Raw genomic sequence first — 99,547 nt, 5'->3', positions numbered from 1 at the left:
GAGCGATTTCACGAAGACTTTCATTACCTTCAATGTATCGTTTAACCGCTTGAATCTTATCTTCTACATGAATTTTTCTCACTTGAACCACATCCTTTTCCTTTGAATGTGTCCAAGTTTTGGGGTGCAGTTCAGTTCTGGAGGGCTCGCGGTGAGCCAACTAGTCACTTCGTTCCTTTAGTTGTCTCACCTGTCGAGCTGATCCTCCCAGAGTCGCCGCCTTCCACTTACGATCAACTAGTTTTCATTTCTAATTATAGTAAGTGAAAGTGAAGTTACACGAATTATATAATGACGTTATCATAATCTCCTTGTAGGGATTGGAGTGGAAGCAGGGGCCACGCCCTCAGGAAAGCGTCCCCTGCTGGAACTCCAATCCCCAAGCCCAATTTAACTTTATATATATCCACATTAAAAAAATCTCCCCATTCACGGGGAGATTTTTTCTATTGCAGGAATAATACGATACTCTGCTGCATATCTTGTAATTGTTGCAGTTTATCCGCATTCCATTGCACGACAGTGACGAAACTGTTCATGAGGAAATGGGCAATCATCGGGGTCAGCAGACGCTTGGTCTTGTAATAGACGAAGGCGAACGCGAGACCTGGCATTAAGTACATCAGCAAGTGTTGCAACTCACCGTGCACAGCTGCAAATACGAGGGCGCTGACAATCGCAGCGACCCAGAAGTTCGTCTTTGTGTACAAGCCACCGAAGATAATCCGACGGAACACAACTTCTTCAAGGAACGGTGCAAACAACACCATGGCAAAAATGATAATAGGAGCGGTTTTTGAGATATTCGACAATAACTCTGTGTTCTCGGAACCAGCGGTCACACCGAACACGGACTCAATCGCGGCGCCTACAATCTGTCCAGCCATGGCAAGGAAGAAACCGAGTACTCCCCATAGAAGAACGCTTCCGAATCCAGAAGGCTTTCCTTTAAATACAGGTAAGAACTTTTTATTTCGTAACAAGAACGCGGCGATTATGAGTGCTGCGACACCTTGCGTGATAAATAACGTCCAGGCGAAACCTTGAGAAACGGCTTCTACTTTAGACAAGCCTTTGCCGGTAAAGTACACAATTAATTCAGGGGCAAGAAAAATGCTGGCAATCTGCAGCAACACATACGACATGAAAATCATTAGAGCAACAACCCAGTTTTTCACGGTGCACAACCTTTCTTTCATACATGTTGACTAGTTTAACGCGAAAAAAGACGTTTTGCAAAAGAAGAAAATGTCGAACGCTTTTACTTGCAATTATGTGTGAAATTCTTTAATATAAGAGTTGTGTTAGCACTCGACATAAGTGAGTGCTAAGAAAATTAAAAACTACACATTATCTCGAGGAGGTTGTTTCATTTGTTGAAACCACTAGGTGACCGTATCATTATCGAATTAATCGAAGCAGAAGAAAAAACATCAAGCGGCATTGTTCTACCGGACTCTGCGAAAGAAAAGCCACAAGAAGGAAAAGTTATTGCTGCTGGTACAGGCCGTGTTCTTGAGAACGGACAGCGCGTCGAACTAGAAGTAACTGAAGGCGACCGCATCATCTTCTCAAAATACGCAGGCACTGAAGTGAAGTATGAAGGTACTGAATACTTAATCCTTCGTGAAAGTGACATTCTTGCAATTATTGGATAATTAATTTAAAAGTTAAAGTAGTAGAAAAATAGAAAACTCTGGAGGGTATCAAATACAATGGCTAAAGAACTTAAATTTAACGAAGATGCACGTTCCGCAATGCTCCGCGGTGTAGATACACTAGCAGACGCTGTAAAAGTAACACTTGGACCAAAAGGTCGTAACGTCGTACTTGAACGCAAATTTGGTTCACCACTTATCACAAATGATGGTGTAACGATCGCAAAAGAAATCGAGCTTGAAAATGCATTCGAAAACATGGGCGCAAAGCTTGTAGCTGAAGTTGCATCTAAGACGAATGACATCGCAGGTGACGGAACAACAACAGCAACTGTTCTTGCACAAGCGATGATTCGTGAAGGATTGAAAAACGTAACAGCTGGCGCAAACCCGGTCGGTATCCGTAAAGGTATCGAAAAAGCGGTAATCGCAGCAGTAGAAGGCCTTCAGAGCGTTTCCGATGAAATTGAAAGCAGACAAGAAATCGCACAAGTTGCGGCTATCTCTTCTGGAGACGAAGAAGTCGGCGAGTTGATTTCACAAGCGATGGAGCGCGTAGGTAACGATGGTGTCATCACAATCGAAGAATCTAAAGGCTTCATTACAGAACTTGACGTAGTAGAAGGTATGCAATTCGACCGTGGCTACGCATCTGCTTATATGGCAACAGACACAGACAAAATGGAAGCAGTACTTGATAATCCATATGTCTTGATTACAGATAAGAAAATCAACAACATCCAAGAAATTCTTCCTGTGCTTGAGCAAGTTGTTCAGCAAGGTAAACCATTGTTGATTATCGCAGAAGACGTTGAAGGTGAAGCTCTAGCTACACTAGTTGTCAATAAACTTCGCGGTACATTCAACGCAGTAGCAGTTAAAGCACCAGGCTTCGGCGATCGCCGTAAAGCTATGCTTGAAGACATCGCTATCCTAACTGGCGGTCAAGTGATCACAGAAGATCTAGGACTTGATCTGAAATCTGCTGACCTTACTTCATTAGGACGAGCTGCGAAAATCGTAGTAACAAAAGACAATACAACAATTGTAGAAGGTAGCGGTGACGCAGGTTCTATCGAATCACGCGTTGGCCAAATTCGTTCACAGTTGGAAGAAACAACTTCTGAATTCGACAAAGAGAAATTGCAAGAACGTCTAGCTAAACTAGCTGGCGGTGTAGCGGTTATCAAAGTCGGAGCTGCAACTGAAACAGAGTTGAAAGAGCGCAAACTTCGTATTGAAGACGCATTGAACTCCACACGTGCAGCAGTAGAAGAAGGAATTGTATCTGGTGGAGGTACTGCACTAGTTAACGTCTACAAGCAAGTAGAAGCATTACTTGAAGATACTGAAGGCGATGTATCTACTGGTATTAAGATTGTACTTCGTGCACTTGAAGAACCAGTACGTCAAATCGCAACGAACGCGGGCCTTGAAGGTTCTATCGTAGTAGACCGCTTGAAGCGCGAAGAAGTCGGCATTGGCTTTAACGCAGCAGAAGGCACATGGGTAAACATGGTAGAAGCAGGTATCGTAGATCCAACGAAAGTAACTCGTTCCGCACTACAAAATGCAGCATCTGTAGCCGCTATGTTCTTGACTACTGAAGCTGTTGTCGCAGACCTACCAGAACCAGCAGGCGGCGGTGGAATGCCTGATATGGGCGGTATGGGTGGAATGGGCGGCATGATGTGATAAAAACTCTATACCCTTGTTAAATCAAGGGTTAGAGCATGTTTTATCATATCGTGGTCATTTTATTGGTCATAAGCGCCAGTAAATCACTCTAAATATGAAGGTCTTTCATCAATTCACTGAATTGTTGAGAGGCCTTTTTCTAGTCATCGTGTAAGATGTCCGTAAATTTCATTCGTTATTGGAATCGAAGTTTTGTATTGTTCCTCCAGATGAAGGGGAGGTACAGCGATTAAATGTTATACAATGCAGTGGTAGTGTGCAAGGGTGGATAGAAAACGTCATGGCACCACTTTACGATAATCCAAAAGCGTTATTTCCTGTAATATCATCGTTTGCATCTGTGCTCTTCAAACCGCATGATCTAACGCCAATACTTGTAGATATTTCTGGCGTATCATCGAGTGGTAAAACAAGCGTTCAAAAAGCATGTGCAAGTGTTTGGGGGAAGCCGAGTGAATATATAAGTTCCATGTTAACAACAAAAATAGCTATTGAGCGTATGGCAGCATTTTTAAATGCATTCCCCTTAATCCTTATGACACGAATACAGCGCACGATCCAAAAGCGTTACAGCAGATGTTCTATATGTTTGGCAAGGGTACAGGCAAGATGAGGGGCAGTTTAGACGGTAGTAGAGGGACGAGTAACTGGCAGTCCGTGTTCATCACGACTGGTGAAAACAACATCCTAGAATATACGAATTCACAAGGAAGTGCGGCACGAGTTATTCCGATAACCAACTTTAAATTTATTAATAAAGAAGCCGATTATTTCACTTCTTTAAATCAAAATGTAGAGATGTATTACGGGAGTATAGGCTTGGAGTTTATTAAGCGATGGACACAGCATAGTAAACGTTTTGAGGGGCGTTTTGCCGAACTCGCTAAGGTACTATCAATCGTCAGCAACAAACAACAACGTGATGCGTAGAATTGCCTTACACTTTGCATTTGTCGTCTTTATAGCGGAAGTACTCAATGATTTATTTAGGTCTGAAGGTATGAAAATTCCAGTAGAAGAATTTGCCGAATTATTTTTAACGATTTGCTCTGAAAACAGTCACGTAGATCGAGCGAAAAACGTGCTAATCGATATACTTGAAGAACTAGAGGCAAATCGTAGCCATATCTATGCCGATTTTGAGCCTACAAATGGAATACATGCCATCGTAAATGCGAATGGGCTTTTCTTGACGATTGACTATTTGAAAAACAAGTTACAAGTAGACGCGAAACAAATAAGAGAAGCATGGAAAAATCAGCAGTTTACAGTACGGCAAAAGAATAACGCCAAAGCAGTAGATTATTTATCAATCACTCATAAAGGTCAATCGTTCCGTGTCGTGCAATTGAGTCCACAGTTTTTAGAAGAACAGGGCTTCAATTTTTCTAGAAACCGTTTTTAAAATATGGTAGGTTGTAAAGTGTATTTTTGTAATTATGTAATTGATAAATGATGAAGCCAGTATTACCAAAGGTTTGAGAATAACAAAACCAATGACAAAAAATATGTTGCTAGAAAAAATGACAAATTAAACGAAAGAGGATTACAAGCTAAATGACAACTTGTAATCCTCTTTTTTCGTTGGTATGACAATGTTTATCGGCTGAAATGACAAAGTTACAAGTTTTTAGTTGTAAACATACGATTTATTTTTGATTAAAGGTTACATAATGGATTCGGTAATTTCTTTGCTTTACTTAAATTAATTGGTAGTATAGTAATAGGTATATTTGCGTGTCAAAAAGAAAAATATTACTAATAAGTTTTATTAAGATAGTTAAAAGATGAAACTTGATTAGTTCAAATTAAAGAAAGGAGCCCACTAAATGAATCAAGAAGATGGGCTTGTTGAAATTATTGAGCCAGAGGTTAAAAGTAAATTGTCTAACACTGATTTGTTACTAGGAATACCAATAGAACCTATAAAAAGGTTACAAGTTATTTCTCATGATGATTTCGAGGATTTTGTTCGAGAGTGGGTTTGTGGTTATTTAAAAGAAAAATATATAAAGGTTAGACGACCCGGTGGAGCTGGTGATAAGGGAAGAGATGTAGTTGCATTTTTAACGTATGACGATAGAAAGAATGTCATTTGGGATAATTACCAATGTAAGCATTACAATTCAGCCTTATCAGCGAGTGACATCTTAATTGAGCTTGGGAAATTATGCTACTATTCATTTAAAGGAGCATATTCGGTACCGAGGAAATATTATTTTGTGTCACCCAAAGGCATTTCAACTAAGCTAGCGGAACTAATAGACGATTCGGAGGAATTGAAGAAACAATTGATTTTAAAATGGAATAAAAATTGTCGATCTAAGATAATAAGTGGAGAAAATATTGAATTAGTTGGAGAATTACTTTTTTACGTAGAGAATTTCGACTTTTCTATTATTAATGATATTGATCCGCAGGTATTAATTGAACAGCATTCTGAGACAAGATATTTCTTTTATCGATTCGGAGGTATTCAAAAAACTCGCCCTGAGCCAGTAAAACCACCAATGAATATAAATGATAATGAAATGCTGTACATAAGGAAATTACTCAAGGCATATTCAGATCATCATAAATCTAACATTGATGAAATTAATAAACTTAAAAATCATACAGAATATTATAATCATTTTAATAGACAAAGAAAAAGTTTTTATTCTGCTGATTCGCTAATGATGTTTGAAAGGGACACACTTCCTCCGGGTCTTAATGCCATTAATGATTTGAAAGAAGAGGTTTTAGATGGAATTATTGATACCGTAGAATCAGAATTTGATGACGCTTTTAAGCGAGTGAAGGAAGTATGTAAAGTGGCTAGAAGCCTTAATACTCCTAGTTATCCTTTGAATAGTTCGATAAAAGGTAACGATTTAGCGGGTTTATGTCATCACTTGGCCAATGAAGATGAAATATGCTGGGTGGTGGAAGAATATGACTAACTATGGAATTAAAGATTCTACAAATACCTTTAACTCTCCATTTGAAGTTGGTTTGAGAACACTAATAATTCTTGCTTTTAGCTCGTCGGAAAAATTGGATTTACAAAGAATTATTTACTACGACTACTTAGTTGTTCATACCAAAGATGTAGGTGCTAAGAATAGTCCTCCGTCATTACATCCTGATACACCACACAGATCTGGTGAAATAATTGTAAAGAGACAGATTGTGCAACAAGGTTTGGAATTGATGTACAGTAAAAGCTTGTTGGATATTATATATGATGAAAATGGTATTAGTTATTCCGCTACCAAATTAACAGTACCCTTTCTAGATTTGTTTGAATCTACTTATTTCCAAAGTATAAAAGAAAATGTTTTCTGGGTCGATGATTATTTCAGTAAGTTCACAGAATTTGAATTAACTCAATTTATGGATCGTAACATTGAAAAATGGGGTGGGGAATTTATGTATGAATCTTATATTAGGAGGGGGTTTGATTGAATAAAAAAGGTTTTTTTATAAAGAGATTAAGCTTAACAGGAAGCAGTGGAATTAAATCTGAAGTGGAATTTGAAAAAGGTCTAAATGTTATTGTTGGACCAACTAATACAGGGAAGTCTTATATATTTGAATGCATTAATTTTATGCTTGGTGGTAAAGATACACCTGATGAAATAGAAGAGGCTAAGGATTATGAGACAGCTTATTTAGAAATAGAAAGTTTTGAAGGAAGGACTTACACATTTGAAAGATCTTTGGCTGGAGGAGGAATTAAGAAATACAATTGTGCATTATCTGATGTAACAATAACCTCTAAATACAAGGAACTTTCCCCTAGACATGGGGTTAATAATAAGAGTCTTTCTGAATTTTTATTGAGTTTATCAGGATTTAAAGAAACTGATTTACTCGTTAAAAAGAATCAAAAAAATGATTTGCAAAAATTCACCTACAGAAGTTACAATGATTGGATCTTAATTGATGAGATAACAATAATAACTAAAAGGTCTCCAGTGGAATCTGACAGTAATCAGACTAAAACCGCAAAGGAATCAGGTTTTAATCTGATTTTAACAAACAAAGATGATAGTGAAAAGGTAAAAAAACATACTGATATTGTTAAGAAACCAAAGTATGAAGCGCAAATTGAAATGATTGATAAAATTATTAGTGAATTAGAATTGAATATATCAACAAACGAAATATTAGAATCACAAGATGATCTTGTGATGCGTATTAAAGAATTAACAAAAGTTAAATTGGGGATTAAAAATGAAATTGATGAACTTTCTAATTTAAGAAAGAAAAGGTGGAATGAAATTCAACGTTATGAGACAAAAGTACTTACTTTGAATGAATTGCTGAAAAGGTTTCAATTACTAAGAACTCAATATGAAACGGATAAAAAAAGAATTACTTTTTTACTAGAAGGAGAGTACTACTTTTCTTTGTTAAACTTTGAAAAATGTCCAACCTGTAATCAAACTATTAATAGTAATGAAGAATCAGCTTGCTCTCATCTAGAATTGGAACAAAAAAGAGAATCTTATAATATGGAATGGAATAAAATACATCATTATCAAGAAGATCTTACTAATACTATTGAAACGATGGAAGAAGAAGTGGGCGTGCATAACGATACTCTAAATAAATTAGAATATGATTATGGAGAAATAAGTAGGGTTCTAGATGAAGAGCTAGAGCCAAAGTTTATGGGAATTGAAACAGAAATCTTCAGCATAATTGAGACACAAAAAGCTATAGATGAGGCGCAACAAAAGGAAAATACTTTAAACACAATATTAAGTCAGAAGAAAGGTTTACTAAGTTTACTTGGAGAGGAATCGGAATCTCAAAATGAGGATATAGATGTTATTGACTACTCAGCTTACTATAATGATCTTTGTATTAATATTAAGTATTATTTAAAGGGTTGGAACTATGAAGGACATGATAAAGTAGAATTCAATGAGAAGAATAAAGATATAGTAATATCAGGTAAACCCAGAAAGTTATTTGGTAAGGGGTATCGTTCGATTTCATACAGTGCATTCGTTTTAGGGGTGATGAGGTATTGTAACTCTAAAAACTTGCCGCATCCAGGCTTTGTAGTACTAGATTCTCCTGTAACTTCTTATAAAGAGGAAGATAGTGACGATGATAAGTCATCAGATGAGGTACAAGAAAACTTCTTTAGATTTTTAGCGGAAAATTCACAAAGCAGTCAGGTCATAATTTTAGAAAACAAAAAACCTTCCAAGGAAATTAACAAAATAAATTTAATCGAGTTTACGAAAAGTGATATTAGTGGAAGATATGGATTTATTACAAGTGGAGAAATGAATGACGATCAATAATCAAACATTTGAACTGTCATTATTGGACGACTTTATAAGTTAGTAAGCGTAAAATGCCAGTGTGAAATTCGAATTCAATGTTGTACAGGCATACATACAAGTGTAAAGTTTACAGTAATTAAAGGAGAGAACCGAATGGGTGTACCACTTCAATTAAGTCATAGCGACCAGCAAATTCAATTTCTTAATAAAGAATATGGAATAATGGGTTTTACAGATTATACACCTGTGATATGGGAAGAACTTTCAAAGGTTAATTGGTATGTAGATGAAAAAAAGTTTGTAAACGATGAAAAAACATATATTTATACTGGATCAAATCATTTTGGGGAAAGAAAAAGCTTACATCAAATTGTGATGAAGTTATGGTACGGTGAAGATGCACTAGATGCAGCTTATATTAAAAAATATATAGTGGAGCATCACAATAATATGGCTTTTGATTGTCAAATTAAAAACTTGTCTTTTGCTTCTAATGATCTCAATTTAACTAAAGCTCATTCTTTTGATAAAACTCAACCCCGACTATTACAGCAAGCGGCCGTGAATTTTTATAAAGACTTTAAAACTCAGCAATACCAAATAACTATTGCATTCACAGGTAACTTTACGTTAGTTCATAACAAAAAATCAATTTGTATTGAACGATTATATTTAGTCTACGACAATAACTTTCGAGTCGTGTATACGGATGCTAATAGAATTGTAGATGAACTTTTAGAAGCAAGTAAAATTGATTTTAAACTATTGTCTTACAAATATCTTTCTTATAAAGAAGCGGAAATTTATATTCCTAAAAATGATGAAGAAATTAAAGGGATACAATTTTCTACGAATGAACAAGGAGAACCTATTATGATTGTGGGAAAGGAAGCAAGTGGGAAAATTTTCTTTAATAGCATTCCACCTAACCAAGAGCTCTTTAACAAAAAATATGAAATATAGAACTTACTCGGCTGTAATAATCAATTATAAAAAGTGAAATGCGAGTTTATTTTACCTTTTTTGCCGAATTTCTAGTGTTGACTATATTAATTAATAAATAGGATTTGAAGTGTCAGGTATATGTGCACAGAACTACTTAGAAAATGCACTATAATAAAATTGAAATCAGATATCTACGTGGGTGTCTGATTTTTAGTGTATGTTTATTCGGGTGTATAAATGGCATTCTGCACTGAAGCTCTCATAGATACTAAATCAAACTAATATTAAAATGAAAGAGGGAGATTCTTTTGTATAAAGGAATGAATTGGTTTAAAAGCGATCTTCAAATGCAAACACCGGGTGATAGTATAAACTGGCTTAAAGATGATCCATGTTATATAGATGGTAATTCATCAGCAGAGGATGTAATTAAATCAGTCGATGATTATTTAAGACGATGCCATGAAGTGGAACTTGAAATAATAGGTATAACCGATCATAATTTTATTGGTAGAATCTATCTTCAAAAACTAATAGAAAGAAATGGCATTATTGCAGGTGAGTTAGATAGAAAACCAATAGTTATTTTTCCAGGCTTTGAAATTGAGATTTCTCAAGGAATCGGCGTTCATTTCTTATGTCTATTTGATCCCTCCACCCCTCTACAAGTCATAGATGACATAGTAACCACTTTAGGGCTCCCTTCTACAAGGAGGGTTGAATCAAACAGGGTTATACCTTCCAATAAAACTTTTGATGAATTGTTAAGAATAGTTCAAGAGGACCCCCATCATAACGGTATTGTAATTGCTGCGCACCCATTGTCAGAGAGTGGTATATTGAATGATCGCTTTTTAACGGAACATTTTCAGCAGTACATATTAAAAGATCCTAGGCTATTGGCAATAGAAATTCCACTTCCATTAAATTCACTTTCTGCAGGTTGGAGAAGATTATTAAAATCCGGTAATGATTGTCATCCGGATTGGAGAAGAGAACATCCTATTGCGACAGTAATGTCCTCGGATTGCTATAGTCTTAATGAAAGTGATAAAGGATATATCGGGAAAAGACATTCTTGGATAAGAATGTCGGATTTCACAATTGAGGGATTAAGACAATCAATGAGGGATCATCACTCTAGGATTCTCTTGCAGGAGGAATGTCCGGACAATAGCAAGAATTTTGGGCATATAACATCTCTTAAAATTGAAAATGTTGCTTTTCTTGAAGATAAAGAGATACATTTTTCTCCTGATTTTAATTGTATTATTGGCGGTAGAGGCTCTGGTAAATCCTCAATTCTCGAATATATAAGGTTATGCACAAACTTCGAATATACAGATTCAGGTTTGGAAAACTTTGATAGAATTAAAAACACGATAGACTCAAATTCAAAACTCCAATTGACATGGGAAGGTGTGAATGGACAAGATATTTTTGAGTACGACTTTCACAGCAAGAGAAGTAAAGTTATGCGAGATGAAGAGGTAATAGATGAAGACACTATATTTAAAAGGCTAGGAATACAGATTTATAGCCAAAGGCAGATAACTAACATAGCTAATAAAACCGAAAACTTAATCCCTATTATTGATCAAATATCAGGGGAAGCAATAAAGACGTTAAATAGTGAAGAAGAAAGTCTAATGGATGAAATACGTGTATATCAACAAGAATCAAATAAGCTTACGAGAAAGTTAAAAGAAAGAAGAATTATTAATCAAGAGATAATAGAGTTACAAAAACAATGGGATTCATTTATTGCTGTTAAAGAAGAAAATAATAAGAGATTAGAAGCACAAGATGCAAGACGATATTTGGAGCAAGTCCAAACAGATAAGAATCAAATTATGGAAGAATGGAATTCACATTTGGAGATAGTTGAGAAACATCATGTTAGGTTGGATTTAACGGATAAAAGTTGGGTCAATCAGGGCTTCTTTAATAATTTAGATGAAAGTATTTTTGAAGCGAAAAAAGGCTTAGCTGCGAAAGTTAGGTTAGCATTAAAAGAGTTCTCAGATACTATAATTGAAGAAACGAGTGATAATGAAGCATATCCAAATGTTTTAACAGACTTAGAACGAGCAGATACAGACTTTTTATCTGCTTGTGAGAGGGAGGGCTTGAAGCCAGAAGAGTTGGAAATATTGGAGGGGGTAAATGACCAAAAGAACATTAAACAGTTAAAGTTAAATGAATTGGATGATGAAATCCTGGAATTATATGAAAGCGAAGAAAAACTAAAAGAATTATTCAATAGCCTTTATGAAGTTTGGGATAAACAAACGATAGTTAGAAAAGAAAAAGTAGATATTATATTGAATAGTAATGCAGTGCCAAAGTTATCCCAAAATAATCAACCTTTTATATCAGTGGATATAACGAGTATGAATGATATTAATGATTTCTTTCTTCACTGGAATTCCATAAAAATCAATAGGACAACAAGATTGGGGAGAAATTGGACGGAAGTCGGTGAAATAATATTCGATCAGTTTAAAAAAAGTACAGAATTTAGAACTCCATGGGATGTATTAATGCACTTCGGAAAGAGTGAAGTAAATCTATTGGATAAATTAGAGGGGTATTTTGACCAGTTGCAAGAATTATTGAATACAGAGCACGAATGGGATGAATTAATGCTTAAAAGGGTTAACGATCAGATTGATGTAACTTTATTTAGAGAAGATGGGACTAGGGCAGGGTCTTTATTAGATAACGGTTTATCGGATGGGCAAAAAAACACTGCAATTCTTACATTGTTATTTGCAGATGGTACAAGTCCTATTATTATTGATCAACCAGAGGATGAATTAGATTCAGACTTCATTTACAATCAATTAGTCCCGTTAATTAGAAATATTAAGAATAATCGACAAATTATTATATCATCCCATAATGCTAATTTACCGGTTAATGGAGATGCGGACTTAATATACGCACTAAAAACAGATATGGGGCGTGGAGTACTTAGACAACAAGGTGGGTTAGATCGAGAGGCAGTTAGAGAAGGGATATTGGATATCATGGAAGGTTCTGAGGAGGCATTTAGAAAAAGGAAGGAAAAATACTTCTCATAAATTATGACTTCTTTTCTAATAATGTCATTCAATTTTTTTAATGTGTAAGATTCATTGATCTGTAAAACTTTAGAAACTCTATGGATTCTTATGAGCATAGTTTTCTCTTACCTTTTTTATTGATGTTAGTAGGCTGTCTTCTGAATAAGGACATTGCTTATAGGCTAAAGAAAGTAGGTCAATCTGTAATCATAAAAGTACTTGGCATGATTGTTTTCGTATCTTATCCATTTTGTCAATCTGTCTTACAAGAATCGGTTCTATAACTCTGATTTTTAATTCCATGTTTATCGCCTGTTTTATTCTAATAATGAACACAAAGTTACTGGAAGTCGCGAAAACAGTGAGAAAGAGCATAAGGGAAAACTGCCCCCAAATTCTTTGTGGGACTAGGCAGAGCCTAGTGTTTTCATGGGGACATGATATTTCATTTTAGGCACTCTAGCGTGACAACTTTTTTGCCGTTTAGGCACGCTAGAGTGACACTTTTATTTTGACGTTAATTCATACTTGCATATAGAAATATTCACTGTAACTTCTTTATTTCTCTCAGGATACGCTCTAACATTTTTGTTGTTTCAATGCTGTCATTCATTACAGTTTTTAAACATTGAGAGTTCAATTCGAGTCGATCAGATAGTCGCTTTTCATGTTGAGTGATGTGTAATTGGTTCACGATTATTGTTAGTTGCATAGATAGAAATGTGTCTCTTGAAATACCAGAACCTAAGAGTTCGTGGTCAATTTTATCAATTAAATTAACGTCCACATTTTTAATAGTGAGGTCTGTTACACTTGGTAATTCCGTTAATTCATTTTTCAAAGTAGAACACTCCTTTTAATATTTTTGATCTAAATACTTTGTTTAGCTGTGTTTGAAAAACGATCTTTAGTACTAGAAAAAGAAGACGGACTACTGTTTTCTTTTTTTCTAGTGACATGATTTTTGACCACTTCAATATCAGACTTATTTGAAATGCTGTACGTACTGGGTCTTAATTTAGTAGGTGCTGAAGTGGATTCCTCCTTGATTGCAGTCACTCCTGAAATGACTTCTGTCTGTGCAATTATTTCTGCATCTACTTGCACACTTGACTGCTGAATATTTTCGGTTTTTTCAATACTATGAGAACCATTCACAGTCTGAGTATTACCAGATTGGCTTGATGAGTTCGTTTGAGATGAGCTCGCGTACTACCCGATTGAGTAATTCGAACCGTTGTATTTCCTTGTGATTGATCTGCAATGCTCGTAATATCTGTATCCGTTCGAACGCTCGATTGTTGAATGCCTTGCGCCCTCTGCACACTGTTTGAACTTCTTGTTGTTGGAGAAGTAACACCACTTAGCGGTTCGTTTGAGTGACCTGCTGCGCTTGGTGAAGAAGCGCCACCAGAATTAACTTTGCTAACCGATGAATTGCCTTGCACTTGATCAGAAACACTTGTAAGATTAGTATCCCTTTGTACACTCGATTCTTGAACGCCTTGCGTCCTCTGACCACTGTTCGGACCACCCATGGTTGGTATATCACCAGTACCACCTTGACTTTGTTGCGAAAGTGTTGCACGTTCAGCATCATTTGGTGAAGGTGCTTTTGTTTGTGTACGTGTTTCTCCTTGCTCGCTGTCCAATTGTGAGGATATACTTGCCGTTCCTATTTCATTTGTTGTGCCAGTTGCATTCGATTCACCAGATTGCTTAGTACTCGAATCACCTATACTTTTACTATTTTGAATACCTGCAATGCTACCAGAACTAGCTTTAGCAGTATTATCAGCCTCTTCACCATCTTCCTTGCTACCATTTGGTGAAGGAGCTTTTTCGTTGCCTAATCTTGAAGACTTTTGTTGTTGGAATTTTGATTCAGCAGAACCATCTTTAATTAAACTACTTAGTCCTTTACCAAGCCCCGAAGCCATTTTTCCACATGCATATGCACCCGCAAGGACTCCCCAACCATTTTTAAGACCTGCATCAATCCCGAATAGTCGTTCTACGATATTCGGTCCATCCACAACAGCTATAGAAAATGCAATTAGAGCTATCAGGTAAGGGAGGGGGGAGAGTGTACTTTCTAAATAGGCTGTTCCAATCATGTATACTTTCATTGATAAAAAAATTAGGATGGTTGCAAAGAAGGTATTCAAGATGGTTTGAATGATTTTCTTTGTTTTCTGTCCGTCATGAATATCAGCAGGTGCTACAATCAGTGCTAAAATATAGTTGAATGTCAGTTCGAAAAACAACTTGGCAAGCTTTAACGCAATCGAGAAGAGCGTAAAGGCGATAATTCCTAGAGTGACGAAAATCGTGAACCAATTAATCGAGTATCGGAAATAGTACTCGTTGTTCCACTCTAGCCCCGACTGATCAAACTTTTCTGCGCGGTATTCACCGACATTGTTAAGCGAAAGCATGTATTTTGAAATGTCTTGCCCTTCACTTGGAATGCCATCTGTATCTTTTCCATACTTTTCACTGACATTGATATTTGCAATTCTGCTAGGTGGCGTACTGTTTGGGACGGTTAGTTCAGTTGTAGACCAGTTACATTTATCAATTTCAGTTAGGTCATTTACGTTTCGTTGAATAATCGAACCACTTAAAGTTGATTCATCATTAGCGAAGAGTGATTCGACCTTTATAGCGTCAATTGCAACGTCTGTAAATTCACTTGCCTTGTCCATTCCAGTGTTTAGCGACAAAATGATGATGCAGGCTATGAAAAGATTTATGGCGATTCCTTCACGGTTAAACTTCTTTTGAAATATTAGCAAATATCCTGTATAGAGAAGGGAAAAGGCTAAAAAGATATACAGAATGGGTTTGATTGTATCGACAAAAGCTACAATCTCTGGGTGATTGTAAAAGGATTTGATCAATAATATGTCATCAGTCAAGTTTTCGAGAGCGTCAACAATCCATGCCAGACCTTGTACAAACGCCCATGCAATCCATCTGAAAATATCTGTGAAGATACTCGAAATACTAAGGTAGTCTTGGAATTCTTCAAGTTTACGAGCGATTTCTTCATTACTCATTTGAGTCACCTGAAGAGTTCGACATCATCTTCATAAAGTAAGCCAATTCATCCTGTTGCCGAATGCCTTCATATAATTCTAAATTAAATTCATCATATACAGTTCCGTCTTTAATATAGTAGATTGCATTTACGCGTGGCATTTCAGTGCGAAATGGGTTTTTACTCAATCCATCTGTGTTTTTATTTTCACCATCATTACGAAATACGTTGAATTGCAAGGCTCTTTCCTTTTTTCTAGTAACGCTTTTTGAAATTCATCAAGGAAAGTCGCATCTGTTTCATTTGTGATGATGACGAAGCCTGTTTGTTGGTCATCAATTAATTGTTGTACATCGTCAGTTGATGCAATTAGTGCTCCGTAGTTATGGCTACAACCTGATACAATCAGGATTATACTAAAAACAATAAAAGCCCATTTAATAAACCTCACTCTTTTCACTCCTCACACGATATGCTAACTTTTTTGCTAACCTCTTTTTGCTTTTGATAGCATTTCATGTGATTGTAAAACGAACGAAGCGTTGTTAAATCAACATCTGCCAAGCCCATTCAAGCGTGAAAAACGCTATCATAGATGGGCGGCATGATGTAAGTCGTTTTCCCACTATATATTTTAAAAGCGCCAACTCCATTATTATGGAGTTGGCGCTTTTGCGTCTGCTGAAATGTAAATGTTTTATATTGTAAATGGGGTAGAACGTAAGTATCCAAGAACTTGGATACCTTATAGATAAAGGTAGTGTATCTATGCGCTGAGAAGTTAAGAGATATTACGCAACTTCACTTTCGAATTGTTAGTAAAATATAAATATAGCTGTAACAGTCAATATAATAATCACTGGTAATGATAAAACATAAATCCACAGTAAATTGGAGAAGCTTTTTTTACTACTGTAACTTTTATTCTTGAAATTAGTACTGGAATTAGCAACGGATAGGGTCAAAATTAGTCCGACCACTAAAACAATGACAACAATAATCATTGTTGCAATAAGGGCTAGGTTCATGCCGTCCTCCTTTTCAGAAATGAATTTCTTCGTTCTCTACATTATGATTGTATCATATAAAGCCATTTCGAAGACCATCCAATTAGAGGTTGTCAGATCGTCAAGAATTATGTATCAATAGGTAAAACCTCTTTTGCTAATTTATATGCGGACTATTCACTACTAGATAATCTGAATGTCATAGATATTGGGACAGGTAACGACGAAACCTATTTAGTTGAAGTATAGAAAGAATGATGATGAGCACCTTCAACCATCATCCATATAAAAGGAAGCAGGCATACGATACGACATGCCTGCTTTTTTCAAGGTAATACAAAGATGTTTTTCGGGAATTTTCAGTTCCTTTTTCCTATCTTCCATAATTATTTCTGCGAATGGATAAAATATTCTGATGAAATAAGAGGAGTTTATTGATGAGTAGCCATACTTGAAGACAGTAGTGGGATTGGAGTTTCAAGTGTCCAAGTATAGATAAAGGTACCTCGGTGAAACGAACGTAAATGTTTACACATTCACGTTTGCTTCGACCTCAGGTACCTTTTAAAGTATTACTTAAATACAGTGGCCGCTTTCACAGCTTTTTGCCAGCCGCTGTAGAGTTTTTCACGTTCAGAATCCTCCATATTTGGTTGGAACGGTCGATCTATCGCCCATTGTGCTGCAATTTCTGAACGATCTTTCCAGAAGCCTACAGCAAGTCCAGCCAAGTATGCAGCACCGAGCGCTGTTGTTTCATTAATCGTTGGTCGTTCAACCGGTACATTTAGTAAATCGGATTGGAACTGCATAAGGAAGTTGTTCTTGACTGCTCCGCCATCTACCCGTAACGTTTTTAGGGAGATACCTGAATCCGATTCCATTGCATCAACGACGTCTTTCGTTTGGTACGCAAGAGCCTCTAGCGTAGCCCGTACAAAATGCTCTTTCGTCGTTCCACGTGTTAAACCGAATACGGCTCCACGCACATCACTATCCCAGTAGGGGGTACCGAGACCGACAAAAGCTGGTACGACATAGACTCCATCTGTAGAGGAGACTCGTTTTGCGTATTGCTCACTTTCGGAAGAGTTGCGGAACATGCGTAAACCATCGCGCAACCACTGGATTGCCGAGCCTGCGATAAATATACTTCCTTCAAGCGCATATTCTACCTTGCCATCAATTCCCCACGCGATGGTCGTTAAAAGTCCATTATTGGATCTCACGGCTTTTTCTCCTGTATTCATCAGCATGAAGCAACCTGTCCCATATGTGTTTTTCACCATGCCAGATTCGAAACACGCTTGACCGAATAGTGCAGCTTGTTGATCACCTGCAATACCTGCGATAGGAACCGCGTGACCAAAAAATTGTTCTGGATCTGCATACGTATAGATTTCTGAAGAAGGGCATACCTTAGGCAACATAGACGCTGGAACTCCTAGGATAGATAATAACTCTTCGTCCCATTGTAGTTCGTGTATATTGTACATTAACGTACGCGAAGCATTGGAGTAATCTGTTACGTGTGCAGCGCCTCCAGATAACTTCCAAATAATCCATGTGTCAATTGTTCCAAACAGCAAATCTCCATTTTCTGCTTTTTCACGTGCGCCTTCCACATGATCTAAAATCCATTTTACTTTTGTTCCGGAGAAATATGCGTCAATCAATAGTCCAGTCTTGTCTCTGAATAGGTCATTGTAACCGCTTTCTTTGAGACTTTCGCAAATATCCGCAGTTTGGCGGGATTGCCATACAATTGCATGATAAATAGGATTACCTGTGTGCTTATCCCAAACAACTGTTGTTTCACGTTGATTCGTGATTCCAATACCTTCAATTTGTTCAGCTGATATATTCTTTTCAGACAATACCCCGGCAATGACTGATAAAATGGAGCTCCAAATTTCATCGGCATTGTGTTCGACCCAACCGGATTGCGGGAAATATTGAGTGAACTCTTGTTGTGCAGTGTGAAAAATCTTTCCTTTTTTATCGAATAGGATTGCTCTTGAACTTGTTGTACCTTGATCTAATGCCATAATATATTTTTTAGTCATGATTTTTTCCTCCTGTATGTATGAGTAGGTTAGTCATTCGTTGTTTTTGCTGTTTGTATTTGAAGATTTGATTGTGCGACTTCTTTACGGATTGAAAACTGAGCGGCAAGAAGAATCGCGAGTACAAATGCGCCGACAATCCAAAATGTTATGCTGTTTTCATTAAGGAAAAATTGTTTATAGAATAGGGCACCGAATGTACCGCCAACTATTGGACCTACTACTGGAATCCATGCATACTTCCATCCGGATGGACCTTTACCAGGAATAGGCAAGAAACTATGGGCAATCCGCGGTCCGAGATCACGTGCAGGGTTGATCGCGTAGCCAGTTGTTCCACCTAGTGACAAGCCAATTGCGATGATCAACGCGCCAACGATTAACGGGTTGAGGCCTTCAGTAAATTCATTGGCACCAATAGATAGTAAACCAAGTACTAAAATGAACGTTCCGATTATTTCACTCGTTACGTTTGACAGTGGATTGTAAATGGCAGGTGTAGTAGCAAATACATCACGTTTAGCAGTTGGATCTTCTGTTTCTTTCCAATGAGGTAAGTAGTGGAAGTACACTATTACTGCACCTAGGATCGCGCCAATCATCTGCGCTAAAAGATACATAGGGACATCCGACCAAGGAAAATTACCAATAGTTGCGAAACCGATTGTGACTGCAGGGTTTAAATGAGCACCACTAGCTTGGCCCACTGCGTACACACCAAGTGTAACCGCAAGACCCCATCCTACAGTAATAACAATCCATCCTCCACTTTTTGCTTTGGACTTGTTTAGTGCTACACCAGCTACTACGCCACCACCAAATAGTATTAATATCATGGTTCCGATCAATTCACCTGTAAAGGGTGTCATCTATATCTCCTCCTACCCAAATTTAAGTCTGGTAGTTGAGCATATACGACGCAAAAAAAGTCCCCAATTAAATCTTGCTATGTGCAAGAACTTAATTGTGGACTCCTAAACTCAACCACTTACATTAACTTGTTTCCAAGTATAGAGTGGCAAGTTTATTCTGTCAACAATGACGCAAAAGTTCTCTATTTAAATAAAGTGTTCCCATAATTGGTTATCGGATGTTGTCACGGCTACAGCACCTGCTGCTAGTGCGTCCTCAATATGTTGTTTTGTACGAATGAGTCCACCGTTAATAATGGGAATACCTGTGCGCTCATACACTTCTTCGATGAGTTCCGGAATGACACCCGGTAGCATTTCAATGAAGTCTGGGGCAGTTTGATCAATTAGAGAATAGCTTTTTTCTAATGCGATTGTATCGAGTAGAAACATACGCTGAATAGCGATAATATTTTTAGACTTTGCTTTCAAAATCATATTGGATCGAGTGGAAATAATACCTGCTGGACGAACATCATTACATAAAAAGTCGGCTGCAAAGTTATCCGTTTTTAGGCCCTGCACTAAGTCGGCATGAATAATTAGTTTCTTGCCTCGCTTGTCTGCTTCTTGTTTTACGGTTTTTAAATTGCTGATGTGTACTTCTAATAGAACGATATATTCAAAAGTACTTTCTAAGAGTTTTTCAAATTGTTTTAGTGTACGTGCAGCTGGTAACACTTTTTGGTTATGAAAAGACATATGAAGTAACCTCCGTCTATAGATATACGTTTATATTATAGTATTTACACAACAGATGTTGACTTTCGTAACTCGTCTTCCAATTCTAACTGATAGCGTTGTTGTTCATCTGCAGACCAGTTCAACAGTTGGCCCATTTTAACTAGTACGTCTTCTTTTGCATCCTGTACATTTTTAATATTAAAGAACAAATCACCCGTGCGTCGAATGAAGAAGTCAGTCGGTTTCGCAGTCATCTCATGTTCAATCGCATAGCGTAATTTAACATAGAGAATACGTGGCATCGATTCGGATTCATCATAAGGAATTGTTAATACTTTGTCTACGTTTGAGCCATAAAGTGCAGCCAAATGTCGGCTTTCTTGTTCTGTGAAACCGAGCAACATGCCACGGTTGACAGCTTGGTTGAAGTAACGAGAGTAATGAGCAGAGCCTCCAACATCGCCACCTGAGATGGGCATGTTCTTCGTGTTAGATCGTTTGAAGTGTAATCCTTTTTCTTGTTGAAGCAAGTCGGAGATCTTATTCACTACAGTTTCCGCCATTTTGCGGTATCCTGTTAGTTTACCCCCCGCAATGGTGATCAGTCCACGTTCAGATTCCCAGACTTCATCCTTTCTGGAAATCTCAGAAGGGTTTTTACCGTCTTCATGAATCAGTGGTCGAACGCCTGCCCAACTGGATTCAACATCTTTTTCACTCACAGAGACATCGGGGAACATATAATGAATGGCATCTAAAATATATGTGCGATCTTCTTCTGTAATTTGCATCTCTTTCGGATCACCATCAAAGAATGTATCCGTTGTTCCGACATATGCCTTACCATCACGTGGTACTGCAAAAATCATACGTTGATCAGGGGTATCGAAATAGATTGCTTGGTGTAGAGGAAATACGCTTTGATCGAATACAAGATGAATTCCTTTAGACAATATTAAGTTCTTACCGTTTGAGTGGCCATCGAACTCTTTTACTTCATCTACCCACGGACCTGCTGCGTTGATGACTTTTGTCGCTTGAACGGTCATCATTTCGTTTGTGATCATGTCGCGAACTTGGACGCCTGCTATTTGGTTAGTATCATTGTAGATGAAACCTTCTGCTTTTGCATAATTTAATAAAGTTGCACCTTTTTCAGCAGCAGATTTAGCCACTTCAATCGTGAGGCGAGCATCGTCCGTGCGATATTCTACATAATAACCACTACCTTGGAGACCTTCTCTTTTAATAAGTGGCGCTCGTTGGATAGTTTGTTCAAGATTCAGCATTTTTCTTCGTTCACTGCGCTTAACACCAGCTAGAAAGTCGTATACTTTTAATCCAAGCGCCGTAGATGTAGGACCGAATGTACCTCCTTTATGAAACGGTAGTAGCATCCATTCAGGTGTTGTAACATGTGGACCATTTTCGTAGACAATCGCGCGTTCTTTGCCCAATTGGGCCACTTCTTTTATTTCAAATTGCTTCAAATAACGTAAACCACCATGTACTAGTTTTGTTGAACGACTAGATGTGCCTGAAGCAAAATCCTGCATTTCAATAAGTGCAGTTTTCATCCCTCTTGCTGCAGCATCCAATGCGATACCAGCACCGGTAATTCCACCACCTATAATTAAAACGTCAAAGTTTTCGGTACGTAACGTGTTCGCAATCTTATGTCGATCCATTGATGAAAATGTTGTCAATTCCTTCATCTCCCTTTTATAGTGGATAAGAGAACAAAAAGACCCCAAGATAGTGATTGCTTTTTATCGCAATCACTTCTTGAGGTCTTCTCAGTAACTCAAACCCGGACTATTAACTTAATTCCTATAATAACACAGCTGTCATGAAATTCAACTCATTAAATTCCGAGTCTAAAATAAATGAAAAATGAGTATTTAATGTGCATACATGATGGCGTTATTAAGCTAAACTAGCCCGAATAGCTAACACATAGTGCCTTTTAATGGAGATGGTGGTGAAATTTCATCGCATGGGCACTGGCCGGTAGTGTTGCTCCAAGTCTCTCATCGTACTCTTTGCTTCCTCATCCACTGCGTTGCTACATATTTCTCTCCGATTTCCACCGGTGCTCCGCCATGCAGCGTCAAGTCGTTCAACAGGGGATCGTTATAAAAGTACTCGAAATAAATGGCCATTCCTTTTTTTGGTGTGACGGACAGTTTCAGATGAGGGAAAAACGTTTCGCCACCTTGTTCAACATCGTTCAAGTACATGACAAGTGTGCTGATTCGATTGTTGGAGACATTGCTCGTTGCCGAGAAGAAATCATGATGTGCTTTATATTGCTGACCTGGCAGATAGTGAAGAATCTGTAGTCTTTCGCCGTGTTCGATAGGGATGTTCATAACCGCTTCAATCCGTTTTTCGATTCTCATAACCATCTGGTTGTCCTGTTCTTCAATAAACATACTGCTACTTGTTCTAATTTCGTTTTCCGCATGAACCATGCCGATTTTGGATCGTTTTAACTTGTCAGTCGACAGCCTGATCAGTTCGTCACATTCTTCGTCACTCAACATATTGCCTAAGACGACGACTAATGGATCCTCCACTTTTGCAATAATTTCGATGTCACGGTCCGTTACAATTCTCTTTCCTATATGATTAAATATCGTTTGTTCTCTATTTTCTGTTATCAACTTCGAACACCTCTTTACTAGTTTGATTTCTATAAATCAAATACAGTGTAACGTGATGAGTATACAGCCAATATCGGACTTCTCTTGAGTTTCACACATCCTCTTTGGAATTGGATTCACTATATTTTAGCATGTCGAATTAACTGACGTATATTCTGAATATAGTCAAAAAGGTAGTGATATATAACTGTTTTTTACAATCTACTTTCTTTTGCCAAAATACCTGAATAGGTAGGAGATTTGCGAATGAAGTATTAATTAAAAGAAATTTTAGCTATAGTAGTCTAACAGCATGGTGTTTGAACTTCTCTACTTCCATACTGATTCCAATCGGCCAGATAAGGACGATAGCGAGCTTTATTTTTATAAAATGGTATAAGCCGTGAAGGGTCTTCATATATTGAACCGCTCAGTCCTTAGTCTTACATATAGTTCAGTCATTTGATGGACTCCATTTAAGTGCGTTTCGCTTATGATATAGTAAAGGGGTGTGAATATGCGGAAAATACTGATAGTAATAGGTGTAATATTGTTGGGGATGGTAGGTTTTTGGGTGTATGGCTGGATGAAAACAGACCGAGTCTCCGGAGCATTGGCCATTGAAAAGGACGACGCGAAATCACTGGAAATCGATATCGATTTTGGTGCGGGCGACCTTTTGATTGAAGGCGGTGCAACGAACTGGGTGGACGGTGACATCGATACTAACGTAAAGAAGTGGCTCCCATCCGTTATGTATAAAAATAAAAGAGAAATTGGTTATGTTGAGATAGAGCAGAACATGAAAGGACTTTCTGCATTGGGCAATAAAAGAAACAACTGGAACGTTCAACTGACTAATGAAATCCCCGTTAATCTTGATGTCGAAATGGGTGTCTCCGATGCAGAACTGAACTTGTCTGGAATTCAACTCAGTCAGTTGTCAGTCGATGCAGGAGTAGGTGACACGACAATCAATTTGTCTGGTGATTGGCAGGAAAGCTTTGATGCTGAATTTGAACTTGGGGTGGGCGATGCGAAAATTCGTTTACCTCAAGAGACAGGAGTTAAATTGTCTGTTTCCAAGGGAATTGGAAGCGTAGGGACAAAAGGTTTCATTTCTAAGGGCAAAGGTGTCTATGTAAATGAAGCATACGGGAAAACGGATACTACTATTCATCTCAAAGTTGATGTGGGTGTTGGCGGAGTTGAATTCTTGCTTGTAGAATAGATGCCTTTCTCCGAAGTGTGATCGAGTAAAAATAATGTAAGATTATGTATCGTGAAAAAGTTAGTATTTTGTAATGATCCTAGCACTTGCACTACGCTTTTCAAGTATTAGAAACACATAAAACGAAAAGCTGTAATAACAAGAAACACCATAGCAGCTGTATAGGCTATGGTGTTTCTATGTCTTATGTTTTCCTCCTAGATCACTTTGAATGGAGCAAACTTCGCAAACGTCAACTGTTCTTTCGTACCAGACTATTTTTGTGAGTGTATAGAGGTTGGAGAAAAACAGAGCCGGAACTGTGGCAATAATAAAAGGAGGGACAGGCAGTGAAGATTCATTTAGTGGCTAAGGATCATTTAGAAGCAGAAGGAATTCGTTGGCTTGTTGAATCTCAAATGACCGGAATGGAACTATACAGATGGGATTCCATCGAAGAGTTTGTGAAAGAGGGTATAGACGAGTTTCCTGATTTGCTTTTATTGGATATGGACACATGGGTGCAACAAGATGATAGTTTTGGGGAGTTGCTTAGAAAAAGTCATGTGCGCTGGTTGGGTATTTCATCGGAGCGCATTTTTCAAACCGCTTACCGTGGACTTCGTTATCGAGCGGAAGATGTCTTATTCCGTCCCTTTTCACCGGATGACTTAGTGAAACATATTCAACAAATTCGCTATCTGGTAAGAAGTGAAAGACATCGTTATAGTAATGACCTCTATAATGAAGATCAGTCCATGATGATTGACTACTCGGATCTTTTTCTAACGGACAGGATGACAACCCAACCAATTACGATGATTGCCATATCAACACCTGATTTAAATAGCTTACCGCGTTTATACGATGAGTTGCATCAATTTCCATTCACAGTGGAACAACAATTATTTGCGCTGGCGGATTGTGTGTTATGTGTGCAGTATGAGGGAGAAAAGAAGTTGTTCCATGAAGAGTACCATGCATTTCTTGCTTGGTGGAAAGGTGACAAGGGAGAGTCACTTGCAATTGTCATCAATGACCCACCGTCGTTTCAAACGCTAAAAGAAACGTATGCACAGACAAAGCAATTAAAAGAAAAAGTATTCTTTGATGGTTATGATATCATTCTATCAAATAGTCAATATACAGACTGGTCTGATCTGGATCCGTTCCTTACGCCATTGGAGCAAAGGCAATGGATTGAAATGCTTGAAAAACGGGACGCAAAAGAAATACGGAAATGGCTGGAGCAAGAGTTCTTCACGTATGGAGAACCCTATCCCGACCCTGAAATGGTTCGCATCCGCCTGACTAGTGTACTGGCACAAGTACGCCGATATATGAAGTCATATAATATTCAAACGATGGAGTGGGAAGATTGTTATCATGCAGTATTTCAACAGATTATCAAGAAACCTGTTATACATGAGATCGTGCAGGAGTTGCTTGCCTTTATTACTAGGCTTCTTTCATATGGAGATGGAGATGTGCACTTGCAAACAGAAGAACGTTCCCTTGTAGAAAGAGTAAAGACGTTGATGGAATCGAATTATTGGAACTCGCAGTGGAATTTATCGGATTGTGCGGATACACTTAGGCTGAATAAAAGTACTCTCAGCCGGCGATTCTCCGCTGAATCCGGACAGTTTTTTAGAGACGCACTACATCAGGTAAGGGTTCGCGAAGCCAAACGTTTATTGAAGGAAACGAATTTGTCGTTGGAAGAAATATCGGGATTGACAGGTTACTCCAACCAAAGCTATTTCACTATGAAATTTAAACAACTTGAAGGCAGGACTCCTTCTTCTTTTCAATCGAATGTATGAAAGAACTGTACATATGTATGGTTCTTTTTTTAGTCAAGATTCGACATATTAATTGATATATAAAGATAAAATGAAATATATTATAAAATTTGAAGACGATAAAAATTGAAATAGTGCACAGATTATAAAATTATCAATAATTAGTAAATAATAAACAGAATCTTTTATGTATACTAAAAGTATAGAAAAAAAGGAGGTTGTTTATTCATGAAAACAATTGCTGACGAAAAGGTAATTCGATATAGAGGGTCTGAGTTAAATACGAAAGGGTGGCTTCAAGAAGCTGCACTTCGAATGTTGATGAATAACTTGGATCCAGAAGTGGCTGAACACCCGGAGAATCTTGTAGTCTATGGTGGAATCGGAAAAGCGGCTCGTAACTGGGAAAGTTTTGACGCGATTGTAAAATCGCTAAAAGAGCTTGAAAACGATGAAACATTACTTGTCCAGTCGGGTAAACCCGTTGCCATATTTAAATCACATGCGGATGCGCCGCGTGTTCTAATAGCAAATTCAAATATTGTCCCGGCATATGCCAATTGGGATACTTTCCATGAACTCGATAAAAAAGGCCTCATGATGTACGGTCAGATGACTGCTGGAAGTTGGATCTATATCGGTTCACAAGGAATCGTACAAGGAACATATGAAACATTCGTAGAACTTGGCAAAAAGCATTATAATAGCAATTTGCAAGGAACGATTACCGTAACAGCAGGCCTTGGCGGAATGGGTGGAGCGCAACCGCTTGCAGTGACTATGGCTGGTGGCGTATGTATCGCAATTGAAGTGGATGAGACGCGTATCGACCGTCGAATCGAAACACGCTACACAGATTTGAAAACGGATTCATTAGATGAAGCGATCCGTCTTGCAGAAGAAGCGAAAAAAGATGGAAAAGCATTATCGATCGGATTGTTAGGTAACGCATCTGACATTTTACCGGAAATGATTGCACGTAACTTCATTCCGGATATACTGACTGACCAAACATCAGCACATGATCCGTTGAATGGATATGTCCCGTCTGGCATGTCTATGGTAGACGCTGATTTGCTTCGTTCAAGCGATCCGGAAAAATATGTACAATTATCCAAAGCATCTATGGCGAAACATGTGCAAGCAATGCTTGACTTGATGAATAAAGGTTCTATCACATTTGATTATGGAAACAATATTCGTCAAGTGGCAAAAGACGAAGGTATCGGAAATGCATTTGATTTCCCAGGATTTGTTCCTGCATATATCCGTCCCCAATTTTGTGAAGGAAAAGGCCCATTCCGTTGGGTAGCATTATCGGGAGATCCGGAAGACATTTATAAATTGGATGAAGTGATTTTGAAAGAATTTAGCTATAACGAACATTTATGTAACTGGATTCGCATGGCGAAAGAAAAAATTGAATTCCAAGGATTGCCTGCCCGCATTTGCTGGTTCGGTTACGGTGAACGTGCGCGTTTCGGAAAAATCATTAATGACATGGTAGCAAGTGGCGAGTTAAGCGCTCCAATCGTCATTGGCCGTGATCACTTGGATTCAGGTTCGGTTGCTTCACCAAACCGTGAAACGGAAGCGATGAAAGACGGATCGGACGTTGTGGCGGATTGGCCTATTTTAAATGCGATGATCAACGCGGTCGGTGGGGCAACGTGGGTATCGCTACATCACGGCGGTGGAGTCGGAATGGGTTATTCTGTTCATTCGGGAATTGTCATTGTTGCAGATGGAACAGATGAAGCGGCTGCTCGTATCGAGCGTGTGTTAACTACGGATCCTGGTATGGGAATCGTACGTCATGTGGATGCAGGATATGAAATTGCTGAAAAGACAGCATTAGAAAAAGGCGTTAATATTCCAATGCTGAAAAAAGGAAATGATATAAAATGAAAAATATAGTTTGGATTAAATACGCTTCCCAGTTGGCCACGTTGGCCTCGGGGAAGCATGGTCCACGCGCGAAAAAAGATATGTCGGATCTTGGGATTATTGAAGACGGTAGTGTATGGATTGAAGACGGCATCATTCAAGCTGTAGGAACAACAAAAGAGCTTGAAAGTACGTATGGTGAAAGAGCGCAAGATGCAGTAATTGTAGACGCGTCTGGAAAGCTAGTGACTCCAGGTTTAGTGGACCCTCATACACATGTGGTGTATGGAGGGAGTCGGGAGCACGAATTTGAAATGCGTCTGCAAGGCGCCACCTACATGGACATTATGAATGCCGGTGGCGGTATTCATGCAACGACTCGAATGACAAGAGAAGCTTCGGAGGAAGAGTTGATCGAGCAAACAACGCGCCGACTTGATTCGTTCCTAGCTCATGGAGTAACTACAGTAGAAGGAAAAAGTGGTTACGGAATGAATCTAGAAACGGAATTAAAACAACTTCGTGTGATGAAAAAACTTCAAGAAACCCATCCGATTGACTTAGTTCCGACATTCATGGGGGCGCACGCTGTTCCTCTTGATTATAAAGGCCGAGAAGATGAGTTCATTGATTATTTAATCGAAACAGTATTACCGATAGTGGTAGAAGAAGAACTAGCAGTATTCAATGATGTATTCTGTGAAAAAGGTGTATTCACACCGGAGCAATCCGAGAGAATGCTGGAGGCCGGAAAGAAAGTGGGCTTGATTCCGAAAATCCACGCAGATGAGATTGAGTCCTATGGCGGTGCAGAACTTGCAGCTAAAGTAGGTGCCATTTCAGCTGAGCACTTGTTAAAAGCATCTGAAGAAGGTATACAAGCAATGGCAAAATCGGGTACAATTGCTTGTCTTCTGCCGGCGACAGCACTTTATTTACGTGAAGAAGCCGCTGCTGGAAGACGAATGATCGACGAAGGAGTGCCTGTGGCCATCTCGACGGACTGTAACCCGGGGTCTTCCCCCACGACATCGATGCCACTCGTGATGAACTTAGCTTGCATCTCCATGCGTTTAACACCAGCAGAAGCTTTGACAGCTGCGACATATAACGCAGCCTGCGCGATTAAGAGCGAGGACAAAGTAGGTTCATTAGAAGTAGGTAAGCAAGGTGATGTGGTAGTATGGGACGCAAAAAATTATCAAGAACTCCAATACTTATTCGGCGTTAACCACGTCCAGTCGGTTTGGAAAAAAGGCGTGCAGGTCGTTGGTAACGCATCAAACTAAAGCGATACGAGTAGTAAGTAAAGGATTCGTAAAAATTATGTACGCAATATAACAAACTCGGACTACACATTTGACTGAGTGCCTGAGTATTCACTCAGGCACTTGAAAGTTTCACATAGTACTAAAAATGGTGTGAGGATTCAGTGAATAGATCCTATTATTTGTAAGCGTATTCAAGTTCTGTCATATAGATTTTTTTATTGTGACGTTACTTGAGCAACGGAATTGAAGGGAGAGAAAAAAGATGGTCGTATTAAATGGACAAACGCTTAATTTTACAGAGGTGCATAGCGTACTTTACGATGGTGACCACGTAAAATACTCAGAAGAAAGCATGAAAAAGGTTCAAGAAAGCCGAAAAGCAGTAGAAAGAATCGTAGATGAAGAAAGAATTGTATATGGTATTACAACAGGGTTCGGTAAATTCAGTGATGTGCTTATAGATAAAGACCATGTAGAATCACTGCAGTTAAATTTAATCCGTTCCCATGCATGTGGTGTCGGGGAAGCATTTCCGGAAATCGTTTCACGGGCGATGATTCTTCTTCGTGCCAACGCGTTATTGAAAGGTTTTTCAGGAGTGCGTCCAGTCGTAATTGAGAGATTGCTCGATTTAGTAAATGCGCATATTCATCCCGTCATTCCACAGCAAGGATCTCTTGGTGCAAGTGGTGACTTGGCTCCGCTATCGCACTTGGCGCTAGTTTTAATCGGAGAAGGAGAAGTGTTTTATAAAGGGGAAAGAACGCCTGCGAAGGAAGCTTTAACGAAAGAGGGAATTACGCCGATTGTACTAACGGCAAAAGAAGGTCTAGCTCTTATTAACGGCACGCAGGCAATGACTGCAATGGGAGTCGTTGCGTATTTAGAAGCTGAAAAATTGGCTTATCAGACAGAACGCATTGCTTCCATGACAATTGAAGGTTTACGCGGAATCATTGATGCGTTTGACGAAGATATCCACCTTGCACGTGGTTACAAAGAGCAGGTCGAAGTAGCAGAACGAATTCGGAATATTTTAGTTGACAGTGAGTTAACGACAAAGCAAGGAGAAATACGTGTGCAAGATGCGTATTCGATCAGATGTATTCCTCAGGTTCATGGCGCAACGTGGCAGACTATGAATTATGTAAAAGAGAAATTACTGATTGAGATGAATGCGGCTACAGATAATCCGCTCATTTTTGATAATGGTGAAAAAGTATTATCAGGTGGCAACTTCCATGGACAGCCAATTGCTTTTGCTATGGATTTCTTGGCAATTGCAATAGCAGAATTGGCAAATATCTCAGAACGTCGAATTGAGCGCTTAGTAAATCCTCAATTAAATGATTTGCCACCATTTTTAAGTCCTGAGCCAGGGTTACAATCTGGTGCCATGATTATGCAATATGTTGCGGCATCCCTTGTTTCTGAGAATAAAACATTTGCCCATCCAGCAAGCGTCGATTCCATTCCTTCATCAGCGAATCAAGAAGACCATGTTAGTATGGGCACAATTGGATCTCGTCATGCATATGAAGTAATTAAAAATACACGTCGTGTGCTGGCAATAGAAGCAATTTGTAGTATGCAGGCAGCCGAGATTCGTGGAAAAGAAAAGATGTCCACATCCACAAGAGAGTTTCTAGAAAACGGAAGAAGTATCGTGTCATATATTGAAGAAGACCGCGTATTTTCGAAAGATATTGAAGCAATGAGTGAATGGTTGAAAAATAGCGATTTTCATTTCGATGCATACACAAACAAATAAATAGAATGTAAGATGGAATTTGTTACAATGGTTGAATCTGTTTTCATCAGTACTAGTGGAATTAAGAGGGAGAGTTACCTTCCTCTCCGCCCGTGAATAACTGAATATTTGAATTTTCATTTTAGTTTAAAAAGAAGAGGTGAATCTATGTTTAGTACGGTAGTGATTTCAGTTATCGTCATGTCTGTGTTGAGTCTTCTGCGGGTTAACGTAATGTTTGCCATTATTATCGCGGCGGGTGTGGCTGGGTTAATGGAAGGTCTGTCACTGACGGAAGCAACAACAATGCTCGTCTCTGGAATGGGTGGACAAGCAAACACCGCATTAAGTTATATTTTGCTCGGAATGTTCGCCGTTATGATTAGTTTTTCAGGAATTACAGGCTTTCTCGTCAAGAGATTGATGAAAGTTTTAAGAGGGAAACGGTCAATTTTATTGCTAACCATTGCAGGAGTTGCTTGTTTCTCACAAAACGTGGTTCCTATCCACATAGCATTTATTCCGATTTTAATTCCACCTTTGCTTCATTTATTTGATAAGATGAAGATTGACCGTCGAGGTGTCGCTTGTGCGTTGACATTTGGATTAAAAGCGCCTTACATTATGATTCCGGCTGGGTTTGGATTAATATTCCATGGAATCATTGCAGAAGAAATGAAAGCAAGTGGTATGGAGATCCCTCTTTTATCAGTCACTTATTCCATGCTAATACCTGGAATGGGCATGATTATAGGTTTACTGATTGCCGTTTTCATCTCATACCGCAAGCCAAGAGAACTTCCGCATAGCGACATGGGAGTTATTGTTGCGGAAGAAATACCTGAAGAAGTCGAACTGAAATTCAACTTACGTCACGTCCTCACTATTGGAGCCATTATCGGCGCATTGATCGTGCAACTAGCTACGGGTTCACTTGTACTAGGAGCTCTTACAGGTATTGCGTTAATGTATATATTCACAGTCGTTCCCTTTAATGAAGGAGAAAGAGTTGTTAATGAAGGGATTAGCATGATGGGTATGATTGCATTTGTTATGTTAATTGCTTCCGGTTATGCAACTATTTTAAAAGAGACAGGTGCTGTCAATGATTTAGTAGAATCAGCTACAGCAATTTTAGGTGATAACAAACTGATTATTGCATCCGTCATGTTATTGATCGGATTATTAATTACAATGGGTATCGGTTCATCATTTGGGACCATTCCAATTATTGCAGCTTTGTTCGTGCCAATCTGTATAGCAGTTGGTTTCTCTCCAATGGCAACGGCTTCCTTAATTGGGACTGCAGGCGCGCTTGGTGATGCAGGGTCACCGGCATCTGATAGTACGCTAGGGCCGACAGCTGGGTTAAATGCGGACGGAAAGCACCATCATATTTGGGATACGTGTGTACCAACATTTTTACATTATAATATCCCGCTTCTCATCTTTGGTGTCGTTGCGGCCATGGTACTATAAACAAATCATGCAAACATTACGTGATGCGGTGTGTTTTCAACACACCGCATCACGTATTTCGAAGTAATCAACGAGTGGAAAGGGAGGAGAAATAAAGATGAAATTGGATTTTGTAAAGGCCAGCCCTTCAAAAAACACTACCGTTTTTATAACGAACTATGTATCACCTGCACATTATGCGAAGATCGCCAGTAAAATTATGGACGATGAACATCTGCATGCAGAACAAGCGGGTTTTTTAGTGCAACCACAAACTGAAGATGCTGTACTAAGGTTGGAAATGTCGGGTGGAGAATTTTGCGGTAATGCTTTGTTAAGTGCTGCTGCATACTGTTCATATAAAGGGCTCACTAAAGATCGGACATTTTTGTTAGAGACATCAGGTTCGGATTTTCCGCTTGAGTGCGAAGTGGATGTAAAGTCACCCACTCATTTTGTCGCCAGAGCTGAAATGCCGCCACCATTATCAACGAATGAGATAGTAATTGATTTGAATGGCCGGAGTATTACAGGAAATGTCGTGAAATTGGATGGAATCACTCATTTCATAACGGACTATTGGCCAACTGAAGATCAGTTTAATCAATTGATTGAAGCAGTCACCGATAAGATTGAAGATAAAGCAATCGGGATTATACCTTACAAGCAGTTGAAAGAAGGCGAGTATGAAATATGGCCTTTTGTTTATGTAACGGAAACCGGGAGCAGATTTTTCGAGCAGGCTTGCGGTTCAGGATCTCTAGCCTTGGGTGTTCATTTATCAAAGGGAAGTCAAAATCAGACTTTGCAAATTCACCAGCCAGGCGGGATTGTATATGTAGAAACAGGCGGTAAAAACTATATTTCTACAGATGTACGTTTTACATCTGAAGGATTTGTGTATTTAGATATGTAAACCAATATATATGTAGAGCATCAACTTCAAAATGGAGGTTGGTGCTTTTATATTTCTTAAATATGTGTAGGTAAAATGCTTTCTGAATGGATTGCATAATCCAAACCACTTGTCCCACAAGTGGTCGAAGGCGAAAAAAACGGAATTGAGTTAGCTGTAGAAAAAGGCAGTAGTGGTATAGAAGGGAAGGGCTTTATATCCTGCTGACAAACACTCTACCGTCAGGGGGATTTTACCACTAGATTTATGAATGGTACTATTTGCTTATACAATATCTTCCTATTCGTTATATATTTAATATAGCTGTAACATCTAGTAAAAGGCTATTTCAAATAATTTGTCGAATGACATAGTAAGATGTTATCTATCGATACATTGGATAGGATAGGAGGTATGAATAGTGAAAGATCAAACAAGATATCTTCGTCTAGCGAATATAACAAAGTTAATAAATACAAAGCTAGAGTTACGAGAAGTGTTAAATCACGTGATCACCGCTATATCAGAGGAGATTGTTCAATGTGACTCGGTCGGAATTTACTTGCCGCAACAAGACGGATCATTCAGGGGCTTCGTAGGAAAGCCTGAAGTGATCAATGGCATGACACTCGATATGCATACAATTGATACCGACTTCGATTTACTGGCGAAAGAAGTAATTGAAACAAGAAGAACAATCTATATACCGGATACATCTAAAGACTTTCGACCTGATCAAAGGGCAGTTGAAGGATTTAAGATAAAATCTCTCTTGGTTTTGCCTATTACTGGTGAAATGGAATTATTCGGACTCGTTTTCTTGTTCGATTATGGAATACCGATGAATTTAACAGAACTTGAAATTCAAACCGTCCAGTCCTACGTCAATATGGCAGCTGTTGCAATTCAAAATGCCAAGCTGCTGACAAGTAAAGAAGAATTGATTCAGGAAAAGCAATTGTTATTGGATATAACACGGGATTTATCACTGTGTTCTACGATGCAGGAAGCCTTGGATACTTGTTTTCTTTATATAGAAAGAGTGCTTGGAAACAATGACATAGGTGTACATCTAATCGATCCGTTGGTGCATATGAAGATTAAGCCTACAACAATTAATCATACTAGTGATTGGTCGCCAGAAGCATGGGTTAAATCTCATGACGAGATAAAATTTGATGATGAAAATGATAAAGTGTTTCAGGAAGTAATTGCATCTAGAAAAGCGGAATTCATTCCTGATGTCTTTGCGGACGATCGAGTGAACCATGAAGTATGTCGATACTTTGGTATTCAATCGATGTTTATTCTTCCTCTTGTATCTATGGGGAAAGTATTAGGTTTAGTAGTCATTGCAGACCTTCAACAAAAAAATCCGAATTACTCCCAGACCAGTCAACAACTGACGCAATCTATTGTCGATACAACGGCTTCCACTTTATTGAACTTATTGAATATGGAAAAACAAGAGTTGATCATAGAACAACGTACTGCGGAGATAACGGAAAAAAACAATGAACTTGAATCAGCGATGAAAGAATTACAGCGTCTTAGCCGGGAGAAAGAACTGATTCTCCATTCGGCAGGTGAAGGGATATTCGGATTAGATTTACAAGGTGTCATTACGTTTTGTAATCCAGCGGCAGCCATGATGCTAGGTTATAAGATTAAAAATGAGTTAATAGGCAAACCTGTCAGTATTATTTACAATGAAAACAATACAAATAAAGAGGATGTTACATTCTTTAGACAAGATCAGTCCAGTTTTCCTGTAGAATATGTTAGATCTTCCATCAAAGAAAGGGATAGAGTCGTTGGGGATGTCGTTACATTTAAAGATATCTCCGAAAGAAAGAAGATGGAGAAAGAAATCAGGTACCATGCGTATTATGATAGCTTGACCAATCTTCCCAACCGAGTGCTTTTAAAAGATCGCATGGAACAAGGATTGAGCTTTGCCCGTATTCATGAAGAAAAAGCAGCGGTACTGTTCATGGACTTGGATCGTTTTAAATCAGTCAATGACTTATTAGGGCATAGCTATGGTGATATTTTATTGGCACATGTAGCAAAACGTATATGTGCATGTCTTCCTGAGGGTGCCACGGCTTCGCGTCAAGGCGGTGATGAATTCATTATCTACTTGCCTTCTATTCGATCTGAAGCAGAAGTTGTTGAAGTAGCGGAAAAGATTGTGGATCAATTCAACAAGCCGTTCAATCTAAAAGGACATGAAATGCATATCCATAGCAGTATGGGAATTAGTGTATTTCCTCAAGATGGACAGACAGTGGAGTTATTGATTAAAAATGCTGATATCGCCATGTATCAATCCAAAACCGTATCCGGCAGCAGCTATCATTTTTATCAAGTAGCGATGGATATCAGAACGTTTGAAAATGTGAAGTTTGAAAATGCGTTATATAAAGCACTCGATCGTGAGGAGTTGGAAATTTATTTTCAACCTCAAATTGATTATAGTACACGTACTGTCATCGGCACTGAAGTGTTATTGAGATGGAATCACTCGACAGAAGGATTAATTACACCGGATAAGTTTATCGCACTGGCGGAAGAGACGGGGCTAATTGTTCCTATCGGAGAGTGGGTTATCAGAAGTGCGTGTAACCAAATGAAGAAGTGGCAAGCCAAAGGATATCCACCGATAGTAGTATCCGTAAATCTATCGGCTCGCCAGTTTGAACAAAATAATTTATTCCAAACAGTAAAAGATATAGTAGACGAAGAAGGAGTATCACCAGAGCTTTTATGTCTTGAAATTACAGAGAACCAAATTATTAAAAATACAGAGTTGACTATCCAGACGATGAAAGAGTTACAGGCGATCGGAATCAAGATGTCTATTGATGACTTTGGTACAGGCTATTCCTCCTTGGGCTATTTAAAAAACTTGCCGATCAATGCCTTGAAAATAGATAAATCATTTATTCAGGAATTGGAAAGCAATAACGATAATTCCGCCATTGCGAATACGATTATCACGTTAGCAAAAAATCTGGGATTGGATGTGGTTGCTGAAGGTGTCGAAACACTAGAACAAGCGGAATTTTTAGCCTCAAGAGAATGTTACATCATGCAAGGGTATTACTTTAATATGCCGTTGAAAGCAAGTGAATTCGAAAGCACATATCTAGCTACTAGAGGAGGGGTTTTATGAAAGCTGTTCGAGGAGTATTGGAATATTTAATGGCTAGCGGAGTACAACATGTTTTTGGTATCCCAGCAGGTTCTGTCAATGCGTTTTTTGATGAGTTGTATGAAATACCTGAACTGACACCGATTGTGACAAAACATGAAGGTGCGGCTTCCTATATGGCAGTTGCTTATGCTAAATACACGGCTTCTATGAGTGTGTGTATTGGATGTAGCGGGCCTGGCGGTACCAATCTACTAACAGGTGCCGCAAATGCCATGCGAGAACATGTTCCTGTATTATTTTTGACGGGCGCAGTGCCTGTCGATACTGTCGGTTTAAATGCCTCTCAAGAACTGGATGCTGAACCACTCTTTAAATCAGTGACGAAATATAGTGTAACTGTAACGGATTCTAATGATTTACTTGGCGAAGTGGCAAAGGCCTGTGAAATAGCAATTTCCGGTGTACCGGGGCCAGTCCATATCGCCATGCCAATAGATATTCAGATCAATCCAATTGAGTCTCCCGAAATACCGGCTCAGCCAAAAAGAACGCCGATAGTTCCGGATCAAAACATTATACAGTCTGTTGCAAGAGAGCTTGCCAGTAAACAGGATGGATATATTTTTGTAGGACAAGGTATTAGAAACTCAGTCGATCCGTTACTTAAGTTAGCGGAGATGCTCGAGTGGCCAATTATTACAACACCGCAGGCAAAAGGTTATATTGCAGATGACCATCCACTTCACGCTGGCGTCTTCGGCTTTGCCGGTCATGATAGCGCTTCTTCATTGATCAATGGGAGTGATGGTGAAGCTTTACTGGTGGTAGGCTCCAGTTTAGGCGAGACGGCTACGAATAATTGGAACGTCAATCTCACTAAAGATCGGTACACTATTCAACTGGATTACGATTCTTCCGTTTTTAATCGTAAATATGAAGTGGATGCTGCTGTTTTGGGAGACATAGATTTAAGCTTGACCGCGTTACTAGATCAATTAAAAACATTGAACTTGCCGACAAAAGATCAAGCATTTACGAAGCAAGAAATAGGGAGAGCGGATAGTGAAGAGTACAATACGAAAAATGTATTGATGCGCCTGCAAAAATACGCTCCTCGCAATACTAGATATACCATCGATATAGGTGAGTTCATGGCATATATCATTCATGATATGAACGTGCTGGAGTCCGATACATTTGATATTAATGTACATTTTGGGGCAATGGGGAGCGGTATAGGTTCTGCAATTGGTTCGAAGCTTGCTGAACCTGAACGTCCAGTAGTTTGCGTCACGGGTGACGGTTGTTTCTTCATGCATGGTATGGAGATCCTCACCGCCAAAGAACATAGGTTGCCGATTGTATTTGTTGTGATGAATAATGCACGTTTAGGAATGGTCTATCATGGACATTCGTTGCAATATAAGCGGTCCCATCCATCGTTTGAACAAGAACCGGTGAATGTTGCAGCTATGGCTGCGGCTATGAACATACCGAGTAAACGAATTGAAAAAATGGAGGATCTAACCCAAGAAGTAATAGATGAGCTGATGAACGTGAACGGGCCATCCGTTCTCGAAATTTACTTGATTGATAATACAATACCACCAATGGGAGATCGCGTGAAGTTTCTATCTTCCTTTGGAAAGTAAATAACCCGACGAAGAGGCTATATCAGTCTCTTCTTGGGCTTTTTGTATTCATCAGATAGTTTTGTATAATACATCTGTAAGTTCTATAATCGCATCTATTGTCTTTCCTTTAAATGCATTAGAAACTGTAAGACCTGAAGGATTTGAATAATAATACGCATCTACTTGCGCGTTATAACTATACCCCAAGCTAGCCAAGGATTGTTGTAATTCAATCGGTATATTTTTCGATCCAGTACGGGCCATAAAGTAGTCTGTGCAGTAGATTTTCACGTCTACATCCATTGTTCCGGTATGAATAACAAATAAGTCTAGATCATCTTTCACGAGCCACTGTCCTTTTGAATACAAAGAAATTCTAGTTTTCCCCAACCCGTCAATTCCAACTAAATTCATACCGAAATAATGGTTAATCATAGTGCGGACTTCGTCACCTGTTACGTGATGATTGTGATGAGCTAAATATAAATTCAAAATGACTTGTGAAGGGAGACTGCTGCAAGTTTTCAAATCCGTTAATGGAGGAATCACGAAAGTACCGATTTTCTCTGTAGTCAGCACAGGAACTCGTTCTAAGTGGAACTTGAAAGCTTGTGCAATTGCTTCATAAATGACTGGACTAGTTACTTTATCTTTATATTTATATTGATCGATATACATATCCATTACATCAATCTTGGCTAACTTGCTGATGTAATCAAGTAATTCTGTTTCCGAAATACGTGTATCTAATTGATGCGAACTTTTCACTATGTTCTGAACTTCATAGGAATACGTTAGCGGGTCCATATTCATGTGATGCCTCCTCATTGTAGAACCTCTAGATAATTATTAGATAATTATACAACAAATAAATATGCATAGTACTAAATTATTTGAAAAGGATCTATTTATAGATTTTATTTATTAAAGTGAATAATGGTTTTCCGCATAAGGCAACTCCATGTTTTCGCGTAAAGTAGTCCCTTCATAATCTGATCTGAAAATCCCGCGCTTTTGAAGGATAGGGACAACTTTATCTACAAACGCTTCTAATTCGCTTGGCAAATTTGCAATGAGCATAAAACCATCCGCTCCATTCTGTTCGTACCAGACTTCGATAAGATTAGCGACATGTTCGGGTGTACCCAGAAAAGGCGTGCGCGGTGTGGCTTCTCGTAAAGCTACTTGACGTAAAGTTAAGTTTTGCTTACGAGCTTCAGACTTAATGCGATCGGTATCGCTTCTGAAACTATTTTTGCCAATGCATCCTATCTCGGGAAAAGGTTCATCCAATGGATATTGTGAAAAATCATGATGTTCAAAGAGACGACCTAAAAAAGCAAGTGCTTGTTCAATCGTTACCAAACCAGCAAGTTCTTCGAGTTTTCGCTCCGCTTCCTCTATCGTATCTCCAATAATCGGACTGATGCCTTGTAGAACCAACAAGTCATCGGGTTTACGTCCAAGAGCTTCTGTTTGCCCCTTTACATCTATGTAATAGCGCTGCGCTTCTTCTAAAGTAGGCATAATGGCGAAAACTACATCAGCTTGTTGTGCGGAAAATGCAATACCTGCTTTTGATGAACCAGCCTGAAATATTACTGGTTGTCCCTGCGGTGATCGGCCGATATTTAGAGGTCCTTGTACAGAAAAGAACTCACCTTCATGATTCAATGTATGTAATTTATTTGGGTCGAAAAATTGCCCGGTCTGTTTATTGCGTATAAAGGCATCTTCTTCCCAAGAATTCCATAAGCCTTTCATGACGTTCACGAACTCGGCAGCCATCCGGTAACGTGTGGCATGATTTGGATGATCTTTAACTTCTTTAGTAAAATTTAATGCGGTCTTTTCCAATCCGGATGTCACCGCATTCCATCCTGCACGTCCACCGCTCAACATATCTAGTGAAGCAAATTGTCGCGCTGCAGAAAAAGGTTCGCTATAGGTAGTTGATAATGTGCCGACTAATCCGATATTCGACGTCACCGCTGCCAATGCAGAAAGTATCGTGAGTGGTTCGAATCGATTCAGGTAATGTGGATTCGATTTTTCATTAATATATAAAGCATCTGCGATGAAAACAAAATCAAATTGCCCGCGTTCTGACGTTAGGGCTTGTTGTTTATAAAATTCGAAGCTTACACTCGCATCCGATGGCATAGTAGGGTGCCGCCAGTCCGAAATCTTCTCACCAACACCGTGGATCATCGTTCCTATTTTTAACTTCTTCCTCACATGCATCGTCCTCTCCCTAGTCATGTGGATTGTTATATATAAATTATCCATTCATGTAAATTATCATGTGTGTCATGCCGGGTGTCAAGACATGAGTTTATATATCCGTTCGTGATGCAGTATGATCAGACGTTCGACTATTAAAGATGGTGAAAGGTAAGCCTTTAACAAGAAAGCCAGTTTTCATACTGCTTCTTTATACTGTGCGGAAACTTTTAGTTCATACGAAACACTAACTAATCTAAATCTATTATGACGTTATATTTTCAAGTTTTACGTAGGTACTATAATTGTTTGCAATAAGAGAACGAGTGGATATCATCCAACTCTCGGAAGTATTGAATGAAGTGCTTACGAGGATACGGAGGGATTTCGATGTACTAGAGAAGCAGAACAAGCTGATACGCACACATGGCGGAATGGAATGAATAACATGAACTTAACTATTTTTTCTTGTTAGTTTGAAGGATAGGTTAGAAATAAGTGCGTTGTAACTATTGGAATGGTTTCGTTCACAGATATGCATTATAATTCAGTACATAACTATACATATTATATATGGGGCAGCTGCATATGTATCAGACCGGAGGCGATGAGGTTGGAAAACAAGCCCAGTATGAAGACATCTTCAACAACAATTGCAGGAGCCGTCTGTTGGGGATTGATCGGTTTATTCATAGCGCCATTATATGCACGAGGATTCACGGCTTGGGATGTGGTAGCAATTCGAGGGATTTTCAGCTTTGTGTTTTTATTTGCTATTATGATGCTGTTTTTTCGTGATCAGTTACAGACACGAATAAAAGATCATTTATTTTTTGCAAGTGCAGGTATTTTCAGTCTTGCGCTATTTAACTACTTTTACTTCGAAGTATTTTCACGTTCCAGCTTGTCTCTTGCCGTGACGTTATTGTATACAGGACCGATATTCGTGATGATTTTATCGCGAATCTTCTTTAAGGAACCGCTGACCGCACGCAAAGTATTAGCATTAGCATCTGCTATTGTAGGTTGTGCATTAGTGGTTAGACTATTGCCGCTAGGATCGGAGAGTATTTCTAGTCAGACGCTGTTCATGGGAGTTCTTTCGGGTTTTTGTTATGCGCTGTACAGTATTTTCACGAAGCCAATAACGAAACGATATTCCGCCTTGACAATTACTACGTACACATTCTTTTATATGGCTTTGTTCATGTCGCTGACAAGTGATGTATGGCGTAAAGTTAATACATTCCGATATGCTGACGTTTGGATTGCCGCTTTACTACTGGCGTTGATTTCCACTGTGGCAGCGTATGTGTTGTATACATCAGGCTTGAAGCATTTAGAAGCAGGGAAGGCATCAATTCTTGCGACTATTGAACCTATTGTTGCAGTTGTAGTTGGTGTACTGTTTCTTGGTGATCAACTGCTTCCGCTACAGCTATTTGGCATCGCACTTGTGTTATATTCAGCGATTCTAATAGTAGGTAGGAAAGTGAAAAGTGGTAAATCTATGAGAGAAAATCACTATTTTTGACGACGTAAGCAAAGAAAAAGTTTTCTCTCACAAGCGCGTTTTATGATTTACGTTTCCCTATTTCATCCGCAACCACAAATGCCAAATCATCATTCCCGAATAGTTGAAGCACATCCAGCATAGTTTCATTATCTATATGAAGTTCATCGAATTCATCATTGCTTTCCACGACTTCCTTTAAGGCGGAATTTGCTTGTTGTTCAGGGTATGCTTTCTGATAAAGTACTTGTGGATCTAGCTGATGATTCGCACACCACTGGACAAACAGGCGAATCATCAAATTTTCATCGTCTTTATATTTTTGAATGACTTGTTCCTCGATACTTTTAAACTCCATAGTGCAGACCTCCCTGGTCGTTTGGTTCTTTTAAGTATAAACGAAAGAGAGACTATCTAGTAGTGAATGTGATTGATTTGATTTGGATAGAAAAAACGTTGCTCAATTCTGGCAACGTTTTTTATCTATTAATTTTATTTCTTATGCTTTACAGCGGTTAACTCTGTATAAGTTTTCCCATTTTTATCTGTACTTTTGATAATTCCAATTCCTTTTGCAAGATATTCTCTGGAACCGTTCGGGTAACGAAGTATGACGACATTGCGGAAAGAACCGGCTTTCACTTTGATCGTCTTTGTCGTGCTTTCCACTAATACTTTATAATTTTCTTCTAAATTGTATCCGGTAAAGCTTTTCCCTTGTCTTAAAGGAAATGCGGCATCAACGAAAATAAAGTCAGATTCCGCCACTCCCATCATGAGTCTGTCTTTATCTTCATAATAGACAAACTCTGCATAAGAGAAAGGAGACTTTTTACTCGTATTGAATAAGTAAGTACTTTTTCCATCTCTTCTAGTAATAAAAGTTTCTTTAGTATCTTCCATGAATGAAGGCTCATAAGTGAGGGTCAGACCACTCACTGGCGATAAACCGCCGTTTACACTAGTGGGTGCTGCGTTAGGATTCTTTTTAGACAAAGCGGATGTATATACGAATCCCTTACTTTTGCCCGCTTGTACACGCGACCATCCATTAGATGAAGAAAAGACGGTTAGCTTAGAATGATTTTTAATAGTGCCCATTCTTTCTGCGTTTTGCGATGGCTTTGCGCGTAGAACGATATCGTTCTTTGCATTTACATACATACTAGTCGTTTTCGTTGCTGCACTTGTCTCGGTGGAGAGAGCGTTAGAAAAGCCAAGCACTACTAACATAAATACGAATATCATTTTTCTCATGTACATCACTCCTCGTTAATAGTTATATGTATGCATATTTACGAACAGCTCGTAATAGGACCATACTATCAAATTATACTATTCTATTTGTCATTTTAGCAAGCTAGCAATCAAGTACTTTATTTATATTGCACCAATTATCTACCACAGCGAAAGTAGACGAAAAATTTCGATTTCCTTTAAAGTTTGCTACACTAGTAGTATCACCGCTAGTCAATAATACGAAAAAAGTTAACGAACAGTTTTGATGATAAAGCGGATAGTATATTCAAGGAGGTTTTTGAAATGGCGGAAGATCGCTACCAACGTGGTTTGGAAAAGTTAATGGAACTTACGTTATCGGGTGAAGATAACCCGGCAGGTGAGATGGAAATTGGGGAGAGCTTCAAAGATGTAGCACCGGATTTGACTAAGTATGTTGTGGAATTTGCTTTTGGAGATATTTATTCGCGACCTGGACTGGATAATAAACAGAAGGTCCTTACAACGATTACGGCTCTTGTAGCACAAGGCAAGCCACAGATTCAAATGCATATCAAAACAGGCCTTGATGTAGGCTTGACGCCGGACGAGATTATCGGCTGTATTATGCACTTGATTCCGTATACAGGATTCCCGAGCGTGCTGAATGCTTTATCTGTCGCTCAAACCGTATTTGCTGAACGTGGAGTATCGATTACAAAAATGGACGAGAAGTGAGCATATGTGTTTCGAATGGGTACATCGTAAGTGGCTTCAACCGGTGATTTTCAAAACGGTTGAAGCCACTTTTCTACTCAGCGAAACGGACTTAGTCATTACACTGATCAAATAAAGCTAAAACAGCGTAAATAACAAATGAAGTATATGTAAGTGATACTTAGTCAAATCTGTCTTTCTTTTTACAACTTCATTATACTAAACACGTGATGATCAATAACAAACAGTACAGTATACGATTAGAGGAGAGATGTTACATGTTTTCAAATGAAGAAAGAGATGCGGTCTACAAAGTGATTTATAATAGAAGAGATGTGCGAAGTTTTTTGCCGACTCCCATTCCGGAAGAAGCGATACATAACGTATTGAAAGCCGCTCACCAAGCACCGTCAGTCGGCTTTATGCAACCATGGAATTTCATCATCGTTTCATCTGATGAAACGAAAGAGAAATTGGCTTGGGCAGCGGATAAAGAAAAACGTGCGCTAGCTATTCATTATGAAGACAATGGAGAAAAAGAAACAAAGTTCCTTGGCTTAAAAATACAAGGATTGAAAGAAGCACCCATTACTATTTGCGTAACATGTGATCCTACGCGGGGCGGTTCACACGTGTTAGGACGTAACTCCATCCCTGAAACGGACATGTTGTCGACTGCCTGTGCAATTCAAAATATGTGGCTAGCGGCATGTGCGGAAGGTCTGGCGATGGGGTGGGTGAGTTTTTATAAAAAGAATGATGTACGCGATATTTTGAACATACCCCCACATGTTGAACCGGTTGCTCTTCTGTCTATTGGTTACACGGAGCATTATCCTACTGCGCCTATTCTAGAAACAGCTAATTGGGAGAAACGACGAAGTTTAGATGATTTGATTTTTACGGAGCAGTGGAATAAGAAAAAGTAAATTAGTAGAGAAACGCACAGGAAATAATTATATAGTGTGAAGTGATTACAGTAGATGGAGAAAACCATGTCAACTGTAAGTAGTCTATATTTTTTTTGGTGGTAGCTCAAAGAAGTGGAATTCATCTGTGCATTTTTTGTATAATGGTAAGACTGACATCTGTAGGGAATAGGTACATGTAAAAAAACATTTCTGTACACGCAGGTGAAAGTTATGAAGAGAGGATTTGAACGTAACGATGAGTACTAATTTTTGGCGTGATCTACCACGGCCATTTTTCATACTAGCACCGATGGAGGATGTGACGGATGTGGTTTTTCGTCACGTAGTAAGCGAAGCCGCTCGTCCGGATGTATTCTTTACCGAATTTACAAATACGGAAAGCTTTTGTCACCCAGAAGGAATCTTCAGCGTGCGTGGACGTTTGGCGTTTACGGAAGACGAACAGCCGATTGTTGCACATATTTGGGGGGACAAGCCTGAACATTTCCGTGATATGAGTATTGGAATGGCGGAACTTGGTTTTAAGGGATTGGATATTAATATGGGATGCCCTGTGCCAAATGTAGCAACAAAAGGTAAGGGGAGCGGTCTAATCAACCATCCTGAAACAGCCGCGGCAATTATCCAAGCAGCAAAAGCTGGTGGGTTACCTGTCAGTGTAAAGACTCGTCTTGGCTACACAGATATAGAAGAGTGGCACACTTGGCTCAGACATGTACTGGAGCAAGATATTGCGAACCTATCAATTCATCTCCGTACTCGTAAGGAAATGAGTAATGGGAGTGCGCATTGGGAATTGATTCCCGAGATCAAGAAACTTCGTGATGAAATAGCGCCTGACACGCTGCTGACAATCAATGGAGATATTCTCGATCGTCAAATGGGTCTGGAGCTTGTGGAGAAGTACGGTGTCGATGGGGTTATGATTGGACGCGGAATTTTTAATAATCCATTTGCATTTGAAAAAGAGAAGAGAGAGCATGATCATAAAGAGTTGCTGGATCTTTTGCGTCTTCATTTGGATCTTTTTGACAAATATTCGACAGAGCTAGAACCACGATTGTTTAAACCGTTACGTCGATTTTTCAAGATTTACGTTAAAGGGTTCCGTGGAGCAGCTGAACTAAGAAATGATTTAATGAGTACGAATACGACAGATGAAGTGCGTGCATTACTGGATAATGTAGAACTTGATTAATAGTATAGAGAATCTATAACTTAAATAATTTATTCATACATGTGAAAGCCTTCTTGCCATTCCAGAAATACTGGTATGAGCAAGGAGGCTTTTTGCATAATAGAGTCCAGGTGGAATTATATCTTCTTACTTAAATAAACCGAGTTTTTCAATACGGCGAACTGCTTCTTGCAACCGTTCTTCACTTTCTAACAACCCAACACGAATATATCCTTCGCCGTAAATACCAAATCCGTTCCCCGGTGATACTGCGACGTCTGCTTTATCGAGTAATAAATCGGCAAAGGTTTCACTTGTAAACCCTTCTGGGACAGGTAACCAAGCGAAAAACGAGCCAGTAGGTGCTGTAACGTCCCAACCAATACGTTCACATTCGGTTAGCAATACGGTCAGACGACCTTCATAGAGCGCAACTAACTCTTCAACGCATTGTTGTGGACCTGTCAATGCTTCAATTGCAGCACGTTGAACTGCTGGAAAGATACTAGTAAATAAGTGGTCTTGCAATACGTTTAAAGCTTCAATTATTTCAGAGTTACCGACTGCAAAACCGACGCGCCAACCTGCCATATTATACATTTTGGAAAGAGACAGCATTTCAATGCCGACTTCCTTTGCTCCGTCAGTTTGTAAAAAACTAATCGGCTTCTGACCTTCAAAACCAATACCACCATACGCAAAATCTTGTAAAACGGCAATCTGATGTTCTTTGGCAAATGCCACGGTTTTTTCATAAAACTCGGGTGTTGCTGTGACGCCAGTTGGATTACTTGGATAATTTAAGTACATTAGTTTGGCGTCTTTTTTCTGATCATCTGTTAATGTATCGTAATCAGGAAGAAATTCATTCTCCTTACGTAGTGGCATCGTGTCATATCGAATACCTGCTAAGCTGACACCTGATAGATAATCAGGGTAACCCGGGTCTGGTAACAGTAATAAGTCTCCTTCATTCATAATCGCTAAAGGGAGTTCTACGACGCCGACTTTTGTGCCACCGAGTACCGCAACTTCTGTTTCAGGGTCAATCGTAACATCGTATTCACGCAGATAGTATTCAGCCACTGCTTGCTTTAAAGCAAGTGTCCCTCTAAACGGAGAGTAGCCGTGTGTAGCTGGATCTTCAACGGCTTCTTGCAATGCTTTAATAATATGAGGAGGTGTTGGTTGGTCAGGGTTTCCACGTCCTAGGTTAATAACATCTCTACCTTCATCCATAGCCTTTTCTATTTTATTTAATAATAACGTAAAGAAATGCGGAGGGAGATTTTGTAATCGGTTGGACAAAGCCATAGTCTATTCCTTCTTTCTTTGATAGGGTATTTGCGTTAAGTATACATAGATCATACTAGACTTATCAATAGATGGATGGTTATTTGATTCCAGACGATTAAGAAAATTGCGCGAAAAAATAATACTTATAGAAAAAGTCGGAGATTAAAATGATTTGTCGTTATTGACCTTGACAGTTTTATTAATTCAGATTAGTATATATTTTACGCATATAATTAAATAGCAATCTCTTATCAAGAGTGACTGAGGGAAAAGGCCCGATGAAGTCCAGCAACCCCTTGAACGAAACGAGGAAGGTGCCAAATCCTACAGCATGGTTTTCCATCTGAGAGATAAGCTGAGAATATTTCAGTACTTCTTTCATTTAGAAAAATGAAAGAAGTTTTTTATTTAGAAAGAAATTTTAATTCCAGCTGTTTATGATTGTTTTTACTAGAATATAGAAAGAAGTGAGAACATGATCCAAATTCAACATTTGTCTAAGGTATATCAGACAAAAGATAAAGTGGTAAAAGGTGTAGATGATGTATCACTAGACATCGCGACTGGAGAGATATTTGGTATTGTAGGTTATTCAGGTGCGGGAAAAAGTTCTCTTATACGCTGTTTGAATTTGTTGGAAAAACCAACGAGTGGCACTGTTTTAATTGATGATGTAAATTTAACGAAATTATCAGGGGTACAACTTCGCCAGGCACGGTTGAAGATCGGAATGATATTCCAGCATTTTTATTTAATTAGTCAAAAGACGATTTTTGAAAATGTCGCATTTGCTTTACAAGCAGCGAAAATGCCGTCAGATAAAATAGAGATTCGTGTAATGGAGCTTCTTGAAATGGTTGGTCTGTCTGAAAAACGCAACGTATATCCTGCACAGTTGAGCGGGGGACAGAAGCAACGCGTCGGTATTGCGAGAGCCCTAGCAAATAATCCATCCGTTTTGCTTTGTGATGAAGCAACATCCGCGCTGGATCCCAACACGACGATGTCTATTTTACGATTGTTGAAAAAGATTAATAAAGAATTGAATATCACCATTGTTTTAATTACTCACGAGATGAATGTTGTAAAAGAAATTTGTGATCGCATGGCGATTATGCAAGACGGAAAAGTGATCGAAGAAGGGCAAGTATATGATATCTTTTCTAACCCAGTTCAACCTTTGACGAAGGAGTTTATTAGCAGTGTAGTGTCTTACGACATACCCGAAACCGTCATGTCCAATTTGGTCGGTACACTAATAAAAATCACGTTTAAAGGTGAAGTAGCGATGGAGGGCGTGATTTCCGATACTATGCAGAAATATAGAGTGAAAGGAAACTTCTTGCATGGGTCGATCGAATATATTCAAGAACGAGCACTAGGGATTTTCTTGATGGAATTGCAAGGCGAGAGTGAAGAAGTAAAGCAAGCGATTGCATACATACTAGAACAAAATGCACAAGTGGAGGTGATCCGACAACATGTTTGATCTATCTCACATCATGGAACTCATGCCGGATATTACAAAAGCATTTGGTGAAACTCTTTATATGATCGGCATCTCACTTACGATTGCGCTGATTATTGGATTGCCGCTTGGCGTTTTGTTATTTACTACAGATAAAGGACTATTTTTAGAGAACCGTGCAATTAATTCGGTTGTTGGATTTTTAGTCAATATTATTCGCTCCATTCCATTCATCATATTACTTGTGGCACTTATTCCTTTGACGAAACTAATTGTTGGAAACATAATTGGACCTGCAGCAGCTAGTGTATCGCTTTCTGTAGCAGCCATCCCTTTCTTTGCACGGATCGTTGAAACATCCATGCGTGAAATTGACAAAGGGGTGATAGAGGCGGCAATCTCAACGGGTGCTTCGCCATGGATGATTATCTGGAATGTGTTATTACCTGAATCGAAGTCGAGTATTATCCAAGGACTTACACTGACATTAATCAACTTAGTTGCTTATTCAGCAATGGCTGGATTTGTTGGCGGAGGCGGAATTGGAGATTTGGCAATTCGTTTTGGTTATTACCGATATGATGACAGTATTATGCTCGTCACCGTCGCCATTTTAATAGTGCTAGTGCAGTTGATTCAATTTGGTGGGGATCGTTTTTCAAAATTGATAGATAAAAGATAATAGGGGAGAGATGAACTTATGAAGAAACTGGTATTTGCATTCATTCTTACTGCGTTGGTTGCGGCTTTAGCGGCTTGTGGAGAGGAAAAGTCTACTGAAAAATCGGATGACGATAAAAATATTCACTTTGGTGCAACAGCAGGTCCTTATAGTGATATGTTAAAAAAAGCGATCCAACCTGCACTTGAGGAAAAAGGATATACCGTTAAAATCACTGAATTCAGTGACTATATTCAGCCAAATATTTCGTTGGACAGTGGGGATATAGATGCGAACCTGTTCCAAAACATTACGTATTTGGAAAACTTCGAGAAAGAAAATAATATGGAACTCTCTGAATTAATTATAGTACCAACCGCACCATTAGGTATCTATTCAAATAAATATAAATCTCTTGAGGAAATTGAAGATGGATCAACCATCACTATTCCAAATGATCCAGTTAACGCAGCGAGAACGTTATACGTATTGGAAGATGCAGGGTTAGTGAAAATGGATGATGAAATTGACCAATTGACGGCATCTGAAAAAGACATCACGGAAAACCCAAAAAACTTGGTGATTCAGCCGGTTGAGGCGGGGCAATTGCCTCGTTCAGTAGAGGGAGCTGATTTGGCTGCAGTTCCTGGAAACTTTGCAATTGCAGCAAATATGGATTTGTTAGACGCTCTGGCTTTAGAAGATATGCCTGATCAGTTCCGAAATGTTGTGGCAGTGAAAACAGAAAACGTAGATAAGCAATTTGCGAAAGATATTATTGAAGTAGTAGAATCCGAGCAGTTTTTAGAAGTGATTGAATCTGATTTTAAAGGTTTCGGTAAACCAGCTTGGATGGAAAAGTAATAGTTGTATGTAAAGTATTAAGGTAAAAAAATATACCAGACTTGAAGACGATAGAAAGTGTCTTCAGGTCTGGTATTTTCCTGTGCTTTTTACTCTGTTTCCACCAATACAATATCATCTATAATTGGCACATCACGTTTTAATTCCGTGAGCATTTCTTCATCTACAGTGCTATCGATTTCACATATTGTAATAGCGGGCCCGTCAATAGCAAAACGTTCATTTGCCATACGAGCAATATTGATTCCTCTTCTTGAGAGAATGCCTAAAAGATCTGCAATAACACCTTTTTGATCGGTGTGGCGAATCAATAGTGCCGGACGTTCACCTGAGAATTTTAACGGATAATCGTCAAGTTCTTGTACTTCGATTTTACCTCCTCCAAGCGAACTGGCGAGGACTTTTATTTTATTGGTCGGTCCTGTTAACTCGACAAGCACGGTGTTTGGATGATAGCTACCGAGCACACGTTTCGTGAACTCGTATTCTAATCCTGTCTCTATCGCAAGTTCTTTCGCATGCGGAATTCTTTCATCTGTCGTATTGTACCCCATGACACCAGCCAGAAGCGCCAAATCGGTACCGTGTCCTTGATAAGTAGTCGCAAAGGAACCCATTAGTGAGAACTTCGCATGAATTGGTTGCTCGTTCAATAGCTGAAACGCAACGTTTCCAATTCGAACAGCTCCAGCAGTGTGTGAGCTAGATGGACCAATCATGACAGGGCCAATGATTTCATAGGCACTTTGATATTTAGCAGGAGCACCGTTGCTTTTTTCTTTTTGCTCTTTTTCTTTCCCGAATACTTGGGTTTTCAGTCTTTGACCAGTAGGTGTACCAGCAAGTCCACCGATTCCAGTTTCGCGCAGTGACTCTGGCATATTCTGTCCTACTTCGTGCATGACATGGATCACTTCGTCTGGAGGAATGATGCTCACCACCCCTGCCATTGCCATATCTGCAGCAGCTTCAGCTGTGATAGCATGTAGTCCATTTCGAATGATACAAGGGATTTCTACAAGACCTGCCACAGGATCACAAACGAGTCCCAATGAGTTCTTCAGCGCAATACCTATTGCGTGACCGACTTGGTCAGGTGTGCCGCCAGCAAGTTCCACTAATGTTCCTGCCGCCATTGCAGTAGCAGAGCCGACTTCTGCTTGGCATCCTCCCGCAGCCCCTGAAATGGAAGCACGATTCGCGATGACTAACCCTAGCGCAGAAGCCGTGAACATGGATAAGACGATTTGATCGCGTGTGTACTTGCCGCTATCGAGCGCATGTACAAGTACTGCAGGCAAAATCCCTGCTGATCCTGCAGTGGGGGTTGCGACAATTCGTCCCATATTCGCGTTTACTTCTGAGACCGCCAGTGCATTCGCAGCGGTGTGAAGGGTAGAAGGATGAACAAAAGAGTTCCCTTTTTCGGCATAGCTATATAAGCGCTGTCCGTCGCCGCCAGTTAGTCCTGTGCGTGACATAACAGAAGTAGTCGTCCCTTTGCGCACTGCTTCTTCCATCACCGTAAATTGTTCTGACATTTTCTTGATGATAGTTTCTCTCTGCATGCTTTTTTGCTTGATTTCGGATTGAATCATCAACTCGTAAATCGGCGTATGATCCTGTTCCGCATGCTCGATCAGTTGGTTTAAACTCGTGAATGCCATATGTGTTTGCTCCTTAAAGAGAACTGTTCAGATATAAAGATTCAAGAACCGTTCTCATTGTATTTAATATAAAACATTGCATCTATTGAAAGCGCTTACCTCCAATTATTTGTTATTTTACGTGAAATGTCAATTAATCGAAAAGATACCGAAGTACCTAATATCCAGTACCACGTATGTTTTTTAGCAACTTTGAAGATCTGTTAGCAACTAATGAAATAAGTTGTTGAATGATTTCTTTAGTTTCCTTAGTATTCGGCCGATAAGCCATATAATTAACCTTTTTCTCATGAACGTTTACTAATTTATTCTATAGTGTTAAATGAATAGTTTCAATGATTTGCAACGAACTGGATAAGCCCAATACAATCATCTTATGGTATGATGAATCAATGAAAATAGAAGTATGTAAATATATAATACGATTTGCAATGTAGGGGGATTTTTATATGAATGAAGAGACAAATTCAGTACAAGGAATTACAGAACTCAAAGAACAAATTATAAAGTATGAGAAAATCATAGAAGATTTATCAGCACCAATTATTCCTTCTATCGTACCGGAAACGATTTTAGTTCCGCTAACTGGTGCTCTTTCAGTAGGACGTTTTATGCATATCCAAGAAAAAATTGTGCAAAGAATACCTGCTAACAACATCGTGACAGTAGTCTTTGATTTCACCGATATCAGCACCTTGGCAGTGGAAGAAAATATGGGATATGAGCTATTGAGTGAAAAAATCAATGAATTAGTCAGCGTATTACAATTGATGGGCACAGAAACTATTTTTGTAGGTTTTTCACCGGCATTTGCTCAAAATTTAATTCTATCCAATGTATCGAACTTTAATCAAATCCGTGCATTTACGAATTTCCGTGAAGGTCTTCGATACTTATTAGATCAAAAAGGCATGGAAATTGTTTATAAAAAATAAACTAATGCCTGTGCAACAGCGGATTTTTAGTCTACTGTTATACAGGCATTCATTTATTACTTTACACTACGTCGAACGACCAATACGTCACATGATGCAGTCAAAACAATTGCCTCAGAGACAGAGCCTAGAAAAAAATGCTCAGCGTTCTTTACTCCTTGCGCCCCGCAAACGATTAAGTCAGCTTCTACTGCTTGTGCAAGGTCTTTGGAAATATTTACTTTCGGATCGCCATGTGTGATGTATGTTTCCACATGGTCAATACCTTCTTCTTTAGCAATGGTTTTATAGCTATTCAGCAAATCCCTTATGTGTTGCTCTTCCCGTTCGCGATAAGAAGTGTCATCTTCGTCAATCGAAAACATATCAATGACGCTGACGATGTGCAATCTAGCATTTTCTTCCAGCTTTACAATGTCTATCGATTTATAAAAAGCCAGTTTTGCTTCAATTGAACCATCTACCGCGACCAGAATATCCATATATTCATTCATCTGTCAAATCTCCTCTCAAAAATCAGGATAACCTTTCATTCGTCTGATGTAATAAATTTAGTATGGTAATAATTTACTTCTTATTATACCATGCTTATAAGTGAAGTTTTATAACATTCAGAAAAATGGATCAACTAGTTGTATAAAAATTTAAAATGAACATACTACACGTATTAACAAGGGCGTTAGAATAAGTTAGGAGGTAAAGAACATGACAAATCTAAATAAGAAGTTATCAACAGAGCAACAGGAAAAGATACTCGAAACACTTCAATCACGTTTCGCTAGTAATATGGTTCGCCACACAGATATGGACTGGTCATCATTACATGACAAGCTAATAGAGAATATGGACAAGCTATGGTCCCTCCATGAGATGGAAGTCACTGGAGGTGAGCCGGACGTGGTAGACTATGACGAAACCACAGACCAATACATCTTTTTTGATTGTTCAGCAGAGAGTCCTGTAGGTCGTCGCAGCGTTTGTTATGATCGAGAAGCTTTGGAATCTAGAAAGAAGAACAAGCCAGAAAACAACGCAATGGATATGGCGAATGAGATGGGAATTGAATTATTAACAGAAGAACAATATAGATGGCTCCAGCAATTTGGCGAATTTGATAGAAAAACATCGAGCTGGGTTCAGACACCCGAAGAAATTAGGAAACGTGGTGGCGCTCTTTTTTGTGATCGTCGATATGATCAAGTGTTTTTGTATCACAATGGAGCAGAGTCGTATTATGCCGCGAGAGGGTTTCGAGGCTTACTCAGACTGTGAAATGAGATAGTAATACAGTTTGCGTAGATTCGATTAATCATTCTCTTTTTAGTGTATTTCATCTATGGTAAGATAGAGAAAAGAGTAGTTTGATATGGGGATATAGTATGAGATATAGAGGTAGAGTAGTGGCTGTGTGTATTGTGATATTGTTCAATATTTTGCGTTACGGCTATTACCATATCTATTTATGTTATCTTTTTGAGAAGAGTTTCTTTGTTTTGACAGGGATTTTTTTGCTGGTTGCCTGGATAGGTGGTAGACAATACGATGTAGCCAAGTTTTACGCAGAGAAAGATCCGCTAACCAACGCCTACAACCGGCGGGCAATAGATAAGGTATTTAAGAAACAGGTTTCTCAATATAAAAATCAAAGGAAGAAAATTGGCGTAATCTTGATAGATCTTGATGATTTCAAGTATATAAATGATACATTCGGGCATCAAACAGGTGATGAATTATTACGTTGCGTCGCTGAATGTATTATGAGTAACTCAAAAAAAGAGGACTATGTTGTACGCTGGGGTGGCGACGAATTCGTGCATGTAATTCTCGATCTAAAAGAGGATACTCTTTCAGAATATGTTCGGAGTTTAAGAAGTAAATTATCTGATTTGGATGTAGAATCGGTCAGCGCGGTAAGTGCTTCGATCGGAATCGCAGTTTATCCAGATGACGGAGAGACTTTTGAGGTGCTGATTCAGAAGGCAGATACATCCATGTACGAAATGAAAAAAGCATAATTAGTTTCTAATCCTTGTTCAGTCTGCATAACAGAATGAACAAGGATTTTTGAAATGAAAAAATGGTGGAGAGGTATTAAATGTAATATGGACTTCGGTAATAAGTTAATGAATGATGCTACTCGGATATATAAGCTAGCTAGTAATTACGCTTAAACTTCTTATGTTCTTTCAATGGTCGCCGTAATTTCCACTCCCGTCAAAGCTTGCGTAGCTAAACGATCAGCTTCGCTGTTTTTCTTGCGTGAAATCAGTTCATAACGTGGATGGAGCCCTAAAGATTCCATCTTTTTTTCAACTGTATTGGCCCAACTGTATAGTTCTTCTTCAATTACAGGCCATTCTTCGCTTAAATGATTGATTACGACCCGTGAGTCACCCTTAATCGCAATGGGTAAGTGGTGCGCTCCAAGTGTTTCAAGTTCTTGCAAGCATAGATGAAGTGCTGCATATTCTGCTTCGTTGTTTGAAGATAAGTGTGAAGCAATGGCGTTTTTTCGTAGTCTATAAGATTTACCATTTTGGTTATAATAAAGTACGCAACCGAGACCGGCCAACTTTGTATCCCAATCGAAACCACCGTCGAAGTATACAATGATATTATGTGGCTCTGTTTCAATGCCCTTCAAATAGCCTTTTAATTCCTTAATAGTCCAGGAACTATCAAACTGGTCTGTGAATTTTATTTGTTTTGTGCGACCTGTTTTCTCTAAGTCCTCAGCAATTAGCAGTGCTTGGTCTGCAGGTAATTCTTCGGACTTGAAAACGGTTGGTGTTCCTTTTTTTGATGTATAGTGCCATTCAATTAATACATTCAAAGTGATCCCTCCCATATACTCAGTTTAGCCAATAAAAATAGATAAAAACCCATTAGTATGTAAATTATATTTACATAAAGGAGGTAAAGAATATGACCTTGTATAGCTGTTCAGAATGCAAGAAAGCGTATCCTATTGAAGTCACATGGTGGAAATGTGAATGTGGTGGTCTGCTGGATTTAGTACAGTCGGAATCAGACAAGAAGTATGATAATTGGACGAGCCAAAGATCCATTTGGAGATATTTTTCTTCAATGGTAGGTAGTGAGTATTTAACGGGTTGGCGTTCTATTACACTTGGAGAAGGTCAAACACCTTTACTTGAATTAGATGAATCCACATCAAACACGTTTATCAAAGTAGATTTCATGATGCCGACACTTTCTTTTAAAGATCGAGGTGCAGCAGTACTCGTGACGCTGGCAAAACAGTTGGGTGTGAACAAGTTGATTGTAGATAGCAGTGGTAATGCGGGAACAGCCATTGCTGCATACAGTGCCAAAGCAGGAATAGACTGTGATGTTTATGTAAGTGTGAATACATCACCCAATAAATTGGCGCAAATTCAAGCGCATGGAGCAAATATTAAAACAGTGAGTGGAACAAGGGAAGATGTGGCGATTGCAGCTCAATCTGCAGTTGAGGAGGAGCAAGTATTTTACGCAAGCCATGTCTACAATCCGTATTTTTACGAAGGTACAAAAACGTATGCTTATGAAGTTTATGAACAATTGGGGACAGTACCTGATACAGTATTGATACCAGTAGGAAATGGAACGTTGTTATTGGGTGTTTACTATGGCTTTAAAGAGTTGCTTGAAGCAAAGAAAATTGACTATATGCCGAAGATCATCGCGATTCAAGCTGAGAAATGTGCACCGCTTGCGAAAGCATTTGAAAGTGGGGAACTTACAGCCAAGTCGGTCGTGAATGAAGGAACTCTTGCAGAAGGTATTGCCATTGCGTCACCAGCCAGGTCCAAACAAATAGTAGAAGCTGTTAGGGAGACTGATGGTACGTTCATTACTGTTTCTGAGGATGAAATTTTAGAAGCTCGCGTAAAGCTTGCGGCCAAAGGGTTTTATGTAGAAATCACTTCTGCTATTAATTATGCTGGATACACTAAATATGGGAATTCTAAAGATGAAGTCATTGTAATCCCGTTATGCGGAGCAGGCATCAAGTCTTCAACATAAAAAATCCTGCGCGGAAAGCCGCCATGTATAGTACACATGATTACTTTCCGTACAGGAATCATTGATTATTATGCGGTTTCCGTATTACTTTGACTCTCTTCGACATCTGGCTCACCTAACACACCTTCTGTTTGCGCAACGACAACAGCACATGCAGCATCACCAGTAATGTTGACAGCTGTGCGTACCATATCAAGTAGGCGATCTACTCCGAGTACTAGCGCAATTCCTTCAACCGGAAGCCCCACTGATGTCAGAACCATTGCTAACATGATTAATCCTGCACCTGGAACAGCAGCTGTTCCAATACTAGCCAGTACTGCAGTTAAAACAACAGTAAGTAACTGTCCTATAGTTAACTCGATACCATAAGCTTGTGCAATGAATATAACGGCTGCACCTTGCATGATCGCGGTGCCGTCCATATTAATAGTAGCTCCAAGCGATTGAGTGAATGAACTGATAGACTCGGGTACTTTTAACTTCTCCTGAGCTGTTTTCATTGAAATTGGTAGTGTCGCAGCAGAACTTGCCGTACTGAACGCGACAACCTGAGCCGGAAAGAAGTTCTTGAAGAACCAGAGCGGACTACGCTTTCCAATGAATGCGACCGATCCACCATAGACGACAATCGTATGGATTAGAAGAGCCCCGAGAACGACCCCCATATACATACCCATTACCTTAAGTGCGTCAATCCCTTGACTTCCCACAGCAGACGCAATCAAACCGAATGCTCCGTATGGCGCGAATTTCATAACAAACGTGATCAGGTACATAATGAGTTCATTAACTTGCTCGAATAATTCTTTCACTCTTTCAACTTTACTCCCCATCATTGCCATTCCAAAGCCAACCAATGCTGCAAAGAAGATAATCTGAAGCATATTGCCTTCTGCCATAGCACTAATCGGATTTGTAGGAATAATGCCTAATAGTGTTTCCGCTACTGGAGGAGCTTCTTGCGCTTCATATGTGGCATTAGCTGTTTCAAAGTTACCTCCTACACCCGGCTTTAGCAATAGACCGAGAGAAATCGCGATGACAAGAGCAATGGCTGTTGTAATCAAGAAAAATCCAAGGGTCTTTCCACCAATTCTACCTAATTTCTTCGGATCACCAATTCCAACCGTTCCAAGAACAATTGAAATGAATACCACAGGGACAACTAGCATCTTCATGAGATTCAAGAAAATTGTACCAAGTGGTTTAAATAGAAATGCATCAGCTTTTGTAAAAATACTAGGCATGAAAATATTTAATACTAAACCGACGACTACCCCTGCAATAAGTGCAATAATGATATTTCTGGCCAACTTCATAAATATCCCTCCTTAATATAAGGTATTCAATAATCAACATACATATGAAAGCGCTTACTTTCTATTATTCGACATACTTGGTAGATTGTCAACCTAATTAGGTAGATACTTAACCAGTTATTGAATAGTTCAAGAGAAACAAAGAAAGTGAGTACGGTCGGTGTGTTGATACATTCATAACTAAATAATTCGCAGGAGAAAGAAGATTGATGTAAGTTAAGTTTCTGAAGAGGACATTGCATAGAAAACGTACAATCAGGAGTATAGACATTATTACATCATCGCGAGTCTTAAGTTATGCGGGTAATGTTGCATGAGAGGCAAAGGGGCAGGTATTCATCAGAATCTTATGTAAATCAAACTGTATAAATAAATTGATACCTTTCAAAATTCAAAGTATTATTTGGTTTTTAATGTGAGTCGCTGTACAATTAGGTTATCTATGAATTAATTCTTATATTAAGATAGGAAGTGTGTCAACTGAAAAAGAGAGGCCGCCGAGTGGGAGCTGATGGCGAGAAAAGTCGTCAATTACTTTTAGAAATTTCTGCAATGCAATTCGCTATTCATGGTTTCCATAAAACGAAGATTAGTGAAATCGTGAAAGAAGCAAACGTCACACAGCCAACATTCTACTTATATTTTAAAAATAAAGAAGCCGTATTTCAGGAATTAGTCGATATGTTTAAAGAAAAGTTATATCATCATGTAGCACAAAGCAAACTTCCCGCAGATATAGCAGAAGAAGGTCTAAAGGGGCGAATTGCTTATGGGTTGTGTGCTGTTTTTGAGCTCTTTCAGCAACATGAAGAAGTTGCACGAATTGGTTTTGTCATTTCGGAAGAAGCAGCTAACATTAAAGAACAAATGACTGCACAAATAGAAAGTAATCTTAAAGAAGAAGCAGAGCTTGGATATTTTCATACAAATATAAACTTTGGCGTTGTCGCTGCTGCAATGGTTGGCGCGATTGAATATCTGGCAATCACCAAACTTTGGACAGGAACACATAAACCAGAGGAATTGGCAGAAGAGATTACAAATTTATTTTTATTCGGATTAAAAAATAACTATTCAATAGAGATTTCTTAAATAAAATGTTTGATATCGACTTCTATTGAACGACTAACTAAATAGCAATCTTATTTTTTATGTGCTCTTTGAGTAAACAAACCTGTAAAAAGTATTGACACATATATTTGTTTACTATAAAATCAATGTCAACATTAGTTAGAATAAGGTTTACTCAAAGGGGATCATACATATGATGGATTCAAGAAACAGATTAAAAATGATGATTGTAACCGCATTATTCGCTGCCATTATTGGTATTATGGCACAGCTAACGATTCCACTACCTTTAGTTCCGATTACAGGACAAACACTTGCAGTCGGTTTAGCAGCGACTATTTTAGGTTCACGTTATGGAACCATCTCTGTACTAGTATATTTAGCGATGGGCGCGGTAGGGATACCAGTATTTTCAGGCATGTCTTCGGGGTTAGGTGTGATTTTTGGACCCACTGGTGGATTTCTGATCGGCTTTATCCCAACGGCATTCATTACGGGGTATTATATGGAGCGCACAAGTTTCAAACTACCAAATGCAGTTATTGCAAATATCATTGGAATGTTCGTCGCCTTAGCGTTTGGTACAGTATGGCTAAAATTTATTGCGGAACTTTCTTGGACAGCCGCTGTGATGGCTGGCTTCGTGCCATTTTTAATCGGTGGTTTCATCAAGGCATTTCTTGCGGCATGGGCAGGTATTACGGTTCGCGGGAGATTGCTTGCTAACCGACTATTGCTTGCTTAATTTTATTTCAGATGATGTAAAACGTTAATTCATATAATATGAGTTAACGTTTTTTTAATATGTTAGTTCATTATTGCTTCACATTAATTGGATAAGAAAAGCAGTTGGATTTTTGTTGAGTAATTGGTAGAATGATTTTGTAATGATAGAACAGATACTTATTACTAGACTAGATGATCCGTGAAGAGGGTATACAACTTGAGATTGGAATGATATATCGGTGGCGGAAACTAAGAGAAGATCCCCATTGAAAAAATGAGGGAAGCAGTTTTAGGAGGTATTACCATGAAGATTGCTGTGGCGGTAGATGGCTCAAATAATGCATTACGGGCAACAGATTATGCAATCATGTTAGTGAAACAATTTTCTGAAGCTAAACTGGAATTGATCCATGTGATCGACTTCAATAAAGAAGATGAGCGATTATTAAAACAAAGTCCTCATAGTCTTGCTATGTATCAAAAGAAGAAGATGCAATCTGCACTGAAATTAGTAAATGATAGTGGAATAGTAGCGGAAGTTACAATGCTTCGTGGGAATCCGCATCAGCAAATCATTAAACACGTAAATGCGAATGATATCGATCATCTCATCCTAAGCAGTCGCGGTTTAAGATTACTTAAGAAGTTAGTTATGGGTAGTGTAAGTCAAAAAGTCATCAAACATGTAAATAGCTCTGTGACGATAATTAAATAAACAATATAAACCAGAACTGCCGTAGCGTATCCTACAGATATGTTACGGCAGTTTTTTTAGGATCTTTTACTGTCGGCATATGCCGGTTCTGGTCTTTGCATTTTCATATCGGTGATTGAAGAATTACCTTCCCACTTATCCAGTATCACAGCATTGGCTGTGTTGCCAAATACGTTCAACAATGTACGGAAGCCATCAGTCAAACGATCCACTCCAGCGACAAGCGCAATACCCGCAAGAGGTAAATTGGCTGCGGCAAGTACAGTGGACATCATAATGATACCTGCACCTGGCACACCTGCTGTACTAAATGACACGACAAGTGCACTGACAATGATGGCTAGGATTTGTGCGCCACTCAGCTGGATATCAAATAGCTGAGCAACGAATAAAGCATTGAATGTCTGCAAAATGCAAGCACCGTCACGTTTCAAGGCAGTTCCTAAAGGTATCGCAAAACCTGCAATCTCTTCTTTCATTTTAAATTCTTTTTTGCTATTTTCCATGGCGGCCGGCAATGCTGCATTAGAGCTAGCCGTACCGAATGCGATACCGAATGTCGGCTGGAAGCTTTTCCAGAAGTGCTTTGGAGACACATGTAGGAAGCTTAGAATAACAAAGTAAGCGATAGCCATCAGTGTCAAAGCTAAGATTAATCCTAAAATATAAACAAATAATTTTTGCACAATATCAAGACCTTGTGTGGCAATTACAGAACTGATTAAGGCGAAAACACCTATTGGAGACAATTTCAAAACAAGCATCGTAATCTTTTCTACGATAGTGTGCACGCTTTCTACAAATGAAAGAAATGGTTTTGCTTGACTGCCAGCCATACGAATTCCGATGACAACAATAATTGCCGTGAAGATAATCTGCAACAAATTCCCTGTGGCGAACGCTTCGAATGGATTGGTAGGAACTATCGAAATCAACCATTCAAGAATACCTTGTCCTTCCTTTGCCTCTCCTGCTGCCACTTCCCCTAAGCCATCTACCATATTCCCGGGTTTCAATACTGAAGCCGTGATATAACCAATGACAAGCGCGAGTATGCTTGTGCTGATATAAAGGAACAATAGCTTCCCTGTTAACCGTCCAACTTTTTCAGAGTGATCTATACTAGAGAAACCTACAATTAATGATGTAAACACAATGGGTACTACTACGAACTGGATTAAGCTCAAGAAAATTTTACCGATTGGAGAAAGTACGTATTCATTCAATTGCGGTACTGCTTGCGGGAGAAAGATATTTAGAATAATCCCGAAAATAATACCTAACACGAGACCGACTGTGATTTTTGTTGAAAGTTTAATAGAAAACAACTCCTTAAATCCTTATTGATATAGTAGGTTTAATATAATGAAATATATATGTTTTGTCAATACTAATAATTCTAACTATTGCAAGAGTGTATAGTAGTCGCTAATTTTATTGAGTCTTGTTCAATAAGATCAAATGGTATTATGATGAATTGAAACAACTATCTTAAGAAAGAGCAATTATGTATACAACTAATATTAAATCATATAAGATACCCCTATAGGTATGTAAGGGGGGGACGAGATGAAAGAACAATCGTATGAAAATCATACACGGGTGACACCTTTGCAACATTACATTTGGTTACCGTTAAGCTTTCTATTGCTTTTGATAACAGCGATCTATGGAATTTATCAATTTGTAAAGCATGGTTTTTCAATGCAGATTTTGCTATTATTCGCTGTCATCGTTCTTGCTATTATTCCAGGGATGCTCGCACGGATTTATGCGTTGTCTTTGCAAGATCGATTAATCATCACAGAGGAACAGCTTCGTTACTTTATGTTGACGGGTAACCGTTTAGTTGCACAATTGACGAAATCACAATGGATTGCATTACGATTTGCTTCAGATGAAGAGTACGTGGAGCTTGCGAATCGGGCAGTAGTGGAAGATCTGTCACCAGATGAAATTAAGAAATCTATAAAGTCATGGAGAGCAGATCATCAGCGTGTGTAATGAAAATAGAGAACACAGGATCTGAATTAGATCTGTGTTCTCTTTTAAGTTGGTTACATATTATATATCGCTAATTATCGATATATTGATAGGAAAAAGGCTGAAGATAAACTACATATCATGACAAGTAAAAATACCATATCTATCCCAGTATACCGTGTAGGATAATAATATGTCCTTGCAGCACCCATCTGATACTGTTTCGCTTCCATCGCAACTGCAATGCGTTGCGCGCGCCGTATACTTTGGGCAAATAGCGGAACTGTATAGGACTGCAATCGTTCATAGAAACCTCTAAATCCTTTTGAAAACTGGATATTTCGTACTTTTAAAGCATTCCTACGAATTTGTAGCTCTTCAGTTACAGCAGGAATTAAACGAAAAGCTGCAATAAAGCTATAGGCATATTTGGACGGCAGACGAAACTGTTGCATCATAGCATAAAAGAATAGTACAGGTTGGATAGTTAAGATAAACGTAAAGCCAACGAAGCCGAATGAAAGTGACTTACTTCCGAGCAAAAGCGCGTGTTGAATACTCTCTTCAGAAATCTTGAATAGCCCCCATTGCCAAATCACCGCTTCACCCTTACCGAACAACAACATGGTCAACCCAGTGGATAGGAATGAAATAGCTAACGGAATGGAAAGCAATGAAAGTTTCTTCAGCGAATAACCGCTAAATACATAAAATAATATTCCATATAAAATAGCTTGTGAGATAGCAAAAGATAAACTTTGATTTACGAGCGTAATAATCAAGAACGCAAAAAATACGATAAATTTTAACGCAGGATTGACTCGGAATAACCAGGTTTCGCGTTTAGGTGTGAACCAATTGAACACTCTTCGCACCTCCTACTCCATTAGCCGTATGCACAACACCATCAACTACAGTCCAAACAGCAGTAGCGAAGTTTTCTACTATTTCTGTATCATGCGTAACCATCAAAATTGTCATGCCTTCAGTGCGCAATTGTTCCAGCTTCTCAAGAATGGCGAAGGTGTTTCGTGCATCCTGCCCGAAAGTAGGCTCATCCAGTAACAAAATGTCTGTACTAGGAGTAAGAGCAGTTGCGACACTCAAACGACGCTTTTGACCCGTAGATAGCTGGTAAGGATGGCGCGAAACAGAATCAGGTAAGTTAAATAAGCACATCAATTCTTTCGCATATACGTCTGCATCATCTTTTGGCATGCCGTGTAAAGATACGGTTAACTCTTCCGTAATCGAGTTCGTCACAAATTGTAGTTCGGGATTTTGAAAGACGAGCGACAGACCTTGCGGGAGTTGCCGTTTCTTCTTTTTCCACGTAATGGGTACACCGTTCACTTCATAGATACCGCTAGTCCGAAGTAATTGCATGAGAGATAAAAGTAATGTACTTTTACCAGAACCATTTTCGCCAACAATTGTAATCCAGTCACCGGCCTGTACAGTCGCATGTTTGGCAGAAATCTTCTCCATTTGACCACGATGGCCGTGAAAGTCCTGGATTTGAATTTTCTTTTGTGATGAAACGGCTTGACGATTTATCATCATTAATTGAAACGCATCAGATGTTTTATATTCTTCCCATACCCCTGGGTACCAAATACCATATCGTTTCAGTTGTTCTTGAAAGTTTGCAAAAATATATGCTGGTGAACCATCTGCGATTATGACGCCATGATCATTAAACAACACAACACGATCTACCCAGTCAGCAATCAAATTGATTTTATGCTCCACAATGATCACAGTTTTATCAGCGGTTGCCTCTTTAATAGAAGACCAAATCTGTTGCGTGCCGTCCGGATCCAATAATGCAGAGGGTTCATCCAGAAATAGCACGTCAGGTTCTAATAATAAAACAGAAGCCAATGCTAACCGTTGTTTCATACCTTGAGACATTTCATTGATGGGCGTGTGGACATCTTTCAAATGCAAGTCCACACGCTTTAACACTTCTTCAATAAGAAGTGCCATTTCTTCACGCGGAACTTGAAGATTCTCTAAAACGAATGCAAGTTCTTCATCTACATAGGTCATACAGAATTGTGTGTCTGGGTCTTGGAAAACGAACCCCCATGAGTCAGGTAACAGAATGTCTGTTGCTTTCATTGGCAGTTCGATGGAGCTTGGTATAATGCCGCTCAGTACTTGGAGTAAAGTGGATTTCCCACAACCACTAGGACCAAGCATGAGAACTTTTTCGCCAGACTGAACAGAGAAGGAGAAGTCTTTAAAGACCAAAGCATCTTCTCCTGGAAACTTCAGTCGTAAATCTGTAACGCTGATGTTATTCATAGTTGGATCATACCTCCGCTTTTACTGATCAAGCATCGTATATTCTTTTTTATCAACAGGTCGAATGAGCGACGTCACACCTGTTGCTTCTAGCGCTCTTACAATGAGCACAGCAAAAATACCCGTGAAGATGAATGCGCTGATTGCACGTAATCCGTATTTTACAATGAGTGCCCATGTTTCGAGTGCTGCGTAACCATAAACCAAATCAAGTCCGAAACTTGCAAGACATGACGCGATTCCTGCTAATCCAGCAATTAAAATAGAATAGCGTTTATAACGGAATGCAGCGAACAATAATTCCGCAGCAAGACCCTGTGCGAGTCCATACATCAATACTTCAATACCATGACCAGCAAACGCAGATAAGGAAGCCCCTGCAATACTTGCGATGAGTGCAGTACCTGGTTTTCGTAATAATAAAAAGGCGAACGGCCCGACCATGAACCACATACCGTAAAGCAGTTGACGCGCGACAGGCATGATCGGTTTGACGACAGTGTATAAATCATCCCAAAACTTCATCAGCACGCCAAACACAACGCCAATCATGATGGTAATCAATAAATCGGTGAACTTTAACTTTTTCAAACTCTTCCACTCCTTGTTATTTTTTCATACAAAAAAGCCGTCTGAAGAGCAGACGGCCGAGGAAGGAAAGAGATTCCTGTATAATTCCATCGATCACGCTCTCTACGCTGGCATTACCCAGATCAGATTAACGGTCAGCAGTGGATTCATCTGCTATCTCAGCCTGATTCTCTCAAGCACCCGGACGGACAATCATGTAAGCAATCCTAGTATACAGCACGTTGAATTGTGTGGCAACTTATGAAATGACTACATGTTCAATAAAATGCTTGCAGTTTAAATTGAACATATTGTACTGAAATCCTGATATACTAATAGGATAGAAATGTTCATAATTAAATTCTCGATATAATGGAAATAGAGTGTAAAAGGAGTTTTCACATGACAAAACATATAGCGTTTATTGACGTGGAGACGACAGGTATGAGTGCCGAGGCGAGTGAAGTGATCGAGTTAGGCGTTATGCTGGGAGAGTATGAAAATAACCGTATTGTTCGGGTCGCTGATGAGTATTGCGAGTTTCAAGAACCGTTCTATTCCATTTCTCCGACGATTACGAATCTCACGGGCATTACCGATCAGATGGTAAGAGGGAAGTCGCTTGATATGGATAGAATTCTAAAAATACTTGATCAAGCAGACGGTATAGTAGCACATAACGCATCATTTGATAGGGGGTTCGTCAGCCGGCTATTACCTGAAACGCTCGATATGGACTGGTATTGCTCCGTCAGACAAATCAAATGGAAAAATTACGGCTTTGAAAACGGTAAACTGCAACAATTGCTGAGAGCGCACCGAATTCAAGTGCATAATGCCCACAGAGCACTTGACGATGCAAAAAACCTAGCACTCTTACTGAACTCGTCCAATCCGAATCTGACGGATGATACATTCATCTCCTATTTGATGAATAAAGCACCGATGAAGAAACCAGCCAAATCAAGATTTTAATAGTAGCGAATGATGTCCGGGAATACTTCACCGGGCATCTTTTTTGTATGGTTTAAGGTTTAAATCATGGGAAAGTGAGTCTTATAACAAAATCAAAGTATAGAATGATGACACAAAGACGTCATGGAAGTATGCTGAATTCTTATGTATAAACCAATCTGCACATCTTTTTCATAATCTTTTTCTATACTTAAAATATAGATGGCTAGGAAGTTTATTGAAGACTATAGAAGAGATGGGAGACAAATGAAAACGAAAGAGAAGAATCAGCGAAGAGAAATATAGGTCTACTGAAAACTATGAATGAATATGGGCGATGCCGCTTAAAAGCTTTTCATGTGCAAAGTTTTTTCATATATTTTTGCTATACTACTTTTGAAATAATTAGACAAAGGGGATATGAAAATGAGTAAAAAAATTCAAATGGGTATATTTTTGCTGAGTGCGATACTGATCAGTGGATGTAGTGACGATGCACAATCGAATGAACAGAACAATCAACACATGATGAATCAAAATAGCAACGAAGGAAATCATCACATGATGGGTGACTCTGCAATGGGTAACGGGCATATGAGCCATGATGACGTAGTGCGTTTAGAAGACTCGACAGGTGAAAATGAATTATATATTCCACCGTTATTAACTAGTGAAACGACAGAGGGGACTGAGTATATTGTTAAGGCGCAAAAAGGTAAGGTGAATATATTTGAAGGTGTGACTACAGAAACTTTAGGATATAACGGTGATCTATTAGGTCCGGTTCTTCAATTTAAAAAAGGTGAAACCGTTAAAATTAAAACAATAAATGAATTAGAGGAGGAGACAACGTTTCATTGGCATGGTTTAGAAGTGTCTGGTGAGGCAGATGGAGGACCGCATAAAACACTAAGTCCAGGTGAAGAGGCACTAATAGAATTTGAAGTGACACAAGAGGCGGCTACATTGTGGTTTCATCCTCATCCAGAGGGCAAGACATCTGAACAAGTATATAAAGGACTCGCAGGGCTGATTTATATTGAAGATTCTAATTCGGACAAGTTAGAAATCCCTAAAGAATACGGAAAAAACGATATACCATTAGTTTTCCAAGACCGAATTTTCGATGAGCAAGGGCAATTAGATTATAAAGCGGTAATGAACGAAGATGGGACGATAGGTGATACGTTATTGGTCAATGGTACAGTAAATCCTGAATTAACAGTAGGAAAAGAACAAGTACGTCTACGCTTACTAAATGGATCAAACGCGAGAAATTTTACGTTCAAATTGAATACAGGTGAATCATTTGTTCAAATTGCGACAGATGGAGGCTTCTTGAATGACCCCGTCACATTGAATGAAGTAACTTTGACGCCATCGGAGAGAGCGGAGATAATTATTGATTTCTCGCAACTTAATTCTACAGATGATTTGTCTTTGATTAATGAAGATGGATCTATTCTTTTACCGTTTGATGTGTCAAATCAAGAAGTAGATCGTACGCAAACATTGGGGCAATTAAATGATTTTGCCGTAACGGAAGAAGAAAAAAACATGCCGGTTACGAAGAATATTGAACTCTTTGGTATGATGGATCATGTGACAATCAATGGAAAGAAATTTGATTCAAAAAGAATAGATTTTACACAAAAGCAAGGCGTAACAGAGATATGGGAAATTTATAATAGGAAAGATATGATGGGTGGAATGATTCATCCATTCCATATTCATGGTACACAGTTCAAAATACTCTCGAGAAATGGGATAGAACCTGAAGAGAATGAAAGAGGGTGGAAGGATAGTATTGCTGTTCATCCAGGAGAAAAAGTGAAAATCGCTGTACAGTTTAAGCATAAAGGTGTGTATATGTTCCATTGTCACATTTTGGAGCATGAAGACAATGGAATGATGGGACAAATAGAAGTGAAGTAAAAGATATGCCCAAAGTAGCCAGTGAAATATTCATTTCACTGGCTACTTTGCGTTTTTATAAAATACAGGAAGTTTATATTGAGTTAGTCAGGAGGGAATTCTAAAAAAGTAAATGAAAAGGAATAAACCCATGATGAAAAGACGGTAGAAGAACCGTCAAACGAAGATATAAAATGGGTGATTTAAGCGATGGAAGAGTGAAAATCAGAAAGAGTTCATAGAGAGCGGGCTTTCTAGAAAAAACTCCGAATTTCTACTTTCAATGGAATAGTTTATATGGATAAAAGGGTATGGTAAATAGAAGCATGTGACTTACTGAATAACTGAAAGGAATGAGAAGATGAAAGTAATTACTAAGAAGTCACATAAGAAGTTACGACTTTTGTATCAAGCCTTTTTCGTCATGCTGGGTGGAGTGATTACAGCGTATGGACTTGAATCAGTCCTTATTCCGAACAATGTATCGGATGGTGGGGTTACAGGCCTTAGTATTGTAGGTTCTAAAGTTTTTGGACTTCCGTTAGGTGTTTTAATTGCGGTTTTAAATATTCCGTTTATCTATCTTGGTTATAAACAGATAGGCAGGCGCTTTGCGGCGCTTTCTGTAGTAGGCATCGTATCTTTAAGTGCCAGTACAAGTCTAATGCATCATATTCCCATCATTGTACAAGACGATACATTATTGGTAACTGTAGTTGGCGGGATCATTATTGGAGTCGGAATCGGAATAGCTTTGCGTAACGGTGGAGCACTCGACGGTATTGATATGCTAGCAGTGTTGCTGTCAAGGAAACTTCCGTTTGGTACAAGCGATCTTATTTTGTTTCTGAATATTTTTGTCTTTATCGTCGTTTCAACTGTTTTTGGACTGACAGGTGCCATTATGTCAGCAATTGCTTATTTCATCGCATCGAAAGTCATATCTATCATGGAAATAGGATTTAGTGGTTCCAAAACATTTAAGATTGTAACGGAAAAACCTGAATTGATGATCGAAGAGATTCACGGACGTTTGGGTCGGAGTGCTACTTACCAAATGGTACAAGGGAGTTATACCAATAAACAGTTCATGGAAATCACTTGCAATATTCATCATTTGGAAGATAGTAAAATGAAAGAAATCATTCGTGACGTAGACAAAAATGCATTTGTGGCGGTATATGAAGTTGCAGAAATTAAGCGAGGGAATTTTGGCGGGGGGCAAGTGCGTTAAGTAGGTGTAATTTAAAACGTTTTTTTTTAGAATATAATCGTACAGGAGGGTCCCTTGAATGGTAAATACAAGGGGCTTTTTAGTCGAAATGAATTAAAAATATCTGTAAGCTAGTCCTATAAATGGTAATAGGCGTTTTAAAAAATCAAATACATGGTATATTAGTATTAATTATACTGGTGAGCATCAGTAACTATTGAAGGGGTTGTGGAACATGCTTATTGCTCATATTCGTCATAATGATCATGTAAGACAATCTGTCCAGGAGCACTTGGAAGAGGTAGCGATATTGGCGCGTAAATATGGAGGACTAGTGGGACTAGGAGCCCATGCAGAACTCGCTGGATTTCTCCACGATATGGGCAAGTTTACTTTACATTTCACTAATTATCTCCAAGATGCCGTACTTGAAAATAAGATTTCTGGAGATAAAATTGATCATTCTACGGCAGGTGCAAAATATTTATATGAAAAATATAAGGAGAAAGATTTCTTGCAAGACTATGTTATAGAGACGGTAGGCATGGCAATATTATCACATCATTCTGGCATGCAAAACTTTATACAACCCGATCTAAAACCTTCAGATTACATTAGACGAGTGACGAATGTGGAGCTTCCTTATTATGAGGAAGTTGTAGCGAACTTTGAGAGAATTCCAGGTAATGTGGAGAATGTAGAACGACTTGTTATCGACGCAAAGCAAGAAATGCAAAGTTTTATTCGAAAGGTGAAATCACTTGGAAAGAATTCCAGTGTCTATTTAACACTAATGCAAAAGTTGGTCTTTAGTTGCTTGATAGATGCTGATCGAACGAACACAAGATGTTTTGAAGAAAATAGTGACAACACATTTATGGACCATAAAAAAGTATTTGAAAAAGGCTATAAGCATTTGATGGAGACAGTTGTAGAGTGGCAGAAAAACAGTGAAGGTATCAACGCATTGCGTAATGACATGTCTGAAAGTTGCGATAAGAAGGCGGATTTACCCTCGGCTATTTATACACTTACTATTCCAACGGGAGGCGGAAAGACGTTTGCAAGTCTGCGTTATGCATTAAAGCATGCGAAAAAGTATAACAAGTCCCGAATTATATATGTCGTCCCTTATACGACTATTCTAGAGCAAAATGCAAAAGAAGTAAGAAATATTATCAAACAACCTGAAGCTGTACTCGAGCATCACGCCAATGTCATAGATGATAAGGCGTTAGATAATGACACGGACTTTTATGATCATCCACATCATAAAAGTATGCAGCTAGGTCGGGATAACTGGGACTATCCGATAATTTTCACTACAATGGTTCAATACTTAGATGCATTTTATCAAAAAGGAACGAGAAAGAGTCGTCGTTTACATAACTTGACGAATGCAATTGTGATTTTTGATGAAGCACAATCAGTGCCGTATCAACATAAAGAACTATTTCATGCATCTGTAAATTTCCTCCATGGAATCGGCAATAGCAGTATTGTGCTTTGTACAGCCACTCAACCTGCCAATTCTGCAAAGATTAAGCAAATAGAAATGCCACTTCTAATTACGGAAGAGGCAGAAATGATACCACATCTTGATGAAGTGGTAGATGCGTTTACACGTGTAAATATTATCTCAAAAGTAGATCTCGAAGGCTGGGATGCAACACAGATAGCGAGTTTTACAGAAACGCTTTTAGAAGATCGAGATTCGGTGTTAATTATATTAAATACGAAGACAGCTGCAAGGAAATTGTACCGAGAATTGGAAATGCTAGAGGATACTCATATCGCTCATTTGAGTACATCCATGTGTCCTATGCATCGTAAGGAAGTACTAGAAGATGTTAAGAGCAAACTTGGGAAACAAAAAGTGGTTTGTGTCAGTACCCAATTAATTGAAGCAGGCGTAGATATCAGTTTTGAATCAGTTATTCGATCACTGGCAGGTCTAGACTCGATCGCACAAGCAGCAGGTAGATGTAATCGACACGCAGAAAGGGAGCTTGGGGATGTCTATGTTATTCGAGCAAAAGATGAGAATTTATCTAGACTGCCCGAAATTCGCATTGGTGCTGAGGTGACGGATAACTATATTTTATCGAATCCCGAATTCATAGATCGCTTACTTCATCCAAAAACTATTGAAATCTATTTTACGCATTTTCTAGCACAAGCGAAAAGAGATATTTTAGTTGCCCCTGAAGGTTTGGATTATGATTTACTCACTTTGTTGAAAGGAACTCTTGCAGCGCAACGTCCGAAAGAAACTAAGTCGTCTGGTATGTTCAAAACGATTGAAAAATACTTTGAAGCAATTCATTCACCTACGACAGCGGTTTTGGTGCCTTACGGGGAGGGTGAAGAAATTATAGCTAGTTTAAACGAGCAGGTCCGTGATTTTGGTGAATTCAATAAGTTAATCAAAAAAGCACAGCAATATAGCGTGAATTTATATTCCCATGAGTTGCGGATATTGAGTAATGAAGGGTTAATCGAATCTTTGTATGAGGACTCCATTCTTTGTTTGAAAGAGAGAGCTTATGATGTGCAATACGGTGTTACTTTGGAAGGTCAAGCGAAATTCGGAGATTACAATTTTTAAGGAGGTAAATGACATGAGAAACCAAATTGAATTTGTTGTTCATGCCAAATATGGACTCTTCACAGATCCGGTGACTCGTATTGGTGGAGAAAAGTTTACGTATCAAATTCCGACTTATCAAGCGTTAAAAGGAATTACAGAGTCTATTTATTGGAAACCTACCATTACGTGGTATATCGATGAAGTCCGAGTGATCAATCCAATCCAAACAGAAGTAAAGGCAGTACGTCCGATTAAGTATCAGAGTGAAGCGAATGATTTAATGTATTATACCTATTTGCGTAATCCTATGTATCAAGTTCGTGCTCATTTCGAGTTTAATGAAAATAGACCAGATTTAGCATACGATCGCAACGAGCATAAACATCATAATATAGCCAAACGATCTGTCGAGAGGGGTGGCAGACGGGATATTTATTTGGGCACGAGAGAATGCCAAGGTTATGTGGAAGCATGTACGTTCGGCGAAGGTGTAGGTTTTTACGATGATTATGGAGAAATCAGTTTCGGTCAAATGTTCCATGGATTTACCTATCCTGATGAAGGAGATGGAAAGTCGTTCCAGGCACGTTTATGTGCACCCGTTATGAAAGACGGCATTATACAGTTCAATAGACCAGAAGAGTGTGAGGTTAAACGTACGATTCATGAAGAACATATCAAGATATTCGAGAATGGTATCAACTTTACTTCAGTAGAGGAGGAATACGAGATGACTTTTGAGGAGGTGGAAAGATGAGTTGGATGAGAAAACTGGCCGAAGTGTATGATTATAATGATACGCATGTAGGCGAGTTTGAAGAGCGGAGAAAGCAACGTATAACGCTATTGCCTGTTTCACATGTCATGCAAAGTGCTCAAATTGAAGTGTTATTAACTCAGGATGGCGAATTTTATAGCGCCAAAGTGATTGAAAAAGAAAATGCTCGTACGATAGTTCCTGCCACTCCTAATTCTGCAAATAGAAGCAATTCCAGTGCGCCGCATTTCATACATGACAAGTTGGTTTATGTGGCAGGAGACTATGTGCACTATGGCGGAGATATAAAGTTTGCAGAACACTACCAACATTATAAAAGGCAAATGAAAGAATGGTCTGAATCAGAGAGTGTCTCTAGCAAGGTGCAATCTATTTATCAGTATATATCTAAAGGACATATGATCAAAGATTTAGTGGAGTCAAAAATTCTGTATCTAAATGATGAAGGAAAGTTGTTGAATAAATGGCCAGCGACAGCTGAAGGAGAAAAGCCTGATATTTATAAAGTGGCTCCTTCAGAAGCATCTGCGGCATTTGTTCGTTTTGATGTGCTGCATAAAAATGCGGATGACTCAGTTATTTGGGAAGACAAAGAACTATTTAAGCACTTTATCACGTTCTTAAATAAAACAAACGCTATGGAAAGTGGAGTGTGTTACGTCACGGGTAACGTAACAAACTTAACAACACAGCATGGTTCAAGAATTCGCAATGCGGGTGATATGTCTAAATTGATCTCAGCGAATGATGATACTGGATTCACTTACCGGGGACGCTTTGCAAAACCGACGGAAGCTGTTCAAATCGGTTACGAAACATCTCAAAAAGCACATCATGCATTAAGATGGCTAATCCAACGGCAAAGTACCTATGTAGATTCTCGCTACTTTATAACATTTGGAAAAGAGCAAACAGAAATACCTAATCAATTCGATGGTACTAAAGAATTTTATGCTAGTTGCGGTGAAGATTTTGAAGATATCTTTGCAAATGAGATTGAAGAGCAAAGTAAGCTACTTGTGGATACAGAAGAAGTAGTTGCTACGGAATTAAACAAAGCGATACAAGGGGTGCGGCATACGCTTACTAAAGATCATCTTGAGAACGTTATCGTTATGGCACTTGATGCAGCTACCAAAGGACGTCTAGCAATTGTCTATTATCAAGAGCTAAGTGTAGATTTGTTTTTAGATGCTATTGAGCATTGGCATAATACATGTAAATGGTTACAAACATATAAAGATCCAACTACAAACAAAATAAAAACCTATATCGGTACACCTTCCACTTATCGTTTGGCAGAAGCGGTTTACGGAAGTAAGGCCGATAGTAGAATTAAAAAGGACTTTTATACAAGAATGCTCCCCTGTATTGTGGAGAGCAAACCATTGCCAAATGATATTGTGTCGATAATCTATAATCGGGTAAAAAATCCTTTTAGTTTTAAAAATACAATGGAATCATGGGAGGCAACATTACAGATTGCCTGTGCGTTGATCAAAAAACAACATGAAAGTGAGGGGTATACAGTGGCTATTCAGGAAGAAAACAATTCGCGTGACTATTTATTTGGACGTCTACTAGGGATTGCCGAAGTTATGGAACGAAGTGTTTTGAAGGAACGTGATGAAAATAGGGCGACCAATGCTACACGCTACTTCAATGCATTTTCCCAACATCCAGCCCGTACATGGATGGTAATTCGAAAACAACTGTCGCCTTATTTCCAAAGACAAGGAAGTAGTGTCGGCTATTATGGAATGCTAATGCAAAAGATAGAAGACCAGCTTTCAGTGGAACAAATGACGGATGGACCATTAGGCCCGGTGTTTTTGCTTGGATACAGTAGTCAAATACAAGAGATGTATAAGAAAAAGGAGGAAAAAGAACATGTCAGCATTGAAAAATAAAATTGATTTTGCAGTAGTATTTACGGTGGATAAAGCCAATCCGAACGGTGATCCACTTAACGGGAACCGCCCACGCCAAGATTTCTTCGGACATGGAGAAGTTTCAGATGTAGCGATTAAACGTAAACTAAGAAATCGTCTTCAAGATGAAGGACAGTCAATCTTAGTGCAGTCCGATGAAAGACGTTCCGATGAATATCGCAGTATCAAAGATCGTGTAGAATCAGTAGAGGAATTAAAGAAGCTGTTAGCTAAAGCGAAGGCAACAGGAACTGATGAACAAACAGCGGAAATGATAGCTTCTGAAAACTGGTATGACGTGCGTGCATTTGGACAAGTATTTGCGTTTAAAGGTGCAAAAATGTCTATAGAAATTCGTGGTCCAGTGTCAATACACACAGCAACGAGTATTGAGCCTGTCGATGTAACGAGTATGCAAATCACAAAAAGTGTTAACTCGACTACTAACGAAAAAGATCCTGGTCAAAAAACTTCAGACACAATGGGTATGAAACATCGAGTAGACTTTGGTGTTTATGTATGCTATGGGAGTATAAACCCTCAACTCGCCGAGCGTACTGGTTTTACTTATGAGGATGCTGAGAGTCTAAAACAAGCATTAAAAACATTATTTGCGAATGATGCATCATCAGCAAGACCCGATGGAAGCATGGAGGTAAATAAAGTATTTTGGTGGGAGCATAATTCGAAGTTAGGACAGTATTCATCTGCCGCTGTGCATCGCACTGTTAAAGTAGAAAAAACAGATGATGCCGTGAAACCTTCAATAGAAAACTATCGAATTACAGTAACGCCATTAGAAGGGCTTTCTGTTGAAGAATATGCTGGGCTATAACGAAGAAGATTTTTTAATGCTATCAGGTATACAACACTTTTCGTTTTGTAGAAGACAATGGGCTCTCATTCATATTGAGCAAGAATGGGAAGAAAATGTACTGACAATTGAAGGGAATCATCTCCATGAAAAAGTAGATAATCCTTACACTAGAGAAAAACGTGGAGATACATTGTATGTCAGAGCATTGCCGGTTCACTCGCAGTATTTAGGGATTAGTGGTATTTGCGATATGGTGGAGTTTATTCAAGATGAAAAGGGGGTTCCCCTTGATAAAGAAAAAGGCTTATATCGAGTGAAACCTATCGAATATAAACGTGGAAAGCCAAAGAGTCACGATGCGGATATCCTTCAATTGACCGCACAAACGATTTGTCTGGAAGAAATGCTAGGTACGAGAATTGATGAAGCTGCACTATATTATCATGAAATCAAACGCAGGGAACCTATAATGATCACAGAAGAAATAAAGATGCGTGTGAAAGAGCTAACAAAGGAAATGCATCAATATTATAAGAGACGACACACACCACGCGTAAAAACAGGGAAGCATTGTTTGCAGTGTTCGCTTCGTCATCGCTGTCTTCCAGAACTAATGGTACGTGAAAAAGTATCGACTTATATGAATAGGGTGTTGGCGGAATGAAACAATTATTGAATACAGTATATGTGTCAGATCCCGAAGTCTATCTTGCGTTAAAAGGTAAAAATCTAAATTTGCTCAAAGCGAATGAATCATTAGCGCGTATTCCGTTACACAATATAGAAGCAGTTTGCACATTCGGACATCAAGGTGCAAGTCCAGCCTTGATGAAAGAGTGCATGGATCAGAATATTAGCCTAACCTTCTTTTCAAGTAGTGGACGATTTCGTGGCCGTGTCACAGGTGAATTAAATGGAAATGTAACACTTCGTAGAAAGCAGTATAGGATAGCTGACGATGAAAAAGAATGTGTCCGTATTGCAGGTAATATGATTATCGGCAAAATATTTAATAGTGAGCAATTGTTAAAGCGGACCATAAGAGATCATGCGTTACGAGTAGATGTTGACCGTATGAAAAAAGTAATTGAGCGATTACGTGATGCAAGAATAGTAGTAAATGAATGTAATGATTTAGAGGCTCTTCGTGGAGTTGAAGGCAATGCAGCAAGTGCCTATTATAGTGTTTTTGAAGAATCCATTCTACAACAGAAAGATGTCTTCTTTTTTAGTGGACGAAATCGAAGACCTCCATTGGACCCAGTGAATGCATTACTGTCCTTTGCTTATTCATTGCTAGCAGCAGAGACAGCTTCGGCTCTTGAAGGAGTTGGATTGGACTCGTATGTAGGGTTCTTACATCGTGACAGACCGGGAAGAAATTCACTAGCGTTAGATCTGATGGAAGAATTACGGCCAGTTATCGCAGATCGCTTCGTACTAAAGGTTATTAATCGACAGCAACTACAAAGCGAAGATTTTACCTTCAAAGAAAATGGAGCGGTTATTTTAACTGACGAAGCCAGAAGAAACTTTTTGCAACTCTGGCAAAAAGAAAAACAACAAACCATTACTCATCCTTTTCTTAAAGAAAAAATATCTTGGGGATTGATTCCTCACGTACAAGCATTATTATTAGCGCGTCACATGCGTGGGGATCTTGATGCATATCCCCCAATATTAATAAGGTAGGTGTTGTACTGTGCTTGTATTAGTAACCTATGACGTCCAGACTCTGACAGATGGTGGGAAAAAACGCTTACGGAGAATCGCAAAAAAATGTGAAGAGTATGGTGTGCGGGTGCAGAATTCTGTATTTGAATGTATTGTGGACAGTACCCAGTTAAAACAATTAGAAATTGAGTTGGAAGAGATCATGGATCCTAAAGTAGACAGTCTTAGATATTATCGATTAGGAAATAACCATGATACGAAAGTAAGACATGTCGGTGCGAAACCATCTATTAAAGTAGAAGAACCTCTGATTTTCTAATATGCGAACCCGAAGTGAACATGAAAGTCTAGGTAGGTTCGCGCATTTATTATATGGAATACTGCTAAAACAGATAAGATTTAATCATTTAGAGTTATGAGTTATAATGAAATAGACAATATATAGATATGGATGTGTTTCTTTGTCTATATATTGCGGTCACTCCCTGTATAGGGAGTGTGGATTGAAATCGACCATCGTTCCATGCGCTAGATAAATGACAGCTCGTCACTCCCTGTATAGGGAGTGTGGATTGAAATGAATTCATCTGTTACAAGCGTTCCGGCACGAATGTCACTCCCTGTATAGGGAGTGTGGATTGAAATTGAAGGTATCGCCCACTCTCTCTGACTGCCTTCGAGTCACTCCCTGTATAGGGAGTGTGGATTGAAATCAAAAACATGAGCGCCAGTTCTTCATCCGAGAATGTCACTCCCTGTATAGGGAGTGTGGATTGAAATTCAGGAAGTCATGAAACACTTATTCCTGCTGGATGTCACTCCCTGTATAGGGAGTGTGGATTGAAATTTCCTGAACAGCGGACATTTCTGAAACCTTGTTCGTCACTCCCTGTATAGGGAGTGTGGATTGAAATTTCTGGTGTGGCGTGGCGAATTTGTGATTTTGCGTCACTCCCTGTATAGGGAGTGTGGATTGAAATGTATCCACGGAATATCTGGATGGACCAACGAACGGTCACTCCCTGTATAGGGAGTGTGGATTGAAATATTTCATCGACGTAGGGCAAGGAGATTCAGTATTGTCACTCCCTGTATAGGGAGTGTGGATTGAAATCATAATAACTGGAAGATCTACACCAGCTTCTACAGTCACTCCCTGTATAGGGAGTGTGGATTGAAATACGCTTGATAGATTCGAGATCCATTTCGATCTGTCGTCACTCCCTGTATAGGGAGTGTGGATTGAAATATCCCAACGACCTTTTAAGTTGTCCGTCATGATGTCGTCACTCCCTGTATAGGGAGTGTGGATTGAAATCGGTCACCAATCAGAAGGCCGCAATCATCATAAAAGTCACTCCCTGTATAGGGAGTGTGGATTGAAATATGAAAGCTAGAATGAGTTGGTCCATATATTCTTGTCACTCCCTGTATAGGGAGTGTGGATTGAAATAAGAACTCCGCTTCCGCCTCGTCGTGTTTCCGTTTGTCACTCCCTGTATAGGGAGTGTGGATTGAAATAACTCGCATCCTATCAATCTCCACAAAAATCTTAGTCACTCCCTGTATAGGGAGTGTGGATTGAAATCATTTCATAGATTTCATCTTTGATTGCCTTTCTTGTCACTCCCTGTATAGGGAGTGTGGATTGAAATCGCGCATCAGTACGAATTGCTGAAATCATGGCACCAGGTCACTCCCTGTATAGGGAGTGTGGATTGAAATGGAGTTATCAGAGATGTGACAGAATACAGCCGAAGTCACTCCCTGTATAGGGAGTGACGTGATTGAAATATACGTGCCACGGAGAAAAGAGATAAGTCTTGTCTCTTCTAATAAAAACAAATGAGATTAAGATTTTGTGGGAATTTTTAAAAATAATATGACGTGAATCAAATATTTTGAAAATCTAACTTAAGTATACGAAAGCTTTAAATACTACAATACGGGTATTATTATAAATCCATATAGTCTATCGTATAGAGACTATAGATTCTGGTGAGTGTCAGTAATATTACGAGTGGAGAACAATTATATAGAAAATTATGATGAGGGAGTGAACGATATGAAAATTGCTGTAGCGATTGATGGATCTGAAAATGCGATGCGTGCCGCAAAACATGCGATTATGCTAGCGGAATATTTACCTCAAGTTACGTTAGAGATAATCTATGTAGAGGATCTCAGCGAGGCGAAGATCGACAGACAGTTATCACAAAATCCGGAAAGCCTAGCACTGAAACGTGAACAAAAGATGCAACCAATTTTAGCTATGGCGAAGGAAGCAGCGGTAGATACGAAAGTGATTATGCTTAAAGGGAATCCTAGTCAGGAAATAATAAGATATGTGAATGAAAGGAAAATCAACAAATTAGTCATCGGCAGCCGCGGTTTAAATTCAATTCAAGAAATGGTGATGGGCAGTGTCAGTCATAAGGTAATGAAACATGTTGCGTGCCCTGTGACTATAGTGAAATAAATTAGAAGCGGCGGCTCCACATTGATGGAGCTGCCGCTTCTTTCATTCTTGACTGTCTATCCATTTGATGACATCATTAAATATTTTCTTACCCTCTTGTTGGGCAACAGGATAGGATAGGGGATCAAAAGTGACTATAGTTTGTGAATGAAGCTTGAGATCGTCAATGGGTTTGTCGAAATGGAACCAAACGAAATCAAAAGCGGCAGACTCTATTTCTTCAGGTGTCATGTTTACATAGTCGTGTGGTTCAAGACCCTGTACAACCAATACTTGCTCGTTATCTATTGATGCCGCAACACCATCGTACTCTTGAAATTGAAATCTTTCAGATAAATCAGGAATAGATTTATTGACCATGAACTTTTTGATAACTGGCCAATTTTTCTCTTTAAAAGTATCCAAGACTTGTCGTTGCGTTGTTTCATCTTCTATATCATTTTGTTGTAGCCAGTTAGATGCATTCGAATATCTGTGAGTATATGTCAAGATGACTTTAAAGTATTGGTCATAATTGTAACCGAAATTTTCTAATTGCTTTTTTTCAATGCTTTTTAGTTGTTGTTCAGTAAGATCATCAAAAAATAATTGCTGTTGTTCCTTTATTATTGAATCAATTTCATCTCTGTCCTCTTCGTAGCCGAGGGAAGATGCATAATCTATAACCGAGTCCGTTTCGAGGATACTTTGAAAGACTCTGTACCGTAATTCATCAGAGTCACCTTGATCAAGCCGTTCACTATGAAGCATAAGATCATATAATGTCTCGTCTACTTTATATGTACTGCCATTTGTGCTAATAGAACCGTTTTGTAAGACATTAAACGTGATAAATACTATAGCAGCTAAAACGATAGCAGAGGCAACAACGGGAAATGGATTTCTTCGTTTTGGTTTACGTCCACCGTTAAGGACTCGTTGCTTTAGTTCTTCCTTATCATCGAAAACGTCTCCTGCAGCAGCATCTAAACTCTTTTTCACTTTATTCAATGGAAAGCACCTCCCAATAATCATTTGACAGTTTGCCTCTTAACAAAGTACGTGCCTTGGTCATTCTGGTTTTTACGGTGTTTTCCGACAGATCAAGAAACGTAGCAATCTCTCTCATATTTAGTTCCTCGTAATAATAAAAAAGTATAATTTCTCGATATTTTATAGGTAATGCTAATATAGCAGTAGCAATCGCAGACTGTTCTTCCTTCAAAATCAATCGATCGTGTTCAGTATGTATGATTTCTAGCCGCTCTTTATTGAGTTTCAAATGTCGGAAAGTCCAGCTTCGCAAATAATCTTTACAACGGTTGACTGTTAGTTTGGTTAAATAAGCACGCAACTTTCCTTGTTCTTGATAGTTCGACTTCTCATAAAAAGAGATAAAGACTTCCTGTACGATATCCTTCGCCATTTCACGGTCACGTAAATAAAAGTAGGCCATCTTCAATAAATGCTCTCCATATGTATCCATTACGTGTTCCAGTTCCGCCGAATTCATTTCCACCACCGCCCCTCTACTACTATAACGAAGATCAAATAGAAATAGTTTTAAATTGCAAGACTTTTACAGGGTAAATGAAAAAACACGACGAGAGAGTTCCCGTCATGTTTTCATGAAAATTAGTTTACGACTTGATCTTCGAGGTTTTTCCACAAATGGTGTGCTTCTCTCGCAATGTGTTCGAGCAAATCAGGCGGCGCGGTCGTAACCGCGGCACAGGCTTTGATCAGTTCACTCAATTCCAACTTAAAAGCTTCTAGTGCCTTTGCTTCTTTTATCACCATTTGATTGAATGTATTCAAAACAGGTGATACTTCATTGCGTGGTCTGCGAATAATCGTCTTCAAAGCTTGCGCTTGTAGTAGAAGGTTTTCGAATTTTTTAGTCATCGCGCGTACTTGATCGTGTAATTCATAGTTAGAAGCATCTACGTAATGGCTGATGAATAATAAGTGATCGAGCATTTGACGAAGCCAGAAGTTGCTCTCATGTAGTGTCGCATCGGCTGGCGTAATATAAGAATTTGTTTCAATTAATTTGAACACACGCTCTGCTTCCTCGGCTTCTCTAATCATATGATCAAGAAGGGAAGTAGGGGTAGAAATGATTACATCGCAATGCAATGCACGATCCATCGTGTGAATTAGTAGATCAGCGAACTCTTTTGTCGAACTCTTTGCCTCATCGATAATTAATCCAATATCGCCGGTTTTGGATTCAGTCTTTTTAAAGATTACCCCCATGCGATCGATCATTTGCTGATTGGCGCGTGCTAACTCTAACTCATGGTGACTAATTTCTCTATCGAAAAATTCCCCATGCTCAAAGTTGTTACGCACCCAAAAATCGATAATGCCGTACGTATCCCGTTCATAATTATCTGTATAACCAGCCATTCATACATACCTCCCAATTTTTCTATCAGTTATCCATATCATCTTATTCGTACCTTGTGTTGTTTATGTATAGCCAGGGTAATGTAGTAGAAAGTCATCTATTTCTGGAAGAAGTGTATATACTGATAGAAGAGGTGTTGTAAAATGAAAATCGGTATTATTGGGACTGGCAATATTGCGCAATATCTATTAGAAAGTATCAATGGGGACGGCAAAGTGGTCGGTGAAATTGTCTCGATATTCGGACGTAACCTAGAGGTGGGTCTAAGGCTAGAATCACAGTACAGTGCAAAGTTCTATACAGACTTTCAGCAGTTCATTCAGTCTACTATGGATGTAGTCGTGGAAGCTGCAACGATTGAAGTCGCAATAGAACGTGTGGAAGAAGTACTGGACAATAAGAAAGATCTGGTATTGAGCAGTATCGGTGCATTTAAAGACATGGAGTATTTAAATGAAATGATAGAAGTAGCGCGGAAGAATCAGCAACATATTTACCTACCTTCAGGAGCGATTGGTGGACTGGATCTTCTGCAATCAGCTAATTCCCTAGGTGGATTAAAGGAAGTTCGCATTACAACTAGGAAGTCCTACCAATCATTGGGACTAGATGTGAAGCACGTAGAACAATGTATTTTTGAGGGTGTAGCTCTAGATGCAATTGAAAAGTTTCCTAAAAACGTCAACGTTGCATTGTTATTATCAATTGCAGGACTTGGTGCAGATAAAACGGCAGTACGCGTTATAGCAGATCCGAATATTCAACGAAATACACATCATATTGAAGCAAAAGGTGATTTCGGTAAAATGAACTTACTAATAGAAAATGAGCCGATGCCAAACAACCCTAAAACAAGTTATCTGGCAGCATTAAGTATAGTATCTACTTTACAAAATAAAGGGAATGCGATTACTATAGGAAGCTAAATAAAGCCTGTTTCATATGTTTGGAGATAAAAAAGAAGAAGCATAGATGCGATACTATGTGAAATCGACAGACGATATCCCAGCTGTAGGAAGAATAACTATATTAGTCGATCGGAATACGTGAGTAAACTATCTTCATACATGGATTGGTCATGTAATGGAATTACTGCATTACTAGATCAGAATGGAAATGTAGTAGTAGACCAGGTATAGTATTGAGATTTCTAACAAGCACACGATAACCTGCAAGTAAAAGAAAAGGCTATCCATCATTGCGATGGATAGCCTTTTTGTTATTACAGCATTTAACTACTTGTCTAGCATCATGATAGTGGTTGTCTAATCCTTGTACAGTATTTTGAAAATATATTCAAGAAATTATTCATCAAACGAGTTGATAAGTGTTAAAAGGGGTAAGAGAAGTAGAAAGGTTACTGAAAATAATTACTTAATCCAAATGTATAACGTTATGTAAAAGGTTAGACAAGAATAAAAAAATAAAATTTTAAACAATTATGGAAAAAGTCATGGGTTAGATGGTTAAAAGCTTCCTATTACAGTCACACTGTTACATAAAGAGAACAATGATTCGTTATTATGAATTGAGGGGATGTCTATATGGATACTAATATAAAGAAGTTACATGAAATAAAAAAGGCATTGAACGCAAAGTTCTTTGAACGTGAAAATGAAGTAGAAGGAATTTTAGTAGCTCTTCTATCTAAACAACATATGTTAATGATTGGGCCGGCTGGGACAGCGAAATCTGCACTATCAGTTGAGTTAGCAAAAATCGTGAACGGTACGTCCTATTTTCAATGGTTACTGACCAGATTCAGTACCCCTGAAGAAGTATTCGGACCTTTGTCGTTAAAAGATTTAGAAGAAGGCGTTTATAAGCGCAACACTGCTACTAAAATGCCAGAAGCGCATTTGGTGTTTTTGGATGAAATATTTAAAGCAAACTCTGCCATATTAAACAGTTTATTAACCTTAATCAACGAAAGGTTATTTTATAATGATGGACAACCTATGGAAGCGCCATTAATGTCGGTCATTGGTGCTTCCAACGAATACCCTGAAGAAGGTGAAGGGCTTGAAGCATTATTTGACCGTTTCCTATTACGTTTCGAAATCAATTTCATTGCAGATGAAACAAATTTTGTATCGATGATGAAAGATGAAGGTGAACATATTGAAATCCCGACGATGCATTTGGACGACTTAGTACAACTTCAAAACATGACCAACAAAGTACATCTTCCAGATGAAATATATGAGACATTGTCTACCATTCGAAGAGAACTCCAGGACGAAGGAATTCAGCCGTCGGATCGTCGATTCAAACAATCTTTAAGTATCTTGCAAGCGAGGGCTTTGATCAATCAAAGAGAATCCGTACAGGCAGATGATATGGTGATTCTTGAGAATGCACTCTGGGAGACTTTGGATCAAAAAGAGACTGTTTGTACTATTGTTCGCAAACACTCACAAGATGTATTAGCACAAAGGCTTTCAGCGATTGAAAATGAAGCGAATGAAATCTATGATTCCGCAGTACGTGATCAATCAACAGAAGCAGGTATGGAAGCGGTCCAGAAGATTTCTGCTTTATCAACCGAATTAAATAATCTAAAAGAGCAAAATGTAAGCCGTACTACTGAAGTGGATCACTTACATAAACAAATTACTTCCTTGAAAAATGAAGTAGAAAGTAGTCGAATGGATACTGCATACTACGGTGAAACGAACGAAAAGAAAGACGAAAATGGTGAGCAACGTGGTGTCTTCTTCAGAATGTAAAAGGAGTGATAGTCTATGAAAAGAAGTAAAATAATTAGAGATCATCGCTCCGTACTGAATACAGATGCATTTGATAAAAGACGCTTTAAAGAACTGTTTGAGATGTCAGACGGTTTGCAAAAGGTCTGTGAGGAAGGACAATTACCTACTACGGAAGCGCTGCTTGGCGATGTCTGGGCAGCATTATATAAAATGAAACCACGAATTTTACTTGAGCGAATAAATTCAGCACTGAAACCGAATAAGACCATTATAGAAAAGCTAATGAAAGATGAACATTTTGAAGAATATAGAAACTTTACTCGATTGGACGATTTGGCCGCAACTGTCTGTACCATAAAGTTGATTGAGAAAGTCAATCTATGGCTCGCGGAAGCAAAAGCTATGGATGAAGAGTTACTGAAGAAAATGGAAGCCGTAGAAGCGCTACAAGATGATGTGCCGGTTGAACAATTGAATCGACAACAGGACGAAATAGAAGATGGACCTGTCCAAGAATTAGCCGATGCTTCTGATAAGTTAAATGAACAGCTAGAATTTACACTTGAAACGAATGGCGAACGATTTTTGCAAGCAATCGATGAAGCGGTTGAAGAATCGATCAAAGTAAAAGACAGCCTGATTTCTCTGATGGGTGGGAGCAGTGCAGGTAAAGGGGACGCAGAGTTAAAGAAAGTGCCATTGCGTGAACAACTTGCAGTGGCAGATCAAGTAGCGATGGATCCCAAAATGCAAGAAATCGCAGAGTGGGCTGGTCGTTTTCAAGAAGTGGCGCGAGAAAAGCAGAAGACGAACTATGTGGAGGCAATCGAGAGGCGTGGCGTTACGATTGGCAATGAAATGGAACGTCTCCTACCGATGGAATTAGGACTCTATTCAAATGACTCAACGAAAAAAGATTTCCTGCGCCGCTTTGCGGAAGGAAACACGATGCAGTTTGAACAGAAGAAGCGAGAGAATCTTGGCAAAGGCCCAATTATTTTTTGTCTTGACCAATCGGGAAGTATGAAGTTGCTTGATAATCAGTCAAAAGGGTTCATCTTGGCGCTGCTATCCATTGCCAAGAAACAAAGCCGGGATTTATGCGTTCTATTATTTTCTACAACTATTCAAAAAGAAGTGTTCACTAAAGGTAAGATCACTTCAAATGAACTTGCACGACTTGCCAGAACGTTTTTGGGTGGAGGAACAGACTTTACACTGTCATTGCAAGCCGCCCTTGAAGTAATAGAAGACAGTACATTCAAACATGCAGATGTCATTTTTGTTAGCGATGGAGAAGACGAGATTAGCGAAAGTTTTCTAATTGAATTCAATGAGAAGAAAAAACAAAAGGAATTCAATGTACTTACTCTAGCAATAGGGAAAGATACAGTTGTCGCAGAATCATTCTCAGACCGTGTCCTTCATATAACCGATTTTGATGACGAAGGAAGTTTTATCGCTTTTGAAATTTAATAGATGCATGATCTAAAACCCTTCATCTATGGAGGGTCTTTTTTGTTTATCATAATATTTTCTTTTCTGGGTATTCTAATCAAAACATACAAGCTAGTTGAGGTGATTGGAATGCTAATTGAAAGATCTTCTTCTTGGAGAGAAGGATTTATTCAACGACTTGAAAACCATGAACCATGGAATAATTCGGTGCTGTATAACATGAGCTATGACATCACGAAAAATAACTTAATCACTGATTTTACTGGATTGCAGTCACTTGCTTACTTACCAAACGTAAAACCGTTACCTCATCAAATAAAAGCGGCTGAACGAGTGATTGAACAGATGAATGGTAAAGCGATTTTAGCGGATGAGGTAGGGCTTGGTAAGACTATTGAAGCAGGCCTGATTATTAAAGAATATTTGCTGAGAGGACTTGTGAAAAAAGTACTGATATTAGTACCCGCTTCTCTCGTTAATCAATGGGTGGAAGAGCTTTATACGAAATTCCACATCCCTGCGCTGTTGTACAAAAAGAATTACGAGCTCGATTATGTGGACGTAGTAGTCATGAGTATGGACACTGCTAAACGCAGTCCACATAAGGAGAAAGTATTCGCGCAAGACTATGATTTGATTATCGTAGATGAAGCGCATAAATTAAAAAACCATCAGACGATCAGTTATGAATTTGTACAAAGCTTGAAGAAGAAATTTTGTTTATTGCTTACAGCAACACCGATCCAAAATGATACGTTTGAATTGTTTTATCTGGTGACGTTACTGAAACAAGGTCATTTAGGAAACTATGATGAGTTTTCATCAGTATTTTCTGCTAAAAACCGTGATGAAGAACGAGATAGTTATTTAAAGGAACTAGTTAGCCAAGTCATGGTACGTAACAGGCGCCAAGACACGGGTGTGGAATGGTCTACACGAAAGATTCATACAGTTCCTATCACATTTACGGACAATGAAAGGCAGGCCTACACAGCTATATCCAATCTGAAACAAATATCCCCGGTATTTTCAGATGCATTTTCCACGATGACTTTACAAAGGGAAATGTGTAGCAGCCCTGAAGCCACCATGGGCACATTAAGGAAAAAACTGCAGGAATGTAAGCAAGTGGAAGAAGTCTCATATGTAGAAAATGTCATCGAACAATTGGAAAAGTTGTCGATTCATTCAAAAGCTAAAAAGGCAGCCGAATTAATTATACAAGCGAACGAAAAGGTGATTATTTTCACTGAATATCGCATGACGCAATTATATTTGAGTGACTATTTGTATGCGAACGGTATATCGAATGTCATTTTCAACGGTAAGTTAAGCAAAAGCAGCCGGGAGTGGATTAAGCATTTATTTAAGCAACAAGCGCAAGTGCTAATTGCGACAGAGTCTGGAGCAGAGGGAATTAACCTACAATTTTGCCATCATGTCATCAATTATGATCTCCCTTGGAATCCAATGAAATTAGAACAACGGATTGGTCGTGTTCATCGATTAGGACAAGAACACGATGTACAGATTTATAATTTGGCTGTAAAAGAAACAATTGATGACCATGTGATGAAAGTGCTGCAAGGAAAGATTGAGACGTTCGAACAAGTAGTAGGCCAACTAGATGATATTTTGGAAATGAAAGAACAGTCTGTGTGAAGGAGGAGAATGGATGCATTCGACAGAAATCCATACGTATCTTCACAGATTCTTCACGGAGAATGACTGTGAAATACTTCATGGAAATGATCATTATTTAACTGTGCAACTAACAATCGATATGGATAAAACAATCATGAACCGACCTTTTTATTGGCGGTATATTGAAAGCGTCAATGAGATACCGAATCCGGCACAACTCACGCTAATTACCAATATGCAGCAGTTGCAAAACGGAATGAAAGGGGAAGTAATTCATCTGGGATCTCCACGGCTGCATCAATTATTTCGATTGACCAAAGAGATGGGACAGTTCGTGAAAATGTACGAGCGCATAGTAGACACTAACGAACAGCTGATTTTGACTCCGTGGGTGGGTGTAAATTATAAAGTGTCATTCACCAGTCATCAAACGAAGGAGATGTTGTATTCAATAGGTATCAATTTGATGACGGGTGCTGTCGTAAATGAGTTCCAGGAGACGATTGGTATGCGGGATTTATCTGACCAATCGTCTGAAAAAGTATTTCATTTACCTTATATCATCACTCCTGTTCGTGCGCTTGATCGATTGGATACTGTGATCACTCAAGTAATTGAAGGTGAAGACCTTACGTGGATGGAGGAAGCAGAAAAGAGATGGAAGAAAGACCAAGCGGTATTAGATTATTTTTATGAAGGACAAGATCCTAAACCTGAATGTTATGAGATAGAGAAGCAAGCAATGGAAGAACGTTTTAAACCAAGGATTACGGTGGATGTTGTGAATGGCGGGTTATTTTATTTGAAATAGAAATCAAAACAGCGCGTAAGTGAATCTACTTTCACTTGCGCGCTGTTTTGATTCTGATTGCTTATAGGATAAACTAATAGCAATTAAGAAAAGTGTGGTGAGTTCATTGTTTACAATTATGCTGATTGAAGATGATCAAACATTATTTGAAGAAATAAAAGAACGTTTAACGCAATGGTCCTACTCGGTGGCGGGAATCCGGGATTTTGGGAGTGTACTGCAAGAATTCACGGAAATCAAACCGGATCTTGTCATCATCGACATCCAATTACCAAAGTTCGATGGATTTCATTGGTGTAGGATGATCCGAACGCATTCAAACGTCCCAATTATTTTCTTGTCTTCACGAGATCATCCGACTGATATGGTGATGTCGATGCAACTCGGAGCCGATGATTTCGTTCAAAAGCCATTTCACTTTGATGTATTGATTGCAAAAATCCAAGCGATCTTACGCCGTGTGTATAGCTATAGTACTGATCAGACATTGGAAGTGAAAACGTGGTGTGGTGCCGCAGTGGATTTTGTGAAAGGTACGCTCACCAATGAAAAAGGGACTATTGAGTTGACGAAAAATGAAATATACATCTTGAAAGTATTGATAGAAAGAAAGAATGAAATTGTATCAAGAGAAGAAATTATCACCAGTCTTTGGGATGATGAACGATTTGTCAGCGATAATACGCTGACAGTCAACGTGAACCGTTTGCGTAAACGGATTGCGGAAATCGACTTGGTAGATGTGATCGAAACAAAAGTGGGGCAAGGGTATATGGCGAAGGAAGAACAATTATGATTCGGTTATATCTTAAGGAACGTGCTAGTTGGATACTGTTCTTCATCTTCTCGCAACTGCTCGTTCTAGCAATGGGCTATTTGGACACAAGTATTCCGCTTTTGTCTACTGTCTATATTGCATTCATTTCCTGTTTATCTTTCGTTATTTTTATGGTCATGCGTTATGAAAAAGAATCGAGATTCTATAAACGCTTAGAAACATTAGAACCATCATTTGATCTAACTGCAATACCTGAAGCTAACAGCCCTTTCGAAGCCATTGTCTCAAACAGGATGTCCGAACAAATTCAAGAGTTTAAACACCAGTTGGATCAATTGCAAATTAGTGTAGAACAAGAGAAAGATGACATGTTGAATTGGATACATGAAGTGAAAACACCGCTGACAACGTTGCAATTAATGATAGATCGCACGGATCCTGTGCTCCGATCACAGTTAATGTACGAGTGGCTTCGGATTCATCTATTACTTGACCAACAACTACATCTAAAGCGCATCCCATTCATCCAAAATGATTTATATATCGAAAAGACAGATGTGCGGAAGTTGCTATTTCAAGAGATAAAATCGTTAAGACAATGGTGTATGCAAAAGCGTGTTGGTTTTGATGTATCATTGGAAACAGAAGAAGTATTGACTGATGCCAAATGGCTTGGCTTCATTATCAGGCAGTTGCTGGCGAATGCGGTGAAATACAGCGAGAATGCAGACATAAGTATCCAGAGCACTAGTAAGGATGGAATCACTACGCTAACGATCGAAGATGTTGGGCAAGGAATTGCTTCAAGGGACTTGTCTCGTATATTCGATAAAGGCTTCACTGGAACAGCAAACCATCAAAATCATGCTGCCACGGGAATGGGGTTGTACTTAGCAAAACAGGTAGCAGAATCCCTCCTGATTACGATTGTAGTAGAGTCAACAGTAGGAGAAGGTACGGGATTCTCTTTGATTTTTGCGACGGAAAACGAATTGATTCGAATAGCGCGTATGTAGGAGCATGTGACATGATCGTCACATGCTCTTTCTAATTGTCATATTAAAGGCGGGAGAAAAATCTATACATTGAGTAAGATAGAATGAACAAGGAGTGATGGACATGGTAATCTTACAAGCAACGAAAATCTATAAGACATACGGCAATAAATTCAATAAACAAGAAGTATTAAGTGCACTGGATCTAAACATACAAAAAGGTGAATTCGTCAGCATCATGGGGGCATCGGGCTCGGGAAAAACGACTCTACTGAACGTACTTTCATCCATTGACCGCGTCAGCCAGGGGACGATCAGCATAGAAGGGCAGAACCTTAACAACATGAAAGAAAAGCAAATGGCGGAATTTCGAAAACGTCATCTGGGCTTCATCTTTCAGGACTATAACCTACTCGACACGTTAACAGTAAAAGAAAACATACTACTTCCATTATCTGTGCAGAAAGTGCCTAGAAAATTAGCCAATGAAAAATTCCTTGCAGTGGCGGAGGAATTGGGTATTTCAGAAATTGCTACTAAATATCCAAATGAAATCTCGGGTGGACAAAAGCAAAGAACGTCTGCTGCACGAGCATTCATACATGATCCGAGCATCATTTTTGCGGATGAACCAACAGGCGCTCTTGACTCAAAGGCGGCATCCGATTTGTTGAACAAATTAAGTGATCTCCATACGAAACGAACTGCCTCTATCATTATGGTCACTCATGACCCTCTTGCCGCAAGTTTTAGTGAGCGTGTCGTGTTCATCAAAGACGGACAAATTTATACACAACTGAATAAAGGAGACCAAACGCGGAACGAATTTTTCAATGATATTATCAAAACGCAAGGTGTACTAGGTGGTGTGCAACATGACGCTTAATCAGCTAATCTTCCGCAATATCAAGAAAAATCTTAAGCATTATTATGTGTATATCTTTGCACTGACTTTTAGCGTAGGCTTATACTTTTCATTCGTAACGTTGCAATTCGATCCAGCATTAGACGATGCAACAGAAGGAAAGAAAGGTGCGGCAGCTATTAAGTCAGGTTCAGTTTTTCTGATTGTTATCGTGTCTGTATTCTTGCTATATGCTAACAATCTATTCATTAAACGACGCAGTAAGGAGATTGGATTATTTCAATTGATTGGAATGACGAAAGGAACTGTTTTCCGTATTTTAAGTGTGGAGAATTTCTTTTTATACGTCGGTTCTCTCATTGTAGGGATATTCTTAGGGTTTTCGATGTCACGATTACTCATGCTGATTCTATTTAAGGTCACCGGTGTAACGGATGTTGCGACTTTGCGTTTCTCTTCGGATGCATTACTTCAGACGTTGATAGTCTTTGCAGCAATCTTTGTATTGATTTTGATCATGAATGCACTATTCATTAAACGTCAAAGTATATTGTCTTTGTTCCGTGTGACCACCGTGACACAACAGCGGGTGAAAAAGATGTCAATATTCCAGGCGATCATCGGTGTGTTCGGTATCCTTCTCATTGTATTCGGCTATTATTTATCATCGCGATTATTTAGTAGTGTGTTTCTTGGAAATCAGCTATTTCTAGTGATGATCGTCATACTAGCTTCTGTGGTCTTAGGAACCTATTTATTTTATAAAGGCTCCGTCAGCTTTATCTTTAACATGATTCGCAAACGTAAAGGGGGATATTTGAACGTTAACGACGTGCTGTCTCTCTCATCCATTATGTTTCGAATGAAATCCAATTCTCTTTTATTGATGATTATTACGACGCTATCTGCGCTATCCATTACGTTATTGTCGTTAAGTTATATATCGTATTACTCAGTAGAGAAGTCAGTGGAGCGAACTATTCCTGCCGACTTTACCATTCCTGATACTACGCGTGCAATGGAATTTACGCAGTCACTTGACAGTGAAGGCATAGCCTATTCAGAGTCAGCTATTGATCTATTGACTATACCTGTTGATTTATCGACAGTTCTATCTATTTCAGGTGGGGAAAGTCAAGAGATGAGTTACACTGATATGCAAATGATTGTCATTAGTGATGAAGTAATGCCGGAGATAGACGTAGAAGAAAAGGAATTGCTCTTCGTTAACTCTGATAGTTTTACGGAAAACTTTATGAAATTCCAAGCGAATCAGCAAATCGTATTTCAAGGCAAAGAGCATATGTATGATCTGACACTGAAAGGGACGGAAAGAGTAGCTGTTCTTCCAACGCGTGTAGCTTATGGTTTTGTTGTCGCGGTAGTGGATGATCAAGTATTTCAGAAAATGAACGTAGATAAGGACCCTTCCATAACGCCTGAATTTACTGAGTATCATGGAGTGGATATCAAGAATGAAAATGATCTAGAAAAAGCGAATGAACTATTTAATGTGTTGGGAATAAATGAATGGGCAGGGCATGAATCGAAGCTTGAGGAGAAAACGAAACAAATACAAGGTGCAGGCATGATTATGTTCATCGTTGGATTCCTTGGTCTCGCTTTCCTTGTTACGTCTGGCTGCGTCCTATACTTTAAACAGATGGACGAAAGTGAAGATGAAAAATCGAATTACACCATTCTTCGTAAACTAGGCTATACACAAACAGATTTACTAAAAGGGATTCAACGAAAGCAGGTATTTAATTTCGGTATTCCATTAGTCGTCGGTCTCTTACACAGCTATTTTGCTGTAAAATCCGGCTGGTTCTTATTCGGTACTGAAATGCTGACACCAACGATTATGGTGATGTTAATCTACACAGCGCTATACTCTATATTTGGTTTGCTTTCTGTGTTCAATTATAAGCGCGTGATTAAAGATTCGTTATAATACAGTAATACCCCCTGACACAAAGGTCAGGGGGATTTTAGCGCGAATTAGTTACTACCTACTAACTCAGCTACTACGATTTGATAGGCTTTATCTAAATTAGCCAATTGTTCAGCTTTTTCTGCTATGTCATTCGTGGGATCTTCGGAAATTTGTTTTTTTACATCTTTCACTAGTATGGGAAGGGGGGTAGAGTGTGTGCTCACACGTTCCGACATTAGGGTGTCCTTTAATAAGTTTGTAAAGTCATTGATTGTTTGATTGTGCATAATTCATTCTCCTCATCGTGTTTGTAATTTTTCGTTGACAGTAAAAAACATCCATCCGGTATATACCAGGATAGATGTTAAGTGGGAAGCCATGACGAATTAAACGGTTCGGCAGGAAATACATTTGTGTAGGATCGACAGAAACTATATCGAAGCCACCTAAAGAATGTCCTGATTCCGTTTGTTCGTACGTCGGCTTTTGTATGATTTTTCATAAGCCGCACTTGACACCTCCTATCCGCGTAGGGTATTGGTGTGTACTGATCTAGGCAGGTCTCCTGGCTCGTTTTCAACGTATAATTCACCTTCCCATTTCCCTTGCGGTGAAACAGTGGTAACGAATTATACTCCAACTCACAGTTGCGGGACAGCATCGGTTTTTCACCGATTTCCCTTTTAAGCGTTTACGAACGATAAACGCACCTATCTCTAACACGATATTCAGTTGCTCTTTCAGTATATCATTCTTATTTACGAAAGGAACAAAAATAATGCAGCCTCTTCCAAGACAACAAAAACGCACCCTACTCCTATGGAACGTATTACTTGGAACGATAATAAATAGTTCCGTCCGGTTCTATGACGTACTATTTATCCAATTAAGGAATGTCGAGTAGCATTCCTTTGATATAGGTAGACACCAATAAATACGACAAACTCAGAGGCTGGAATGGACAACCAAATACCATTCAAACCAAAGAAACGAGGTAAAATCATCAAGAAGAGCAACATGATGATGATTTCGCGTGAAGCAGTAATCCAAGTTGCCATCCGTACATTGCCGATAGACTGATAATATGTCATCATCACAAAGTTCGTACCGGTGAACAAATAAGCAAAGAAGAATAGATTAATTCCGGAAGTAGCCAAATCTCTTACGGCTTGCGGGAAGTCTCCAAAGATCGATACGATAGGGCCCGCCGCGAATTGACCGACAAGGAAAAACACGGCACCTGCGATGACAACGGTAAATGTGGCTTTTTTTACGGTTTCTTTCATCCTTATCCGGTTGCCGGAGCCTTGATAGTAACTGATAAGTGGCTGAATCGCACCGCCCATTCCAAGAAATAGCATTAGCATGACACTGTGTACATAGTTCAAAATAGAGAAGGCCGCAACACCTTCCGTGCCCGCCATCCGTTCGAACGCGATATTATGTGTAATGGTAAAGAAGGAGATTCCTAACTCGGAAAGGAAACTCGGAAATCCAACAAAAAGAATGGCCAGGAACAGCTTTTTATTGAACTTCAAGCGAATTAGTTTCAAGTTATTATTTTTCTTGAAAAAGTGTGTTGCGAGTACTAGCATACCCATGAAAGAAGCAATAATGGTGGCGGATGCAGCACCGGCAACGCCGTAATCAAAAATGAATAAGAACACATAATTCAAGATAATGTTAACGACAGAAGTCACAATTAGCCCGGCCATTGAAAGATTCGGTGCTCCATCATTGCGTACGAAAATACTAAATGTGTTTTCTACAGTAAAGATAAAGCCAAATAGTAAAATCACAAATAAGTATTGCGATACATAAGGGAAAGTAGTCGCATTGGCTCCAAGTGCGTAAGCTAACGAATCTCTAAAAATAAAGGCGGTTAAACCTAATATAATGGTGAATAAGAAAATGGAGAAAATAGCATGTGTAAAAATTGATCGAGCTTTCTGCACATCTTTGGCACCCATTGCCATCGAATATTTCGTGGCGGCACCTATACCAATCCATAGGGAAATAGCAAAAAAGATTGTATAAACGGGAGCCGAAATTCCGACTCCCGCTAATGCTTCTGCACCCAATCGATTACCGACCATGATGCCGTCCACCACAATATTGATCGCCATTAGCAACATACCGATAGTTGATGGTATTAAATAACGTAAAAAGATACGTCCTACGGGCTCAGTATCCAAAGGACTTAACGTGGGTGAAGAATTCATTGCAAAGGACTCCTTTGAAGGTCAAGTTCCATAATGAGACAAGGGAATTCACCTAAATCATCAATTTGTCCATTTAACTCAAATCCGAACTTTTCATATAAGTGTTGTGCTGCTATATTATCTGGATAAATACTTAAATAAATCTTGTCGCATTGATATTTTTCTTCCATTCTGGTAAGTAAAAGTTTAAGGAACCTGCTGGCATAACCTTTACCTTGATGATGTTGGTCGATCATAAAGCGATCAAGCCATACATTGCCACTATCTGCATCACGTCCATGCATTGCATAGCCGACTAAATCTTCTCCGTCGTATAATCCGATGGACTTCCATTCTGGTTCAAATTGTGATTGTGCTAGTGAAAATGAATTGCTTTCAATAAAGTTCTTTTGGTTTTCGTGTACGGATAAATAGGCAACATCCTGCCAATTTTCATTCGTTACCTCACATGCGTGGAGGCTCATAATTCCATCTCGCTTTCAATTTTGTGTGAAACAGTAAAACTACTTTTGTTTTATTAGTTTATTTAGACATCGCTTTTTTTGATAAATCCAAACAGCAGAATATCCACTATAGAATCCAGTGCTTCGGTTACAGTAATGCGATTTTCATAAAAAAACTTCCGATCAAGCGTGGAGTTCGTTGCATCTATAATCAACTTCATAAGTAACTCTACGTTTTGATCTGCAATGATTCCTTCATGAATTCCTTGTTCAATCAATTCGCGAAGTTCATCCCATTCATGAAGTGCAGTGTGGACTCGCTCCCATTGTTCGGGATGAGTTTTTTTCATCTGATCAAGGATTTGCCAGTTATAAAAATCATTGTATTTCGGTATAACTGTAATGACTTTCTTAATCTTATCTACAAGATGTAGGTCAGTGTCTTTCATAATCATATTGGTTTTTTCATCGAACTCATATAATGTCGAGTCTATAATCGCATCTAGAATTTCCGTTTTGGAAGAAAAGTGTTCGTATAATGTGCGTTTACTGATGCCTAGTCTTTTGGCCAGATCATCCATTGTAAACTTCATACTTTTCTCATGAACTTCTTCTAGGAAAGCTTTCATAATTCGTGCTTTCATTTATCGTACCCCTATCTTTTTATATAGAAATAAAACTAAAAAAACATATATAGTTTTCATCGTTCTTTTATGAGTATAACTACTTTTTACATAAAAAGCAAAGGCTATTGCTTAAATTAGTATTGTTTTAATAAATAGGCTTATACAACTCTTAAATTGGGTAATTTTATTGTATACGTACAAGAGAGGGGTGGGACTGTATGGAAGAAAGGAAATTGGTTGTAGCCGTTGCGGGTGCGAGTGGATATATTGGCAATAATCTATTAAAAAAACTTAAACGAAAAGCCAAAGTGATTGGTTTGTCGCGGAATGGAGATCAGCGGGAGAATACGGAAGACGTAGAGTGGCGATCTTGTGATTTGTTTTCTATGAAAGATGCAGAGAAGAGTTTGGTAGGTGCTGATATTGCGGTATACCTAGTTCATTCCATGCTGAAATCGGCGAAATTATCTCAAGGTAGTTTTGAAGATATGGATGTCATTTTAGCGGATAACTTTGCGCAAGCAGCCAAAAAACAAGGAATTAAACAGATTGTCTACTTGGGTGGAATTATTCCCGATGAACATGAAAAAGATTTATCACGACATTTGAAAAGCCGATTGGAAGTGGAGCGTGTTCTACGCTCGTATAACATTCCTGTCACCGCATTACGTGCAGGGCTGATCGTCGGTCCAAAAGGTTCTTCTTTCCCGATTTTATCGAAGCTAGTTAAACGGCTTCCCATAATGATTTTACCCAAATGGACACGCTCTAACACACAGCCTGTAGCACTCGATGATGTGATGAAATCATTAAGCTCATTAATACTGGACTTTGAACCAGCGCAACGATCTATCGATATAGGCGGCCCTGAGGTCATGACATATAAGTCGATGATGGAGAAGACAGCTGAAGTAGTAGGTAAACCATCAAGAATGTTGGATGTACCATTCTTCTCTTTAAGTCTTTCTAGGCTCTGGTTACGTTTAGTTACACAAACACCAAAAGAGATTGTATATCCATTGGTGGAAAGTCTGAAACATCCGATGGTCGTCAATTCCAAGCGCTATGTGGAAGGTATCAGTGACGGAGAAATTCCATTCATACAAGCTGCAAGGGAAGCACTAGAGGAGGAAATGAAAGAAAGAGACATCCCAAAGAAGAAGTCGAAAATGGGTCCACTTAAGCAGGATGTTCGTTCAGTGCAGAGAATTGAATTACCTTACAGCTGGACTGCAGATGAAACAGCACGTTACTACGTCAAATGGCTTTCCACATTTTTGAATCCTTGGGTGAAAACCGATGTAGACGACCAGTTGAATTGTCATATCGGTTTCCTCGGTAATCGGACATTGCTCGAATTAAGTTATTCTGCAGATCGTAGCACCAAAGATCGCTCGCTATACTATATTACAGGTGGTCTATTGATGGATCCTCATTCCAATGAACGTGGTAGAATAGAATTCCGAAAGATTCCAGGATCGAATGAAGTAATTATTGCAATACACGACTATTTGCCATCCATTCCATGGTTTATCTATTACGTAACGCAAGCCAATATGCACGCATTTGTCATGTCTTGTTTCCGTCAACATATGTATAAGCTTAGTAGGATTGAACGTGAACGATTAGGAATTGTCGCTTTTAATGTACGATGAAGAAAAATCCAGATTTGCAGTGTTGCACTACGAATCTGGATTTTTGATTATTTGAATTCAATAAGTACATAAATAGACGATAGAACCAGATGTTTTATTATGCGTTTAAAGTTGCTTGCTTCGCTTCTGCAAGCTGGCCGCCTTCTTTTAAATACTTCTCTACGCCTTCTGCTGCACGATATGACAACGCGCCAATGGTTGAAGTAGGGTGATGACCTCCGAATTGAGGAAACGCTGAACCGCCCACTACGAATAGGTTGTCCATCTCCCACATTTGAAGATAATTATTCACCGCAGATGTCTCAGGATCTGCTCCCATGATGATGCCGCCCGCATAGTGACCGCCTGAATAAATGTGGTCGAACTCTTGGGGAACTTCATCTTCGTCAATAATATCTGCACCCATTTCTTTCATGATTTCACTGCATTTCTCTATCCCGAATTTTGCCATGTTGCGATCGTGATCTGTGTAACGATTCGTAACACGTAATAGAGGATCACCGTATTCATCTTTGTATGTTGGATCTAAATCCAAGTAGTTATGCCACCATGACATAACAGCAGGTGTATACCAAGCTACTAACGAACGATTCGCGTAATGGATTGAGTTTTTCTTAAACTCAGGTCCCCATTTTGGTGTCCCTTTAGGAACATGGTTCGTTGAAATAGCGCCATCACCGTACTGACGCATTTCGATGCCACCACCATTAATGAAATCTACATCGGAGTGATCAAAGTTATCACCAGCGAAGTCACTCATCGTACCACCAAGAGCACCTGCACCCATATAGAGATTAAACTTCTTCTTTTCAAAGTATCCCCGTGCTCCCAGGAATGTGATGTTAAATTGTCCATTAAAGTTACGTCCAATTGTTCCTTTGCGTGTGGTTGGATCATACTGTGTCCCGATATCAGAAAGCATCAACAAACGATTATTGGTGAAGGAAAACGCACCTAATACGACAACGTCTGCGGGTTGTTCATATTCAATTCCTGTACGTGTATCAGTAAACATTACACCGGTTGCTTTTCCGTCTTTATGCAAAACGCGACGCACTAAAGAGTTGGTGCGAATTTCGCAGTTTCCTGTTTTACGGGCAGTTGGAATAACTGTAGCCAATGGATCCGACTTAGCCGTGAAATCACAGCCGTACATCGTACAATAAGAGCAAAACATACAAGCA

88 protein-coding genes, 1 CRISPR repeat array and 3 riboswitches (1 of these 92 running past the window's edge) are annotated in these 99,547 nt (G+C 39.0%); of the genes, 56 read left to right on the top strand and 32 right to left on the bottom strand.

The genetic code is table 11. The features are described from left to right. Nucleotides 1-446: 446 nt before the first annotated feature. Nucleotides 447-1,178, bottom strand: a complete 732-nt coding sequence (locus tag CSV73_RS08680; protein WP_158232316.1) for a CPBP family intramembrane glutamic endopeptidase — start codon at nucleotides 1,176-1,178, stop codon at nucleotides 447-449. Nucleotides 1,179-1,373: 195 nt separating this feature from the next. Between CSV73_RS08680 and groES the strand changes: the two genes are divergently transcribed. From groES to CSV73_RS08630, 10 genes are all read left to right on the top strand, one after another. After that, nucleotides 1,374-1,658 carry a co-chaperone GroES gene (gene groES / locus CSV73_RS08675; protein ID WP_085131887.1) on the top strand — a complete coding sequence of 95 codons (285 nt, stop codon included), beginning with the start codon at nucleotides 1,374-1,376 and terminating at the stop codon, nucleotides 1,656-1,658. A gap of 57 nt (nucleotides 1,659-1,715) precedes the next feature. Next, entirely contained in the window at nucleotides 1,716-3,353 is a 1,638-nt protein-coding gene (gene groL, locus CSV73_RS08670; protein WP_085131886.1) for a chaperonin GroEL, read from the top strand. A gap of 181 nt (nucleotides 3,354-3,534) precedes the next feature. Continuing rightward, nucleotides 3,535-3,969: a DUF927 domain-containing protein gene (locus CSV73_RS16945; protein WP_099627218.1), complete on the top strand. Its 435-nt coding sequence runs from the start codon at nucleotides 3,535-3,537 to the stop codon at nucleotides 3,967-3,969. After that, nucleotides 3,942-4,286, top strand: coding sequence for a hypothetical protein (locus CSV73_RS08660; protein WP_143560937.1), 345 nt, complete (start codon nucleotides 3,942-3,944; stop codon nucleotides 4,284-4,286). Before CSV73_RS16945 ends, CSV73_RS08660 begins: the two co-directional genes overlap by 28 nt. After that, entirely contained in the window at nucleotides 4,276-4,761 is a 486-nt protein-coding gene (locus CSV73_RS08655; RefSeq protein ID WP_143560936.1) for a hypothetical protein, read from the top strand. The genes CSV73_RS08660 and CSV73_RS08655 overlap by 11 nt, the downstream gene beginning before the upstream one ends. A gap of 424 nt (nucleotides 4,762-5,185) precedes the next feature. Next, nucleotides 5,186-6,298 carry an ABC-three component system protein gene (locus tag CSV73_RS08650; RefSeq protein ID WP_099627215.1) on the top strand — a complete coding sequence of 371 codons (1,113 nt, stop codon included), beginning with the start codon at nucleotides 5,186-5,188 and terminating at the stop codon, nucleotides 6,296-6,298. After that, a complete protein-coding gene (locus CSV73_RS08645; protein WP_099627214.1) occupies nucleotides 6,291-6,803 on the top strand; it encodes an ABC-three component system middle component 2 in 513 nt (170 codons plus the stop codon). Before CSV73_RS08650 ends, CSV73_RS08645 begins: the two co-directional genes overlap by 8 nt. Continuing rightward, the gene (locus CSV73_RS08640) at nucleotides 6,800-8,659 is read left to right on the top strand and encodes an AAA family ATPase (RefSeq protein ID WP_099627213.1); all 1,860 of its coding nucleotides are present in this window, start codon (nucleotides 6,800-6,802) and stop codon (nucleotides 8,657-8,659) included. The genes CSV73_RS08645 and CSV73_RS08640 overlap by 4 nt, the downstream gene beginning before the upstream one ends. 135 nt (nucleotides 8,660-8,794) lie before the next feature. Further along, nucleotides 8,795-9,604, top strand: coding sequence for a hypothetical protein (locus CSV73_RS08635; RefSeq protein ID WP_099627212.1), 810 nt, complete (start codon nucleotides 8,795-8,797; stop codon nucleotides 9,602-9,604). 290 nt (nucleotides 9,605-9,894) lie between these two features. Then, nucleotides 9,895-12,672, top strand: coding sequence for a TrlF family AAA-like ATPase (locus CSV73_RS08630; RefSeq protein ID WP_099627211.1), 2,778 nt, complete (start codon nucleotides 9,895-9,897; stop codon nucleotides 12,670-12,672). A gap of 526 nt (nucleotides 12,673-13,198) precedes the next feature. Here the strand turns inward: CSV73_RS08630 and CSV73_RS08625 are convergent. From CSV73_RS08625 to CSV73_RS08580, 10 genes are all read right to left on the bottom strand, one after another. After that, nucleotides 13,199-13,495 (bottom strand): hypothetical protein, encoded by a 297-nt coding sequence (locus tag CSV73_RS08625; protein ID WP_099627210.1) that lies wholly within the window; start codon nucleotides 13,493-13,495, stop codon nucleotides 13,199-13,201. A 29-nt stretch (nucleotides 13,496-13,524) separates the two neighbouring features. Next, complete coding sequence (locus CSV73_RS08620) at nucleotides 13,525-13,812, bottom strand: hypothetical protein (protein ID WP_099627209.1); 288 nt, start codon at nucleotides 13,810-13,812, stop codon at nucleotides 13,525-13,527. Further along, complete coding sequence (locus CSV73_RS08615; protein ID WP_099627208.1) at nucleotides 13,809-15,716, bottom strand: pLS20_p028 family conjugation system transmembrane protein; 1,908 nt, start codon at nucleotides 15,714-15,716, stop codon at nucleotides 13,809-13,811. Before CSV73_RS08615 ends, CSV73_RS08620 begins: the two co-directional genes overlap by 4 nt. Continuing rightward, entirely contained in the window at nucleotides 15,709-15,885 is a 177-nt protein-coding gene (locus CSV73_RS16465; RefSeq protein ID WP_158232314.1) for a hypothetical protein, read from the bottom strand. The genes CSV73_RS08615 and CSV73_RS16465 overlap by 8 nt, the downstream gene beginning before the upstream one ends. After that, nucleotides 15,882-16,148: a hypothetical protein gene (locus tag CSV73_RS08610; RefSeq protein ID WP_099627207.1), complete on the bottom strand. Its 267-nt coding sequence runs from the start codon at nucleotides 16,146-16,148 to the stop codon at nucleotides 15,882-15,884. Before CSV73_RS08610 ends, CSV73_RS16465 begins: the two co-directional genes overlap by 4 nt. A gap of 1,128 nt (nucleotides 16,149-17,276) precedes the next feature. After that, nucleotides 17,277-18,770, bottom strand: coding sequence for a glycerol kinase GlpK (glpK, locus tag CSV73_RS08600; protein ID WP_099627205.1), 1,494 nt, complete (start codon nucleotides 18,768-18,770; stop codon nucleotides 17,277-17,279). Between the two features lie 29 nt (nucleotides 18,771-18,799). Continuing rightward, nucleotides 18,800-19,639, bottom strand: coding sequence for an MIP/aquaporin family protein (locus CSV73_RS08595; RefSeq protein ID WP_099627204.1), 840 nt, complete (start codon nucleotides 19,637-19,639; stop codon nucleotides 18,800-18,802). Nucleotides 19,640-19,828: 189 nt separating this feature from the next. Further along, nucleotides 19,829-20,383, bottom strand: coding sequence for a glycerol-3-phosphate responsive antiterminator (locus CSV73_RS08590; protein WP_085131870.1), 555 nt, complete (start codon nucleotides 20,381-20,383; stop codon nucleotides 19,829-19,831). Between the two features lie 44 nt (nucleotides 20,384-20,427). Continuing rightward, the gene (locus CSV73_RS08585; RefSeq protein ID WP_099627203.1) at nucleotides 20,428-22,080 is read right to left on the bottom strand and encodes a glycerol-3-phosphate dehydrogenase/oxidase; all 1,653 of its coding nucleotides are present in this window, start codon (nucleotides 22,078-22,080) and stop codon (nucleotides 20,428-20,430) included. A 315-nt stretch (nucleotides 22,081-22,395) separates the two neighbouring features. Next, on the bottom strand, nucleotides 22,396-23,031 hold the full coding sequence (locus CSV73_RS08580; protein WP_085131868.1) for a 2OG-Fe(II) oxygenase: 636 nt from the start codon (nucleotides 23,029-23,031) through the stop codon (nucleotides 22,396-22,398). 496 nt (nucleotides 23,032-23,527) lie between these two features. On the opposite strand from CSV73_RS08580, the gene CSV73_RS08575 reads away from it, so the two are divergent. The 9 genes from CSV73_RS08575 to CSV73_RS08535 all read left to right on the top strand — a co-directional run bounded on the left by CSV73_RS08575 (nucleotide 23,528) and on the right by CSV73_RS08535 (nucleotide 38,098). Then, complete coding sequence (locus CSV73_RS08575; protein ID WP_233202859.1) at nucleotides 23,528-24,241, top strand: toast rack family protein; 714 nt, start codon at nucleotides 23,528-23,530, stop codon at nucleotides 24,239-24,241. Between the two features lie 329 nt (nucleotides 24,242-24,570). Further along, nucleotides 24,571-26,046, top strand: a complete 1,476-nt coding sequence (locus CSV73_RS08570; protein ID WP_085131867.1) for a helix-turn-helix domain-containing protein — start codon at nucleotides 24,571-24,573, stop codon at nucleotides 26,044-26,046. 207 nt (nucleotides 26,047-26,253) lie between these two features. Then, entirely contained in the window at nucleotides 26,254-27,933 is a 1,680-nt protein-coding gene (gene hutU / locus CSV73_RS08565; protein ID WP_085131866.1) for a urocanate hydratase, read from the top strand. Further along, a complete protein-coding gene (gene hutI / locus CSV73_RS08560; RefSeq protein WP_099627202.1) occupies nucleotides 27,930-29,201 on the top strand; it encodes an imidazolonepropionase in 1,272 nt (423 codons plus the stop codon). Before hutU ends, hutI begins: the two co-directional genes overlap by 4 nt. A 244-nt stretch (nucleotides 29,202-29,445) precedes the next feature. Next, nucleotides 29,446-30,954, top strand: a complete 1,509-nt coding sequence (gene hutH, locus CSV73_RS08555; protein WP_099627201.1) for a histidine ammonia-lyase — start codon at nucleotides 29,446-29,448, stop codon at nucleotides 30,952-30,954. Between the two features lie 147 nt (nucleotides 30,955-31,101). Then, on the top strand, nucleotides 31,102-32,412 hold the full coding sequence (locus tag CSV73_RS08550; protein WP_085131863.1) for a Na+/H+ antiporter family protein: 1,311 nt from the start codon (nucleotides 31,102-31,104) through the stop codon (nucleotides 32,410-32,412). Nucleotides 32,413-32,509: 97 nt separating this feature from the next. Then, nucleotides 32,510-33,307: a histidine racemase CntK family protein gene (locus tag CSV73_RS08545; RefSeq protein ID WP_085131862.1), complete on the top strand. Its 798-nt coding sequence runs from the start codon at nucleotides 32,510-32,512 to the stop codon at nucleotides 33,305-33,307. 397 nt (nucleotides 33,308-33,704) lie between these two features. Continuing rightward, nucleotides 33,705-36,464, top strand: a complete 2,760-nt coding sequence (locus CSV73_RS08540) for a bifunctional diguanylate cyclase/phosphodiesterase (RefSeq protein WP_099627200.1) — start codon at nucleotides 33,705-33,707, stop codon at nucleotides 36,462-36,464. After that, nucleotides 36,461-38,098, top strand: a complete 1,638-nt coding sequence (locus tag CSV73_RS08535; RefSeq protein ID WP_099627199.1) for a thiamine pyrophosphate-binding protein — start codon at nucleotides 36,461-36,463, stop codon at nucleotides 38,096-38,098. Before CSV73_RS08540 ends, CSV73_RS08535 begins: the two co-directional genes overlap by 4 nt. A 51-nt stretch (nucleotides 38,099-38,149) precedes the next feature. On the opposite strand, the gene CSV73_RS08530 is transcribed toward CSV73_RS08535, so the two are convergent. Beyond that, nucleotides 38,150-38,893 (bottom strand): hypothetical protein, encoded by a 744-nt coding sequence (locus CSV73_RS08530; protein ID WP_099627198.1) that lies wholly within the window; start codon nucleotides 38,891-38,893, stop codon nucleotides 38,150-38,152. 111 nt (nucleotides 38,894-39,004) lie between these two features. Further along, a complete protein-coding gene (locus CSV73_RS08525) occupies nucleotides 39,005-40,324 on the bottom strand; it encodes an LLM class flavin-dependent oxidoreductase (RefSeq protein ID WP_199093004.1) in 1,320 nt (439 codons plus the stop codon). Between the two features lie 305 nt (nucleotides 40,325-40,629). Here CSV73_RS08525 and CSV73_RS16680 point away from each other — a divergent pair, with 305 nt between their 5' ends. Both CSV73_RS16680 and CSV73_RS08515 read left to right on the top strand, forming a co-directional pair. After that, complete coding sequence (locus CSV73_RS16680; RefSeq protein ID WP_255407853.1) at nucleotides 40,630-40,746, top strand: DeoR family transcriptional regulator; 117 nt, start codon at nucleotides 40,630-40,632, stop codon at nucleotides 40,744-40,746. Between the two features lie 170 nt (nucleotides 40,747-40,916). Further along, entirely contained in the window at nucleotides 40,917-41,837 is a 921-nt protein-coding gene (locus tag CSV73_RS08515; protein WP_233202858.1) for a DMT family transporter, read from the top strand. Nucleotides 41,838-41,877: 40 nt separating this feature from the next. Here the strand turns inward: CSV73_RS08515 and CSV73_RS08510 are convergent, their stop codons facing one another. Together CSV73_RS08510 and CSV73_RS08505 are read right to left on the bottom strand one after the other, a co-directional pair. Continuing rightward, complete coding sequence (locus CSV73_RS08510) at nucleotides 41,878-42,174, bottom strand: hypothetical protein (RefSeq protein WP_099627197.1); 297 nt, start codon at nucleotides 42,172-42,174, stop codon at nucleotides 41,878-41,880. Nucleotides 42,175-42,308: 134 nt separating this feature from the next. After that, nucleotides 42,309-43,073, bottom strand: coding sequence for an SH3 domain-containing protein (locus tag CSV73_RS08505; RefSeq protein ID WP_158232313.1), 765 nt, complete (start codon nucleotides 43,071-43,073; stop codon nucleotides 42,309-42,311). Nucleotides 43,074-43,358: 285 nt separating this feature from the next. Between CSV73_RS08505 and CSV73_RS08500 the strand changes: the two genes are divergently transcribed. The 3 genes from CSV73_RS08500 to CSV73_RS08490 all read left to right on the top strand — a co-directional run bounded on the left by CSV73_RS08500 (nucleotide 43,359) and on the right by CSV73_RS08490 (nucleotide 45,881). Beyond that, nucleotides 43,359-43,772: a carboxymuconolactone decarboxylase family protein gene (locus CSV73_RS08500; RefSeq protein WP_085131854.1), complete on the top strand. Its 414-nt coding sequence runs from the start codon at nucleotides 43,359-43,361 to the stop codon at nucleotides 43,770-43,772. Between the two features lie 257 nt (nucleotides 43,773-44,029). After that, the gene (gene bluB / locus CSV73_RS08495) at nucleotides 44,030-44,680 is read left to right on the top strand and encodes a 5,6-dimethylbenzimidazole synthase (RefSeq protein ID WP_085131853.1); all 651 of its coding nucleotides are present in this window, start codon (nucleotides 44,030-44,032) and stop codon (nucleotides 44,678-44,680) included. 238 nt (nucleotides 44,681-44,918) lie between these two features. Continuing rightward, the gene (locus CSV73_RS08490) at nucleotides 44,919-45,881 is read left to right on the top strand and encodes a tRNA dihydrouridine synthase (RefSeq protein WP_085131852.1); all 963 of its coding nucleotides are present in this window, start codon (nucleotides 44,919-44,921) and stop codon (nucleotides 45,879-45,881) included. Nucleotides 45,882-46,007: 126 nt separating this feature from the next. On the opposite strand, the gene CSV73_RS08485 is transcribed toward CSV73_RS08490, so the two are convergent. After that, the gene (locus CSV73_RS08485) at nucleotides 46,008-47,174 is read right to left on the bottom strand and encodes a pyridoxal phosphate-dependent aminotransferase (RefSeq protein ID WP_085131851.1); all 1,167 of its coding nucleotides are present in this window, start codon (nucleotides 47,172-47,174) and stop codon (nucleotides 46,008-46,010) included. A 227-nt stretch (nucleotides 47,175-47,401) separates the two neighbouring features. Continuing rightward, nucleotides 47,402-47,513: riboswitch (SAM riboswitch) on the top strand. Between the two features lie 118 nt (nucleotides 47,514-47,631). Here CSV73_RS08485 and CSV73_RS08480 point away from each other — a divergent pair. Genes CSV73_RS08480 through CSV73_RS08470 form a run of 3 tightly spaced genes read left to right on the top strand, consistent with a single transcriptional unit; the run spans nucleotide 47,632 to nucleotide 50,149 of the window. After that, the gene (locus CSV73_RS08480) at nucleotides 47,632-48,645 is read left to right on the top strand and encodes a methionine ABC transporter ATP-binding protein (RefSeq protein ID WP_085131850.1); all 1,014 of its coding nucleotides are present in this window, start codon (nucleotides 47,632-47,634) and stop codon (nucleotides 48,643-48,645) included. After that, complete coding sequence (locus CSV73_RS08475; protein WP_099627195.1) at nucleotides 48,638-49,306, top strand: methionine ABC transporter permease; 669 nt, start codon at nucleotides 48,638-48,640, stop codon at nucleotides 49,304-49,306. Before CSV73_RS08480 ends, CSV73_RS08475 begins: the two co-directional genes overlap by 8 nt. An 18-nt stretch (nucleotides 49,307-49,324) precedes the next feature. Next, on the top strand, nucleotides 49,325-50,149 hold the full coding sequence (locus tag CSV73_RS08470; RefSeq protein ID WP_099627194.1) for a MetQ/NlpA family ABC transporter substrate-binding protein: 825 nt from the start codon (nucleotides 49,325-49,327) through the stop codon (nucleotides 50,147-50,149). Between the two features lie 89 nt (nucleotides 50,150-50,238). Here the strand turns inward: CSV73_RS08470 and sdaAA are convergent, their stop codons facing one another. Further along, nucleotides 50,239-51,816: an L-serine ammonia-lyase, iron-sulfur-dependent, subunit alpha gene (gene sdaAA, locus CSV73_RS16940; RefSeq protein ID WP_099627193.1), complete on the bottom strand. Its 1,578-nt coding sequence runs from the start codon at nucleotides 51,814-51,816 to the stop codon at nucleotides 50,239-50,241. A gap of 449 nt (nucleotides 51,817-52,265) precedes the next feature. Here sdaAA and CSV73_RS08460 point away from each other — a divergent pair, with 449 nt between their 5' ends. Further along, nucleotides 52,266-52,751, top strand: coding sequence for an STAS domain-containing protein (locus CSV73_RS08460; RefSeq protein ID WP_085131846.1), 486 nt, complete (start codon nucleotides 52,266-52,268; stop codon nucleotides 52,749-52,751). 56 nt (nucleotides 52,752-52,807) lie between these two features. On the opposite strand, the gene CSV73_RS08455 is transcribed toward CSV73_RS08460, so the two are convergent. Further along, entirely contained in the window at nucleotides 52,808-53,245 is a 438-nt protein-coding gene (locus tag CSV73_RS08455; RefSeq protein WP_099627192.1) for a universal stress protein, read from the bottom strand. Nucleotides 53,246-53,456: 211 nt separating this feature from the next. On the opposite strand from CSV73_RS08455, the gene CSV73_RS08450 reads away from it, so the two are divergent. Then, nucleotides 53,457-54,023: a DUF4256 domain-containing protein gene (locus tag CSV73_RS08450; protein WP_099627191.1), complete on the top strand. Its 567-nt coding sequence runs from the start codon at nucleotides 53,457-53,459 to the stop codon at nucleotides 54,021-54,023. 107 nt (nucleotides 54,024-54,130) lie between these two features. After that, a complete protein-coding gene (locus tag CSV73_RS08445; RefSeq protein WP_099627190.1) occupies nucleotides 54,131-54,766 on the top strand; it encodes a GGDEF domain-containing protein in 636 nt (211 codons plus the stop codon). Between the two features lie 161 nt (nucleotides 54,767-54,927). On the opposite strand, the gene CSV73_RS08440 is transcribed toward CSV73_RS08445, so the two are convergent. After that, a complete protein-coding gene (locus CSV73_RS08440) occupies nucleotides 54,928-55,584 on the bottom strand; it encodes a reverse transcriptase-like protein (RefSeq protein WP_099627189.1) in 657 nt (218 codons plus the stop codon). 92 nt (nucleotides 55,585-55,676) lie between these two features. Here CSV73_RS08440 and CSV73_RS08435 point away from each other — a divergent pair, with 92 nt between their 5' ends. Continuing rightward, nucleotides 55,677-56,780, top strand: a complete 1,104-nt coding sequence (locus CSV73_RS08435) for a threonine synthase (protein ID WP_099627188.1) — start codon at nucleotides 55,677-55,679, stop codon at nucleotides 56,778-56,780. 68 nt (nucleotides 56,781-56,848) lie between these two features. Here the strand turns inward: CSV73_RS08435 and CSV73_RS08430 are convergent, their stop codons facing one another. After that, a complete protein-coding gene (locus tag CSV73_RS08430; RefSeq protein ID WP_085131840.1) occupies nucleotides 56,849-58,102 on the bottom strand; it encodes a dicarboxylate/amino acid:cation symporter in 1,254 nt (417 codons plus the stop codon). Between the two features lie 501 nt (nucleotides 58,103-58,603). Between CSV73_RS08430 and CSV73_RS08425 the strand changes: the two genes are divergently transcribed. The 3 genes from CSV73_RS08425 (at nucleotide 58,604) to CSV73_RS08415 (ending at nucleotide 60,614) form a co-directional block, all read left to right on the top strand. Next, nucleotides 58,604-59,194, top strand: coding sequence for a TetR/AcrR family transcriptional regulator (locus CSV73_RS08425; protein ID WP_099627187.1), 591 nt, complete (start codon nucleotides 58,604-58,606; stop codon nucleotides 59,192-59,194). Nucleotides 59,195-59,366: 172 nt separating this feature from the next. Continuing rightward, a complete protein-coding gene (locus CSV73_RS08420) occupies nucleotides 59,367-59,918 on the top strand; it encodes a biotin transporter BioY (protein ID WP_085131838.1) in 552 nt (183 codons plus the stop codon). A gap of 285 nt (nucleotides 59,919-60,203) precedes the next feature. Beyond that, nucleotides 60,204-60,614, top strand: a complete 411-nt coding sequence (locus CSV73_RS08415; RefSeq protein ID WP_099627186.1) for a universal stress protein — start codon at nucleotides 60,204-60,206, stop codon at nucleotides 60,612-60,614. A 56-nt stretch (nucleotides 60,615-60,670) separates the two neighbouring features. Here the strand turns inward: CSV73_RS08415 and CSV73_RS08410 are convergent, their stop codons facing one another. Next, nucleotides 60,671-61,942 carry a dicarboxylate/amino acid:cation symporter gene (locus CSV73_RS08410; protein WP_199093001.1) on the bottom strand — a complete coding sequence of 424 codons (1,272 nt, stop codon included), beginning with the start codon at nucleotides 61,940-61,942 and terminating at the stop codon, nucleotides 60,671-60,673. Nucleotides 61,943-62,183: 241 nt separating this feature from the next. Here CSV73_RS08410 and CSV73_RS08405 point away from each other — a divergent pair, with 241 nt between their 5' ends. Then, complete coding sequence (locus tag CSV73_RS08405) at nucleotides 62,184-62,618, top strand: DUF6526 family protein (protein ID WP_099627185.1); 435 nt, start codon at nucleotides 62,184-62,186, stop codon at nucleotides 62,616-62,618. A 74-nt stretch (nucleotides 62,619-62,692) separates the two neighbouring features. Here CSV73_RS08405 and CSV73_RS08400 read toward each other — a convergent pair whose 3' ends face one another. Genes CSV73_RS08400 through CSV73_RS08390 form a run of 3 tightly spaced genes read right to left on the bottom strand, consistent with a single transcriptional unit; the run spans nucleotide 62,693 to nucleotide 65,498 of the window. Next, on the bottom strand, nucleotides 62,693-63,463 hold the full coding sequence (locus tag CSV73_RS08400) for an energy-coupling factor transporter transmembrane component T family protein (RefSeq protein WP_085131834.1): 771 nt from the start codon (nucleotides 63,461-63,463) through the stop codon (nucleotides 62,693-62,695). Next, nucleotides 63,441-64,907: an ABC transporter ATP-binding protein gene (locus tag CSV73_RS08395; protein ID WP_099627184.1), complete on the bottom strand. Its 1,467-nt coding sequence runs from the start codon at nucleotides 64,905-64,907 to the stop codon at nucleotides 63,441-63,443. Before CSV73_RS08395 ends, CSV73_RS08400 begins: the two co-directional genes overlap by 23 nt. A gap of 21 nt (nucleotides 64,908-64,928) precedes the next feature. Then, complete coding sequence (locus tag CSV73_RS08390; RefSeq protein ID WP_099627183.1) at nucleotides 64,929-65,498, bottom strand: ECF transporter S component; 570 nt, start codon at nucleotides 65,496-65,498, stop codon at nucleotides 64,929-64,931. Between the two features lie 82 nt (nucleotides 65,499-65,580). Beyond that, nucleotides 65,581-65,692: riboswitch (TPP riboswitch) on the bottom strand. A 187-nt stretch (nucleotides 65,693-65,879) separates the two neighbouring features. On the opposite strand from CSV73_RS08390, the gene CSV73_RS08385 reads away from it, so the two are divergent. From CSV73_RS08385 to CSV73_RS08335, 11 genes are all read left to right on the top strand, one after another. Further along, nucleotides 65,880-66,452, top strand: a complete 573-nt coding sequence (locus CSV73_RS08385) for an exonuclease domain-containing protein (RefSeq protein ID WP_158232312.1) — start codon at nucleotides 65,880-65,882, stop codon at nucleotides 66,450-66,452. 405 nt (nucleotides 66,453-66,857) lie between these two features. Continuing rightward, entirely contained in the window at nucleotides 66,858-68,366 is a 1,509-nt protein-coding gene (locus CSV73_RS08380; protein WP_099627182.1) for a multicopper oxidase family protein, read from the top strand. A 340-nt stretch (nucleotides 68,367-68,706) separates the two neighbouring features. Further along, a complete protein-coding gene (locus CSV73_RS08375) occupies nucleotides 68,707-69,579 on the top strand; it encodes a YitT family protein (protein WP_085131828.1) in 873 nt (290 codons plus the stop codon). Nucleotides 69,580-69,793: 214 nt separating this feature from the next. Beyond that, the gene (locus CSV73_RS08370; protein ID WP_099627181.1) at nucleotides 69,794-72,166 is read left to right on the top strand and encodes a CRISPR-associated helicase/endonuclease Cas3; all 2,373 of its coding nucleotides are present in this window, start codon (nucleotides 69,794-69,796) and stop codon (nucleotides 72,164-72,166) included. Nucleotides 72,167-72,179: 13 nt separating this feature from the next. Further along, nucleotides 72,180-72,905 carry a type I-C CRISPR-associated protein Cas5c gene (gene cas5c / locus CSV73_RS08365; protein WP_099627180.1) on the top strand — a complete coding sequence of 242 codons (726 nt, stop codon included), beginning with the start codon at nucleotides 72,180-72,182 and terminating at the stop codon, nucleotides 72,903-72,905. Beyond that, nucleotides 72,902-74,836, top strand: a complete 1,935-nt coding sequence (gene cas8c / locus CSV73_RS08360) for a type I-C CRISPR-associated protein Cas8c/Csd1 (RefSeq protein WP_099627179.1) — start codon at nucleotides 72,902-72,904, stop codon at nucleotides 74,834-74,836. The genes cas5c and cas8c overlap by 4 nt, the downstream gene beginning before the upstream one ends. Further along, on the top strand, nucleotides 74,817-75,692 hold the full coding sequence (gene cas7c, locus CSV73_RS08355; RefSeq protein WP_099627178.1) for a type I-C CRISPR-associated protein Cas7/Csd2: 876 nt from the start codon (nucleotides 74,817-74,819) through the stop codon (nucleotides 75,690-75,692). Before cas8c ends, cas7c begins: the two co-directional genes overlap by 20 nt. Next, entirely contained in the window at nucleotides 75,679-76,338 is a 660-nt protein-coding gene (gene cas4 / locus CSV73_RS08350) for a CRISPR-associated protein Cas4 (RefSeq protein WP_099627227.1), read from the top strand. The genes cas7c and cas4 overlap by 14 nt, the downstream gene beginning before the upstream one ends. Next, nucleotides 76,335-77,366, top strand: coding sequence for a type I-C CRISPR-associated endonuclease Cas1c (cas1c, locus tag CSV73_RS08345; protein WP_099627177.1), 1,032 nt, complete (start codon nucleotides 76,335-76,337; stop codon nucleotides 77,364-77,366). Before cas4 ends, cas1c begins: the two co-directional genes overlap by 4 nt. 10 nt (nucleotides 77,367-77,376) lie before the next feature. Then, entirely contained in the window at nucleotides 77,377-77,667 is a 291-nt protein-coding gene (cas2, locus tag CSV73_RS08340) for a CRISPR-associated endonuclease Cas2 (RefSeq protein WP_099627176.1), read from the top strand. Nucleotides 77,668-77,825: 158 nt separating this feature from the next. After that, nucleotides 77,826-79,073: a CRISPR direct-repeat array (repeat unit 33 nt; unit sequence GTCACTCCCTGTATAGGGAGTGTGGATTGAAAT). Nucleotides 79,074-79,413: 340 nt separating this feature from the next. Continuing rightward, complete coding sequence (locus tag CSV73_RS08335) at nucleotides 79,414-79,827, top strand: universal stress protein (RefSeq protein ID WP_099627175.1); 414 nt, start codon at nucleotides 79,414-79,416, stop codon at nucleotides 79,825-79,827. Nucleotides 79,828-79,869: 42 nt separating this feature from the next. Here CSV73_RS08335 and CSV73_RS08330 read toward each other — a convergent pair whose 3' ends face one another. From CSV73_RS08330 to CSV73_RS08320, 3 genes are all read right to left on the bottom strand, one after another. Then, complete coding sequence (locus tag CSV73_RS08330; protein WP_099627174.1) at nucleotides 79,870-80,817, bottom strand: hypothetical protein; 948 nt, start codon at nucleotides 80,815-80,817, stop codon at nucleotides 79,870-79,872. After that, complete coding sequence (locus tag CSV73_RS08325) at nucleotides 80,810-81,319, bottom strand: sigma-70 family RNA polymerase sigma factor (RefSeq protein WP_233202860.1); 510 nt, start codon at nucleotides 81,317-81,319, stop codon at nucleotides 80,810-80,812. Before CSV73_RS08325 ends, CSV73_RS08330 begins: the two co-directional genes overlap by 8 nt. Before the next feature lie 122 nt (nucleotides 81,320-81,441). Continuing rightward, nucleotides 81,442-82,218 (bottom strand): DUF2935 domain-containing protein, encoded by a 777-nt coding sequence (locus CSV73_RS08320; protein ID WP_085131825.1) that lies wholly within the window; start codon nucleotides 82,216-82,218, stop codon nucleotides 81,442-81,444. 144 nt (nucleotides 82,219-82,362) lie between these two features. Between CSV73_RS08320 and nadX the strand changes: the two genes are divergently transcribed. From nadX to CSV73_RS08275, 9 genes are all read left to right on the top strand, one after another. Then, nucleotides 82,363-83,145 carry an aspartate dehydrogenase gene (gene nadX, locus CSV73_RS08315; RefSeq protein WP_099627172.1) on the top strand — a complete coding sequence of 261 codons (783 nt, stop codon included), beginning with the start codon at nucleotides 82,363-82,365 and terminating at the stop codon, nucleotides 83,143-83,145. A gap of 618 nt (nucleotides 83,146-83,763) precedes the next feature. Next, nucleotides 83,764-84,948: an AAA family ATPase gene (locus tag CSV73_RS08310; protein ID WP_099627171.1), complete on the top strand. Its 1,185-nt coding sequence runs from the start codon at nucleotides 83,764-83,766 to the stop codon at nucleotides 84,946-84,948. A gap of 15 nt (nucleotides 84,949-84,963) precedes the next feature. Beyond that, nucleotides 84,964-86,406, top strand: a complete 1,443-nt coding sequence (locus CSV73_RS08305) for a vWA domain-containing protein (RefSeq protein ID WP_099627170.1) — start codon at nucleotides 84,964-84,966, stop codon at nucleotides 86,404-86,406. Between the two features lie 111 nt (nucleotides 86,407-86,517). After that, nucleotides 86,518-88,050: a DEAD/DEAH box helicase gene (locus tag CSV73_RS08300; protein WP_099627226.1), complete on the top strand. Its 1,533-nt coding sequence runs from the start codon at nucleotides 86,518-86,520 to the stop codon at nucleotides 88,048-88,050. Between the two features lie 13 nt (nucleotides 88,051-88,063). Continuing rightward, nucleotides 88,064-88,843, top strand: coding sequence for a YqhG family protein (locus CSV73_RS08295; protein ID WP_099627169.1), 780 nt, complete (start codon nucleotides 88,064-88,066; stop codon nucleotides 88,841-88,843). Between the two features lie 106 nt (nucleotides 88,844-88,949). Continuing rightward, nucleotides 88,950-89,639: a response regulator transcription factor gene (locus tag CSV73_RS08290; protein ID WP_099627225.1), complete on the top strand. Its 690-nt coding sequence runs from the start codon at nucleotides 88,950-88,952 to the stop codon at nucleotides 89,637-89,639. Next, nucleotides 89,636-90,637, top strand: coding sequence for a sensor histidine kinase (locus CSV73_RS08285; RefSeq protein WP_099627168.1), 1,002 nt, complete (start codon nucleotides 89,636-89,638; stop codon nucleotides 90,635-90,637). Before CSV73_RS08290 ends, CSV73_RS08285 begins: the two co-directional genes overlap by 4 nt. 103 nt (nucleotides 90,638-90,740) lie before the next feature. Further along, entirely contained in the window at nucleotides 90,741-91,502 is a 762-nt protein-coding gene (locus CSV73_RS08280) for an ABC transporter ATP-binding protein (protein WP_099627167.1), read from the top strand. Further along, nucleotides 91,492-93,435: an ABC transporter permease gene (locus tag CSV73_RS08275; protein ID WP_099627166.1), complete on the top strand. Its 1,944-nt coding sequence runs from the start codon at nucleotides 91,492-91,494 to the stop codon at nucleotides 93,433-93,435. The genes CSV73_RS08280 and CSV73_RS08275 overlap by 11 nt, the downstream gene beginning before the upstream one ends. Nucleotides 93,436-93,482: 47 nt before the next feature. Here CSV73_RS08275 and CSV73_RS08270 read toward each other — a convergent pair whose 3' ends face one another. The 4 genes from CSV73_RS08270 to CSV73_RS08255 all read right to left on the bottom strand — a co-directional run bounded on the left by CSV73_RS08270 (nucleotide 93,483) and on the right by CSV73_RS08255 (nucleotide 96,726). Beyond that, nucleotides 93,483-93,704, bottom strand: a complete 222-nt coding sequence (locus tag CSV73_RS08270) for a hypothetical protein (protein ID WP_099627165.1) — start codon at nucleotides 93,702-93,704, stop codon at nucleotides 93,483-93,485. A 251-nt stretch (nucleotides 93,705-93,955) separates the two neighbouring features. Continuing rightward, nucleotides 93,956-94,146, bottom strand: a riboswitch (cobalamin riboswitch). Nucleotides 94,147-94,295: 149 nt separating this feature from the next. Beyond that, nucleotides 94,296-95,639, bottom strand: a complete 1,344-nt coding sequence (locus CSV73_RS08265) for an MATE family efflux transporter (protein ID WP_099627164.1) — start codon at nucleotides 95,637-95,639, stop codon at nucleotides 94,296-94,298. Next, the gene (locus CSV73_RS08260) at nucleotides 95,636-96,103 is read right to left on the bottom strand and encodes a GNAT family N-acetyltransferase (protein ID WP_099627163.1); all 468 of its coding nucleotides are present in this window, start codon (nucleotides 96,101-96,103) and stop codon (nucleotides 95,636-95,638) included. Before CSV73_RS08260 ends, CSV73_RS08265 begins: the two co-directional genes overlap by 4 nt. Nucleotides 96,104-96,165: 62 nt before the next feature. Further along, entirely contained in the window at nucleotides 96,166-96,726 is a 561-nt protein-coding gene (locus CSV73_RS08255) for a TetR/AcrR family transcriptional regulator (RefSeq protein WP_099627162.1), read from the bottom strand. Nucleotides 96,727-96,926: 200 nt separating this feature from the next. On the opposite strand from CSV73_RS08255, the gene CSV73_RS08250 reads away from it, so the two are divergent. Further along, a complete protein-coding gene (locus CSV73_RS08250) occupies nucleotides 96,927-98,363 on the top strand; it encodes an NAD(P)H-binding protein (RefSeq protein ID WP_099627161.1) in 1,437 nt (478 codons plus the stop codon). Nucleotides 98,364-98,460: 97 nt separating this feature from the next. On the opposite strand, the gene CSV73_RS08245 is transcribed toward CSV73_RS08250, so the two are convergent. Continuing rightward, nucleotides 98,461-99,547, bottom strand: partial view of a GMC family oxidoreductase gene (locus CSV73_RS08245; RefSeq protein ID WP_099627160.1) — the 3' portion only. It continues 659 nt past the right edge of the window; only the last 1,087 of its 1,746 coding nucleotides appear in the window; its start codon lies off the right edge, out of view — the gene reads right to left on this strand; its stop codon occupies nucleotides 98,461-98,463.

The organism is Sporosarcina sp. P1 (genome assembly GCF_002743155.1).
GTDB classification, from domain to species: Bacteria; Bacillota; Bacilli; order Bacillales_A; family Planococcaceae; genus Sporosarcina; species Sporosarcina ureae_B.
Note: the sequence above shows the minus strand (reverse complement) of the source record. Positions and strands in the feature narration are given on the sequence as shown.

What these genes read in the sequence shown, in the direction of transcription:
- CSV73_RS08430 (WP_085131840.1), bottom strand. Translation starts at nt 58,102, where the DNA reads ATGAAGTTGGCCAGAAATATCATTATTGCACTTATTGCAGGGGTAGTC.
- CSV73_RS08480 (WP_085131850.1), top strand. Translation starts at nt 47,632, where the DNA reads ATGATCCAAATTCAACATTTGTCTAAGGTATATCAGACAAAAGATAAA.
- CSV73_RS08445 (WP_099627190.1), top strand. Translation starts at nt 54,131, where the DNA reads ATGAGATATAGAGGTAGAGTAGTGGCTGTGTGTATTGTGATATTGTTC.
- cas5c (WP_099627180.1), top strand. Translation starts at nt 72,180, where the DNA reads ATGAGAAACCAAATTGAATTTGTTGTTCATGCCAAATATGGACTCTTC.
- CSV73_RS08255 (WP_099627162.1), bottom strand. Translation starts at nt 96,726, where the DNA reads ATGAAAGCACGAATTATGAAAGCTTTCCTAGAAGAAGTTCATGAGAAA.
- CSV73_RS08475 (WP_099627195.1), top strand. Translation starts at nt 48,638, where the DNA reads ATGTTTGATCTATCTCACATCATGGAACTCATGCCGGATATTACAAAA.
- CSV73_RS08395 (WP_099627184.1), bottom strand. Translation starts at nt 64,907, where the DNA reads ATGAATAACATCAGCGTTACAGATTTACGACTGAAGTTTCCAGGAGAA.
- CSV73_RS08385 (WP_158232312.1), top strand. Translation starts at nt 65,880, where the DNA reads ATGACAAAACATATAGCGTTTATTGACGTGGAGACGACAGGTATGAGT.
- CSV73_RS08405 (WP_099627185.1), top strand. Translation starts at nt 62,184, where the DNA reads ATGAAAGAACAATCGTATGAAAATCATACACGGGTGACACCTTTGCAA.
- CSV73_RS08545 (WP_085131862.1), top strand. Translation starts at nt 32,510, where the DNA reads ATGAAATTGGATTTTGTAAAGGCCAGCCCTTCAAAAAACACTACCGTT.
- CSV73_RS08370 (WP_099627181.1), top strand. Translation starts at nt 69,794, where the DNA reads ATGCTTATTGCTCATATTCGTCATAATGATCATGTAAGACAATCTGTC.
- CSV73_RS08275 (WP_099627166.1), top strand. Translation starts at nt 91,492, where the DNA reads ATGACGCTTAATCAGCTAATCTTCCGCAATATCAAGAAAAATCTTAAG.
- CSV73_RS08415 (WP_099627186.1), top strand. Translation starts at nt 60,204, where the DNA reads ATGAAGATTGCTGTGGCGGTAGATGGCTCAAATAATGCATTACGGGCA.
- cas1c (WP_099627177.1), top strand. Translation starts at nt 76,335, where the DNA reads ATGAAACAATTATTGAATACAGTATATGTGTCAGATCCCGAAGTCTAT.
- CSV73_RS08455 (WP_099627192.1), bottom strand. Translation starts at nt 53,245, where the DNA reads ATGAATGAATATATGGATATTCTGGTCGCGGTAGATGGTTCAATTGAA.
- cas7c (WP_099627178.1), top strand. Translation starts at nt 74,817, where the DNA reads ATGTCAGCATTGAAAAATAAAATTGATTTTGCAGTAGTATTTACGGTG.
- hutH (WP_099627201.1), top strand. Translation starts at nt 29,446, where the DNA reads ATGGTCGTATTAAATGGACAAACGCTTAATTTTACAGAGGTGCATAGC.
- CSV73_RS08250 (WP_099627161.1), top strand. Translation starts at nt 96,927, where the DNA reads ATGGAAGAAAGGAAATTGGTTGTAGCCGTTGCGGGTGCGAGTGGATAT.
- CSV73_RS08420 (WP_085131838.1), top strand. Translation starts at nt 59,367, where the DNA reads ATGATGGATTCAAGAAACAGATTAAAAATGATGATTGTAACCGCATTA.
- CSV73_RS08660 (WP_143560937.1), top strand. Translation starts at nt 3,942, where the DNA reads ATGTTTGGCAAGGGTACAGGCAAGATGAGGGGCAGTTTAGACGGTAGT.
- CSV73_RS08635 (WP_099627212.1), top strand. Translation starts at nt 8,795, where the DNA reads ATGGGTGTACCACTTCAATTAAGTCATAGCGACCAGCAAATTCAATTT.
- CSV73_RS08325 (WP_233202860.1), bottom strand. Translation starts at nt 81,319, where the DNA reads ATGAATTCGGCGGAACTGGAACACGTAATGGATACATATGGAGAGCAT.
- CSV73_RS08285 (WP_099627168.1), top strand. Translation starts at nt 89,636, where the DNA reads ATGATTCGGTTATATCTTAAGGAACGTGCTAGTTGGATACTGTTCTTC.
- CSV73_RS08375 (WP_085131828.1), top strand. Translation starts at nt 68,707, where the DNA reads ATGAAAGTAATTACTAAGAAGTCACATAAGAAGTTACGACTTTTGTAT.
- bluB (WP_085131853.1), top strand. Translation starts at nt 44,030, where the DNA reads ATGTTTTCAAATGAAGAAAGAGATGCGGTCTACAAAGTGATTTATAAT.
- CSV73_RS08530 (WP_099627198.1), bottom strand. Translation starts at nt 38,893, where the DNA reads ATGAATATGGACCCGCTAACGTATTCCTATGAAGTTCAGAACATAGTG.
- CSV73_RS08470 (WP_099627194.1), top strand. Translation starts at nt 49,325, where the DNA reads ATGAAGAAACTGGTATTTGCATTCATTCTTACTGCGTTGGTTGCGGCT.
- CSV73_RS08485 (WP_085131851.1), bottom strand. Translation starts at nt 47,174, where the DNA reads ATGGCTTTGTCCAACCGATTACAAAATCTCCCTCCGCATTTCTTTACG.
- CSV73_RS08615 (WP_099627208.1), bottom strand. Translation starts at nt 15,716, where the DNA reads ATGAGTAATGAAGAAATCGCTCGTAAACTTGAAGAATTCCAAGACTAC.
- hutU (WP_085131866.1), top strand. Translation starts at nt 26,254, where the DNA reads ATGAAAACAATTGCTGACGAAAAGGTAATTCGATATAGAGGGTCTGAG.
- CSV73_RS08380 (WP_099627182.1), top strand. Translation starts at nt 66,858, where the DNA reads ATGAGTAAAAAAATTCAAATGGGTATATTTTTGCTGAGTGCGATACTG.
- CSV73_RS08295 (WP_099627169.1), top strand. Translation starts at nt 88,064, where the DNA reads ATGCATTCGACAGAAATCCATACGTATCTTCACAGATTCTTCACGGAG.
- CSV73_RS08300 (WP_099627226.1), top strand. Translation starts at nt 86,518, where the DNA reads ATGCTAATTGAAAGATCTTCTTCTTGGAGAGAAGGATTTATTCAACGA.
- CSV73_RS08500 (WP_085131854.1), top strand. Translation starts at nt 43,359, where the DNA reads ATGGCGGAAGATCGCTACCAACGTGGTTTGGAAAAGTTAATGGAACTT.
- CSV73_RS08550 (WP_085131863.1), top strand. Translation starts at nt 31,102, where the DNA reads ATGTTTAGTACGGTAGTGATTTCAGTTATCGTCATGTCTGTGTTGAGT.
- CSV73_RS08590 (WP_085131870.1), bottom strand. Translation starts at nt 20,383, where the DNA reads ATGTCTTTTCATAACCAAAAAGTGTTACCAGCTGCACGTACACTAAAA.
- CSV73_RS08265 (WP_099627164.1), bottom strand. Translation starts at nt 95,639, where the DNA reads ATGAATTCTTCACCCACGTTAAGTCCTTTGGATACTGAGCCCGTAGGA.
- CSV73_RS08305 (WP_099627170.1), top strand. Translation starts at nt 84,964, where the DNA reads ATGAAAAGAAGTAAAATAATTAGAGATCATCGCTCCGTACTGAATACA.
- CSV73_RS08460 (WP_085131846.1), top strand. Translation starts at nt 52,266, where the DNA reads ATGAATGAAGAGACAAATTCAGTACAAGGAATTACAGAACTCAAAGAA.
- CSV73_RS08435 (WP_099627188.1), top strand. Translation starts at nt 55,677, where the DNA reads ATGACCTTGTATAGCTGTTCAGAATGCAAGAAAGCGTATCCTATTGAA.
- CSV73_RS08260 (WP_099627163.1), bottom strand. Translation starts at nt 96,103, where the DNA reads ATGAGCCTCCACGCATGTGAGGTAACGAATGAAAATTGGCAGGATGTT.
- glpK (WP_099627205.1), bottom strand. Translation starts at nt 18,770, where the DNA reads ATGACTAAAAAATATATTATGGCATTAGATCAAGGTACAACAAGTTCA.
- CSV73_RS08525 (WP_199093004.1), bottom strand. Translation starts at nt 40,324, where the DNA reads ATGCATGTGAGGAAGAAGTTAAAAATAGGAACGATGATCCACGGTGTT.
- CSV73_RS08335 (WP_099627175.1), top strand. Translation starts at nt 79,414, where the DNA reads ATGAAAATTGCTGTAGCGATTGATGGATCTGAAAATGCGATGCGTGCC.
- CSV73_RS08585 (WP_099627203.1), bottom strand. Translation starts at nt 22,080, where the DNA reads ATGAAGGAATTGACAACATTTTCATCAATGGATCGACATAAGATTGCG.
- CSV73_RS08575 (WP_233202859.1), top strand. Translation starts at nt 23,528, where the DNA reads ATGCGGAAAATACTGATAGTAATAGGTGTAATATTGTTGGGGATGGTA.
- CSV73_RS08270 (WP_099627165.1), bottom strand. Translation starts at nt 93,704, where the DNA reads ATGCACAATCAAACAATCAATGACTTTACAAACTTATTAAAGGACACC.
- CSV73_RS08535 (WP_099627199.1), top strand. Translation starts at nt 36,461, where the DNA reads ATGAAAGCTGTTCGAGGAGTATTGGAATATTTAATGGCTAGCGGAGTA.
- CSV73_RS08650 (WP_099627215.1), top strand. Translation starts at nt 5,186, where the DNA reads ATGAATCAAGAAGATGGGCTTGTTGAAATTATTGAGCCAGAGGTTAAA.
- nadX (WP_099627172.1), top strand. Translation starts at nt 82,363, where the DNA reads ATGAAAATCGGTATTATTGGGACTGGCAATATTGCGCAATATCTATTA.
- CSV73_RS08505 (WP_158232313.1), bottom strand. Translation starts at nt 43,073, where the DNA reads ATGAGAAAAATGATATTCGTATTTATGTTAGTAGTGCTTGGCTTTTCT.
- cas8c (WP_099627179.1), top strand. Translation starts at nt 72,902, where the DNA reads ATGAGTTGGATGAGAAAACTGGCCGAAGTGTATGATTATAATGATACG.
- CSV73_RS08280 (WP_099627167.1), top strand. Translation starts at nt 90,741, where the DNA reads ATGGTAATCTTACAAGCAACGAAAATCTATAAGACATACGGCAATAAA.
- hutI (WP_099627202.1), top strand. Translation starts at nt 27,930, where the DNA reads ATGAAAAATATAGTTTGGATTAAATACGCTTCCCAGTTGGCCACGTTG.
- CSV73_RS08645 (WP_099627214.1), top strand. Translation starts at nt 6,291, where the DNA reads ATGACTAACTATGGAATTAAAGATTCTACAAATACCTTTAACTCTCCA.
- cas4 (WP_099627227.1), top strand. Translation starts at nt 75,679, where the DNA reads ATGCTGGGCTATAACGAAGAAGATTTTTTAATGCTATCAGGTATACAA.
- sdaAA (WP_099627193.1), bottom strand. Translation starts at nt 51,816, where the DNA reads ATGGCATTCACGAGTTTAAACCAACTGATCGAGCATGCGGAACAGGAT.
- CSV73_RS08320 (WP_085131825.1), bottom strand. Translation starts at nt 82,218, where the DNA reads ATGGCTGGTTATACAGATAATTATGAACGGGATACGTACGGCATTATC.
- groL (WP_085131886.1), top strand. Translation starts at nt 1,716, where the DNA reads ATGGCTAAAGAACTTAAATTTAACGAAGATGCACGTTCCGCAATGCTC.
- CSV73_RS08490 (WP_085131852.1), top strand. Translation starts at nt 44,919, where the DNA reads ATGAGTACTAATTTTTGGCGTGATCTACCACGGCCATTTTTCATACTA.
- CSV73_RS08450 (WP_099627191.1), top strand. Translation starts at nt 53,457, where the DNA reads ATGACAAATCTAAATAAGAAGTTATCAACAGAGCAACAGGAAAAGATA.
- CSV73_RS08510 (WP_099627197.1), bottom strand. Translation starts at nt 42,174, where the DNA reads ATGGAGTTTAAAAGTATCGAGGAACAAGTCATTCAAAAATATAAAGAC.
- CSV73_RS08595 (WP_099627204.1), bottom strand. Translation starts at nt 19,639, where the DNA reads ATGACACCCTTTACAGGTGAATTGATCGGAACCATGATATTAATACTA.
- CSV73_RS08310 (WP_099627171.1), top strand. Translation starts at nt 83,764, where the DNA reads ATGGATACTAATATAAAGAAGTTACATGAAATAAAAAAGGCATTGAAC.